The sequence below is a fragment of the Actinoplanes sp. NPDC051411 genome, assembly GCF_040682075.1.
Lineage (GTDB): Bacteria > Actinomycetota > Actinomycetes > Mycobacteriales > Micromonosporaceae > Actinoplanes.
Genome location: NZ_JBFBAD010000020.1, coordinates 1 through 105735, shown reverse-complemented (window position 1 = coordinate 105735; position 105735 = coordinate 1). Strand labels below are relative to the sequence as shown.

Annotated in this window: 98 protein-coding genes and 2 pseudogenes; 65 read left to right on the top strand and 35 right to left on the bottom strand. The window is 71.3% G+C overall.

The annotated features are described in order from the left end of the window. Positions 1 to 248: 248 nt before the first annotated feature. From AB0M88_RS14040 to AB0M88_RS14020, 5 genes are all read right to left on the bottom strand, one after another. Positions 249 to 536 (bottom strand): Lrp/AsnC ligand binding domain-containing protein, encoded by a 288-nt coding sequence (locus tag AB0M88_RS14040; protein WP_364100547.1) that lies wholly within the window; start codon positions 534 to 536, stop codon positions 249 to 251. A gap of 561 nt (positions 537 to 1097) precedes the next feature. Then, positions 1098 to 1934 (bottom strand): sugar phosphate nucleotidyltransferase, encoded by an 837-nt coding sequence (locus tag AB0M88_RS14035; RefSeq protein ID WP_364100544.1) that lies wholly within the window; start codon positions 1932 to 1934, stop codon positions 1098 to 1100. Next, entirely contained in the window at positions 1931 to 2383 is a 453-nt protein-coding gene (locus AB0M88_RS14030; protein ID WP_364100562.1) for an NUDIX domain-containing protein, read from the bottom strand. The genes AB0M88_RS14035 and AB0M88_RS14030 overlap by 4 nt, the downstream gene beginning before the upstream one ends. Positions 2384 to 2454: 71 nt before the next feature. Beyond that, positions 2455 to 4272, bottom strand: a complete 1818-nt coding sequence (locus AB0M88_RS14025) for an HD domain-containing protein (RefSeq protein WP_364100541.1) — start codon at positions 4270 to 4272, stop codon at positions 2455 to 2457. A 107-nt stretch (positions 4273 to 4379) separates the two neighbouring features. Continuing rightward, the gene (locus tag AB0M88_RS14020) at positions 4380 to 6179 is read right to left on the bottom strand and encodes a DEDD exonuclease domain-containing protein (protein WP_364100538.1); all 1800 of its coding nucleotides are present in this window, start codon (positions 6177 to 6179) and stop codon (positions 4380 to 4382) included. A 116-nt stretch (positions 6180 to 6295) separates the two neighbouring features. Between AB0M88_RS14020 and AB0M88_RS14015 the strand changes: the two genes are divergently transcribed. The 5 genes from AB0M88_RS14015 to AB0M88_RS13995 all read left to right on the top strand — a co-directional run bounded on the left by AB0M88_RS14015 (position 6296) and on the right by AB0M88_RS13995 (position 12393). Then, complete coding sequence (locus AB0M88_RS14015) at positions 6296 to 7663, top strand: NYN domain-containing protein (RefSeq protein ID WP_364100535.1); 1368 nt, start codon at positions 6296 to 6298, stop codon at positions 7661 to 7663. A 54-nt stretch (positions 7664 to 7717) separates the two neighbouring features. Next, positions 7718 to 7936: a hypothetical protein gene (locus AB0M88_RS14010; RefSeq protein ID WP_364100532.1), complete on the top strand. Its 219-nt coding sequence runs from the start codon at positions 7718 to 7720 to the stop codon at positions 7934 to 7936. 21 nt (positions 7937 to 7957) lie between these two features. Then, entirely contained in the window at positions 7958 to 9214 is a 1257-nt protein-coding gene (locus AB0M88_RS14005) for a M48 family metallopeptidase (RefSeq protein ID WP_364100529.1), read from the top strand. After that, positions 9214 to 10338 (top strand): glycosyltransferase family 4 protein, encoded by a 1125-nt coding sequence (locus tag AB0M88_RS14000; protein WP_364100526.1) that lies wholly within the window; start codon positions 9214 to 9216, stop codon positions 10336 to 10338. Before AB0M88_RS14005 ends, AB0M88_RS14000 begins: the two co-directional genes overlap by 1 nt. 102 nt (positions 10339 to 10440) lie before the next feature. Beyond that, complete coding sequence (locus tag AB0M88_RS13995) at positions 10441 to 12393, top strand: ABC transporter ATP-binding protein (RefSeq protein WP_364100524.1); 1953 nt, start codon at positions 10441 to 10443, stop codon at positions 12391 to 12393. Here the strand turns inward: AB0M88_RS13995 and AB0M88_RS13990 are convergent. Genes AB0M88_RS13990 through AB0M88_RS13980 form a run of 3 tightly spaced genes read right to left on the bottom strand, consistent with a single transcriptional unit; the run spans position 12374 to position 16153 of the window. After that, positions 12374 to 13612 carry a hypothetical protein gene (locus tag AB0M88_RS13990; protein ID WP_364100521.1) on the bottom strand — a complete coding sequence of 413 codons (1239 nt, stop codon included), beginning with the start codon at positions 13610 to 13612 and terminating at the stop codon, positions 12374 to 12376. The two genes, AB0M88_RS13995 and AB0M88_RS13990, sit on opposite strands and share 20 nt — an antisense overlap. Next, complete coding sequence (locus tag AB0M88_RS13985; protein WP_364100518.1) at positions 13588 to 14871, bottom strand: hypothetical protein; 1284 nt, start codon at positions 14869 to 14871, stop codon at positions 13588 to 13590. The genes AB0M88_RS13990 and AB0M88_RS13985 overlap by 25 nt, the downstream gene beginning before the upstream one ends. Before the next feature lie 55 nt (positions 14872 to 14926). After that, positions 14927 to 16153 carry an MFS transporter gene (locus AB0M88_RS13980; RefSeq protein WP_364100516.1) on the bottom strand — a complete coding sequence of 409 codons (1227 nt, stop codon included), beginning with the start codon at positions 16151 to 16153 and terminating at the stop codon, positions 14927 to 14929. A gap of 97 nt (positions 16154 to 16250) precedes the next feature. On the opposite strand from AB0M88_RS13980, the gene AB0M88_RS13975 reads away from it, so the two are divergent. The 3 genes from AB0M88_RS13975 to AB0M88_RS13965 all read left to right on the top strand — a co-directional run bounded on the left by AB0M88_RS13975 (position 16251) and on the right by AB0M88_RS13965 (position 17837). Further along, on the top strand, positions 16251 to 16811 hold the full coding sequence (locus tag AB0M88_RS13975) for a thioredoxin family protein (protein WP_364100513.1): 561 nt from the start codon (positions 16251 to 16253) through the stop codon (positions 16809 to 16811). A 34-nt stretch (positions 16812 to 16845) separates the two neighbouring features. After that, a complete protein-coding gene (locus AB0M88_RS13970) occupies positions 16846 to 17358 on the top strand; it encodes a MarR family winged helix-turn-helix transcriptional regulator (RefSeq protein WP_364100510.1) in 513 nt (170 codons plus the stop codon). A 62-nt stretch (positions 17359 to 17420) separates the two neighbouring features. Continuing rightward, on the top strand, positions 17421 to 17837 hold the full coding sequence (locus AB0M88_RS13965) for a DUF4395 domain-containing protein (protein ID WP_364100507.1): 417 nt from the start codon (positions 17421 to 17423) through the stop codon (positions 17835 to 17837). Here AB0M88_RS13965 and AB0M88_RS13960 read toward each other — a convergent pair whose 3' ends face one another. Both AB0M88_RS13960 and AB0M88_RS13955 read right to left on the bottom strand, forming a co-directional pair. Further along, positions 17838 to 18506 carry a response regulator transcription factor gene (locus tag AB0M88_RS13960; RefSeq protein ID WP_133872348.1) on the bottom strand — a complete coding sequence of 223 codons (669 nt, stop codon included), beginning with the start codon at positions 18504 to 18506 and terminating at the stop codon, positions 17838 to 17840. It lies immediately after the preceding gene. A gap of 7 nt (positions 18507 to 18513) precedes the next feature. Continuing rightward, entirely contained in the window at positions 18514 to 20145 is a 1632-nt protein-coding gene (locus AB0M88_RS13955; RefSeq protein WP_364100559.1) for a GAF domain-containing sensor histidine kinase, read from the bottom strand. 200 nt (positions 20146 to 20345) lie between these two features. On the opposite strand from AB0M88_RS13955, the gene AB0M88_RS13950 reads away from it, so the two are divergent. The 6 genes from AB0M88_RS13950 to AB0M88_RS13925 all read left to right on the top strand — a co-directional run bounded on the left by AB0M88_RS13950 (position 20346) and on the right by AB0M88_RS13925 (position 26056). After that, positions 20346 to 20792: an SRPBCC family protein gene (locus AB0M88_RS13950; RefSeq protein ID WP_364100504.1), complete on the top strand. Its 447-nt coding sequence runs from the start codon at positions 20346 to 20348 to the stop codon at positions 20790 to 20792. Between the two features lie 73 nt (positions 20793 to 20865). Continuing rightward, positions 20866 to 22245 (top strand): hypothetical protein, encoded by a 1380-nt coding sequence (locus AB0M88_RS13945; protein ID WP_364100565.1) that lies wholly within the window; start codon positions 20866 to 20868, stop codon positions 22243 to 22245. A 26-nt stretch (positions 22246 to 22271) separates the two neighbouring features. After that, positions 22272 to 23222 (top strand): ROK family glucokinase, encoded by a 951-nt coding sequence (locus AB0M88_RS13940; RefSeq protein ID WP_364100501.1) that lies wholly within the window; start codon positions 22272 to 22274, stop codon positions 23220 to 23222. A 40-nt stretch (positions 23223 to 23262) separates the two neighbouring features. Next, positions 23263 to 23916 (top strand): endonuclease/exonuclease/phosphatase family protein, encoded by a 654-nt coding sequence (locus AB0M88_RS13935; RefSeq protein WP_364100498.1) that lies wholly within the window; start codon positions 23263 to 23265, stop codon positions 23914 to 23916. A gap of 26 nt (positions 23917 to 23942) precedes the next feature. After that, complete coding sequence (locus AB0M88_RS13930) at positions 23943 to 25286, top strand: NAD(P)-binding domain-containing protein (RefSeq protein ID WP_364100495.1); 1344 nt, start codon at positions 23943 to 23945, stop codon at positions 25284 to 25286. Continuing rightward, a complete protein-coding gene (locus AB0M88_RS13925; protein ID WP_364100492.1) occupies positions 25283 to 26056 on the top strand; it encodes an alpha/beta fold hydrolase in 774 nt (257 codons plus the stop codon). Before AB0M88_RS13930 ends, AB0M88_RS13925 begins: the two co-directional genes overlap by 4 nt. Here AB0M88_RS13925 and AB0M88_RS13920 read toward each other — a convergent pair. Continuing rightward, positions 26039 to 27499, bottom strand: a complete 1461-nt coding sequence (locus AB0M88_RS13920; protein WP_364100490.1) for a trehalose-6-phosphate synthase — start codon at positions 27497 to 27499, stop codon at positions 26039 to 26041. The genes AB0M88_RS13925 and AB0M88_RS13920 overlap by 18 nt on opposite strands. A 46-nt stretch (positions 27500 to 27545) precedes the next feature. Next, complete coding sequence (locus AB0M88_RS13915; RefSeq protein ID WP_364100487.1) at positions 27546 to 28367, bottom strand: DUF308 domain-containing protein; 822 nt, start codon at positions 28365 to 28367, stop codon at positions 27546 to 27548. 203 nt (positions 28368 to 28570) lie between these two features. Here AB0M88_RS13915 and AB0M88_RS13910 point away from each other — a divergent pair, with 203 nt between their 5' ends. Continuing rightward, entirely contained in the window at positions 28571 to 29272 is a 702-nt protein-coding gene (locus AB0M88_RS13910; protein WP_364100484.1) for a lysophospholipid acyltransferase family protein, read from the top strand. Here AB0M88_RS13910 and AB0M88_RS13905 read toward each other — a convergent pair. After that, the gene (locus AB0M88_RS13905) at positions 29223 to 29915 is read right to left on the bottom strand and encodes a Crp/Fnr family transcriptional regulator (protein WP_364100481.1); all 693 of its coding nucleotides are present in this window, start codon (positions 29913 to 29915) and stop codon (positions 29223 to 29225) included. The genes AB0M88_RS13910 and AB0M88_RS13905 overlap by 50 nt on opposite strands. Positions 29916 to 30156: 241 nt before the next feature. Between AB0M88_RS13905 and AB0M88_RS13900 the strand changes: the two genes are divergently transcribed. The 4 genes from AB0M88_RS13900 (at position 30157) to proC (ending at position 33595) form a co-directional block, all read left to right on the top strand. Then, positions 30157 to 31011, top strand: coding sequence for a phosphotransferase (locus AB0M88_RS13900; RefSeq protein WP_364100478.1), 855 nt, complete (start codon positions 30157 to 30159; stop codon positions 31009 to 31011). A gap of 21 nt (positions 31012 to 31032) precedes the next feature. Next, positions 31033 to 31530, top strand: a complete 498-nt coding sequence (locus AB0M88_RS13895; RefSeq protein ID WP_364100556.1) for a polyadenylate-specific 3'-exoribonuclease AS — start codon at positions 31033 to 31035, stop codon at positions 31528 to 31530. Positions 31531 to 31697: 167 nt separating this feature from the next. Then, positions 31698 to 32726: a 6-phosphofructokinase gene (locus AB0M88_RS13890; protein ID WP_364100475.1), complete on the top strand. Its 1029-nt coding sequence runs from the start codon at positions 31698 to 31700 to the stop codon at positions 32724 to 32726. A 56-nt stretch (positions 32727 to 32782) separates the two neighbouring features. Beyond that, entirely contained in the window at positions 32783 to 33595 is an 813-nt protein-coding gene (gene proC, locus AB0M88_RS13885) for a pyrroline-5-carboxylate reductase (protein WP_364100473.1), read from the top strand. A 19-nt stretch (positions 33596 to 33614) separates the two neighbouring features. On the opposite strand, the gene AB0M88_RS13880 is transcribed toward proC, so the two are convergent. Beyond that, entirely contained in the window at positions 33615 to 34292 is a 678-nt protein-coding gene (locus tag AB0M88_RS13880) for a DUF429 domain-containing protein (RefSeq protein ID WP_364100470.1), read from the bottom strand. A gap of 7 nt (positions 34293 to 34299) precedes the next feature. Next, the gene (locus AB0M88_RS13875) at positions 34300 to 34770 is read right to left on the bottom strand and encodes a glutathione peroxidase (protein ID WP_364100467.1); all 471 of its coding nucleotides are present in this window, start codon (positions 34768 to 34770) and stop codon (positions 34300 to 34302) included. Positions 34771 to 34922: 152 nt separating this feature from the next. Between AB0M88_RS13875 and AB0M88_RS13870 the strand changes: the two genes are divergently transcribed. From AB0M88_RS13870 to AB0M88_RS13850, 5 genes and pseudogenes are all read left to right on the top strand, one after another. Next, complete coding sequence (locus tag AB0M88_RS13870) at positions 34923 to 36371, top strand: glycosyl hydrolase family 18 protein (protein WP_364100464.1); 1449 nt, start codon at positions 34923 to 34925, stop codon at positions 36369 to 36371. Positions 36372 to 36435: 64 nt separating this feature from the next. Beyond that, complete coding sequence (locus AB0M88_RS13865; RefSeq protein WP_364100461.1) at positions 36436 to 37839, top strand: class II 3-deoxy-7-phosphoheptulonate synthase; 1404 nt, start codon at positions 36436 to 36438, stop codon at positions 37837 to 37839. After that, entirely contained in the window at positions 37832 to 38851 is a 1020-nt protein-coding gene (locus AB0M88_RS13860) for a GntG family PLP-dependent aldolase (protein WP_364100458.1), read from the top strand. Before AB0M88_RS13865 ends, AB0M88_RS13860 begins: the two co-directional genes overlap by 8 nt. Positions 38852 to 38853: 2 nt before the next feature. Then, positions 38854 to 39480 carry an NAD(P)H-dependent oxidoreductase gene (locus tag AB0M88_RS13855; protein ID WP_364100455.1) on the top strand — a complete coding sequence of 209 codons (627 nt, stop codon included), beginning with the start codon at positions 38854 to 38856 and terminating at the stop codon, positions 39478 to 39480. 39 nt (positions 39481 to 39519) lie between these two features. Next, positions 39520 to 39639: pseudogene (locus AB0M88_RS13850) on the top strand (IS5/IS1182 family transposase); the annotation flags it as partial. A gap of 487 nt (positions 39640 to 40126) precedes the next feature. On the opposite strand, the gene AB0M88_RS13845 reads toward AB0M88_RS13850, so the two are convergent. After that, positions 40127 to 40654 carry an NUDIX hydrolase gene (locus tag AB0M88_RS13845; RefSeq protein WP_364100452.1) on the bottom strand — a complete coding sequence of 176 codons (528 nt, stop codon included), beginning with the start codon at positions 40652 to 40654 and terminating at the stop codon, positions 40127 to 40129. A gap of 138 nt (positions 40655 to 40792) precedes the next feature. Here AB0M88_RS13845 and AB0M88_RS13840 point away from each other — a divergent pair, with 138 nt between their 5' ends. Beyond that, positions 40793 to 41227, top strand: a complete 435-nt coding sequence (locus AB0M88_RS13840) for a hypothetical protein (RefSeq protein ID WP_364100449.1) — start codon at positions 40793 to 40795, stop codon at positions 41225 to 41227. On the opposite strand, the gene AB0M88_RS13835 is transcribed toward AB0M88_RS13840, so the two are convergent. From AB0M88_RS13835 to pknB, 3 genes are all read right to left on the bottom strand, one after another. Further along, positions 41204 to 41914 carry a hypothetical protein gene (locus AB0M88_RS13835; protein ID WP_364100446.1) on the bottom strand — a complete coding sequence of 237 codons (711 nt, stop codon included), beginning with the start codon at positions 41912 to 41914 and terminating at the stop codon, positions 41204 to 41206. The genes AB0M88_RS13840 and AB0M88_RS13835 overlap by 24 nt on opposite strands. A 404-nt stretch (positions 41915 to 42318) precedes the next feature. Continuing rightward, positions 42319 to 43185 carry a deoxyribonuclease IV gene (locus AB0M88_RS13830; RefSeq protein ID WP_364100443.1) on the bottom strand — a complete coding sequence of 289 codons (867 nt, stop codon included), beginning with the start codon at positions 43183 to 43185 and terminating at the stop codon, positions 42319 to 42321. Then, a complete protein-coding gene (pknB, locus tag AB0M88_RS13825) occupies positions 43176 to 45143 on the bottom strand; it encodes a Stk1 family PASTA domain-containing Ser/Thr kinase (protein WP_364100440.1) in 1968 nt (655 codons plus the stop codon). Before pknB ends, AB0M88_RS13830 begins: the two co-directional genes overlap by 10 nt. A gap of 625 nt (positions 45144 to 45768) precedes the next feature. Between pknB and AB0M88_RS13820 the strand changes: the two genes are divergently transcribed. The 5 genes from AB0M88_RS13820 to AB0M88_RS13800 all read left to right on the top strand — a co-directional run bounded on the left by AB0M88_RS13820 (position 45769) and on the right by AB0M88_RS13800 (position 47599). Next, complete coding sequence (locus tag AB0M88_RS13820; RefSeq protein WP_364100438.1) at positions 45769 to 45903, top strand: hypothetical protein; 135 nt, start codon at positions 45769 to 45771, stop codon at positions 45901 to 45903. 129 nt (positions 45904 to 46032) lie between these two features. Further along, positions 46033 to 46347 (top strand): Rv2175c family DNA-binding protein, encoded by a 315-nt coding sequence (locus AB0M88_RS13815; RefSeq protein WP_364100553.1) that lies wholly within the window; start codon positions 46033 to 46035, stop codon positions 46345 to 46347. A gap of 4 nt (positions 46348 to 46351) precedes the next feature. Then, positions 46352 to 46678, top strand: coding sequence for a lycopene cyclase domain-containing protein (locus tag AB0M88_RS13810; protein WP_364100435.1), 327 nt, complete (start codon positions 46352 to 46354; stop codon positions 46676 to 46678). Then, positions 46675 to 47034, top strand: coding sequence for a lycopene cyclase domain-containing protein (locus AB0M88_RS13805; RefSeq protein WP_364100432.1), 360 nt, complete (start codon positions 46675 to 46677; stop codon positions 47032 to 47034). The genes AB0M88_RS13810 and AB0M88_RS13805 overlap by 4 nt, the downstream gene beginning before the upstream one ends. 130 nt (positions 47035 to 47164) lie before the next feature. Further along, positions 47165 to 47599 (top strand): hypothetical protein, encoded by a 435-nt coding sequence (locus AB0M88_RS13800; RefSeq protein ID WP_364100429.1) that lies wholly within the window; start codon positions 47165 to 47167, stop codon positions 47597 to 47599. 13 nt (positions 47600 to 47612) lie between these two features. Here the strand turns inward: AB0M88_RS13800 and AB0M88_RS13795 are convergent, their stop codons facing one another. Together AB0M88_RS13795 and AB0M88_RS13790 are read right to left on the bottom strand one after the other, a co-directional pair. Next, positions 47613 to 48119 carry a VanZ family protein gene (locus AB0M88_RS13795; RefSeq protein WP_364100426.1) on the bottom strand — a complete coding sequence of 169 codons (507 nt, stop codon included), beginning with the start codon at positions 48117 to 48119 and terminating at the stop codon, positions 47613 to 47615. Positions 48120 to 48351: 232 nt separating this feature from the next. Further along, entirely contained in the window at positions 48352 to 49416 is a 1065-nt protein-coding gene (locus tag AB0M88_RS13790; RefSeq protein ID WP_364100424.1) for a polyprenyl synthetase family protein, read from the bottom strand. A 39-nt stretch (positions 49417 to 49455) separates the two neighbouring features. Between AB0M88_RS13790 and metF the strand changes: the two genes are divergently transcribed. Both metF and AB0M88_RS13780 read left to right on the top strand, forming a co-directional pair. Then, positions 49456 to 50379: a methylenetetrahydrofolate reductase [NAD(P)H] gene (gene metF / locus AB0M88_RS13785; RefSeq protein ID WP_364100421.1), complete on the top strand. Its 924-nt coding sequence runs from the start codon at positions 49456 to 49458 to the stop codon at positions 50377 to 50379. Next, the gene (locus AB0M88_RS13780; RefSeq protein ID WP_364100418.1) at positions 50376 to 51005 is read left to right on the top strand and encodes a CDP-alcohol phosphatidyltransferase family protein; all 630 of its coding nucleotides are present in this window, start codon (positions 50376 to 50378) and stop codon (positions 51003 to 51005) included. The genes metF and AB0M88_RS13780 overlap by 4 nt, the downstream gene beginning before the upstream one ends. Before the next feature lie 135 nt (positions 51006 to 51140). Here the strand turns inward: AB0M88_RS13780 and AB0M88_RS13775 are convergent, their stop codons facing one another. After that, on the bottom strand, positions 51141 to 52451 hold the full coding sequence (locus AB0M88_RS13775; RefSeq protein WP_364100415.1) for a helix-turn-helix transcriptional regulator: 1311 nt from the start codon (positions 52449 to 52451) through the stop codon (positions 51141 to 51143). A gap of 564 nt (positions 52452 to 53015) precedes the next feature. Between AB0M88_RS13775 and AB0M88_RS13770 the strand changes: the two genes are divergently transcribed. From AB0M88_RS13770 to AB0M88_RS13760, 3 genes are all read left to right on the top strand, one after another. Beyond that, positions 53016 to 53450: an HNH endonuclease gene (locus AB0M88_RS13770; protein WP_364100413.1), complete on the top strand. Its 435-nt coding sequence runs from the start codon at positions 53016 to 53018 to the stop codon at positions 53448 to 53450. 92 nt (positions 53451 to 53542) lie between these two features. After that, the gene (locus AB0M88_RS13765) at positions 53543 to 54004 is read left to right on the top strand and encodes a MarR family winged helix-turn-helix transcriptional regulator (protein ID WP_364100410.1); all 462 of its coding nucleotides are present in this window, start codon (positions 53543 to 53545) and stop codon (positions 54002 to 54004) included. A gap of 43 nt (positions 54005 to 54047) precedes the next feature. Next, positions 54048 to 55424, top strand: a complete 1377-nt coding sequence (locus AB0M88_RS13760; RefSeq protein WP_364100407.1) for an MFS transporter — start codon at positions 54048 to 54050, stop codon at positions 55422 to 55424. A gap of 486 nt (positions 55425 to 55910) precedes the next feature. Here AB0M88_RS13760 and AB0M88_RS13755 read toward each other — a convergent pair whose 3' ends face one another. The 3 genes from AB0M88_RS13755 to AB0M88_RS13745 form a co-directional block, all read right to left on the bottom strand. Beyond that, positions 55911 to 57344 carry an MFS transporter gene (locus AB0M88_RS13755; RefSeq protein WP_364100405.1) on the bottom strand — a complete coding sequence of 478 codons (1434 nt, stop codon included), beginning with the start codon at positions 57342 to 57344 and terminating at the stop codon, positions 55911 to 55913. Positions 57345 to 57407: 63 nt separating this feature from the next. After that, a complete protein-coding gene (locus AB0M88_RS13750) occupies positions 57408 to 57902 on the bottom strand; it encodes a hypothetical protein (protein ID WP_364100402.1) in 495 nt (164 codons plus the stop codon). Positions 57903 to 57933: 31 nt separating this feature from the next. Continuing rightward, positions 57934 to 58164 (bottom strand): hypothetical protein, encoded by a 231-nt coding sequence (locus tag AB0M88_RS13745; protein WP_364100400.1) that lies wholly within the window; start codon positions 58162 to 58164, stop codon positions 57934 to 57936. Positions 58165 to 58337: 173 nt separating this feature from the next. On the opposite strand from AB0M88_RS13745, the gene AB0M88_RS13740 reads away from it, so the two are divergent. The 6 genes from AB0M88_RS13740 (at position 58338) to AB0M88_RS13715 (ending at position 64339) form a co-directional block, all read left to right on the top strand. Further along, positions 58338 to 58721, top strand: coding sequence for a VOC family protein (locus AB0M88_RS13740; protein ID WP_364100397.1), 384 nt, complete (start codon positions 58338 to 58340; stop codon positions 58719 to 58721). A 210-nt stretch (positions 58722 to 58931) separates the two neighbouring features. Then, on the top strand, positions 58932 to 59831 hold the full coding sequence (locus tag AB0M88_RS13735; protein ID WP_364100550.1) for an acyl-CoA desaturase: 900 nt from the start codon (positions 58932 to 58934) through the stop codon (positions 59829 to 59831). Between the two features lie 9 nt (positions 59832 to 59840). Beyond that, the gene (locus AB0M88_RS13730; protein WP_364100394.1) at positions 59841 to 60572 is read left to right on the top strand and encodes an SDR family NAD(P)-dependent oxidoreductase; all 732 of its coding nucleotides are present in this window, start codon (positions 59841 to 59843) and stop codon (positions 60570 to 60572) included. A gap of 22 nt (positions 60573 to 60594) precedes the next feature. Next, on the top strand, positions 60595 to 61569 hold the full coding sequence (locus AB0M88_RS13725) for a DMT family transporter (protein ID WP_364100391.1): 975 nt from the start codon (positions 60595 to 60597) through the stop codon (positions 61567 to 61569). Positions 61570 to 61619: 50 nt separating this feature from the next. Then, positions 61620 to 62264, top strand: coding sequence for a hypothetical protein (locus AB0M88_RS13720; RefSeq protein ID WP_364100388.1), 645 nt, complete (start codon positions 61620 to 61622; stop codon positions 62262 to 62264). Positions 62265 to 62344: 80 nt separating this feature from the next. Next, entirely contained in the window at positions 62345 to 64339 is a 1995-nt protein-coding gene (locus AB0M88_RS13715) for a phosphatase PAP2 family protein (RefSeq protein WP_364100386.1), read from the top strand. Here the strand turns inward: AB0M88_RS13715 and AB0M88_RS13710 are convergent. Beyond that, entirely contained in the window at positions 64292 to 65647 is a 1356-nt protein-coding gene (locus AB0M88_RS13710) for a helix-turn-helix domain-containing protein (RefSeq protein ID WP_364100383.1), read from the bottom strand. The genes AB0M88_RS13715 and AB0M88_RS13710 overlap by 48 nt on opposite strands. A 105-nt stretch (positions 65648 to 65752) precedes the next feature. Here AB0M88_RS13710 and hpnC point away from each other — a divergent pair, with 105 nt between their 5' ends. The 8 genes from hpnC to AB0M88_RS13670 are packed head-to-tail and all read left to right on the top strand — an operon-like array spanning position 65753 to position 75894. Then, positions 65753 to 66583: a squalene synthase HpnC gene (hpnC, locus tag AB0M88_RS13705; RefSeq protein ID WP_364100380.1), complete on the top strand. Its 831-nt coding sequence runs from the start codon at positions 65753 to 65755 to the stop codon at positions 66581 to 66583. Continuing rightward, positions 66583 to 67446, top strand: coding sequence for a presqualene diphosphate synthase HpnD (gene hpnD / locus AB0M88_RS13700; RefSeq protein ID WP_364100377.1), 864 nt, complete (start codon positions 66583 to 66585; stop codon positions 67444 to 67446). Before hpnC ends, hpnD begins: the two co-directional genes overlap by 1 nt. After that, on the top strand, positions 67443 to 68765 hold the full coding sequence (hpnE, locus tag AB0M88_RS13695; RefSeq protein WP_364100374.1) for a hydroxysqualene dehydroxylase HpnE: 1323 nt from the start codon (positions 67443 to 67445) through the stop codon (positions 68763 to 68765). The genes hpnD and hpnE overlap by 4 nt, the downstream gene beginning before the upstream one ends. Beyond that, entirely contained in the window at positions 68762 to 69739 is a 978-nt protein-coding gene (locus AB0M88_RS13690; protein ID WP_364100372.1) for a polyprenyl synthetase family protein, read from the top strand. Before hpnE ends, AB0M88_RS13690 begins: the two co-directional genes overlap by 4 nt. Then, positions 69740 to 71740: a squalene--hopene cyclase gene (shc, locus tag AB0M88_RS13685; RefSeq protein WP_364100369.1), complete on the top strand. Its 2001-nt coding sequence runs from the start codon at positions 69740 to 69742 to the stop codon at positions 71738 to 71740. Then, positions 71737 to 73164: a 4-hydroxy-3-methylbut-2-enyl diphosphate reductase gene (gene ispH / locus AB0M88_RS13680; protein ID WP_364100366.1), complete on the top strand. Its 1428-nt coding sequence runs from the start codon at positions 71737 to 71739 to the stop codon at positions 73162 to 73164. Before shc ends, ispH begins: the two co-directional genes overlap by 4 nt. Before the next feature lie 2 nt (positions 73165 to 73166). Continuing rightward, positions 73167 to 74171, top strand: coding sequence for an adenosyl-hopene transferase HpnH (gene hpnH / locus AB0M88_RS13675; protein WP_364100363.1), 1005 nt, complete (start codon positions 73167 to 73169; stop codon positions 74169 to 74171). A 1-nt stretch (position 74172) separates the two neighbouring features. Further along, entirely contained in the window at positions 74173 to 75894 is a 1722-nt protein-coding gene (locus AB0M88_RS13670) for a 1-deoxy-D-xylulose-5-phosphate synthase (RefSeq protein WP_364100360.1), read from the top strand. Here the strand turns inward: AB0M88_RS13670 and AB0M88_RS13665 are convergent. The 4 genes from AB0M88_RS13665 to AB0M88_RS13650 all read right to left on the bottom strand — a co-directional run bounded on the left by AB0M88_RS13665 (position 75884) and on the right by AB0M88_RS13650 (position 81470). After that, complete coding sequence (locus AB0M88_RS13665) at positions 75884 to 77851, bottom strand: hypothetical protein (RefSeq protein WP_364100357.1); 1968 nt, start codon at positions 77849 to 77851, stop codon at positions 75884 to 75886. The genes AB0M88_RS13670 and AB0M88_RS13665 overlap by 11 nt on opposite strands. A 26-nt stretch (positions 77852 to 77877) precedes the next feature. Beyond that, positions 77878 to 79590: a hypothetical protein gene (locus AB0M88_RS13660; RefSeq protein WP_364100354.1), complete on the bottom strand. Its 1713-nt coding sequence runs from the start codon at positions 79588 to 79590 to the stop codon at positions 77878 to 77880. Between the two features lie 148 nt (positions 79591 to 79738). Next, entirely contained in the window at positions 79739 to 80491 is a 753-nt protein-coding gene (locus AB0M88_RS13655) for a methyltransferase domain-containing protein (RefSeq protein ID WP_364100351.1), read from the bottom strand. 94 nt (positions 80492 to 80585) lie between these two features. Beyond that, positions 80586 to 81470, bottom strand: coding sequence for an AraC family transcriptional regulator (locus AB0M88_RS13650; RefSeq protein ID WP_364100349.1), 885 nt, complete (start codon positions 81468 to 81470; stop codon positions 80586 to 80588). Between the two features lie 133 nt (positions 81471 to 81603). Between AB0M88_RS13650 and AB0M88_RS13645 the strand changes: the two genes are divergently transcribed. Beyond that, positions 81604 to 82704: an aldo/keto reductase gene (locus AB0M88_RS13645; RefSeq protein ID WP_364100347.1), complete on the top strand. Its 1101-nt coding sequence runs from the start codon at positions 81604 to 81606 to the stop codon at positions 82702 to 82704. A 39-nt stretch (positions 82705 to 82743) separates the two neighbouring features. Here AB0M88_RS13645 and AB0M88_RS13640 read toward each other — a convergent pair whose 3' ends face one another. Continuing rightward, positions 82744 to 83649, bottom strand: coding sequence for a LysR substrate-binding domain-containing protein (locus AB0M88_RS13640; protein WP_364100344.1), 906 nt, complete (start codon positions 83647 to 83649; stop codon positions 82744 to 82746). 95 nt (positions 83650 to 83744) lie between these two features. Between AB0M88_RS13640 and AB0M88_RS13635 the strand changes: the two genes are divergently transcribed. Genes AB0M88_RS13635 through AB0M88_RS13625 form a run of 3 tightly spaced genes read left to right on the top strand, consistent with a single transcriptional unit; the run spans position 83745 to position 87120 of the window. After that, complete coding sequence (locus AB0M88_RS13635) at positions 83745 to 84440, top strand: succinate dehydrogenase cytochrome b subunit (protein WP_364100341.1); 696 nt, start codon at positions 83745 to 83747, stop codon at positions 84438 to 84440. Beyond that, a complete protein-coding gene (locus AB0M88_RS13630) occupies positions 84437 to 86377 on the top strand; it encodes a fumarate reductase/succinate dehydrogenase flavoprotein subunit (RefSeq protein WP_364100338.1) in 1941 nt (646 codons plus the stop codon). Before AB0M88_RS13635 ends, AB0M88_RS13630 begins: the two co-directional genes overlap by 4 nt. Further along, positions 86377 to 87120: a succinate dehydrogenase/fumarate reductase iron-sulfur subunit gene (locus AB0M88_RS13625; RefSeq protein ID WP_364100335.1), complete on the top strand. Its 744-nt coding sequence runs from the start codon at positions 86377 to 86379 to the stop codon at positions 87118 to 87120. Before AB0M88_RS13630 ends, AB0M88_RS13625 begins: the two co-directional genes overlap by 1 nt. 536 nt (positions 87121 to 87656) lie before the next feature. On the opposite strand, the gene AB0M88_RS13620 is transcribed toward AB0M88_RS13625, so the two are convergent. The 4 genes from AB0M88_RS13620 to AB0M88_RS13605 all read right to left on the bottom strand — a co-directional run bounded on the left by AB0M88_RS13620 (position 87657) and on the right by AB0M88_RS13605 (position 93375). Continuing rightward, positions 87657 to 88946 (bottom strand): nucleotidyltransferase, encoded by a 1290-nt coding sequence (locus AB0M88_RS13620; protein WP_364100332.1) that lies wholly within the window; start codon positions 88944 to 88946, stop codon positions 87657 to 87659. Next, on the bottom strand, positions 88943 to 89545 hold the full coding sequence (locus tag AB0M88_RS13615; protein WP_364100329.1) for an SLATT domain-containing protein: 603 nt from the start codon (positions 89543 to 89545) through the stop codon (positions 88943 to 88945). The genes AB0M88_RS13620 and AB0M88_RS13615 overlap by 4 nt, the downstream gene beginning before the upstream one ends. Before the next feature lie 392 nt (positions 89546 to 89937). Further along, the gene (locus AB0M88_RS13610) at positions 89938 to 90816 is read right to left on the bottom strand and encodes a hypothetical protein (protein WP_364100326.1); all 879 of its coding nucleotides are present in this window, start codon (positions 90814 to 90816) and stop codon (positions 89938 to 89940) included. 615 nt (positions 90817 to 91431) lie between these two features. After that, on the bottom strand, positions 91432 to 93375 hold the full coding sequence (locus tag AB0M88_RS13605; RefSeq protein WP_364100324.1) for an amino acid permease: 1944 nt from the start codon (positions 93373 to 93375) through the stop codon (positions 91432 to 91434). A gap of 52 nt (positions 93376 to 93427) precedes the next feature. On the opposite strand from AB0M88_RS13605, the gene AB0M88_RS13600 reads away from it, so the two are divergent. From AB0M88_RS13600 to AB0M88_RS13545, 12 genes and pseudogenes are all read left to right on the top strand, one after another. Then, a complete protein-coding gene (locus tag AB0M88_RS13600) occupies positions 93428 to 94246 on the top strand; it encodes an SDR family NAD(P)-dependent oxidoreductase (protein ID WP_364100322.1) in 819 nt (272 codons plus the stop codon). Further along, on the top strand, positions 94243 to 95244 hold the full coding sequence (locus AB0M88_RS13595) for an aldo/keto reductase (RefSeq protein ID WP_364100319.1): 1002 nt from the start codon (positions 94243 to 94245) through the stop codon (positions 95242 to 95244). Before AB0M88_RS13600 ends, AB0M88_RS13595 begins: the two co-directional genes overlap by 4 nt. 6 nt (positions 95245 to 95250) lie before the next feature. Next, positions 95251 to 95937, top strand: coding sequence for a monooxygenase (locus tag AB0M88_RS13590; protein ID WP_364100316.1), 687 nt, complete (start codon positions 95251 to 95253; stop codon positions 95935 to 95937). Beyond that, positions 95934 to 96512, top strand: coding sequence for a GNAT family N-acetyltransferase (locus AB0M88_RS13585; protein WP_364100313.1), 579 nt, complete (start codon positions 95934 to 95936; stop codon positions 96510 to 96512). Before AB0M88_RS13590 ends, AB0M88_RS13585 begins: the two co-directional genes overlap by 4 nt. Beyond that, positions 96512 to 97246 (top strand): carotenoid biosynthesis protein, encoded by a 735-nt coding sequence (locus AB0M88_RS13580; protein WP_364100310.1) that lies wholly within the window; start codon positions 96512 to 96514, stop codon positions 97244 to 97246. The genes AB0M88_RS13585 and AB0M88_RS13580 overlap by 1 nt, the downstream gene beginning before the upstream one ends. Further along, on the top strand, positions 97243 to 98322 hold the full coding sequence (locus tag AB0M88_RS13575) for a glycosyltransferase family 2 protein (RefSeq protein ID WP_364100307.1): 1080 nt from the start codon (positions 97243 to 97245) through the stop codon (positions 98320 to 98322). The genes AB0M88_RS13580 and AB0M88_RS13575 overlap by 4 nt, the downstream gene beginning before the upstream one ends. Positions 98323 to 98477: 155 nt before the next feature. Then, a complete protein-coding gene (gene crtI, locus AB0M88_RS13570; RefSeq protein ID WP_364100304.1) occupies positions 98478 to 99926 on the top strand; it encodes a phytoene desaturase family protein in 1449 nt (482 codons plus the stop codon). A 73-nt stretch (positions 99927 to 99999) separates the two neighbouring features. Next, entirely contained in the window at positions 100000 to 100392 is a 393-nt protein-coding gene (locus tag AB0M88_RS13565; protein ID WP_364100301.1) for a response regulator, read from the top strand. Between the two features lie 28 nt (positions 100393 to 100420). Then, a complete protein-coding gene (locus AB0M88_RS13560) occupies positions 100421 to 101272 on the top strand; it encodes a MarR family winged helix-turn-helix transcriptional regulator (RefSeq protein ID WP_364100298.1) in 852 nt (283 codons plus the stop codon). Between the two features lie 434 nt (positions 101273 to 101706). Next, complete coding sequence (locus AB0M88_RS13555; RefSeq protein ID WP_364100295.1) at positions 101707 to 102207, top strand: SAV_6107 family HEPN domain-containing protein; 501 nt, start codon at positions 101707 to 101709, stop codon at positions 102205 to 102207. Between the two features lie 182 nt (positions 102208 to 102389). Next, positions 102390 to 103028, top strand: a pseudogene (locus tag AB0M88_RS13550) (hypothetical protein); the annotation flags it as partial. A gap of 836 nt (positions 103029 to 103864) precedes the next feature. Continuing rightward, positions 103865 to 105735, top strand: a 1871-nt coding sequence (locus AB0M88_RS13545; RefSeq protein ID WP_364100293.1) for a DNA polymerase Y family protein, incomplete at its 3' end; no start/stop codon positions are given.

Sequence of the window (105735 nt, the reverse complement as noted above, 5' to 3'; positions counted from 1 at the left end):
CTTCGAGCGGGGCCTTTCCCGTACGCGAGAACGGGCCCGGCGGGTCACCTCAGGCGCACTCAGTCGCCGCCGCGCGCTCGGTAGGCGTTTTCGAGGACGCTCAGCTGCTGCCGGGCGGCGGGCCGGTGCTGCGGGGACGCTCAGCTGCCACTGGGCGGCGGGCCGATGCTTCGGAGACGCTCAGTGGCGGCCGGGCGCTTTTCGTGATCGCTCGGTCGGCTCCGGACGCGCGGGTGCTTTCGGGACGCTCAGTCGGCGTCGGGCAGGCCGATCGCGAAGGTGTCTTCCAGGTCGTGCTTGGAGTAGGCGCGGAAGGCGATGTGGGACTCGGTGCCGACCACGCCGGGGGTCTTCGAGATGCGGCCGGCGATCACGTCGGCGATCTCCTCGAAGCGGGCGACCCGGACGATCGCGATGAGGTCGACGTTGCCGGCCACCGAATAGACCTCGCTGACGCCGTCCAGGGCGGCGAGGGCCTCGGCGACCTCGGGGATCGAGTCGGTGGCGCAGTCGATGTGCACGATCGCGGTGTTCACCTGGCGGGCTCCTCAGCTGTGAGGGCGGGATGGATGCTGACCATGCTATCCACGGCCGGGCCCGGCCGAACGCGCGACTGCACGCGGGCCGGCTGCGAACTGCGCAGAGCGGCGCCGGGCGGGGTGCGGACTGCGTCGGGCCGCGCGGGGCGGTGCCGACTGCGCAGTGCGGCGCGGGACCGGCTGCGAACTGTGCCGGGCCGTGCGGGGCCGGGTGCGAAGTGCACAGAGCGGCGCCAGGCCGGGTGCGGATTGTGCCGGGCCGCGCGGAGGCGGGTGCAAAGTACGCAGAGCGGCGCCAGACCGGGTGCGGACTGCGTCGGGCCGCGCGGGGGCGGGTGGGAACTGCGAAGAGCCGGTGCGAAGAGCCGCGCTGGGTCGGTGCGAGCTGCGCTGAGCCGGTGCGAGCTTGGGTGCGCGGAGCCGGCGTAAGGACGGCGCCGGGGCCGGCGTCAGGGCGGCGCGGGGTCGGCGTCAGGACGGCGCGGGGCCGGCATCAGGGCGGCGCGGGGCCGGCGTCAGGACGGCGCGGGGCCGGCGTCAGGACGGCGCCGGGCGTGCCTAAAGACGGGGCGGGGCTGATGCGAAGACGGGCGGTCGCCCGGGAGCGAAGATCGCGTCGGTGGCTGGCGACGCCACCTCGGCGTCCGGCCATACGACGCAACGCGTGATCGGGGCGCGAACCCGGGCGTGCGCGCCGACCACCGACTCGACGACCGGGGCGGTGACCGAGGCGTCGGCGGCGATCAGGCTGCCGCCGCCGGCCGCGTGCCGGTTGGCCGCCAGGTAGTCGGCCGGGGTGCCGGTGTCGATGTATATCCCGTCGTAGGCGATCAGCTCCAGGTCGCCGGCCGTCTCCGCCGGGCGCCAGACCGTGCGTACGAGATCGGCCTTGGTCTCCTCCAAGCGGAGGAGATAGCGCCAGGGGATGAGCGACAGGCCGGCGAAGCGCCGGCCCGAGAAGCCGCCGGTGTCGCCCGGCGGCACCGGCTTGGTCAGCATCCGCACCGAGTCGCCGCGCCAGCCGTCGAGCAGCGCCGCCACGTCCTTTCCCGGTTCGCGGGCCGGGTCGGCGAGGTAGCCGTCGGCGTTGCCGACGAGGGCGCCCCGCCCGTCGATCCAGCCGCGCAGGCGGGCGACGCCGCCGGAGGTGCCTAGCGGCCCCTCCGGCTCCACCGAGACATGGGCCCGGTCGCCCACGTGCCTCACGATCTGCTCCTTGAGGTACGCGGCGTTGACCGCGGCCGGCAACCCCAGCCCGTCGAAGCGGGCCAGGCCGCGGTCGAGCAGGGGCACGTTGCCGACTGGGCACAGTGCCTTGGGCAGCAGCTCGGTGAGGGGCCGCAGGCGTACGCCCTCGCCGGCGGCCAGGAGGACGCCGCACACCTCGGGGGTCATGACGCGCGCGGGCCCATGCCGAAGCGGCCGAGCAGCGCGGCCGTGCCGTGGGCCAGGCGGGGCAGTTCGTCGATCGGGAACCAGGCCGCTTCGAGCACCTCGCCGCCGTCGACCTTCAGTTCGGTGGTCGACGCGGGCACCTCGGCGAACCAGATGGTGTCGACGACGCCGACGGTGTGGACGATCGCGTTGGGCACGCCGGGTGAGAGGTCGTCGGGGTCGAGGCGGATGCCGGATTCCTCGTACAGCTCGCGGGCTGCTCCGGCGGCCGGGCGTTCGCGGTGTTTGAGCAGGCCGGCCGGGAGGCCCCAGCCGCGGCCGGGTGGTTGGCGCAGCAGGAGCAGGCGGCCCGGGTCGCCGGCTTCGGAGTCGCGCACGATGGTCACGGCTCCGACCACGTAGCGCGGGGCGACCAGCCGGGCGATGCGCCGCCGCACGGAACTCGGCATCCGGTAGAACGTCCGGTAGGCGTAGGCGCGGACTGGCCGAGGAAAATTCACCTCTTAAGGCTACCGAGGGGTCAGTCGGGGTGGTCGACGAGGGCGATGAGCTGCTCGACCACGGCGTCCGGTTCGAGCGTGCGCTCGCAGACCGCGACCAGCATCGTCTCGAGGTCGGGGTAGCCCAGTTCCTCGGCCAGCCGGCGCAGCGGCACCTCGCTGGCCAGCCCGCGGTCGTGTTTGCGCAGGGTCAGCCCGATCGTCGCCCGGCCCAGCCGCACCTTGTCGGCGATGCTCATGCCGGGCTCGTTCTTCTCGTCGAAGTAGCGGTTGATCTGCATTTGCGCCTGGCTGGATTTCACGAATCCGAGCCATTCGCGGCGCGGGCCGCGGGGCGTGCTGGGTTCGGCCTCGGTGGGGCCCCCTCTTGTCGAAGTTCGGGTTGTGGCAGGGGAGCCGTCGGAGAAGATCTCGACCACGTCGCCGTCGCGCAGCTGCGAGCTGAGCGGGGCCAGCCGGCCGTTGATCGTGGCCGCCAGGCACTGGTCGCCCTTCTGGGTGCTCAGCTCGTAGGCCAGGTCGACCGGGGTGGAGCCGCTCGGCAGCTCGAACGAGTGCCCGTGGGCGAAGACGGTGATCTGGGCCTCGGCGAGGTCGCAGCGCAGCGAGGCGAGGAACTGGCCGGCGTCGGTGTCCTGCTGCCAGTCGAGCACGCGGCGCAGCCAGGTCAGCTGGTCGGCGCCGGACGACTCGGCGGTCTCGGCGTATTTCGGGTAGCGGTAGCCGGTGGCCACGCCGTATTCCGAGTAGCGGTGCATCTGCTGGGTGCGGATGAGCACCTCGACCAGGCGGCCGTCGGGGCCGGTCACCGTGGTGTGCAGCGAGCGGTAGAGGTTGTTTTTCGGCGAGGCGATGAAGTCTTTGAAGCGGCCGGCGACCGGGCGCCACTGGCCGTGGATCGCGCCGAGCGCGGCATAGCAATCGGTCTCGGGGCCGTCGACCACGACCGCGATGCGGGGCAGGTCGAGCGGGACGGTGTGGCCGCCGGCGACCGTGTCCTTCCAGATCGAGTAGTAGTGCCGGGGGCGTGGGGTCACCTCGGCGTCGACCCGGGAGCGGCGCAGCGCGGTGCGGGCCTTGGCGCTGACCTCGTTGAGGTATTCGTCCCAGCCGGGGCGGTTTTTCACGTGGTCGTCGATGCGCGCGTAGGAGTCGGGCTCGAGGTGGTAGAGCACGACGTCGTCGAGGTCGCGCTTGAGGGCCTGGATGCCGAGCCGGTCGCAGAGCGGGACGAGCACGTCGAGCGTGGCGGTGGCGATGCGGGCCCGGGAGGCGGGGGAGCGGGCGTCGAGCGTGCGCATGTTGTGCAGGCGGTCGGCCAGCTTGATCACCAGGACCCGGACGTCCTTGCCGGCCGCCACGATCATCTTGCGGATCGTCTCGGCCTCGGCCACCTTGCCGTAGAACGCCTTGTCGAACTTGGTCACGCCGTCGACCAGGTGGGTCACCTCGGGCCCGAAGTCGCTGTGCAGCGCCTCCAGCGTGTATTGCGTGTCTTCCACCGTGTCGTGCAGCAGGGCGGCGACCAGGGTGGTCGTGTCCATGCCCAGCTCGGCACAGATCTGCGCGACCGCGACCGGGTGCGTGATGTAGGGATCGCCGGACTTGCGCATCTGACCGCGGTGCATGTTTTCCGCGATCACGTAGGAGCGGCGGAGCACGCCCGCGTCGGCCGACGGGTGGACCGTGCGGTGGGTGCGCGTCAGGACGGTGACGGGATCGTCGTCGTTGCCCTGAAAGCTCAGAAAGGAACGGAGACGCTGCGTGAGCGTCTGGTCGCCAGGTGAGGCCGGGAAGGCACGTCCAAGGGCGGCGCCGTGGCCGGCGTCGACGTCCACTGGACACCCCCTCACCGATCGTCCAACCGTCACGGCGAGTCGCCGCTGTGGACTACCTGGCAAATCGTTGTGAACTCACCCGAATCTGCCCGGGCAATCCACTTGCCTTACAGCCTAAGCGAGCGGGCGTCATCCGAACGGTCAGTTACGGATGAGCGAACGGACGAGTCTTTGCCCGAAGCCGCCGTCTCAGCCTTGCTGAGCAGGCTAGTAAAGCGCGCGGCGCCACGAACCGGTGACACCCAGTCGCCAGAGGTTTCCACCAACCGGGTGTCGGGGCGTTCGAGCCAGGCGAGGATCCGCTCCGTCTCCTCGGCCGAGGCGGCCGGCACCGGGCCCGGTCCGGGTAGGACCGTCTCGGCGGTCAGTCGGACCATGTCGAGGGTCGGCCGGGGGTGCTGATAGGGCGCCGAGGTGGCGGCCGCCGCGAGCCGGCCGTGCCGGACCACGATGATCTCCCACCCGCCGATCTGATCGCGCCGGGCCGCGACCATCTCGGCCAGCCGGGTCACGGCGCTCAGCCGCTGCATGCGCACGGTGGCCCGGAGCAGCGCGATCAACCGGGACCGGATCACCGCCGCCTCCTCGTAGCGCTGCCGGCCGGACAGCACCTCGATGCGGTCCATCAGGGCCGCGACCACCGGCTCGGGGTCGCCGGTGGTCGCCGTGCTGAACGGCAGGGCGGCGCGGAGGGCGTAGTCCTCCGGGGTGATCCGGTGTTCGCACGGGGCCGGGCACTTGCCCAGCTCGGCCAGGGCGCAGGCCGGGGTGATCGTGCGCACCGACAGGTTGTGGGTGCACTGCCGCAGCGGGACGGCGTCATAGACCCCGGCCGCCGCGAGCTCGGCCGTGCGCCGGGACGAGAACGGGCCCAGATAGGCCGCGCCGTCGTCGGCCAGCCGGCGCACCACCGACAGTCGCGGATAGGCCTCCTCGGTCAGCTTGAGCCAGACCACCCGCTCGGGATGTTTCGACCGGCGGTTGTAGGGCGGCGAGTGGGCCGCGATCAGCCGCAGCTCACGGACCTCGGCCTCGAGCGAGTGGGCGCACTCCACCGCCTCGACCCGGGTCGCCGCGCCGAGCATCTCGGAGATGCGGGCCCGCTTCTCGCTGGCCGTGAAATAGCTGCGCACGCGGGTCGCGATGTCCTTGGACGTGCCCACATAGAGCGGGCGGTCGTCGGCGGCACGGAACACATAGACCCCGGGCGCGTGCGGCAGGCCCTCGGCCAGGTGCCGCTGGCGGCGCTGGTTGGGCGTGACCGCCTTGGCGAACTCGATCGCGTCGCCGAGCGTGTGCACCCGGAAACTGCCCAGCCGCTCGATCAGGCCGTGCAGCACGTCGACGGTCGCCTTGGCGTCGTCGAGCGCCCGGTGGGTGGGCTGCACCTCGGCGTGGAAGAAATGGGCCAGCGTGGCCAGCTTGCGGTTGGGCACCTCGTCGCGGGTCAGCGCCCGCCGGGCCAGGGCCGCCGTGTCGAGCACCCGCAGCTGGGGCCACGGGTAACCGTGCCGGGCGCAGGCCGCCTTGAGGAAGCCGACGTCATAGGGCGCGTTGTGGGCGACCAGGACCGCGCCGCGCAGGAACTCCAGCAGGGGCGGCAGCACCGACTCGATCGGCGGGGCGGGCGCCAGCATCGACTCGGTGATGCCGGTCAGGACGGTGATGAACGGCGGAACCGGCTCACCGGGGTTGACCAGGGTGCCGAACTCGCCCAGCCGCTCACCGGCTCGCACCTTGACCGCGCCGATCTCGGTGATGCCGGCCCCGTCGGCCGCGCCGCCGGTGGTCTCCAGGTCGAGCACCACGAACGTCGTGTCGGCCAGCGACAGGGCGGCCGGATCGACCGAGCCGTCGGCACTGAGGAACGTGTCCAGAGTGCCCTGGACGTATGCGGGTTGTGCCACGGCGGGGAGATTAGAGCGGGGGTATGACAAGAACTCCCTGGCGCCCGGTTGGGCCGCCTGAAAAGATCACTTGCTTCCGCAAGCTTTTCCCCTGCCCACGGTGTGAGAATAGGTAGATGTCCGCGCCGCTTCCGTTCGACGACCGCCCCGTAGAGGAGGCGGCGACCGACGCGGACTTCGTTCCCGAGCCGGTGCTTCCCGAGCCGGTCCGCCAGCGGATCACGGCCCTGGCCGCGGCCTCGCTGCCCGGCCTGCCGGCCGACGAGATCCCGGTCGCCCTGCGACGGGTCGCCCGTTTCGCCCCCAATCGCCGGGCCCGGCTCGGCGGTCGCGAGATCGCTGCCCAGCTCGCCTCCGACCCGCTGTTCCGACAGCGGGTCGGCGCCCGCGTGATGACCGAGGCCGGCGACCTGGGCGCGGCCGTGACCGACGGCATGGCCCCGGCCGCCGCCGACCCGGTCGAGGTCGCCGCGCTGGCCTACCTGGGGCGTCCGGTGGGCTGGCGTGACCTGATCGACCAGGCCGGCGACGCGGTCCGGGCCGAGGCCGACAGCGCCGCGGTGGCCGGTCAGGTGCGTGACGCCGAGCACCGGGCGGCGCGGGCCGAGCACGACCGGGCGGTCGCCCGGGTCGAGGCCGACAAGCTGCGCGACGAGCTGGCCCGGGTCCGCGAGGAGCTCGGCCAGCTGCGCGAGGAGTCCCGCGCCACCGGCAAGGCGCTGCGCGAGGCCCAGGCGGCGCAGAAGCGCGCGAGCGACCTGCTGGCCACCGAGAAGGGGCGCGCGTCGCGCATCGCGGCCGATCACGAGGCCGAGGTACGCCGCCTGAAGACCCGCCTGGCCGACGCCGAGGCCGCCGCCGCGACCGGCAAGCAGCAGGCCAAGGACGCCCGGGCGGTCGACGACGCCCGCCTGTGGCTGCTGCTCGAGACGATCGGGCAGGCCGCCTCGGGCCTGCGCCGGGAGCTGGCGCTCGGCCCGCAGGACCGGCTGCCCGCCGACTTCGTGGCCGACACCTCGGCCGAGCGGCCGGGCTCGCCCGAGCGTTCCCGGGCCCGCGCCCAGGACACCGACGACCCGGGCCGGCTCGACCAGCTGCTCGCGCTGCCCCGCGCCCACCTGATCGTCGACGGCTACAACGTGACGAAGCGCGGTTTCGCCGAGATGTCGCTCGAGCAGCAGCGCAAGCGGCTGATCACCGGCCTGGGCGGCATCGCGGCGCAGACCGGCGACGAGATCACGGTCGTGTTCGACGGTGCCGAGCGGGTGCACGGCCTGCCGCCGGCTCCCCGGGGCGTACGCGTGCTCTTCTCCCACAAGGGCGACACCGCCGACGAGCTGATCCGCCAGCTGGTGCGGGCCGAGCCGCCGGGGCGGCCGATCGTGGTCGTCTCGTCCGACCGCGAGGTGGCCGACGGGGTGCGCCGGCACGGGGCCTATCCGATGGGCGCCGACTCCCTCCTACGCCGCCTGGCCAGGTCCTGAGCGTTTTTGTCATACCCCCCTCCTAGCTTGGTAATTACCAACGAAGGAGGAGTGATGATCGTCGACTGCGGTCGCTGTCCCGGTTCGGGCCACTGCGCTGGCTGTCTGATCGGCACGCTGCTCGACACCCCCGACGGCATCGCCGACCTGACCCCCGGCGAGCTGCGCGCGATCGAGGTCTTCGAGCTGGCCGGCTTCGAGGTCGAGCTGCTCGAGACCCCGGAGCCGCCGGTGGTGGTCCCGATGTTCCCGCGCCGCCGCGACGTCGCCTGACGCGCTCTCTAGGATGGGCCGATGACGACGCGTGGCTGGGCCGCCCTGGTGCTGGCCGTGGTGCTCGTCGCCCTGGCCGTCTTCGCGGCGGTGACGATCCCGTGGCACCGCGCGCCGGCGCCCCGGGCCGACCAGGTGGCGTCGCTCGCCTCGCTGCCCAAGGACCAGGTCGCCCGCGCCCGGGCCTTCCACTCCGAGTTGCGCCCGGGTTCCTACGGATCGATGGCGATCGGCCTGATCGGGGCGCTGCTGCTCGGGCTGACCCCGCTCGGGGCCAAGCTGGTGTCGCTGGCCGGGCGCCCGTTCGGCGGCAACTGGATCGCCGAGGCGGTGCTCGGCGGGCTCGCCGTGGTTCTGGTCGTCGAGATCGTCACGCTGCCGTTCGCCGCCTGGCGGCACGTGATCGTGGTGCGTTACGGCATCTCCACCCAGTCCTGGGGCCCGTGGGCGGTCGACCTGGTCAAGTCGTTCGCGGTCGGCGCGGTCATCGGCGGGCTGGCGCTGCTCGGCTTCTACACGATCGTGCACTTCGCGCCCCGGCTCTGGTGGGCGTTCGGTGCGGTGGGCGCGGCCGCGCTGGTCGTGCTGCTCTCGTTCGTCCTACCGGTGCTGGTCGAGCCGGTCTTCAACAAGTTCACGCCGATGGCCGACGGCCCGCTGCGCTCGGAGCTGATCGCCTTGGCCGCCCGCGACGGCGTGCCGGTGCGCGACGTGCTGGTCGCCGACGCGTCCCGGCGCACCCGGGCGGTCAACGCCTACGTCTCGGGGCTCGGCCCGACCCGGCGCATCGTCGTCTACGACACCATGCTGACCGAGGCGACGCCCGGCGAGGTGGTCTCGGTGGTCGCCCACGAGCTGGGCCACGCCAAGGACAACGACGTGCTGACCGGCACCGTGATCGGGGCCCTCGGCACCGCGGCCGCGGTGATCGCGATCTTCCTGCTCGGCTCGTGGGGCGGCCTGCTCCGGCTGGCCGGCGTCGACTCGATCGGCGAGCCCCGCGGCATCGGGCTGCTGGTCGCCGTGGCCACGCTCGCCGGCCTGGCCGCCGGGCCGGCCCAGGGTTTCGTCTCCCGGCGCGTCGAGGCCCGGGCCGACACCCACGCGCTGGTGCTGACCGGCGATCCGGCCACGTTCGAGGCGATGCAGCGCCGCCTCGGCACGGTCAACCTCTCCGATCCCGACCCGCCGGCCTGGGAATACCTGATGTCCGCGTCCCACCCGTCCACCGTGGAACGGATGGCCGCGGCCCGTGCCTATGCCCGGGGCGCCGGCTGATGGGGCGCACGCTGCTCGTCACCAACGACTTCCCGCCCCGCCCCGGCGGCATCCAGCAGTTCGTGCACAACCTGGCGGTCCGGCAGCCGGCGGGCTCCCTGGTGGTCTACGCGTCGACCTGGAGGGGCTCGCAGGCGTTCGACGCCGAACAGCCGTTCGAGGTGGTGCGCGAGGCGACCGGGGTGCTGCTGCCGACCCCGGCGGTGGCCAGGCGGGCGGCCGAACTGGCCCGGGCCCACGACTGCGACCGGGTGTGGTTCGGTGCCGCGGCGCCGCTCGGGCTGCTCGCCGACGGTCTGCGGCGGCGGGCCGGGGTCGAGCGGGCGGTCGCGATCACCCACGGACACGAGATCGGCTGGGCCGCCCTGCCCGGCGCCCGCACCCTCCTGCGGCGCATCGCCCGGGGCAACGACGTGGTGACCTACCTCGGCGACTACCAGCGGATCCGGCTTCAGCGGGCGCTCGGCGGCCGGACCACGCTGCAGCGGCTGGCCCCCGGGGTCGACGTCGACACGTTCCACCCCGGGGTCGACGGCTCGGCGGTCCGCGCCCGCCACGGCCTCACCGGCCGGCCGGTGATCGTCTGCGTCTCCCGCCTGGTGCCGCGCAAGGGCCAGGACATGCTGATCCGGGCCCTGCCCGCGGTGCGGCGCCGGGTGCCCGACGCGGCGCTGCTGTTGGTCAGCGGCGGGCCCTACCGGCCCAAGCTCGAGCGGCTCGCGCGCGAGCAGGGCGTCGAGTCCGATGTGGTCTTCACCGGCTCGGTCCCGTGGGCCGAGCTGCCGCAGCACTACGCGGCCGGCGACGTCTATGCGATGCCCTGCCGCACCCGGGCCGGCGGGCTGGACGTCGAGGGCCTCGGCATCGTCTATCTGGAGGCCTCGGCGACCGGCCTCCCGGTGGTCGGCGGCGACTCGGGCGGCGCGCCCGACGCGGTCCGCGAGGGCGACACGGGATATGTGGTCGGCGGCCGCGACGTCGAGGCCCTGTCGGGCCGCCTGATCGACCTGCTCACCGACGAGGCGCGCGCCAAGGCGATGGGCGAGGCCGGCCGGGCCTGGGTCGAAGAGGAATGGCAGTGGCCCACCCAGGCCGCCCGCCTCGAGGCCCTGCTCGCGGGATAGCGACACCGCGTGAGTGAATCGCGACCGTCCGAAACCAGACAGACGCTCCGGCTCCCGATGGCATAGAAAGACCTCGGAGGGTTCTTCGAGACGGAGCCGCTGATGCCCCAGGCCGACGCCCTGACCGAGTCCATCACCCCCACTCCAGACCCCGCCGCGGGGCCGCCCAGATCGGACGAGGACGAACTCGACGACGGGGAACTGGCCCTGCCCTACTGGCTGACCTCGACCGAGGAGGCGGCCAACACCACCTTCCTCACGATGCTCAAACGGCTGCCCCGGCTGCTCCGGGAGGCGTGGCTTCTCGCCTGGCGGGCCAGCCGCCGGACCACGGTCGCGGTCGTCGTCTTCCAGATCCTCGGCGGCGCGGCCAGCGCGGTCGGGATGATCAGCGTGGTCGGCGTGTTCAGCGGCCTGCTCCAGGAGGGGCCGACGCCCGAGCGCGTGCGGGCCGCCGTACCGTCGCTGCTGTTGCTCATCGGAGCCGCCGCCGTCCGCGGAGCCCTCACCTCGGCCGCCGCCGCGGCCAACGGCCGTCTCGCGCCCCTGGTCTACCAGGCCGCCGAGATGCGGCTGCTCGACCTCACCACCCAGGTCGATCTGTCCACTTTCGACGATCCGGAGTGGCGGGACGCGATGGAACGGGCCCGCGACCGCGGCATCGCGGCCGCCGAGCAACTGGTCAACCAGGCGATCGACCTGGTCACCAACGTGGTCGGGCTGGTCGCGGCGGCCGGTGTGCTGGCCGCCCTGCACCCGGTCCTGCTGCCGCTGCTGGTGCTGACCGTGGTGCCGGTCGGGTGGGCGGCGGTGCGGTCGGCGAGGCTCGGGCATCGCCGGGTGCTGCGGCTGATCGCGGTCTGGCGGCGGCAGCGGATGCTGGCCGAGCTGCTCGCGGCGCGGGAGCCGGCGCCGGAGCTGCGGGCGTTCACGTTGCGCCGGTTCCTGCTCGGCGAGGTGCGGCGGCTGCTGCGGATCTCGACCAACGAGGAGATCCGGGTCGCCCGGCGGCAGGTGCGCACGACCCTGCTCGGCACGGTGCTCAGTTCGTGCGCGACCGGAATCACCTACGCGGCCCTGTTCTGGCTGCTGTGGACGGGACGGATGGCGCTGGCCGCGGGCGGCGCCGCCGCGTACGCGATCAACATGGGAATCGGAAAGCTCAGCGAAATCGCCTTCACCGCCAACCGGGTCTTTGAACAGGGTCTCTATTTCGCCGATTTCCAGGGCTTCTGCGAGCTGTCGCAGTCCCGCGCCGAGCGGAAGGGCGGCGAGGCGCCGCCGGCCTTCCGGGAGATCACGGTCGACCACGTCACCTTCCGCTATCCGGATGCCGAGCGCCCGGCCGTACGCGACGTGACCATGACCCTGCGCCGCGGCGAGGTGATCGCCCTGGTCGGCGAGAACGGCTCCGGCAAGTCGACGCTGGCCGCCCTGCTCGCGGGCCTCTACCGGCCGCAGGAGGGCACGATCAGCTGGGACGGGGTCGACCTTGTGAATCGGGACCCGGAGACCGTGCGCGAGCGGGTGGCCGTGGTCATGCAGGAACCGACCCGCTGGCCGCTCTCCGCCCGCGCCAACATCACGATCGGCCGGCACGCCCGGCCGGCGACCGAGACCGAGGTGCACGGGGCGGCCCGGGCCGGCGACGCCCACGACTTCGTGATGGAGCTGGCCCGGCAGTACGAAACCCTGCTGTCCCGCCACTTCACCGACGGCGCCGACCTCTCGGGCGGGCAGTGGCAGCGCCTGGCGGTCAGCCGCGCCTTCTATCGCGACGCCCCGCTGCTGATCTGCGACGAGCCGACCGCCAACCTCGACGCCCGGGCCGAGCACGACATCTACCAGCGGCTGCGGGAGCTGGCCGCGGGCCGCACGGTCGTGCTGATCACCCACCGCATGGCGAGCGTCCGCGAGGCCGACCGCATCTACGTGCTCGACCACGGCGCGATCGCCGAGGAGGGGAACCACGACGGCCTGATGGCGGCCGGCGGCATCTACGCCCAGCTCTTCACGCTGCAGGCGAGCGCGTACGCTACCCCGCCTGCTCCTTGATCCACCTCACGCATCCCTGGTCGACCACCGGGAACGGTTTGTTGAACGCCCGCACCGACGCGACGTCGAGAGTGTTCCCCTCCTGCAGCACGCCCTTGACGAAGTCGAACATGGCGGGCTGCCCGTACGTGCGGGCCATGCAGTCGACGGCCAGCTGGCCGAGGCCGTAGAACGCGTCGACCAGGATGCTCGGCGCGTCCTCGTCCAGCGACGGCAGGGCGATCGTCGCCGGCGGCTGCGGGCCGAAGAGGACGGCCCGCACGCTGGGCATCCGCGCGCCGCCGCGGGCCGGGTTGGGCCACGAGCCGATCCACTCGGCGATGCCCTCGGCGAGCCACTGGTCGGAGCGGAACGGATCGGCCCCGTCCAGTGTGATGACGTGACCCATCTCGTGCCGGACCGTGATCGGCAGCCAGTCGCGGTCGTCGCCGATCTGGCTCATCCGCAGCACGACGTCGACCCCGTAGCCGTTGAGCGGCATCGCGTAGCCGATCGCGTTCTCCCCGGCCAGCCCGCCGTACCAGGTGTTCCAGGCGCGGTCGTCGGCCAGGTAGACGCGGTAGCGGGTCTGCGGGGTGCCCAGGTAGCCGGCGAACCGGTCGTTGAGTGTGGCGGACCGCTCGGCGATGCTCAGGACGCGGTCGAGGTTCTTCGTCTCGCTCACCGGCCCGGCCACGGTGACCCGGGCGCCGCGCCGGATGACGAGCGGGCCGTCCTCCCAGGGCGCGTGTTCCAGCGAGTCTTCCTGACTCAGCGGGACCATGTCGGTGATGATCTGCCGGCCACCGGACCGCTCGATGGTGAGGCGCTGGTGGGCGTCGGGCGGATCGAGGCTGCCGTTCAGCGAACAGGTGCTGAAGCAGTAGGCGATGTTCGCGTCGACCGACAGAACGGTGTCGGACGGATCCGAGAGCGGTTCCGGCCGATAGGCGAACTGGGTGACGCCGAGCCCGCGCAGCGAGCGGAACATCTGCCGGTATCGCGGCCGCAGGGCGGGGGCGACCGCGTCCGTCCAGGCCTTCTCGTCGCCGGTCATCAGCGCGTGCGCCTGGTCCTGCAGCATCAGGGCCGCCCGGTCGAACAGCGACGGCCGGGCCGCCCCGGCCGCGGTCCCGGCCCCCCAGTGGCGCCCGGATCCTCCGATCGGGAGCGTCACGACCAGGACCAGCGCGACGGCCAGCGCGCCGGCGAGGCTCAGGCGACCTGTCCGCGAATCCACGTCATACACCCCTTGTCGACCTGCGAGAAGGGCTGGTGGAAGGCCGAGACGGACGCGATGTCGGGGCCGAGCTGCTCCTGCAGGACGCCCTTGGCGAAGGCGAAGAAGGCAGCTTCGCCGTACTTCGTGACCAGGCAGTCGACGGCGAACTGGGCCAAACCGAAGGACGCCCGGACCTTTCCCTCCGGGGTCGAGGCGGTGAGCTGCGGCTGGACGATGCTCTTCGGCGCGTGTCCGCTGTGCATCAGGGTGTGGACGTCGGCGGCCCACGGGCCGGTCCGGGCCGGGTCGGGCGACGAGCCGATCCAGTTGGCGACGCCGTCGCTGAGCCAGCCGGTGTCCGCGCCGGAATAGTCGGCGGCCGTGTCCAGCTGCTGGCCCAGCGCGACGACCTCGCCGAGCTGGCTGCGCACGATGAACGACAGCGAGTCCTTGTCTTTGCCGATCTCGTCGATCCGCACGACGACGTCGGCGCCGCTGCCCGGCAGCGGCATCGTGTAGGCGACGCCGGCCTCGGTCGACCTGCCGTACCAGTCCGTCCAGCCCGCCTTGTCGGCCAGGTAGATGCGGTAGCGGCGCTGTTGGTTGCCGACCGCGGCGGCATAGCGGTCGGCGACGGCGGCGCCGCGCTCGGCGATCGACAGCACGTTGTCGAGGTATCCGGCCTCGCTCGGCGGCGCGGCGACGGTCACGCGGGGGCCGCGCTTGAAGACCAGCGGCCCGGTCTCCCACGGGGCCGGCGCGAGGTGGTCGTCCTGCGCGTACTGGACCATGTCGGTGATCACCGGCCGCTTGCCGACCGTCTTGACGGTCAGATGCTGATGGGCGTCGGGCGGGTCGACGCCCCCGCCGCCGGTGACCGAGCAGTCGGTGAAGCAGTAGGCGATCTTCCCGTCGATCGACAGGGCCGGATCGGTCTCGCTGCCCAGCAGCAGGGGCCGGTAGCGGAACTGCGTGACGTCGAGCGCGCGCAGCGACACGTACATCTGCCGGTAGGTCGTGCGCAGCTGGGGCTGACCGGGGTCGACCGCGGCCAGCCAGCCGTCCTCGTCGCCCGCGATCAGGGCGCGGGCCTGCGCGTCGAGCATCTTGGACGCCGTGACGAACGGGGAATCGCCGGGATCGCTCGCGAGCGCCGGGCCGGTCCGGGCGCCGTCGTCATCTCCGCGCAGGCTCGGAAGGGCGAACGAGAACGCCACCACGGCCAGGGCCACGACAACGCTCACGATGCCGATCAGATGCCCACGCTTGTCGATCATGACGGGCATCCAACCAGAACCGCCGCGCCCCGGATGACCCGGGCGGCAAATGCCGCTAACCGAAGGTTTCGGCGACTTCGGCCGGGTGGGGCGGCGCCGGCGCCGCGGCGGTCCGGGTCATTTTCCGTACGCCCGGAACCGCCAACTGCGACAGCGCCGCCAGCAAGAGCACAGCCGCGCAGGCGACCAGCACGCGGTTGATGCCGTACGCGCGGGAGAGCGGCCCGGCCAGCGCATTGCCGATCGGCATGGCCAGGAACGACGTCAGGTAGTCCCAGGAGGCGACCCGCCCGAGCGCCCGGTGCGGCACATGGTCCTGGATCGCGGTCTCCCAGGCCACGTCGAAGAAGAACAGTCCGGCGTAGCCGATCACCGCCCCGGCCAGCACCGCGGTGAGAACGGCCGGCCACACGTACGCCAGCGCCCAGAACGGCATCAGCATCAGCGTGAGCCAGCCCGCCCGGAGCGGGTGCCGGGGCCGGAAGCGGAGGCCGAGGCCGGCGCCGAGGAAACCGCCGAGGCCCTCGGCCGAGGCGATGAAGCCGGCCGCCGAGGCCCCGCCGAGGCGCTGGATCGCGACCACCTGCACGAGGACGAGGATCACGCCGTTGGCGATGTGGTACGTCGTGGCGGCGAACAGGCCGCCGACCAGCCAGTCACGCTGGCTGATCTCGCGCCAGCCGTCGCGCATCTCGCTCAGCATCGACTCGTGTGGCCCGCGCTCGGCCCGCACCCGCAGCAGCAGGGCGGCCGCCATCGAGGCGAGGAAACTGGCCGCGTTGACCGCGAACCCGGCCGGGGCGCCGAACGCGGCCACGGTGAGACCGCCGAGCGCCGGGCCGACCACCGAGCTGCCGGTCTGCAGCATGCTCAGCGTCGCGTTGGCCCGCTGGCGCTGCTCGGCCGGCACCAGCAGAGGTTTGAGGGAGCTCATCGCCGGGCTGAAGAAGCTGCCCGCCCCGGCCGAGATCGCGGCGACCGTGCAGAGCAGGGCCAGGTGGTAGCCGTGGCCGAGGAACATGACGGCCAGGGCGGTCGCGCCGGCCAGCCGCACGAGGTCGGAGCCGACCATCACGTGCTGGGGCTGGAGCCGGTCGGCCCACACCCCGCCGAACAGCGAGCAGACCAGCATCGCCACGACCGAGGCGGCCATGACCAGGCCGAGGTCGCCGGCGCCCCCACCCGCCTGGACCACGGCGACGGCCAGGGCGACGGTCTGGAAGCCGTTGCCGACCCAGGAGAGCGTCTGGCCGGTGGCGAGCAGGCGGAAGTCGGAAACCACGGGCTCAAGCTAATTCATCGTCTAACTATTCACAATCTAAAAATCAGATGCCATAGCGATCATGGTGGTGCCGGGGGGAGGGTGGCAGAGTGGGCCTATGGATCCGGTAGGGATAGGGGCGGTCGTCCTGGCGCTGGCCGCCGGGGCGGCCGGAGGCGCGTGGTGGAAGCGCGCGAACGGCCGGCTGCGTGACGTCGCCCCGGCCGGCTCGGTGCCGAGCGACGGAGGCGTGGACCGGGCCACGCCTGTGGACAACGCGCAGAAAACGTCAGACCCGGCTGCTTTACTCGTCCCCACCCAGGACGGGGTGGGGGGTGGGCGGCGGGGCGGGGAACCGGTCGGCCGGCCGATCGACCCGGGGACGCTGGCCGGACTCGGCGTCGGCCCGGGCGAGCAGATCACGCTGCTGCAGTTCTCGTCCGCCGTGTGTGCGCCCTGCCGGGCGGTCAGCCGGCTCAGCGCCGAGGTCGCCGGTGAGGTGCCGGGCGTGCGCCACGTCGAGGTCGACGCCGAGGAGCACCTCGACGCGGTCAAGACGCTGGGCATCTGGCGCACGCCGACACTGCTGGTGCTCGATCGCGAGGGCCGCATCGTCAAGCGGGCCACCGGCGTACCCCGGAAACCGCAATTGATTGCGGCCGTGAGGGAAACGCTTTGACGTCTGATTATCAGACGGTGGCACAATCGAGAGCGTGAGCGAGCAACCGCGTGACAGCGTCGATGACCATGTGGCGCGCTGGGCGGCGTTCTGGAAGGACGATCCCACCTTCGCGCCCGAGGTCGAGGGTGTCCTGGTGCGGATGAACTACATCCTGCGGGAGCTGCGCCGGGGCGACGCGGCCGCCTTCGCCGGGTCGAAGGACATGTCGCTGGAGGACTACAAGACGCTGCACGCGCTGATGGTCCAGCCGTGGCCGGTCGAGGCGACCCCGGCCCAGCTCGCCGACACCCTCAACATCACCCGGGCCGCGGTCACCAGCCGGCTCGACCGGCTCGTCGCGGCCGGGCTGGTCACGCGGGAGATCGACGAGACCGACCGGCGCCGGGTGCTGGTGCGCCCGACGGCGGCCGGGCGCACGGCATGGAACAAGTACATCTTCGAGGGCTCGGCCCGCGATCAGCGGATGCTCGGTGCGCTCACCGAGGACGAATTGAAGCAGCTCAATGCCCTGCTGCGGAAGGTGCTGATTTCCCGGGAAAGTTGATGAAAATTCCGGTGATGGCCCTCACGCAGCTTTTCCCGCCGCCCGGTGCGACGCTACGCAGCATGGAACTCGACCCGCGTGGGCAGCGCTTCGCCGCCGCCGTGACCAGCCTGGTTCTGGTCGTCATCCTGCTGACCGGGTGGGGCTGGCTGGCGCTCGCGCAGGCGCTGGTCTTCGCGATCACCGCCTATGACCCGCGCAAAGGCCCCTACGGCCTGGTCTATCGCGCGCTGGTGCTGCCCCGGATCGGGCCGCCGGCCGAGCGCGAGCCGGCCGCGCCGGTGCGCTTCGCCCAACTGGTCGGCTTCGCCTTCGCCGCGGTGGCGACGATCGGCTATCTCAGCGGGGTGACCGTGCTGGGCGTCGTCTTCGCCGCCTTCGCCCTGCTGGCCGCGTTCCTCAACGCCGCCTTCGGGCTGTGCCTGGGCTGCGAGGCCTACCTTGCCCTGCGCCGGTTGCGTCCGGCGCAGGCCAGATAATCAGAATTTAGGAGCGTCGGGAGCCTCGAGCAGGCCCAGCCGCAGCGCCGTCATCAGCGCCTGCGCCCGGTTGGCCGCCCCGAGCTTCTCGTAGAGCTTCGAGATGTGGGTCTTGGCGGTGGACTCGGAGACGAACAGCTGCTTGGCGATGCCGGCCACGCTCATGCCGTCGGCCAGCAGCCGCAGCACCTGACCCTCACGCGGGGAGAGCTGCGGGCCGGACGGGGCGAGCCGCCGCTTCATCGCCTCGGCCAGGTCGGCCGCGGTGAACGCGCTCGGCGCCGAGGCGGCGTGCCGGGCGGCCGCCACAACCTCGTCGGCCGGCGCCGTCTTGGGCACGAACGCGCTGGCCCCGGCCTCGAGTGCGCCGAACAGCTGGTCGTCGCCCGCGTACATCGTGAGGACCACGATGCCCATGTTGGCGTTGTTCTTGCGGAGGGCCTTGGTGGCTTCGAGGCCGCTGCCGTCGGGCAGGCGGAGATCCATGATCACCACGTCGGGCTGCAGGGCGCCCGCCTGACGGACCGCCTCGGCGGCCGTGGCGGCCTCGCCGACGACCTCGAACTGACGGTCGCGCTCGAATGCGTGTCGCAGCCCCTTGCGAATGAGGTCGTGGTCGTCCACCAGGAGGACCTTGGTGCGCGCAGTCGGCGCCGGACTGGTCGACATGCTCGGGTTACTCCCCTTCTGGAGCGGAAACGCTATTCCGCACGCTATCGCGCCTAGCCGGAGATCCGAGCACTACAGCTACGGTTGTCCCGCTGGGGTGTCGCGGCGTGATCTTGAGTCTTCCCCGGATGCGTTCGGCCCGCTCGGCCATGATGGTCAAGCCGTAACGCCCGTCCGGTCGGTCGTCCGCGAACCCCTTGCCGTCGTCGGAGACCTCGATCTCGGCGAACGGCGGGTCAACGGTGCAGGTCACCCACAGATTAGAGGCACCGGCGTGTTTGCGCGCATTGGTGATCGCCTCCTGAGCGATCCTCAGCAGCTCCGCCTCGGTGGCGGCGGGCAGGCGCGCGGTCGATTCGTCGAACGTGAAGTGCACCCGCAGCCCGGCACTCGTGCCGAGCGTACGGGCGTATTCCGCGATGGCGGCGGCCAGACCGCCGTTGCGGTCCACCTCGGACCGCAGCTCGAACAGGCTCAGCCGCAGCTCGGTGATCACCCGCGTCACCTCGCCGCGGAGCGTGCGCAGCTCCTCGGCCGTCTCCTCGGCGCCCTCGGGCAGCGTGGCCTGCGCGTTGTCGATGCCGTAGCCGACCATCACGAGTTCCTGGGCCACCCCGTCGTGGATCTCGCGGGCCAGCCGCTGCCGCTCCTCGTTGGTGGCGAGCGACCGCACGTCGTCGAAGAGCAGGGCGGCTTCCAGCCGCAGGGCGGCCGGTCCGGTCACCCCGGTCACTTCGGCGAGCACCGATGACGGGTACGCACTGGAGACATCCGCCTCGAGGATGACCAGGCCGATCGTGCGTACGCCGGCGACCAGCGGGACGACCAGGGACGAGACGTCGCCGCCCCGATGCGACCGGGCCTGCGACCGGCTGGCCGTCTGCGGCTGCTGGCTCGCCCAGGCGTCGGCGATCGCCGAGTCGGCGTCCAGCGTGGTCTCCCAGTCGACGCGGTCGGCGCCGGTCTGGGCCAGCACGACCAGGCGGCCGCCGCCGCTCGCCGAGAGCACGGCCGCGCGGTCCCCCGGCGCGACCAGCCGCAGCTCTTCGAGCAGGTGCTCGGAGATGCCGCCCGGGTCGAGGGTGGCGCCGGGCAGCGAGCGGGCGACGCTGCGCAGCTGGGTGAGCAGGCGGGTCGCCTCGGCGTACGGCTGCGGGGTGGGCTCGGCCGGCTGCATGAACTGGCGCATGGTGTCGGCCGCGAACGTGACGATCGCGCCGAGGACCAGCCACTGGCCGCCGGCGGCCAGGAAGCCGGGCTGGGTGATCGGGTTCTGGTCGCGGCCGGCGAGCAGGGTGCCCCCGACGACCAGCGAGACCGCGGCCACCCCGAGCAGCGCGGCGCCCTCGGTCGGGCGGCGGCGCAGGGCGGCGGTCAACAGCGGGACGGCCAGGTAGGGCAGCACCGCCTCGGCGCCGAAGCCGGCGTCCACAGTGCGGCTGAGGTCGGCCGCGGCGGCGATCGAGCCGGCCGCCAGCCCGGTGATCGCGACCTCGGCGAACCGGCCCAGCGGGCCCAGCACCCGGTGGTCGGGTGCGAGGAACGCGGGCAGCGCGGCCACCACGAGCAACGCTATCCAGCGGAGCTCGGCGACGTCGCGGGTGGCGATCCAGGTGAGGGCCGCGACCAGCGCGAGCATGATGGCACGCGCGGCCGCCGCGAGCGGCTGGGCGCGCGCGGGGACACTGGGGAGGACCGGCACCTGACGGATGGTAGTCGCACCTGGCCGGAGCGGCCTATCTGCCGGTCGGCCGGGTACGGTTCCCCCGGCCGTCGGCCGATTCCGAGTAGTCGGGCCGGTCACCCGGAATGCCGGGCCCACGGGGTAGCCTCCCGTGCATGGCGGATACCTCGACGCAGTCGATCCAGGTCCATGCGCCCGTCGACCGCGTGGCCGCGGTGATCAGCGACTTCCGGCGCTACCCGGAGTGGGCCGACGCCATGAAGCTGGTCGAGGTCCTCGAGGAATACGAGGACGGGTACGCGGCCCGGGTGCGGTTCGTGATCGACGCCGGGGTGCTGGCCGACGACTACACCCTCGACTACGAATACGCGGAGGACCTGACCCGCATCGAGTGGCACCTGGTCGCGCCGTCCAAGACCCAGAAGTCGCAGAACGGCTCCTACGACCTGGCCGACAACGGCGACGGCACCACCACGGTGACCTACACGCTCGAGGTTGAGCTCTCCATCGGCATGCTGGGCATGTTCCGCCGCAAGGCTGAAAAGATGATCATGGACACGGCGCTGAAGACGCTCAAGCGCCGGGTGGAGAGCCTGTCCTGAACTTCGCTTCGCGAGAGCGGCCATAGTTGAAGCGGCCATAGTTGAAGAGTGAATGTCGGCGTGAGGAGGGGTCATGGCGGGAACGGCACGAGACGAGGCCGAGCGGCTGGTCGCGGCGGTCCTGGCGATGGCCGGCTCGGCCGGCGCGAGCGACAAGGCCGATGACAAGACCGGCGACAAGGCCGATGACCGGAGCGGTGATCGGGTCGGTGAGCGGGTCGCGGCCGGGCTGGGCGCTCTCAGCGACACGCTCTCCAGCTTCCTGGGCAGCCTGAGCAGTCCCCCGAGGGGCGAGGCCGACGACGGCCCGGCCGGCAGCGGGAGTGGCGGCGACGCCGGCAGCGCGACGGCTGGTGGCGACACCGGCGGCGGCCCGACCGGCAGTGTGAGTGGCGCCGAGCGCGGATCGGCCGGCGACAGTTCGGACGCCGGGCGGCCCGGGACGGGCCGTCGCAGTGGTGACCGCGACCTCGATGCGACGGCGAAAGGCCGGCATCAGGGCGGTGCCTGGGCGACCGGCAGCGCCGAGTGCTGCGTCTGCCCGGTCTGCCGGGTGATCTCCACGATGCGTGACCCGAGCCCCGAGACCGCGGTCAAGCTGGCCATCGGTGCGGGCGAACTCGCGACCGGCGTGGCGAGCGTCATGCGCGCCTTCTCCTCGATGGTCGGCGAGCGGCGCACCACCACCACCCCGCTGCCCGCCCGGCCCCGCCCGGAAAACCGCGACGAAAACTGGGCCACCGCCACCCGCACCACCAACCGTCCCGATGACGCGTGGTCCGCCGCGACCAACCCGGCGCCGGGCGATCCACCGACGGCGGCGACCACGGCCCCGGGTCAGGCGGGCGAAGCGGCCGTAACCGGCCCGCGGCCCGCGGCGGCGAGTTCGGAGGTGGCGCCGGCTGGTGAGGAGGTGGCGCCGGCTGGTGAGACCGCGGCGGCCACACCGCAGGCGATTAGTGGGACTGTGCCGGCGCGCGGTGACGCGTGGTCGGCGGCGACGACGACCAGCGCGACCCAGGCGGCCGCCGAGCATGCGGCCGAGGTCGCGGCGCGGGCCGCGCGACGGGCCGCCGAGCAGGCGGCTCAGCGGGAGGCGGCCCGGGCGGCGTCCCAGCGGGCAAAGGAAGCGGCCGCGCGGGTCGCCGAGGCGGTCCGGCTAGCCGACGCCGCGCGCGATCTGGGAAGCGCTGACGCCGCGCGCGATCTGGGAAGCGCTGACGCCGCGCGTGATCCGAGAAGCGCCGGCGGGGCCGACGCCATGCGCGGTCAGGGAAGTGCCGAGGGCGCTGGTGCGGGTGGGGCGCGGCCGCGTACCCCTCGGAAGCGGGACGTCTGGGCCGCCGCGACCGCCGATGCGGGTGTTGCCGCCGTAGGCGGCGAAGAGACGTTGGATCATGATGATCCGGGCACCGAAGTGGGCGACGATGCTCGCGGCGACGACTCGGCTTAGATAGCAGCAGCAGCAGAGGAGACAGCGTGACGCTGACCATCGGAGTCGACGTCGGCGGCACGAAGGTGGCCGGTGGGGTGGTCGACGAGCACGGCAACGTGCTGGCCTCCAACCGGCGCAGCACCCCGGCCGAGGATCCCGCCGGCACCCGCGACACGATCGCCGAGGTGGCCGCCGAGCTGGCTCGCGAGCATCCCGAGGCGACCGCGATCGGCATCGGCGCCGCCGCCTGGATCGACGCCGCCGGGTCGACCGTGCTGTTCGCGCCCAACCTGGCCTGGCGGGACGAGCCGCTGCGCGACTACGTGGGCAAGCAGGTCGGGCTGCCGACCGTGCTGGAGAACGACGCCAACGTCGCGGCGTGGGCCGAGTTCCGGTTCGGTGCCGCGCGGCAGGCCGACGACTCGATGGTGATGATCACCGTGGGCACGGGGATCGGCGGCGGGATCGTGCTCGGCGGCAAATTGTGGCGCGGGGCCAACGGTATGGCGGGCGAGCTCGGTCACATCCAGTCGGTGCCCGACGGTCATCCCTGCGGCTGCGGCCGGCTCGGCTGCCTGGAGCAGTATGCCAGCGGCAACGCGCTCGTCCGGTTCGCCCGGGCCGGTGCCCGGCAGGAGCCGGAGAAGGCCGCTCAGCTGCTCGAACTCGCCGGTGGAGATCCGCTGGCGATCTCCGGGCGGCAGATCACCGAGGCCGCCCGGGCCGGTGACGGGGTGGCCCGCGACGCGTTCGCCCAGATCGGCTACTGGCTCGGTGTGGCGATGGCCGATCTCGCGCAGAGCTTCGACCCCCAGATCCTGGTGGTGGGTGGCGGCGTTATCGACGCGGGGGACCTTTTGATGGGCCCGACCCAGCGGACCTATCGGGACCAGCTCGCCCAGCGCGGCCGGTTCCCGATCGCCGAGGTGGTCGCGGCCCAGATGGGCAACACGGCCGGGGTGGTCGGCGCCGCCGACCTGGCCCGGCGGATCTGAAGCGACGGGGGTCAGGGTGTCCGGGGTTCCGCTGCGGGTGATGAGTTACAACGTCCACGGGCTGGCGGATGACCGGGTGGCCCTGGTCTCGCTGATCCGCGATCTCGAGCCGGACGTGCTGATCGTGCAGGAGGCGCCGCGGCGGTTCCGCTGGCGGCACAAGTGCGCGGCGCTGGCCGACGACACCGGCCTGGTGGTGGCCGCCGGTGGCATGCCCGCGCTGGGCAACCTGCTGCTGGTGAGCATGCGGGTGGCGGTGCGCGACACCTGGTGCACCCGGTTCCCGTTGACTCCGGGCCGGCACATGCGCGGGGCCGCGTTCGCCCGCGGGACGGTGCGCGGCGGCCGGTTCACGCTTTCCGGCTCGCACCTGTCGACCGACCCGGCCGAGCGCCCGTCGCAGGCCGCGGTCTGGAAGGAGCAGCTCGCGACGGTCGAGGGCCCGCTGATCGTGGCCGGCGACCTCAACGAGGGGCCGGCCGGCAGTGCCTGGCGGATGGTCGAGGACGGCCTGTCGACGGCCACCGAGTCGGGGCCGACCTTCCCGGCCTCGCTGCCCGCCCGGCGCATCGACGGGATCTTCGTGTCGACGGACATCGCCATCCAGAAATACGAGGTCGTGGACGACGAGCGGGCGCTTTCGGCGAGTGATCACCTGCCGGTCATCGCCGACCTTGTCCTCCCTTCCTCGTAGGGGTACCGATCTGGCAGGATTCGCCCGTGCAAGACACCCCCTCCGAGGTTGCCGACCGCCATGACGCGATCTGTGTCATCGGCGCCGGCGCCAGCGGACTCGCCGCCATCAAAAACCTGCGTGAGCACGGGTTCGCCGTCGACTGCTACGAGCGCGAGACCTCGGTCGGCGGCGCCTGGAACTGGCGGCACGACCGCAGCCCGGTCTATGCGAGCACGCATCTGATCTCGTCGCGGCCGCTGACCGAGTTCCCCGACTTCCCGATGCCCGACTCGTGGCCCGACTATCCGCATCACAGCCAGGTGTTGTCCTATCTGGAGCGGTACGCCGAGCATTTCGGGCTCGACGACTACATCTGGTTCGGCACCGAGGTGGTCTCGGTGGTGCCGGCCGGCGACGGGCGCTGGGACGTGACCACCCAGTCGACCGGCGGCGGCTCGTCCCGGGTGCAGCGCTACGCCGGGGTCGTGGTCGCCAACGGGCACAATTGGGCGCCCGCCGAGCCGGCGATCGAGGGCGAGTTCCGGGGCGGGCGCGTGATCCACTCCTCGGCGTACAAGGATCCGGCGATGCTGCGGCACCGCCGGGTGCTGGTGATCGGCGGCGGCAACACCGGCTGCGACATCGCGGTCGAGGCGGCCCAGCACGCCGACGCGGTCTGGCACTCGACCCGGCGCGGTTACTGGTATGCCCCGAAATACGTGTTCGGGCGGCCCGCCGATCAGGTGGCTTCGAAACTGAGCAGGTTGCCTCTGAAGGTGAGGCAGTGGCTCTATCGCCGCACGCTGGCACTGACCACGGGCGATCTGACCCGCTTCGGTGTCAGGAAACCCGATCATCAACCGTTCGAGAGCCACCCGATCGTCAACAGCCAGCTCGCGTACTACCTGGGCCACGGCCGCATCACCGCGGTCGGCGACGTGACCCGGTTCGACGGTCAGACGGTCGAGCTGGCCGGCGGGCGGCGCATCGAGCCCGACCTGGTGATCACCGCGACCGGCTACGCCCCGCGGTTCGAGTTCCTCGAGCCGGGCCTGCTCGACGCGGACGCCGACGGCCGCCCCGACCTGCATCTGCACGCGTTCGCCCGCAAGCACCCGACGCTTGCCGTGGTCGGGCTGCTGCAGCCCGACGCCGGTCTTCTGCCGCTCGCTCACTGGCAGAGCGTGGCGGTGGCCCGCTGGCTGCGGCTGCGGGCCGCCGACCCGGAGCGGGCCACCGCGGTGCAGCAGAAGGAGTCGGCCCGCCCGGTCCGCACCTGGTCGCGTCGCCAGGTGGTGCCGACCCGTCGCCACTGGTTCGAGGTCGACCACGTCGACTACCTGCGGGCGGTCGAGGGCCTGCTGCGCGAGATGGAGGCGGCCACATGATCATCCGTTTTCAGGACTGGACCGACCCGGTGCCGCCGTTCGAGCGGGAGGTCGTCAGCCGGCTGCCCGAGGACGAGTCGACCGGCAAACCACCGTTGCTCTTCGTCCCCGGCCTCGGGCACGGCTCCTGGGTGTGGACCAGTTGGCTCACCCATGCCGCTGGTCGCGGCTTCCGGGCGTACGCGGTGACGCCGCGCCCCGGCGGCGACCTCCGCGCACACGTCCACGACGTGGTGCAGACAGCCGTCTCGTTGCCCAGGCAGACGGTGCTGATCGGGCACGGGGCGGGCGCGCTGACCGTCGCGTACGCCCTCGGCCGTTATCCGGCCCGGGCCGCGGTGCTGGCCGCCCCGGTCCTGGACGGCTGGACGACCCTGTGGACCGCGTTGCGGGCCAACCCGTTCGGCACCCTGCCCGCGATCTTCGGCGGTCGACTGGGCCTCACCCGGCGCCAGCTGTTCGGCGACCGTCTTGCCGTCGAGCAGGCCGGCGAATATCTGGGACGGCTCGAGCGCGTACGCCCCCGGCGCGAGCTGGTCACCCACCGGCCGGCGCCCGATCCGGTCGGCGCCCCGCCGGTGCTGGTGGCCGGCAGTCCCGACGACCGGATCGTGCCGCGGGCCTCGCTCGACCGCACGGCGGCCCGCTACGGCGGTGCCCCGCTGCTCTTCCCGGGCATGGGCCACGACCTGATGCTCGACGAGGGCTGGTCCGAGCCGATCGGGGCGATCCTCGACTGGCTCGAGAAACAGCTAGCGCCGGGCGCCTAGCTGCTGAGTGCTCAGCGTCGCCCGACGTCTTTGCTTGGGCACCTGGGCGGCGAGGCGGCCGGTGTGGTCGAGGGCTCGCAGATAGTCGCGGGCCCAGGCGAGGATGTCGTGCCGCGTGATGTATTTGCGCATCGCGGCCATCCGCCGGGCCAGGTCGGCCGGGTCGGCGTTCATCGCGTGCAGCAGGGTGTCCTTGAGCCCGTCGACGTCGTGCGGGTTGACCTGGAACGCGTCGTCCAGCTCGTCCGCCGCCCCGGCGAACTCGCTGAGCACCAGCGCCCCGGTGTCTTCCGGCCGGGCCGCCACGTATTCCTTGGCGACCAGGTTCATCCCGTCGCGCAGCGGGGTCACGACCATGACGTCGGCGGTCTGGTAGAGCGCGGCCAGGTCGGCCCGGTCGAACGGCTGGTTGAGGTAGTGGATGGCCGGCTCGCCGACCCGGCCGTACTCGCCGTTGATCCGCCCGACCTCGCCCTCGATGCGGTCGCGCAGGCCCCAGTAGCTCTCGACCCGTTCCCGGCTCGGCACCGCGACCTGCACCATCACCGTGTCGCGGACCTTGATCCGCCCGTCGCGCAGCAGCTCGCTGTACGCCGTGAGCCGGTGCTCGATCCCCTTGGTGTAGTCGAGCCGGTCGACGCTGAGCAGCACCCGCTTGTGGAGCCCCAGGTCGTGCCGGAGCTGCCGGGCCTGGTTGATCACGTAGGGCCGGGCCGACATCGTGCGCATCTCGGCGACGTCGATCGAGACCGGGAACGCTCCGGTGCGGACGACCCGGCCGTCGACCGGGATCGCGTCGTCGGCGCCCTCGGAGCCGAGCAGCTTGGCCGCCAGCTGGGCCACGTTGTGGGCCGCCTGCGGCCGCTGGAAGCCGACCAGGTCGGCGCCGAGCATCCCGCGCATCAGCTCGACCCGGCGCGGGAGCTGCATGAACAGTTCGGGCGGCGGGAACGGCACGTGCATGAAGAACCCGATCAGCAGGTCGGGCCGCAGTTCCCGGAGCAGCTGGGGCACGAGCTGGAGGTGGTAGTCCTGCACCCAGATCGCGGCGCCGGGCTCGGCCACCTCGGCCGCCGCCTCGGCGAACTTCCGGTTGACCGCGCGATAGGTCTCCCACCAGCCGCGGTCGAAGACCGGTGGCTCGACGGCGTCGTGGTAGAGCGGCCACAGTGTCGAGTTGGCGAAGCCCTCGTAGTAGCCGCGCAGCTCGGGCTCGGAGAGCGCGACCGGTCGCAGCCGCAGCGTGCCGATGTCGGGCAGTTGGGGCGCCGGGCCGACCCCGCCGGCCCAGCCGACCCAGGTGGCCGGGGTCTTCTGGAGGATCGCGTGCAGGGCGCTGGCGAGACCTCCGGGGCTCCGCCGCCATTCGCAGGCCCCGTCGGGCGCGGCGTTGTCATCGAGCGGGAGCCGATTGGCGACGACGACCAGGGAGCTCTGACGCATCACCGAAGGTTACTGCATGGCTACCCAGATATATACGGATGGTGATCTATACGACCGCGCCGTCGTCGAACTCGTCGTCGTCCTCGTCGTCGCCCGACCGCAGCCGCCAGACCAGCATCACGGCGCCGGAGACGATCGCCGCGAAGCCGAGCAGGGTCACGTAGTCGGTGTCGATCGGCAGCAGGGTCGGGAAGAGGAACAGCACGAATCCGAGCACCACGCCGAGGATGCCCATCACCGCGTACTTCGAGATGCGGGGCAGGGGCGGGGGCGGCGGCGGGACGTAGCGCTCGTCGTCGTCGCCCTCCATGTCGTCGAGGTCGTCGAGGAGGGACGGCGGGTCGGGCTGGTCGGTGCGCCGGCGGTTGAGCGTGATGCCGGAGAAGTCGGTCGCCGACTGGAGGCGCGGGGGAGCGGGCGGCGGCTTGGCCGGACCCTCCTCGATGCCCTCGGAGGCCGGCCACGGTGGGGCGGCGGTCGGGTCGGGCGCGGTGTGGAAGCCGGCGATGATCTGGGCCCACGCGGCGTCGACCTCGGCCTGCGGGACCGCCGGTGCGGCGGTCGGGTCGGCGGGCGGGGGCGGCGGAGTGGGCAGCTCGCCGCCGGTCGCCTTGTGGAGGAACTCGCGCGCGGTCTCGAGCTGGGCGCGGTCGACGTAGAGACGGTCGGTGGGCCGGGCGGGAAGCGTGGTGGCGCGCAGGATCGGGTTGAGGTCGGCGGTGGGCTGTAGGTATGCCGCGATGCCGCTGGCCCCGAGCACGTCGAGGAGGTGCTCGCCGATGCGTGGATCGACGTCACCCGCGACCGCGTAGTCGGACGCGTCTATTCCGTTGTCCCGCCGCCCGCGACGGGCGCCACCCGCTGTCACCCCTGCACACTCCCTCGCCGACCGTGCCTTGAATGGTGACACGACAGGTACCGGTTGCGGGAGTGCGTTGTGGCGCGCCGTCCCGCTTCCCATCCGACCGCCCCGCCCACCACCCTTAAGCGGACTGAAGGCTTTAGTGTTCCCCTCACGTCCCCCCACGCCGAATGTCCCGGAGAAGCCCGGAAGTCCCGGAGAGGACACCGTTGTTCTACTGGCTGCTCAAGTACGTGGTTCTCGGTCCCCTGCTGAGACTGCTCTTCCGCCCCGACGTGCAGGGACTGGCCAACGTGCCCGCCGCCGGGCCGGTGATCCTGGCCTGCAATCACCTATCGTTCTCCGACTCGATCTTCACACCGCTTCTGGTCGCGCGCAGGGTGACGTTCGTCGCCAAAGCGGAGTACTTCACCGGTCAGGGGATCAAAGGGCGCCTGATGCGGCGGTTCTTCCTCGCCACCGGGACGATTCCGGTCGACCGGTCGGGCGGGCAGGCCGCCCAGGCGGCCCTCGACACCCTGCTGAGAGTGCTGGGTGAGGGCGGAATAGCCGGGATCTATCCGGAGGGCACCCGGTCGCCCGACGGCCGCCTCTACCGCGGCAAGACCGGGGTGGCCCGGCTCGCCCTCGAGAGCGGCGCGGTGGTGGTGCCGGTCGCGCTGCTCAACACCGATGAGATCCAGCCCACCGGCACGCTCATGCCCAAGATCAAAAGAGTGCGGATGCGCTTCGGCGCACCGCTGGACTTCTCCCGGTACGCGGGAGGAAGAGGCGACCGGTTCGTCGAGCGCACCATCACCGACGAGATCATGTACGAGCTGATGGCGATGACCGGCCGTCCGTACGTCGACGTTTACGCCGTCAAGAAACAGCCATCCCCGCCCGTCGCCGCAGCGCCTGCAGGTCGGTGACCACGATCCGGCGGCCCTCGGTGCGCAGCCAGCCGCGGCTGGCGAACGAGCCGATCGCCTGGTTGACGCTCTGCCGGGAGCCGCCGGCCATCTCGGCCAGCTGACTCTGGTTGAGCTCGATCGTGATCATCGGGGCCTGGCTCTCGCCGGCCAGCCGCACCAGCGTCTTGGCCACCCGGCCGGGCAGGTCGAGGAAGACATGGTCGGTGTTCTGCTCGGTGAGCCGCCGGATCAGCGCGCCGACCGAGCGCATCACCGCGTCGAGGATGCGCGGATTGGAGTGCACGAGATCCATGAACGCGGCCCGCGACAGCGTGAGGGCCTGGCAGTCCTCGATGGCCTCGGCCGAGGCGCTGCGGGCCGACGCGTCCAAGAGGGACACCTCGCCCAGCACGTCGGGCGGGCGCACCACGGTGAGCACCGCGCGCTCGCCGGTCGGCGCGGTACGGAAGATCGCGACCGCGCCCCGCTTGAGAATGATGAGTGATTCGCCGGGATCGTGCTCGACGAAGATGATTTGACCCTTGCGGTAGTTGCGCGGAACGGCCGTGGCGATGACCCGCTGCCGGACGTCAGACTCCAGCCCGGCGAACATCTCCACGCCGGTGAGCGCGTCGCCGTCGTTCGGCAGACGATGGTCCACGGCGCTATCCCTCCCCCGGTGGGGACTCGCGTCGACGACCCAGCCGGCGCCGGCCCCACGACGCGAACGATCACTATTAGCACGAAGCAAGCCCCGGGCGCCATTTTCCAGGCCCGGCAACCGGAACCGCTCGTACGATCATGTCGTGATAGTGGCTATCTGTAAACCGTTCCATCGCCTTGCGTGATTGCCGCCCAGCTTGTCCGTCGCTTTTGGCCTGTGTGCCGCGATAATCCCGCTCGTGCCGGATGACGAGCTCGTTCGATCGACCCTGCGCGATGAGTGGCATCTCGTCCCGCACCAGATCACCACCCTGCGGGGCACCCTGCTCTCCCGCGCCTGGGAGGTGACCACCGGCGACGACCGGTACGTCTGCCGGCTCAGCGATCTCGCGGTGCGCCGCCCGGTCGAGGCCGGCCTGGCCGCCGCCGGTCATCTCCGCGGCCGGGGCATCGCGGCCGGCGATCCGGTGCGGACACTCGGCGGCAAGCTGACCGTGCGGACCGCCGACGGCGTCCTGGCGGTGCTGCGCCGGGTGCCCGGCCGGCGGCTGGACGGCGGCGACCCGGTCGACCAGCAGTGGTGGGGCGACCGGCTGGGCGCGGTGCACCGGGCGCTCCAGGGGTTCCACCACCCGGCGCTGCGGCGGTGGCAGGCGCTCGACACGGACGCGCCGCACCTGGCCCGGGAACCGTGGCTGCGGGCCGCGGTGACCGGCGCGCTGACCGCCACGACGCGGCTCACGGTCACCGACCGGCTGACGTACGGCGTCCTGCTCGGCGACCCGGCGCCCGGCACCTTCGTGGTCGACCCGGCGACCGGCCGGGCCGGGCTGCTCGACTGCGGGGCGAGCGGCACCGGCCCGCTGGTCTACGACGTGGCCGCCGCGATCGTCTACGCCGGCGGCACCGAACGGGCGGCCGAGCTGATCGACGGCTACCTGGCCGCCGGCCCGGTCAGTGCGGACGAACTCGAGGCGGCGCTGCCGGTGCTGCTCCGGCTCGGCTGGGCGGTGCGGGCCTTCCACGCCGCCCAGCACGGCTGCGAGGAGTCGCTCGAGGTCGCGCGGCAGGCCCTGGAGTCGGCGGCCGGCTGACCATGAGCGAGGATGAACCCGATGCCCTACCGCTACTTTTATGACTGCGAGTTCATCGAGGACGGCCGTGTGGTCGACCTCGTCTCGATCGGCGTGGTCGACGAGAACGGTCGCGAGTTCTACGCGATCAGCACCGAGTTCGACGACTCCCGGGCGATCCCGTGGGTCCGGCGCAACGTGCTCGAAAAACTACCCAGCCCGGGGGACAAGGCCTGGCGCTCCCGCGAGCGCATCCGCGACGACCTGTACGCGTTCCTCATGGAACCGGTCCGCGGGCGCGACGAGGAGATCGAGCTCTGGGCGTGGTACGCGGCGTACGACCACGTCGTCCTCGCCCAGCTCTGGGGTGCGATGCCGGCCCTGCCCCGTGAGATCCCGCGCTTCACCAAGGACCTGCGCCAGCTCTGGGACGACCGCGGCCGTCCCAAGCTGCCCACGATGGCCGGCCGGCACGACGCGCTCGTCGACGCCCGGCACAACCTCGCCCGCTGGAACGTCCTTTCGCCGAACAACGCGTAGCCGGGGCGTTTAGGCTGACCCGGTCGGGGGAGGCGCTTTCGTCCGGGGATGTGACGGCGACTAAAGTGCGGCTTGCGCCCGCCCCGGGCCCGGCAACGCTGCCGACCGGGTTTTCAGCGACGGGCCATCTGCTTCTCGCATACCCGATCAGGGAGGACGAGCAAATCATGCGCATCGGCGTGCTCACCGGCGGCGGCGACTGCCCCGGTCTCAACGCGGTGATCCGGGCGGTGGTCCGCAAGGGCGTCGCCGCGTACGGTCACGAGTTCGTCGGCTTCCGCGACGGCTGGAAGGGCCCGCTGGAGGGTCTGACGAAGCCGCTCGGCATCGCGGAGGTTCGTGGCATCCTGCCGCGCGGCGGCACCATCCTCGGCTCCTCACGCACCAACCCGTTCAAGATCGACGGGGGTGTCGACCGCATCAAGGCCAACCTGGCCGAGCAGGGCGTCGACGCGCTGGTCGCGATCGGCGGCGAGGACACCCTGGGCGTCGCCACCAAGCTCAACGACCTCGGCGTCAACGTCGTCGGCGTGCCGAAGACGATCGACAACGACCTCAACGCGACCGACTTCACGTTCGGCTTCGACACCGCGGTCAACATCGCGATGGAGGCCATCGACCGGCTGCACACCACCGCCGAGTCGCACCACCGCACGCTGGTCGTCGAGGTCATGGGCCGGCACGCCGGCTGGATCGCCCTGCACGCCGGCCTGGCCGGTGGCGCCAACGTGATCCTGCTGCCCGAGCGCAACTTCGACGTCGAGCAGGTCGCGACGTACGTGACCAAGCGCTTCCAGGTCGAATACGCGCCGATCGTCGTGGTCGCCGAGGGCGCGCAGCCGCTCGAGGGCCAGATGGTCACGCGCACCCAGGAGCTCGACTCGTTCGGCCACGTCCGCCTCGGCGGCATCGGCCAGTGGCTGGCCGAGCAGCTGGAGGAGAAGACCGGCAAGGAGGCCCGCACGGTCGTGCTCGGGCACATCCAGCGCGGTGGCACCCCGACCGCATTCGACCGGGTGCTCGCGACCCGCTTCGGCCTCCAGGCGATCGACGCCGTCCACGAGGGCGATTTCGGTAAGATGATGGCGCTACGGGGCACCGACATCGTGCGCGTGCCGCTGATCGAGGGCACTGGCGAGCTGAAGACCGTTCCGCTCTCCCGCTATGAAGAGGCCGAGGTCTTCTTCGGTAGCTGAGTCGGCGTTTTTCCGGGGGCGGCCGATGGCCGCCCCTTTTTCATTGAAGGGGCACCATGACCAAGAGCAGTGTCGCCGTGATCGGCGCGGGCAAGCTCGGCGAGCTGGTCCTCGCCGGACTGCTGCGGGCCGGCTGGCCGCCCGAGGGGGTGCTGGCCACCACCCGGCGCCCCGAGCGGGCGGCCGAGCTGGGCGAGCGCTACGGCATCCGCCCGGTGCCCAACCTGACCGCGGTCACCCAGGCCGACGTGCTGCTGATCGCGGTGAAGCCGCAGGACGCGGGCCGCCTGCTCGACGACTTCGGGATGAAGGTGCCGCCCGGCAAGCTCGTGGTCTCGCTCTGCGCAGGCCTGCCGACCGGCTTCTTCACCGAGCGGCTGCCGGGCGGCATCCCGGTCGTGCGGGTCATGACCAACACCCCGGCCAAGGTCGACCAGGCGATGACCGTGATCTCGCCCGGGCCGCACGTGACCGAGGAGCACCTGGCGCTGACCGAGGAGATCTTCCGGCCGCTGGGCGCGACGATGCGGGTGCCCGAGTCGCAGCAGGACGCGGTCACCGCGCTCTCCGGTTCCGGCCCGGCCTACTTCTACTTCCTGGCCGAGGCGATGATCGACGCCGGCGTTCTGCTCGGGCTGCCGCACGCGGTGGCGCGCGATCTGGTCGTGCAGACCGCGGCCGGCGCGGCGGCGATGCTGCGTGACTCCGGCGACGAGCCGGTCAAGCTGCGGCAGGCGGTCAGCTCGCCCGCCGGCACCACCGTCTCGGCGATCCGCGAGCTGGAGAACCACGGCGTGCGTGGCGCGATGATGACCGCGCTGGAGGCGGCCCGCGATCGCGCGCGGCAGATCGCCGCCGAGCTCACATAGGAGCCTCTTTTCCGTTGGGCTAATACCAGATCGCGATCTTCGCTCCGTTGTCCTCCTCCGGCGGGTCGGGGTGGCTCAGCGCCGCCCCGGTGGCCATCCGGTGGGCCGTCCAGGCGACCGCGGCCGCGTCCAGGATGTCGTCCGGCGGGGCCTGGCCGGCCGGCCCGATCTGGTCCGGCAGCACGATCCCGTTCTTGACGAGCAGCTCACGGCGCCGGGCCTGGCCGGTCCACGTCTTCTTCGCGTACGCCAGCGGCTCGCCCGCCATCGTGCGGAAGCTGACCTCGGGGTGGGCCTCGAAGAGGAGGCCGGGGTGGCGTTCCCAGATCGCGTTGGCCTCGAGGAGCTTGGGCCGCAGGGCCCACGACTGCCGGCTGAGGCCGGCCCCGGTGAGCTCGCGGCAGACCCGGTTGGCGGCGGCGAAGTCGGCCTCCTGCCAGACCGCGCGCGGCGGCACCCGGAAGACGCTGCCCCGGCGCGGTCCGAGCTGGTCGGCGGCCAGCGAGTCGGCGGCGCGCCACTTGTCCGGCAGCATGCCGAGCGGAATGTCCACTCCGATCACCGCGGCGCCGGAGCCGCCCGCGACGATCTCGTAGAGCGAGGAGGCGAGCACCGCCCGCCCGAACGAACCATCCCGCAATTCGACCCCGACCCAGCCGAGCGCGTACGCGTCGACTCCGATCACGTGGATGCTCATCGCTGGCTCAGCGGGGGAGCAGCTTCTCGATGGCCGCGACGAGTTCGGGGTCGTCCGGTGGCACCCCGGGCTCGAACCGGTAGGCGACCTGACCGTCCGGCGCGACCAGGAACTTCTCGAAGTTCCACTGGACGTCGCCGCCGTCGCCGATCAGTTCACGATAGAGCGGGTGCCGACCGGGCCCGTTGACCTCTACCTTGGTCGTCAGCGGGAAGGTGACGCCGTAGTTGATCTCGCAGAACTCGCCGATCTCGGCCGCCGTACCGGGTTCCTGGCTGCCGAACTGGTTGCAGGGCACGCCGAGCACGGTCAGTCCACGGTCGCGCCGGGACGCCCAGAGGGCCTGCAGGCCGGCGTATTGCGGTGTCATGCCGCACTTGCTGGCGACGTTGACCACCAGGACGGCCGAGCCGCGGTATTGGTCGAGGCGGGCCGGTCCACCGGTGAGAGCGTCGATGTCGACGTCGAAGACGGTCATGTCGGCAGCCTACGCGCTGTGTCCGATCGTGTGCACCCCGTCACGTTCGGTGGCGGCGCTCATGAACATCTTGACGACTGTGAATATATGTGACTACCGTCTCTCCTACGAACTTTTTGGAAACTTTCCTAACTGTTCACGAGGAGACTGACGTGCAGAAATCCCTCCGGCGCGCCCTCTGGGCCGGGGCGGTCGTGGTGGCCTCCACCGCCATGATCCCCGCGGTCCAGGCCTCGGCCGCGACGGCCTGTGCCCCAGCGTGGTCTTCCACCGCCACATATGTGCAGGGCAACAGCGCCTCCCAGAACGGCCACAACTACACCGCCAAGTGGTGGACCCAGAACGAATCCCCGGCCACGCACAGCACCCAGTGGGACGTGTGGACCGACGCCGGCGCGTGCGGTGGCGGCACGACGACCCCGCCGCCCACCACTGCTCCCCCCACGACCACTCCGCCCACGACCACCCCGCCCACTGGTGGTCCTTCCGGCAAGAACGTCGTCGGCTACTTCGCGGAGTGGGGCGTCTACGCCCGTCAGTACTTCGTGAAGAACCTGGTCACGTCCGGTTCGGCGAGCAAGCTCACGCACATCCTGTACGCGTTCGGCAACACCAGCGGCGGCCAGTGCTCGATCGGTGACTCGTACGCCGACTACGACCAGGCCTACACGACCGCCACCAGCGTGGACGGCGTCGCCGACAGCTGGGACGCCGGCGCGCTGCGGGGCAGCTTCAACCAGCTGCGCAAGCTCAAGAAGCAGTACCCGAACATCAAGGTCATCTGGTCGTTCGGCGGCTGGACCTGGTCGTCCGGCTTCACCCAGGCCGCGGCCAACCCGACCGCGTTCGCCAACAGCTGCTACAACCTGATCAAGGACCCGCGCTGGTCGGACGTCTTCGACGGCATCGACATCGACTGGGAATACCCGAACGCCTGCGGCCTGCAGTGCGACGCCTCGGGCCCGGCCGCCTACAACAACGTCATCACGGCCCTGCGGAACAAGTTCGGGTCGTCGTTCCTGATCACCTCGGCGATCTCGGCCGACGGCTCCAACGGCGGCAAGCTCGACGTGGCCGACTACGCCTCGGGCATCCAGAAGCTCAACCTGGTCTTCCCGATGACCTACGACTACTTCGGCGCCTTCTCCCCGAGTGGCCCGACCGCCCCGCACTCGCCGCTCAACTCGTACCCCGGCATCCCGACCGCCGGCTTCTACTCCGACGCGGCGATCCAGAAGCTCAAGAGCAAGGGCGTACCGGCCAGCAAGATGCTGCTCGGCATCGGCTTCTACGGCCGCGGCTGGACCGGCGTCACCCAGGCGGCGCCCGGCGGCTCGGCGACCGGTGCGGCACCGGGCACCTACGAGGCGGGCATCGAGGACTACAAGGTCCTCAAGAACAGTTGCCCGGCCACCGGCACGGTCGGCGGCACCGCGTACGCGTTCTGCGGCAACAACTGGTGGAGCTACGACACCCCGTCGACGGTCGCCGGCAAGATGAGCTATGTGAAGCAGCAGGGTCTCGGCGGCGCGTTCTTCTGGGAGTTCTCCGGCGATACGAGCAACGGTGAGCTGATCTCCGCGATCAAGAACAACCTCTAGAAGATTTGAGACACCGGGGGCACCGGCCATCAGGCCGGTGCCCCTCTTCCGTACGCTCGTGGGCATGCGAGAGTGGCACCAGCTCAGCCATCCGGGAGTCGCGAACCCGGCCCTGCAGACATCGCGCCCGTCCACCGACTCGGCCGAGGACGCGGCGCTCGGCCTCGACCGCTGGCGCGACCTGCCGCGCGTGCAGATGCCGCCGTGGCCCGACATGGACGAGGTCGCCTCGGTCTGCAAAGTCCTCGACAGTGTCCCGTCGATCGTGGCGCCCTACGAGGTCGACCAGCTGCGGGTGCGGCTGGCCGAGGTGTGCGAGGGCCGGGCGTTCCTGCTGCAGGGCGGCGACTGCGCCGAGACTTTCGCCGACAACACCGAGAGCCACCTGCTGGCCAACGCGCGCACGCTGCTGCAGATGGCGGTCGTCCTGACGTACGGCGCCTCGATGCCCGTGGTCAAGGTCGCCCGGGCGGCCGGGCAGTACACGAAGCCCCGCTCGGTGCCGACCGACTCGCTGGGGCTGCCGGCCTACCGCGGCGACATGATCAACTCGATCGAGGCCAACGAGTCGGCCCGCGTCGCCGACCCGCAGCGCATGATCCGGGCGTACGCCAACTCGGCCGCCGCCATGAACATGCTCCGGGCCTACCTCGCCGGTGGCCTGGCCGACCTGCACGGGCTGCACGACTGGAACAAGGACTTCGTCCGGGTCTCGGCGGCCGGCGAGCGCTACGAGGCGATCGCCCGCGAGATCGACCGGGCCCTCGACTTCATCCGGGCCTGCGGCATGACCGACAGCGAGGCCCTGCGGACGGTCAGCCTCTACTGCTCGCACGAGGCACTCGCGCTCGAATACGACCGGGCCCTCACCCGGGTGAGCGACGGCAAGGCGTACGGGCTCAGTGGCCACTTCCTGTGGGTGGGCGAACGCACCCGGCAGATGGGCCACGCCCACCTCGACTTCATCAGCCGGATCGCCAACCCGATCGGCGTCAAGCTCGGCCCCGGCACCTCGCCCGAGACCGCGCTCGAGCTCTGCGAGATGCTCAACCCCGACAACATCCCGGGCCGGCTCACCCTGATCAGCCGGATGGGCAACGGCAAGGTCCGCGACGCGCTGCCGCCCCTGGTCGAAAAGGTGCACGCGTCCGGGGCCAAGGTCGTCTGGCAGTGCGACCCGATGCACGGCAACACCCACGAGTCGTCCAACGGCTACAAGACCCGGCACTTCGACCGCATCGTCGACGAGGTGCTCGGCTACTTCGAGGTGCACCGCAACCTCGGCACCCACCCCGGCGGCATCCACATCGAGCTGACCGGCGAAGACGTCACCGAGTGCCTGGGCGGCGCCCAGGGCATCGCCGACCTCGACCTCCCGGATCGCTACGAGACCGCCTGCGATCCCCGACTCAATACCCAGCAGAGCCTCGAGCTCGCCTTCCTCGTTGCGGAGATGCTTCGTGGCTGACCTTCGTTCGGACACCGTCACCCGTCCCTCCCCGGGCATGCGGGAGGCGATAGCCACCGCCGAGGTCGGGGACGACGTGTTCGGCGACGACCCGACCGTGGCCCGGCTCGAATCCCGGGTCGCCGAGATGTTCGGCCACGAGGCGGCATTGTTCGCGCCGTCCGGCACGATGGCCAACCAGATCGCCCTCCAACTGGTCGTGCAGCCCGGCGGCGAGCTGCTGGCCGGGGCCGACGCGCACGTCCTGGTCTACGAGATGGGCGCGGCCGCGGCGATCGGCGGCATCTCCTCGCGCACGTGGGGCTCGGTCGGCGCCAACATCGACCCCGACGCGATCGCCGCGATGTTCCGCGGCTCCGGCGGCTACACGGTGGCCACCCACGCGGTCGCGGTCGAGCAGACCCACAACCTGGGCGGCGGTGGCGTCGTGCCGCTGGCCACGCTGCAGGCCCTGCGCGACGTCACCCAGGCGGCGGGAGTCGCGCTGCACTGCGACGGCGCCCGCATCTGGCACGCGCACGTCGCCGACGGGGTGCCGCTGAGCGACTACGGTGCCCTCTTCGACACCATTTCGGTCTGCCTCTCCAAGGGCCTCGGCGCGCCGGTCGGCTCGCTGGTCATCGGCAGCGCCGACAAAGTCGCCCGCGCCCGCATCCTGCGCAAGCGCATGGGCGGCGGCATGCGCCAGGTCGGCATCCTGGCCGCGGCCGGCCTCTACGCGCTCGACCACAACATCGAGCGGCTCGCCGAGGACCACGCGCGCGCCAACCGCATCGCTTCGGCGCTGGCGCCGCTCGGCGTCGTCGACCCCTCGCTCGTCCGCACCAACCTCGTGCCGCTCGACCTCTCCAAGAACCGCTTCGACGCCGTCGGCCTGACCGCGGCGGCAGCCGACGAGGGCGTCTACATTTCTCCCATGCTGCCCCAGGTCGCCCGCCTGGTCACCCACCTCGACCTCGACGACGAAGCGGTCGACAAGGCGATCGACGTCCTCGTCCGCCTACTGTCCTAGTCATGACCAGCCTTCTCATGATCTCGGGCAGCACCGCCGAGTCGTCGCTGCAGACCTCCGCTCTGCGCACGGCGGCCCGGCTGGCGCCGCCCGGGCTCGTGGCCGAGGTCTACGAAGGCCTCCGGCACCTGCCCGCCTTCGTTCCCGGCGAGGCGGCACCGGCGGCCGCCCTTTCCGTACGCGAGCGGATCGCCGCCGCCGACGCGGTGCTGTTCTGCACCCCCGAATACGCCGGGTCGCTCCCGGGCAGCCTCAAGAACCTGCTCGACCACGTGGTGGCCGGCGGCGACCTGGGCGGCAAACCGGTCGCCTGGCTGTCGGTCGCAACCCCCGGCCAGGACGAGGGCGCCCGGCTCACGCTCGAGACCGTGCTCGCCCAGTGCAACGCCCGGCTGCTGCACGCGGCCTGCCAGCGCATCCCGCTGGTGCCGCACGCCGTCGACGGCCAGGGCATGGTCACCGACGCCCAGCTGCACCAGGCGCTGGCCGACATGCTGCAGACCCTGACCCGCACGCTGACGCAGGTGCAGACCCGGCAGGCGCCGTCCTGGCAGATCAACTCCAGCCTGTTCCCGACCCTGACCCGCGAGGGCGACCGGCCGACCTTCCGCCCGCGCCGCCCGTTCTGATCCGTGTTCGTAACGGCCGGTGTTGTGGGGCGGTTGCGCGCCCACCGCAAGGGCAAAGGAGCCGAAGGCGGGCGGCCGCCCACCTTCGACCCGCCGGTGTACCGGCTGCGTCAGGCCGTGGAGTGCGGCATCACCCAGGTTGAACGACACCGGGTGGTTTTGTTCTCATCAGCCGGCTGTTGCCGCATCTTGACGGCGTAGAGGTCATCGACGCTCAGGATGGCGTCGTTCTTCATGCTGCGGCGCGCAGCGGCAAGCAAAGTTGTCCGGCCTGTGCGGTCGCCTCGGCACGGGTGCATTCGCCGTATCAGCGTCTACCGGTCGCAGGCCGCGTGGTGGAACTGTGCCTGACGGTGCGGCGCTTGCTCTGCGCAACATCTCCTGTGGGACGCGGACGTTCGCCGAACAGGTCGCCGGACTGACACGTCGCCGGGCCGCCGCAGCGAGAGGTCCAGCCGCCGCCGAGCGGGTACGGTCCTTCGCCGCGATCATGGCGCAGCCACACGGTCACCGCCTCGGCCATTGACTCACCTGCGCCGGGCAGGCCGACCTGCCGGGCATCAACCGCTTCGTCAACGGCGTGACCGCCGGGTTGAGGCCGCCCTTCAGCTCCGGATCTCAAACGGCAGATGTACGGCCGAGCCGGCTAAACCGACTGCAGCCGATAGAGAGTCAGAGCCGCCAGCGAGGGCGCGTCCACGATCTGCCCGGAACGGATCATCTCCGCAATGTCGGTATCGCTGAACGCGCGGTGGATCATGTCCTGCTCACTCGCCTCCCGGTCCGGGGCGCCCTGCTCAAGTTCCGTCGCGAGATAGACGTCGAACCCCTGGGTCGAGAACCCGTACGCCTCGAACAGATGACCCAGGTGTGTCATGGACCCAGCGCGCAGGCCGGTCTCCTCGGCCAACTCCTTCCGGGCGAGGGCCACCTGATCGTCGACGGCGTCTCGGCCCCAACTGCCCTGCGGGAACTCCCACGCCCGCCGTCCCACCGGATAGCGGAACTGCTCCACCAGCCAGAAGCCCTCATGGCACCGGGGCAGGACCAACGCGAAGTCCGGCTTCTCAACCACCCCGAAGACGCCGGGACTGCCGTCCGGTCGCCTGATCTCGTCTTCCCTGACGGTCATCCACGGATTGCGGTACACCACACGGCTACTCACCTGTTCCATCAAGTGATCATCTCAACGCTGGACAGCCGGTTGCTGATCGTCGGCTCACCTGTCGTCGGTCAGCGCAGCGCTCACGGAAGGTGACGGGCGTCCAAGGCAGACGCCGGTTGCCTGCGGCGTGGACGCCCAGGAGCGGCAATGGACTTGTCCTGCCCGTTCATCGATCATGACCTCATGGAGGACCATCAGGCGCCGCAGTCGGCCGAGGGCGAGGCCAAGGTCATCACGCTCTGCGGCTCGACCAAGTTTGAGGCTGAGTTCGCCGAAGTCAACCAGCGGCTCACGATGGAAGGTTGCGTGGTGATCAGCCTCGGGATGTTCGGCCTGCCCGATCTGCCGGACTACGACTGGATAGTCGACAGCTCGGACCTGAAGGGGCGGCTGGGCGTCGTGCACTTCCAAAAGATTCGCATGGCGGACGAGGTGTACATCGTGGATCCGGGCGGCTACCTAGGAGAATCAACCCGACAAGAGATTGCCTACGCGGAGTCGCTCGGCAAGCCGGTCCGGTATCTGAGTCGCGAGCGCTTGGCGCGAACGGGAGACGGGTTACAGCAGGTCGAATTCGTCTAGGAGCTCCGCGTCGGGCACCGCGGCGTCGGCCGTGGGCATCTGGTCGGCGATGACGATCGCGACGATGTCGCCGGCGTCGCCGACGGCCACCGAACGCTGGTAGCCGTTTTCCATCGGCTTGTCCTCCACGAACCCGGCCGCGGTGTCGATGCCCGGCACCGGCTGCGGGTCGCCCCAGCTGCCGCCCTGGTTGGCGTCGATGAAGAAGTTGGTGAAGTTGTCCCCGTCGGAGGGGCTCGCGAAGCGGAGGACCCGCACCTTCACCATGTTCTTGTCGTCGTCGATCCAGCGGCGGGTGTAGCCGTCGACGAAGTGATACTGCTGGAGCACGGCCTTGCCGTCGTTCGGGTCGGCGAAATCGGCGGCGGCCGTCTTCAGATCGAGGAACTGGTCGGACGGGGCACCCTCCCACGCCTGAACCCCGTCCGGCCGGTCGACGATGAACTGCCGGATGTCGCCCTCGTGGGCGGCGTACGTCCGATCCGGGTCGCCGGTCGGCAGGTCGGTCGGGAACGGTTCGGCGGTCGGCGGGGTGGCGGGGGCACCCCCGGCCTGGTCGAGGCTGTCGTCGTGGCGGAGCGTGAAGAAGACCACGGTGCCGAAGCTCAGGCAGGTGAGCACGATCACGATCGCGACGATGGTGACGATCACGGCGGCGCGGGAGGCCTTGGGCTTCGGCGGCGGCATCCCCGGGGGGAACCAGCCGGGCGGCGGGGGAACGGGGCCGCCGGGCCAGCCTCCGGCCGGGGGATAACCCCCACCCGGCCAGGCCGCGGGCGGGCCCGGATAACCCCCGGCGGGCGGTGCGTAAGCCCCGGGCGGGGCCGGATGACCCGCGGGCGCCGGGGCATAACCCCCGGTGGGTGCGCCTGGCGATTCTGGTGCGGGTGGGGGCGGCCCGTACGCGTACGGGAAAGGAGCCGTCGGCGGTGCAGCGACCGCAGGCACCGCCCGGGGAGCCTCCGCGACCGGCTCGGCCGGGGCCTCGGGGGCTACCGGGGGCTGAGCTGGGGTTTCGGCGGCGGGCTGGTCCGCGGGGACATCGGGCACGCCGCCATTGTGGTGACCATGATTGACCGAGGCAAGTCGGGTCAGGGCTGGCGCAGGGATTTGAGCAGGGCGATGTCGGCCGCGTGGCCGGCGTGCTCCTCGCTCGGCGTCTCGACGATGACCGGAATGCCGGCGGTCGCCGGATGGGCCAGCAGCTCGGCGAACGGTGCCGAGCCGATCCGGCCCTGGCCGATGGTCTCGTGGCGGTCGCGGGTCGAACCGCACTCGTCCTTCGAGTCGTTGGCGTGGATCAGCTGGAGGCGGCCCGGACCGATCGTCTCGATCAGCGCGTCCAGCGTCGCTGTCATGCCGCCCGGGGTGGCCAGGTCGTGGCCGGCCGCCCAGGCGTGGCAGGTGTCGAAGCAGACGCCCAGCCACGGGTGCTGCTCGACCGCGGCCAGGTAGGGGCCGAGATCCTGCATCTTGGAGGCGAGGCTGCGGCCGCCCCCGGCGCTCGGCTCGACCAGCAGCCGGGGCAGCCCGCGCGCGGCCGCCGAGTCGAGCAGCGGCAGCAGCGCCTCGCGGAGCTGGTGCATGGCCTTGGGCGTGTATTCCTCGGTGACCGAGCTGCCGGCGTGGAAGACGACCGCGGTCGCGCCGATGGCGTGGCCGCGGTCGAGCGCGTGTGCCAGCGTGGCGACCGACCGCTCGACCGTCAGGTCGGTCGGCGAGCCCAGGTTGACCAGCAGCGACGCGTGCACGTAGGCGGGCAGGCCGCGCTCTCCGCAGCCGTCGCGGAACAGCGTGTCCTGCTTCGGGTCGCCGGGCGGGAGGGCCCAGCCGCGCGAGTTGGAGACATAGACCTGCAGGGTCTCCGAGCCGGCGGCGTCGACGTAGGGCAGGGCGGCCTTGGCCAGGCCGCCCGCCGTCTTCGTGTGCGAGCCGATTCGCCTCTGGTCTAGAAGCACAGCAGCTGGATCTGGGTCTGGCCGGGCACCTGGGTGCCGGCCGGCGGGTTGGTGCCGTGGGCGAACGCGTTGGGGTTGCCGGCGATCTGCGGCGCCAGGCCGGCCTGCTGAAGCGCCTGCTGCGCCTGCTGGCAGGGCTGGTTCTGGATGTCGGGGATGCCGACCAGCGGCGGGCCCTTGCTCACGTTGAGGGTGATCGTGTCGTTCTGCGACGCGCCGGTGCCCGGCTTGGGCGACTGGCTGACCACCGTGTCGGCCGGCTGGTCGCCGTCGACGTACTTCTCGTTGACCTCCAGGCCGAGGGCCTGCAGCTCGCCGCGGACGGTGTTGATGTTCTTCCCGGTCTCGTCGGGCACGCTGATCGGCGCCTTGCCCTGGCTGACCACGACCGTGACCGTGTCGCCGCGCTTGAGCTGGGTGCCCGCCTTGGGGTCGGTCGAGACGACCGAGCCCTCGGGAACCGTGTCGCTGTATTGTCCCTTGCCCTGCTTGAGCTTGAGGCCGAGGCCGTCGAGCTCGCCCTGCACGGCCGACAGCTCGTGGCCGACCAGGTCGTCGGGCACCGGGAACTGCTCCGGGCCGAGCGACAGCGTGAGGGTCAGCGTGCCGCCCTTGACGATCTTTTCGGTGGCCCTCGGCTTCTGGTCGATCACCGCGTCCTTGGGCGCGGTCTGGCTGTAGGCCGGTGGCGCGTAGAAGACCTCGAAGTGGTGTTGCCGCGCGTACAGCTCGGCCTGGGCCTTGGTCATGTTGACCAGGTTGGGAGCGTCGGTGTAGCGGCCCATCGTGACCCACCACGTGCTGCCGATGACGACGAGCGCCATCACCGCGACCGCCGACATCAGCAGGATGCGGCGCCGGTCGTATCGACGGCCGGTCGGCGGCTTGCCGGTCGACGTGAAGGTGGAACCGGCCCGGCGGGGCGGCCGGGGGGCCTGCTCGGGCAGCCGGGCCCAGGACGGCCGCTGCTCGACCGAGGTCGCGTTGACCGCCGGGACCAGCGCGGTGGCGTCCATCGCGCCGTGCCGGGTCGGCTGCGGGGCGGGCACCGCGCGCAGCAGGGCGGTCTCGGCGTTCTGCACGCCGAGGTCGTCCTTGACCGTCTGCACCTCGGCCAGCAGCGCGCCGGCGTCGGTCGGGCGGGCGCCCGGGTCGCGCCGGGTCGCGCGGGCCACCAGGTCGTCGAGCACCGGCGGCAGGCCGCGGACGATCGTCGACGGGGCCGGCACGTCGTTGTCGACGTGCTGCCAGGCCACCTCGACCGGGTCGTCGCCGTCGTAGGGCACCCGGCCGGTCAGCATCTCGAACAGCACGATGCCGGCCGAGTAGACGTCGGTGCGGGCGTCGGCGTGGCCGTCGGTGACGAGCTCGGGTGCGACATAGGCCACAGTCGCCATCAGCTGGCCCGAATTGTCGGAGCTGCTGGCCTCGACCGCGCGGGCCAGGCCGAAGTCGGCCACCTTGACCACCGCGTCGACCAGGTTGTCGGAGCCGCCGCTCGGCGCCTCGGCGACGAGCACGTTCTCCGGCTTCACATCCCGGTGGACCAGGCCGGCCCGGTGTGCGGCGGCGATCGCGGAGAGCATCTGCTCGAGGATCGCGCAGGCCTCGACCGGGCTGAGTTTGCGGCGCTGGGTCAGCAGGTCGCGCAGGGTCTTGCCGTGCACGTATTCCATGACCAGATAGGGCAGGCCGAGGTGGCGGCCCTGATCGTAAACGGCGACGACGTTGGGGTGGGTGAGCCGGGCGATCGTCTTGGCCTCGTCGGTGAAGCGGTCCACGAAGTGGACGTTCGTCGCCTGCGACGGGTGAATGATCTTCAGAGCGACGGTGCGCTCGAGCCTCTCGTCGAGAGCCGTGTAGACGGTCGCCATGCCACCACGGGCCACTCGACCGGTGATCCGGTAGCGGCTGTCAATCGTCGTGCCGATCAACGTGTCGGCGACTGTGGTGTCCATCGGCGTGAAGTGTATGTGTCTTTCGGGTGGGGGCAGACCAGGATGTCATAGCTGAGTCCAAACGGGTACTGACCTGCTCGCACTCCGTGGTTTTCTGCCCCGCATTCAGCGGTGCCGTCGGTGATGACCGGGTTTTCGGCTCTTGCGGGGTTCGGGCGTTTCGCTGGGATTTCCGCTCGGATCGCCGGAGTCGGACTCGCTCGCCGACGGCGATGACGTCGCCGAGGGCGTGGGGGAGGGTGACGAGGCCGGAGCGGTGGGCGTGGGCGCCGGCGGATTCACACAGCAAATCGGATCTGCCGGTTTTTTCGTCCGAATCGGACTCGCCTTTTGGGGCGGTCTCGGCACCACGACCGCCGGCGGCCGGCCCGCGGGAGTTGTGTTGATCACGGGCGCCGCGCTACGGGGCGTCCGGTCCACCGGGATCCGCGGCGCGCGCGGCGACCGCCCGATCCCCGTCTCCGCCGTCGCCGGCGGCAGCGTCCCCGCCGCGGCCGGCCCCTCGTCCCGCATCGGCACCAGCCCGTTCACCACGACCAGATAGGCCGCGGCCGCCCCGGCCACCGTCAGCACCCCGAACGCCGACACCGCCATCGCCCGCCGCGGCGACCGGCGGGGCTCCGGCATGCGTCCCGCCACCGGCATCTCGATCGGCTCGGGACCGAAGTCGAGCCCCGCACCCCCGAACGTGTTCATCCCGGTCGACGTCACGTCGTGGCCGTCGGCGGGCGGCTCCGACGGCCGCCGGCCCATGTCGTAGCGCATCGACCGCCACGCACCGGCCACCTCCGTACGGGTCCTCCGCCACACACTCATCGGGCTCGCACTCCTTTTTATCTGGCAGGCTGTACTGGTGAGTGATTCCGTAACCGCCGGTCCGGCCGGGTGGATGCCCCTACCGGACGTGGCCGAGAAGCTCGACCTGTCGATCAGCAAGGTGAACCAGATGGTCCGCGACGGCCACCTGCTCGCCGTCCGGCGCGACGGGGTGCGCGTGGTGCCCGCCGAGCTGCTGGCGAACGACACCGTGCTCAAACACCTTCCCGGCGTGCTCAACTTGCTGCGCGACGCCGGGTATAACGACGAAGAGGCACTCCGGTGGCTCTACCAACCCGACGAGGCACTCCAGGGCAGCCCGGCGGTCGGCCTCGGTGGCCCGTTGGCCCGCGAGGTCAAGCGGCGGGCCCAGGCCATCGGTTTCTGACGCCGTGCGCCACCTGGCCTACCTGGCCGTCCTGGCCGGGTGCCTGGTCACGGCCCTCTGGCTCGAGCCGGTCCTGCGCGTGCACGTCCTCCGTCGCTGGCGCCGGCTCCTGCTCACCGTGCTGCCGGTGGCCGCCGTCTTCACGGCCTGGGATCTGGCCGCGATCGCCGCCGGCCACTGGCACTTCGACCGCGGCCAGATCACCGGCGTCCTGCTGCCCGGCCACCTGCCGATCGACGAGGTCCTGTTCTTCCTGGTCGTGCCGTTCTGCGCGATCCTCGGCCTCGAGGCGGTCCGGGCCGTCCTCGGCAAACCGGCCGGCGACGAGTGACCTACACCGTCGCCGCCCTCCTCGGCGTCGCCCTCTCCGTGGTGGCCGACCTCTTCGTCCTGCGCACCCGCCTGGTCACGCGGGCGGTCTTCTGGGCCACCTACCCGATCGTGATCGTCTTCCAGCTGCTCTCCAACGGCATCCTGACCGGCCGGGGCATCGTCCTCTACAACCCCCGCGACATCCTCGGCCTGCGCATCGCCCACGCCCCGGTCGAAGATCTCCTCTTCGGCTTCGGCATGGTCCTGCTCACGCTCTCCCTCTGGATCTTCTGGGGCCGCCGCGGCATCGACCGCGAGCCACCCGCCGGCCAGGGCAGCCGCCTGCTGGCCAAGATCAGAAAATCCGGGTCGTAGCCGGGAGCGGGGTACAGACCGCTGCTCACGCCGAGGGCCCGGCCGGGCCGAGCAGGGCGCTGGCGCGCCCAGAACGCTCGCCCCGACCGGGCGACGTGAGTGAGTGGTCGCGCCGATAAAGTGCGCAGCCATGAGTTACGACCTGGAGTTCCTCCGCAAGGACGCCGGCGAGGCTTTCGAGGCCGTCGACGACGGTGCCGCCGAGGCGCTGGACGCCGAGGTCAGGGCCACCGTGACGGCCGCCGTCCGGGAGCTGCTGGGCGACGTCGCGGTCCACGAGGGAGAGCTGTACTGCGAGCTCGAACACCGGCCGACCGGCATTCAGCTCAATCTCTATCGGCACAGCGCCGCGATCACGGTGCCGTACCGGTACAGCGGTGGTGACGCCGCCACCATCGTCGGCCAGATCTACGCCCTCGGCCGCATCGTCGAGCAGCACACCGGCCTGATCGGCTACGACCCGCAGACCGGCCTCGCGCTGGCCGAGGCCGCGGCCCGGCCCGACCAGGCCGTCGAGATCTTCGACCGCACCGCCGCCTCGTTCGCCCGCCGGGGAATCGCTTAGTGAGTGGCATCGCTTAGTGAGCGGGGCCGGTGCGGCGGGAGCTGACGACGGCCAGAGCGACGATCGTGCCGAGGATCGCGCCGAACGTGTTGTGTACGACGTCCACGGCGTCGCCCGCGCGTCCGATGTAAGCCTGCCACGCCTCGATGAGGAAACTCAGCCCGGCGCTCGCCGCCACGACCCCGACCGGGCGGCGCCAGAGCAGCGTGGCCAGCGCGGCCAGCGGCAGGAAGAGCCCGATGTTGGCCAGCTTCTCGGCGGTGCTGCCGAAGCCGTCCAGCAGGTAGACCGGATCGAGGAACTCGCGCAGGTAGGGGTGAAGGCCGCCGAGCGAGAACTCCGGCTGCCGGGTCGTCGTGGTCGCCGCCAGCACAGCGCCCAGAACCGCCACGAACGCCACGCCCGGGGCGCCGCGGCCCAGGCGGCGGCCGAGGGGCCACGCGAGAACGGCGGTCAGCGCCAGGATGCTCAGCACGGGCCACTGGTCGACGACGTTCCAGATGACCCCCGAGTCCAGCACGGGCCGAGCCTAGAGCGGCCGCGCCACGGGCAGCTGGTGCCGATGAGTACGAGTGGGCGGGCCGTGATGGCGGTGCGGGGAGCCGGGCCGCAGGAGATCGCCGCCCGGTTCGGTCTCTCGCCCGGCGCCGTGCGCGACCGGGGCAGCCGAAACGGTGCGACGATCGTGGCCTACGTGTCCGGCTGCGTCGTCTTCGGCGGCAGCGTGCTCGCGCTGTTGGCGAAGGCCCGGTTCAGACGGTCCGGCGGATGGCGGCGTCGGCGAGTTCCCGCAGCACCCGGCGGGCCGTCTCGTCGATCGGCGCGTCGGCCAGCGCGGCCAGCGAGGCCGTCATCAGCTCGTCGATGCGGCGCTCGGTCGCGGCGAGGGCACCCGAATCGCGGATCAGCGCCCGCAGCCGCGCCACGCCCTCGTCGTCGAGACCCTGGTCGCCGAGCCCGGCGTCGAGCGTGGCCCGGTCGCCGGCCGAGAGCGCGGAGAACGCGGCCGCCACCAGGTAGGTCCGCTTGCCCTCGCGCAGGTCGTCGCCGGCCGGCTTGCCGGTCTCGACCGGATCGCCGAAGACCCCGAGCACGTCGTCACGCAGCTGGAACGCCTCGCCGAGTGGCAGGCCGAAGGACGAATACGCCGCGCGTACGGGATCGGGCGCGCCCGCCAGGGCCGCGCCGAGCAGGAGAGGCCGCTCGACCGTGTATTTCGCCGATTTGAACCGCGCGACCTTGCTCGCCCGCTCGACCGACGTGTCCGCCGTGACCTGGGTGAGCACGTCGAGGTACTGCCCGACCGTGACCTCGGTGCGCATCTCGTCGAAGACGACCCGGGCCCGGGCCAGGTCGGGCGTGCCGACCCCCGAGGTGTGCAGCATCTCGTCCGACCAGACCATGGCCAGGTCGCCGAGCAGCACCGCGGCGCTGTCGCCGAAACCGGCCGCCCCGCCCCGCCAGCCGGCCGCGGTGTGCCTGGTCTCGAACCGCCGGTGCACCGACGGCTCCCCCCGCCGGGTGTCCGAGCGGTCGATCAGGTCGTCGTGGATCAGGGCGCTGGCCTGCACCAACTCGAGCGAGGCGACCGCAGCGACGACCGAATCGGCGTCGGGACCGCCGGCGCCCCGATATCCCCAATAGGCGAAGGAGGGCCGCAACCGCTTGGCCCGCCCGAGCACGAACACCTCGAGGGCGTCGGAGAGCTCGGCCAGCGCGGGGTCGATCCCGACCAGCAGCGCGCGCTGGCCGCCGAGGAAGGTGGCGAGCGCCTTGTCGATCCGGGATCGGAGCCCGGCGTGGTCGGTGCGGTTCACAGGTGAAAACGCTAGCCGACCACCCGGTAGAGTCTCGGCGTGGCTCTCGGACTTCCTTCCCGTCTCCCCGGCACACCGGCTATCGGCGAGCTGATCCGTGGCGCCGCGCCGACGTTCTCGTTCGAGTTCTTCCCGCCGAAGACCCCCGAGGGGGAGCGCCTGCTCTGGCGGGCGATCCGCGAGCTCGAGTCCCTGCGGCCCGACTTCGTCTCGATCACCTATGGCGCCGGCGGCACCACCCGAGACACCACGGTCGCGGTGACCGAGCGCGTCGCCACCGAGACGACGCTGCTGCCCATGGCCCACCTGACCGCGGTCGACCACTCGGTCGCCGAGCTGCGCAACGTGATCGGCCGGCTCGCCGGCGCGGGCATCCGCAACGTTCTCGCGGTGCGCGGCGACCCGCCGGGCGACCCGATGGGCGAGTGGGTGCGGCACCCGATGGGCGTGCTCTACGCCGCCGACCTGGTGCGCCTGGTCAAGGAGGCGGGCGACTTCAGCGTCGGGGTGGCCGCGTTCCCCTACAAGCACCCCCGCTCGCCCGACATCGAGACCGACACGACCAATTTCATCCGCAAGTGTCGCGCCGGGGCCGACTTCGCGATCACACAGATGTTCTTCGACGCCGACGACTACCTGCGACTGCGCGACCGGGTCGTGGCGGCCGGCGGCGACACCCCGATCGTGCCCGGCGTCATGCCGGTGACCCGCATCGCGACCATCGAGCGGTCCGCCCAGCTGTCCGGGGCGCCGTTCCCGTCCGCCCTGCGGGCCCGCTTCGAGCGGGTCGCCGACGACGAGGCCGCGGTGCGCGAGCTGGGCGTCGAGATGTGCGCCGAAATGTGCGCGCGGCTGATCGACGAGGGTGTGCCGGGCGTGCACTTCATCACACTCAACCGCTCGACCGCGACCCGCGAGGTTTGGCAGCTGCTGGCCCCGGGGGTCGGCGCCACCGCGGGGTGACCTGGGACGAGTACGCGTCGGCCTGGTCCCGGCTGCACGGAGGTTTCGACCCCCGCACCGGGTCCGTTTTCGTGCGCGGCTGGGTGCGGCTCGCCTTCACCCTCGGCTCGCCGGTGTCCCGCCGCGTCGGCCCGACGGTCGTCACGATGGCCGGGCTCGTTCTGTGCGTGCTGGTCCCTTTTGCCGGCTTGATTCCAGGCGCGGCGCTCGTGCTGCTGGGCGCCCTCGCCGACACGCTCGACGGCGCGGTCGCGGTGCTGACCGGACGCGCGACCCGCCTCGGCTACGTGCTCGACTCGGTCGCCGACCGGATCGGCGAGGCCGCCTGGCTCGCCGCCTTCTGGGTGGGCGGGGCGCAAGGCTGGGTGGTGGTCGCGGCGGGTGCCGCGAGCTGGCTTCACGAGTACGCCCGGGCCCGCGCGACAGCGGCCGGCATGACCGAGATCGGCGCCGTCACCGTCGGCGAACGGCCGACCCGGGTCCTGATCGCCCTGTTCGGCCTGCTGGCGGCCGGCGTCTCCGGACACGCCCCGCTGGCGCTGACCGTGGCGGCGGCGGTGTGGCTGGCGCTGGCGGTGATCGGGCTCGCCCAGCTGGCGGTGGCGATCCGCCGGGCCATCGATTGATCGCCTGCCGGTCCGCGGCTCGGCGCTTTTACGGCTCGCCGCTTCTGGTTCAGCGGTCGTCCTCTCGGCGGCGAGTGTTTGAGGGCGGCAACGGGGTTCTACGCGTACGGCAGCGACCGGGAAGCCGGCGGCTGATCATTTGGCCGTGGGATAGAGACAGGCGACCTCGCCGGCGGCTTTCCGCTGAGCCTGCGCGAGGCGGCTTTCGCCGCCGGCCGGGTACGCCCGCAGATCCGTCACCCCGATCGAGCCCTCCCCGCCGAGGCAGGCCGCGGCGGCCACCGTGCCCTTGACCGGTCGCCAGCCGGTCGCGAAGTCACCGTCACCCGGGCCGGTCAGGCCGATCTGGTGCCAGGAACCGTCGTAGTAGGCGGCGTACCCGACGACCTCCACGTTCCGGCCCGCGGCGGTGAGCGTGCCCTTCGTCATGTGGAGCGTGATCGCCGTCGGGAGCGGCCGGTCCCCGGAACAACGGCTCAGCGGCATGCCGGGCGGCGGATTGCCGTGCACGGTGGCCGACGCCAGCACACCCCCGCCGGCGACCATGAACCAGCGGACGTCCGGGGTGTACGCCGTCGAATCGATGATCGGCTCCCCGGCACAGAAGCCGGTCAGGCCGATCGTGCACCCGGCGGGCACGGTGGCGAGCGGGTGCTCGACCCGGGCCGGGCCCCGGCGGATCGTGGTGCCGCTGCCGTAGGTCCGGGCATAGAAGACGGCGTTCTTCGCCGTGGCCGGACAGCCGGTGTGGGCGCTCGGCGGGGCGGGTGGTTCGTCGCCGCGTTTCCACTGCATGGCGCCCGCGGTGAGGGCGAGCGCAATCACAACGGCGAGACCGCCCACCGTCGTCGTGCGGGTCGACCGCCATGACCACCCGCGCCGCCCGACACCCAGTCCGTCCGCCGCGGCCGGTTTTGTTGATGCGGCCGGCCCCTCTCGCGGCGGCTTGTTGTTCTGCGGTTCAGCCTGCTCCTCTGACGCGGCCGGCCCTCTTGCGGCGGCCGCATCTGGCTCGGCTCGTCCAGGTGGCGCGGCCGGCTCTCTGACGGCGGCTCGTTCTCCTGCCGTGGCCGGCTCTCTTGGCTCGGCTCGCCCGTATGGCGCGGCCGTCTCTCTTGCCGCAGCCCGCTCTTCCGACGCCGCTTGCTCTTCTGGCTCGGCTGGATTCGGCGTGGTGGCACCCGTGCCACCGCCGAGGGCCTCCCAGCGTTCGCGCCATTTGTCCGGGTCGCCGTTCAGCGCGCCCACATAGGCCAGCAGCACGTCGAGCGTCGGCTTCCGCTTGCCGTTCGCCGCCTCGGAGAGCGTCGACGCGCTATATCCGGTGCGCCGGGCCAGCGTCCGGTAAGTCGGGTTGCCCGCCTCGACCCGAAGCTTCCGCAGCTCATGCGCCAGTGCCTGCAGCGGACCGTCAGCCGGATCGACCGGACGCTCCTGACGTGCCATCGCTTCCCCCTCGCGCGCCGCGCTCCGAACCGGTCAAACCGCCAGATCCTATGGGTCACCGTCGACCCCAAACGACTGTCAATCCGCCTATAACGACAGTCGATCTACTCGAACATGCAGCTCACAGTGACCGACTGTGATCTATGTCCTTGAAGCGCCAGCGAAGCTGCTGACCGCCCGCACTGGCTCTGTGCCGCCGAGACGCGTGCCGCTCCCACGCTCTGGCGCTCCCGGGCTCGGGCTGCCCGGGTCTCCGGCCGCTCGGGCCGCGCTTCGCGCAGTCCGCTCCGGGCTCCGGCGGCTCGGGCCACCCCGGCTCCGAGCGCCCGGCTCCGAGCGCCCCGGCCGCCCCGGCCAAGATCCACGTTGTGATCAATATTCGGTTGTCCGAGGTGGAGGCCGCTCCTACCGTGGTGTCACCGGCGAGGGCTGTCCTCGTCCGGGGAGGAGACGGAATGAGTCGCGAGCCCGGGTGGGGCAGCCGACGCGGGTGAGGTAGCCCGCCGCCGGCCGTCCGTTCCTGCCTGGGATCGGGCGGCTTTTTGTTTGAGGAGGTGAGCCACGATGAGCGCGGTTCTCGTCTTGAACGCCGACTGCGGGCCGCTGCACCGGGTCAGCCTCCGGCACGCGATCCGGATGCTGTTCCGCCAGGTGGCGGTGGTGCACGAGGCGGAGCCGGACGCCCGGATCGGCGTCTATCCGATGCCGACGGTCGTGCGGCTGGTCAGCTATGTCGTGACCCGCTGGCGGCACAGCCGGGGCCCGGCCTGGTCGCGGGCGGGTGTGCTGGTGCGTGACCGCCGCCGGTGCGGCTACTGCGGTGGCGCGGCCTCGACGATCGACCATGTGCTGCCGCGTTCGCGGGGCGGCGGCAACGAGTGGGCGAACACCGTCGCCGCTTGCGGTCGCTGCAATAACCGCAAGGGCGACCGTACGCCGTCCGAAGCCCGCATGCCCCTTCTGGTGACGCCGTCCGCACCGACCTGGGCTTTGGTCTGAGACCCGGTCGGCGGACCGGCACGGGGCGTGTCCGCCGACCGTTCCGGCCTCGGATCATCCGGTAACGGATGATCCGAGGCTAGGATGTTTTCATGCCTGCCCCCGAACGCACCGAGCGTGACCTCACCGGCCTCCTCAACCTGGCCGGCCATGTGTTGTCCAACCGGCTGGCCGCCGCCCTGGCCGAAGTCGATCTCACGCCGCGGATGCAATGTGTTCTGGTGCACGCCCTCGAGGAGGAGCGCACGCAGATTCAGCTGGCGGCCCTCGCTGACCTCGACAAGACCACCATGGTCAGCACGGTGGACGACCTGGAGCGTCTCGGCTTGGCCGAGCGGCGACCGTCGGCGACCGACCGGCGGGCCCGGATCATCGCCGTGACCGACAAGGGCCGGCACGCCGCCGAGGAGGGGCAGCGGATCGTCGACCGGGTGCACGCCGACGCCCTCTCCGCCATCTCCGACAAATCGTCCTTCGTTCTGGCCCTGGGCGAGCTCGCCAGCACCGCGCGCGACCCGGGCCCGCAACCGATCCGCCGCGCCCGCGGTAGGTGACTAGCAGATCGTCTGTTAGTGGATTATCTGCTACGGTCGGGCCATGAGCCCTCACCGTGGTTCCACCCTGGCCGTGCTGTGCGCGATGGCGCTGATGATCGTGCTGGACAGCACGATCGTGGCGGTCGCGATCCCGTCGATTCAGCGCGATCTCGGCTTCTCACCGGCCGGCGTCGCCTGGGTGATCAACGCCTATCTGGTGGCCTTCGCCGGCCTGCTTCTGCTGGCCGGGCGCCTGGGCGATCTGATCGGCCCGCGCCGCGTCTTCCTGTTCGGGCTGGCGGTGTTCACCGGCTCCAGCCTGCTGTGCGGGCTCGCCGACTCCCCGTTCTGGCTGATCGCGGGACGATTCCTGCAAGGCACCGGCGGAGCCTTGGCGTCGGCGGTCATTCTCGGCCTGATCGTGCGGCTTTACCCGTCGCCGGCCGGGCAGGCCCGCGCACTCGGCATCTACAGCTTCACGCAAGCCGGCGGCTCGGCCATCGGATTCGTCGCCGGCGGCATTCTGACCGACGCCTTCGGCTGGCCCGCGATCTTCCTCATCAACGTTCCGATCGGCATCGCGGTCTTCCTTTTCGGACGCCGCCTGCTGCCCATTTCCCGGCCGGTTGTCTCTTCGCGAGGCCTCGACTTCCCGGGCGCCACCCTGATCACGGCCGGCCTGTCACTCGGCGTCCTGGCCATCGTCGAGACACGCTTCGCGATGGTCGCGGCGGGCACTTCGGTCCTGCTCATCGGCGGGTTCCTCGTACGCCAGCGGTACGCGGTGAGCCCTCTCGTCCCCCTCGCCCTGCTCGGCCGCTCGTGGCTGCTGCGCGCCAACGCCGTAATGATGCTGCTGTTCGCCGCCGGCATGGGCTTCCAGTTCCTGAACGCGCTTTTCGTCCAGCGAATAATGGGCTACGACGCCCTGGGAACCGGTTCAGCCTTCCTCCCGACCCCGCTGGTGATCGGCCTGATGTCCCTGTTCCTGGCCGCCCGGCTCACCGCCCGTTTCGGCCCACTCCGAGTCCTCTTGGCGGGCCTGTCGGCGATGCTGCTCGGCCTGCTGCTCCTCGCCCGGATGCCGTCCGCCCCCTCCTACTGGACCGACATGTTCCCACCGCTGATCATCATGGGCCTGGGCGTCGGCGTAGCCATCCCGGCCGTCATCATGCTGTCCATGGCCGGCGCGGCACCCTCCGAGTCCGGTCTGGTCTCCGGCCTGGGAAACACCGCCCAGCAGGCCGGCGGCGCACTGGGCCTGGCCGTCCTGGCAACGGTGGCCGCCTCCGCGGGTTACAGCCGAGCCTTCCTGACCGCGGCCACGTTCATAGCGGCAGCCACCACCCTGGCCGCCCTCCTGCTGCGCCGAGCCCCCACACCCGCCGACGCCCCGGCCGCCGATCTCGCCCGCCCAGTCCCAGCAACTTGCTCCTAGCCGTCCGCAGGAGAACCGTCGGCTTACGTGGCCAAGCCGTGGTGTCCGGCGGCAGCACAGCGACCGGCTCGGAGACTGCGGATCGCCGGCGTCCTGGCCGGTGTCACGGAGCTGTGGATGGCCTGCCCCCGGGTCCGGACGGGTCAAGGCATCGGGTGTGGCGGATCGTGAATCTTGGCTGTCCGGCCGGTTTGGGTGGGATGCGGTTTCCCGCCGGAGTCGCGACGGTCGGCTTGGGGTGCGGATTGTGGGCGGAGCGCCAGCCTGGTTCGGATGTGGCGCCGGGCCTGGTCGCGGTGACCGGTTTGGGGGATCACGAGTTTGGGGGTCTGGCCGGTCGCGGCCTCCCGCCGGGGCACCATGTTGGCTTGGCGGGCCGTTGACCGTGGGCGGCGGCTGATCTCGTTGGGGCACGGCTTCGGCTTGGAGACCGTGGGCCAGGGGCGGCCCGGCGGGCTGGTCCGGGTGCGGCGTTCCGCCCGCGGGTCACGGTGACCGGGTGCCGATTAGCTGATCGTCGCGGCTGTTCGCGTCCTGGCTCAGCGGCGTTCGGGTCCGCAGCCGACGGGCCCGAATGCCGAAGAGGGCCGCCGCGAAGGACAGGCCGGCAGCGATCAGGGTCGGGGTGAGTGCGCCCAGGTGGACCAGGGCCGAGCCGAGCGGGAGCGCCAGAGCGACCGGGCCGAACATGACTGTGTTGGAGCTGCCGGCCGCCCGCCCCAGCAGGTGGTCGGGGGTCTCGGTCTGGATGGCGGTGATCCCGGCGATCAGCGTCCAGGGCAGCCCGAGCCCGATCACGACGCTTCCGGCGACCGCGGGCGGAAACCACGGCAGCGCCCAGGCCAGACGCCCCACGCCGAACAGGGCGGCACCGATCACGGCCACCCGCGTCGGCCCCAGCCGCTTCAGGAGCCGGCCGGCCAGCAGTCCACTGAGGATCGAACCCGCGCCCTGCGCACTGGTCACGATGCCGAGCCGCGCGGAGGGAAGGTGCAGGTCGTCGACGATGTGGGCGAGCACGGCCGCGTTGGTCAGGCCGGACATCGCGATCGCCACGGCCGCCACCAGCACAGGGACCCGAACCGCCGGCAGCCGAAAGATCAGCGCCACCCCGGCCCAGAGCCCGCCCCGCGCGCCGGGCCCAGCGCCATCGGCCGCCCCCGGCGACGCGGCGCCGCCTGCCGTCGGGACACCGACCACCGGGGTGCCGGGCGGCTCGGTGGGCGTGTGGCTGCTGGCCGCCGTAGGCACGTGCCGGGCTGTTCGTCCTCGCGGCTGTGGCGCGATGGCGGCTGCGGTCGGCGGCTCGGAGGCCGTCCGGCCGGCGGCGGGGGCTGGCTGTTGCGCGGCCGGGTCCGGGCGGGAGCCGGGCGGGTGGAGGTCGAGGAGGGTGTAGCAAAAGGCGGTGACCAGGGGGATCGCGGCGCACAGGAGGACCACCGGGGTGGGGCCGCGCCAGGCGTACAGGCCGGCGCCTGCCAGCGGGGCCACGAGCTTGGTGCCTTCGAGGGCGCTCGAGCGCCAGCCGTTGACGGTGCCCAGGACGGCCGGGGGCAGGGCGGACGGGAGGATGGCGGTTTCGCCGGCGTCGACCAGGGCGGCGAGGAGGCCGCGGGCCAGGAGGATCGCGAAGACCAGCCAGGCTGTGCCCGCGGAGTGGACGGCCAGGAGGGTGAGCAGCAGCGCGGCTGTCGCGGCCTCGGCGGTGACCATCAGCGGGCGCCGGGGGAGGTGGTCGACGGCGGCGCCGATCCACGGGCCGAGGAAGACCGGGGCGTAGGTGCAGATGCCGGCCAGGGCGGCCAGTGGGACCGAGTGGGTCAGGTCGAGCAGCCACAGGCCGGCCGAGATGCCCATGGCGGTGCTGCCGAAGCCGTCGAGCAGCGAGATCAGGACGAAGAGGGCCGCGTTTCGGCGCACGTCGCGCCTCCCCAAGGGTTGAGCCGATGAGACTCACATCCTCGGGAGTTGAGTGCTGCTCTGTCAACCCGTGGGGGTGGCGGCCTCCAGAGCGGTGAGGAGCTGGTCGACGGCGGCCTGGGTCGGCCGGGGAAAGGTGACCGCGCACCCGGCGAGGTCGTCCGAAACGTCTCTCACCAGGGAGAACAGGCCACCGGGCGGGGCTGTGAGGGCTGCGGTCAGGGTCATGCGGACCAGCGTGGCCCGAGGGAAGCGGTTGTCCCAGCGGCGGTCGGCGCCGATGCGGCGGTCCAGTTCCACGGCGGCCGTGCGGAGGGCGGCGATCGAGGCGGAAAGGCTGTCGTCAAGGGATTGTTGACGCAGCCGGGCGACCGACGTGGCCAGCCGCAGGCGGCGCTGCTCGGCGGCCTGCCGGCTGGCGAGCCCGAGGGCCGACGCGATGTCGGCCCAGGTGGCACCGGAGCGCCGCGCCCGGTCGATCAGGTCGAGTTCGGCCGACTCGAGCCGGGCCCGCGCGGCCGGGATGTCGCGCAGCGATTCGAGGGCGTCGTCGGTCACGTGCTGAGAAGACCTAAGCGCGGGCCGAATGTCAATGACTCGTTGACAATCGGCGTCGGCGGAACCAGCGGGCGATCAGCACGGCCGAGACGACGCCCGGCAGGCAGTGGACGGCCAGGACGCCGGCCAGGTGCGGGCCGCCCCAGTCGAGGTGGTAGGTCGACGGGTCGTGCATGTCGATGAGGAACGGCTCGATGATCGCGCGCGCGATCAGGTAGAAGCCGAGGAGGAGTCCGAGCGCGAGGGCCAGCTTTTTCAACATGCGTTCGACGCTAGAAAGAAGGGCGGCCGGGAAACACCGGGCTGGCCCGGCGCAAATGCACCGGGCCAGCCCTCTTGACAATGCGCGAAAGACCGAAAGACCAACGAACCCGCGAAAGCGCGAAGGAGTGAACCAACGCGACGCCGACCGGCTATAGCCCTACCATGCGTCCCGTGGGCATCGAGATCGACGGGGTTCATCACATCACGCTCCGGGTCAGTGACCTGGAACGATCGCGCTCGTTCTATGCCGGCGTGCTCGGCCTCGCCGCCGACCAGGACTTTCCGGGGGAGAAGCTGCGGTTCCGGCTCGGGCCCTACACCCGTCTGGTGCTGCATCCGCCGCTGCCGGGCACCTCGTCCGAGGACCGGTTCACCGAGCGCCGCATCGGCCTCGACCACCTCTCGCTCGGCGTGCGCACCCGGGCCGAGCTCGACCGCCTGGTCTCGGTGCTGCGCGGTTCGGGCGTGCGCACCGAGGGCGTCCGGGAACCGGGGGTGGTCAATTTCCGCGATCCCGATGGGATCGCCTGGGAATGCTATGAGCAGCCAGGATGATCGGTCACTGACCGATCGACTTCAGGTACGCGGTGACATCGCCGACCGACGCGGAAGCACAGCCGATGTAGTTGATGCCGGGCGGCGAACAAGGGCGTACGCGCTGGAGACCACCTGTTGAGCTGTTGACCGGCGGAAATTCAGCGGGGAGCCGTCTCGAACTCGTACGGTCACGCTGTGTATCCGACGTTTCCGCGCCAGGCCCGGAACATCCTGGCCGGGCGCCGCCCCCTGCCCGCCCACGTCACCGTCTACGTGTTCGTCATCGTGCCGTTCCTCGCCCTGCTGGCCGCCGTGCCGCTGGTCTGGGGCTGGGGCGTCAGCTGGGTCGACCTGCTGCTGGCGGCCGGCTGGTACACGCTCACCTGCCTCGGCACCACGGCCGGTTACCACCGGTACTTCACCCACGGCTCCTACAAGGCGAAACGCGGGCTGCGCCTCGGGCTCGCGGTCGCCGGCAGCCTGGCCGTGCAGGGGCCGATCCTGCACTGGGTCGCCGATCACCGCCGGCATCACGCCTTCGCCGACAAGGAGGGCGACCCGCATTCGCCGTGGCTGTTCGGCACCTCGCCGGCCGCCCTCGCCCGCGGCTTCTGGCACGCCCACCTCGGCTGGATCCTCGACCGTGACCTCACCGACCAGGAACGGTTCGTCCCCGACCTGCTCGCCGACCGGGACCTGCGGCTGGTGCACCGGCTGTTCGGGCCGCTGACCATCGTCACGCTGCTCGCGCCGGCCCTGATGGGCGGCCTGATCACCTGGTCGTGGGCGGGCGCGCTGACCGCGTTCTTCTGGGCCGGCCTGGTGCGGATAGCGTTCCTGCACCACGTCACCTGGTCGGTCAACTCGGTCTGCCACATGATCGGCGACCGGCCGTTCACGGCCCGCGACAAGTCGGCCAACTTCTGGCCGCTGGCGATCCTGAGCATGGGTGAGGCCTGGCACAACCTGCATCACGCCGACCCGAAACAGGCCCGCCACGGCGTACGCCCCGGCCAGATCGACATCTCGGCCCGGCTGATCTGGATCTTCGAGAAGCTGGGCTGGGCCTACGACGTCAACTGGCCGACGCCGGAGCGCATGGCCCGCATCACCCGCGTGGCGGCCTAGAGTGTCCGGGTGCGGATCGAGGGCAGCGTCGCGCTGGTGACCGGCGCTTCGTCGGGCATCGGGCGGGAGGTCGCGCGGCGGCTGGCCGCCCGGGGTGCCCGCGTGCTGGCCCACGGTCGCGACGAGGACGCGCTGAACGAGCTCGACGCCACTCCGCTGATCGCCGATCTGGCCCGGCCGGGCGCCGGGACGGGCCTGGCCGAGGCCGCTCTCCGGATCGCGGGACGGGTCGACGTCGTGGTGGCCAACGCCGGGGTGGGCTGGGCGGGCCCGTTCGAGCAGATGCCGTCCGCGGCCATCGACGAGCTGGTCGCGGTCAACCTGACCGCGCCGATCGAGCTCACCCGCTCGCTGCTGCCCACCATGAATCAGGGCAGCCTGATCTTCGTCACCTCGATTGCCGGGCGGATGGGTGTCGCCGGCGAGGCGGTCTATTCGGCGACCAAGGCCGGGTTGGACAGCTTCGCCGAAAGCTTGCGCTTCGAGATGTACGGCCGGGACGTGCGGGTCGGCGTCGTCGTGCCGGGTGTGGTCGAGACCGCGTTCTTCGAGCGCCGCGGCCGGGCGTACGACCGGAGGAGTCCGCGCCCGATCCCGGCGGCGCGTGTGGCCGATCGCGTTGTGGGCATGATTCAGCGGGGGAGCGCCGAGGCGTACGCGCCGGGCTGGTTGCGTCTGCCGGTCGCCGTGCGCGGGGCGCTGCCGGGTCTTTACCGCCGCCTGGGCGCCAGGTTCGGCTGAGGGGGTCTGTTTGTATCTAGCCGTGGCGCTCGGCCTGTTGGCCGGGTTCTTGTTCGCCGCTTCCGCGTCGCTGCAGCAGCACGTGGCCCGGCGTACGGCGAAGGCTACCAACACAGTGGACGATTTGGCCGGAAAGTCGGTTCTTCGCCCGCTGGTCGCGCTGATCAGGCGGCTCGTCCGGCACCCGCTCTGGCTGGCCGGCTGGTTCACCAACCTGTTCGGTTTCGTGGTGCAGGCGGCCGCTCTGCACGCCGGTTCGGTCGCTCTCGTCCAGCCGCTGCTCGTCACCCAGCTGCTGTTCGCGATGCCGCTGTCGACCGCCTGGGCCCGCCGCTGGCCGGTGTTCGTCGAGTGGCTCGGCGTCGTGCTGATCAGCGGCGGTGTCGCCACGTTCCTGCTGGTCCGCGAGGTCGCGCCGGCGTCCGGCGAGGCGAACCGGGGCCGGGTCATCCTGGCCGGGCTGTGCGCGGCCGCCCTGGTGGGCCTGCTCGTGCGGGCCGCCGCCGGCCGCACCCAGCTGCTGCACGCCACGCTGGTGTCGGTCGGTGCCGGGCTCTGCTTCGCGATGAGCGCGGTGCTGATGAAGCTGACCACCGATGACCTGCTGCACCGAGGGGTGCTCGCCACCGCGCTCGACTGGCCCGGCTACAGTCTCGCCGTCTCCACGCTCGTCGGGCTCGTCCTGGAGCAGGGTGCCTTCGCGACCGGTTCGCTCTCCGCCGCGGTGGCCGCGATGACTATCACCAATCCGCTGGCGAGCTATCTGCTGGGGGTGCTGGCGTTCCGGGTGACGCCGCCGTCGAGCCCCGGCGCGCTGGCCGCGCTGGCCGGGTCGGGTGCGCTGCTGATCGTCGGCGTCGTCGCCCTATCGCGATCACCCACCGTGCGCAAGCCGGACGCGGTGGGCGAAACCCGGAGCGCGTCTGAACCGTTGGAGCCTACGGAACGTTATGGGGGACAGAGAGCAGAACCGTCGTCGAAACCGGACTTGGGATGACTACAGACCAGCAAGAGACGAACGAACTGCCAGAGACGAATCACGGCCATGTGCAGGAGATCGTGATCGAACTCGGCCGCCTGCGGCCGCAGTTGATCCGGGGCGCCCGCATGTTCGTCGAGACCGTCACCGTCCCCACGCTGTTACTTTACGTATTGCTCCACACGGCCGGCCTGGCCTGGGGGCTGGTCGCGGTGATCGGCTGGTGTGCGCTCACGCTGGGTGTTCGCCGGCTGTTCGGCCAGCATCTTCCGGGCACGCTGCTGCTGTGCGCGGGCATGCTGTGCGGCCGGGCCGCGCTGGCCCTGGTGCTCTCGAGCGCGCTGGTCTATGTGCTGCAGCCGGTCTTCGGTTCGGCGCTGATGGCGCTGCTGTTCCTGGGCAGCGCGGCGGTCGGCCGCCCGGTCACGATCCGGCTGGCGCGCGACTTCGTCACCCTGCCGGCGCATCTTTTTCACCACCAGGGCGTACGCCGCATGTTCACTCAGGTGGCGATTCTCTGGGGCGTCTCGCGCGTGCTCGACGCCGGGATGAGCCTGGGCCTGCTGCACTGGGGTGTCGACGCCGGGCTGCTCTCCCGCGGTCTGTTCAGCGGCCTGCTCACGGCCCTGACGATCGTGGTCTGCGCGGCCTGGGGCGCGCGGGCGCTGCGCCGCATGCCGGGAGTCACTCTGCGGCTACGCGCGGCGGTCTGACCAAGCAAGCGGCGGTCAAACACAAAGTAGTGACACGCATAACGCTCGCCGTCGAGGGCGATAAATGTTAGAAGTCGTCTGTGACCTTGGGGGAGTCCAGGCGGCGGATAGCTCGAGAGCTTCTCATCGGGCTGCTGGTCTTCGGGCTCTACAGCCTGGTGCAGATGATGCACGGTCCGGCGCGCCAGCGGGCCGCCGACCGGCACGGCCGCGACCTCTTCGATCTTGAGCGGCGGCTCCACCTCGACATCGAGCCGGGCCTCAACCGATGGCTCGCGCCGCACGACTTCCTGCGGACGCTCGCCAACTACGAGTACGCGATCACCTACGTCGTCGCGGCCGGGATCATGCTGGTCTGGCTCTACGCGCGGCGGCCCGACCGCTACCGCGAGATGCGCAACTCGTTCGTGGTGCTCAACGTGCTCGGCATCGCCACGTTCTGGCTCTATCCGGTCGCCCCGCCCCGCCTGCTCGCCGGCACCCACTTCATCGACACGGTCCGGGAGGGGCACACCTGGGGGTCGTGGGGTTCGCCGCTGGTCACCCACGCCAACCAGCTGGCCGCGATGCCGTCGTTGCACGTGGCCTGGGCGCTCTGGGTCAGCGTGGTGCTGGCCGAGCTGAAGCACACGCGTACGGTCCAGGCGGTTTCGCTGGTCCACGTCGGCGTGACACTCTTCGTGATCATGGCGACCGCGAACCACTTCCTGCTCGACGCCGCCGGTGGCGCCGTCGTCGTCTGGCTGGGTTTCCTGATGGCGAGACGACGAGTGAAAAACGAGGTCAAGGCCCCGGACGCGTTCTTCCTCCACGTCGAGAACGACCAGGCTCCGCAGCACGTCGGCGGCCTGGCCGTGGTCGACACCTCGGCGGTCCCGTTCACCCGCGACGCGCTCGCCGCCACGGTCCGCGCCCACCTCGACGAGCTGCCACGGTTCCGGCAGCGGCTGCGGTTCCGCGGCCGGTGGCGCCGGCCGGTGTGGGTCGAGGCGGCCGACCTCGACTGGAACTGGCACGTGCCGGAGCGCGACCTGACGCGTCCCGACGGCTCACCGGGCGGCTTCGCCGCGCTGCACGAGCTGGTCGCCGAGCTGGCCGCGGAGCCGCTGCCCCGCGACCGTCCGATGTGGCGGTTCGTGGCGGCGACCGGCGTCGAGGCCGACCGCGCGGCCGGCATCCTGGTCGTCCATCACGTGATCGCCGACGGGGTCGGCACGGTCGCCCAGGCGCTCAACATGCTCGAGCCGCGCTACACGCCGCGCATCCCGGCCCAGCGGATGCCGGGACCGCTCAAGCGGGCGGCCGCCACCGCGGTCGGGCTGGCCCAGCTGGCGACCGACGGCTTCCCGAAGTTGAAGCTGCCCACCGGCAACGCTCCGGCGCGCGGGTTCACGACGGTCGATCTGCCGCTGGACGGCGTACGGGAAATCGCCCGGCGCCACGGCGCCCGGGTGAGCGATGTCCTGCTGACCGTCGTGGCCGGCGCCCTTTCGACGGCCGTGCCGTCGGCACCGCGGGGTCTCCTGCGGGTCTCGGTGCCGCTGATGGTGCGCGCGCCGGACGCGGCGGCCGAGGGCAATCTGACCGCGGCGGTGATGACCGAGGTGCCGCTGGGGCCGGTCGAGAACGGCGAGGTGGCCCGGCTGGCCGAGATCACCCGGCGAAGCCGGGGGCTTTACACCGGTACGCGCACGCTGGCCGCCAACTTCGCGATGCGCGCGGTCGGCGCGATCCTGCCGGTGCCCGGGCACGCGTGGTTCGCCCGTACGGTCTACGGCGGCGCGATGTTCCAGGCCATCGTCTCCAACATGCCCGGCCCGGACGTGCCGCTCAGCCTGGCCGGCCCGCCGCTGGCCGGGGTCTATCCGATCCTGCCGCTGGCCCCGCGGGTGCCGATCGCGGTCGGCGCGCTGGGCTGGGACGGCATGCTGTCGGTCGGGGTGGCCACCGACCCGGCGCTGATTCCCGACGCGGCGCCGCTGGGGGACGCCATGAAGGTGGTCTTCGGCGAGCTCACGGCGGCCACCTCAGCTCACCCGCCGGCGCCGGTGGTGGAGACGCGCGGCGTCGTCTGATTCGACGCGCGGCTTGCAGTTCGGGTCGGCCGCGGTGCCCCAGGCCAGCGCCAGCGTCAACCGGGTCCGGGTGGCCGGATCGTCGAGCGCCGGGCCGAACGCGTCGTGCAGCTGGGTCATCCGGTAGCGCACGGTCTGCGGGTGGATGTGCAGCTCGGCGGCGACCGCCTGCCGGTCGCCCATGTGCCGCAGCCAGGCGCCGAGGGTCTCGCTGAGGCGTTCCCGCTGGGTCGCCGTGAACGCGGCGAGCGGCGCCAGGGCCTGCTCGCGCAGCGCGTCGAGCAGCTTGGCGTCGCGGTGCACGATCAGCGCGTCGAGATGATCCTCGACGAAGACGACGTCGTCGGTGAGGATGCCGGACGCCCGCAGCCGCGCGGTCAGCTCGGCGAACTGCACGCTGACCGGCAGCTGCTCGAGCGGCACCGGGTGGCCGACGACCGCGGCGGTGCCGGCGAGCAGGGTCTTGAGCCGCTGCCGGCGCCCGGGGCGGACCGGGTCGGGGGCGATCGCGCCGAGCAGTGTGCGCCGCCGGATCAGCAGGCAGGAGCTGTCGAGCCGGTTGAGCACCTCGTGGCCCATCGAGTTGTTGACCGAGAGCAGGATGACCGCGGCCTCGCGGGGCACGGTCCAGCCGGCCCGGGCCGCGGCCGCCCGCACGGCCTCGCTGTTGGACCGGTCAGACAGCAGCAGTTCGACCAGCTCGTCGCGGAGCAGCTCCCGCTCGGCCACGCTCTGCGACTGCTCCATGACATAGCCGTGGGCGGACGCCGAGGAGAGCTGGTCGACGAACGCGAACACGCCCTCGGCCAGCGCGGCCAGCGTGTCCGGCGCGACCTCGGCCTGCAGGGCGGCGCCGGAGACGTATCGCCAGGCCACCCGGGCGCCGACCTGATAGGCCGAGAGCAGCGTCGAGACCTCCCGGCCCTCGCGCCACTGCACCCGGCCGATCTCCTGGAACAGCTCGAGCTGGTTGCCGACCGGGCCCTGCCGCGGGCGGGCTAAGCCGAATTCGGCGGCCGAGCCGTCCGCATGCTCCACCGTGTCGATCAGCCAGAGCATGAACGCCTCGGCCGCGCCGGTGACCTCGGCCTGCTCCTCGGCGAGGAACTCGGCGTAGTCCGGCCAGCCGGTGGTCAGCATGACGCGGACCTCGTCCAGCATGTCCGGTAACCGTTCGAGCAGCAGCGGCAGCATCGCGTGGAGTCTCGGCTCGCGTCCGATGCGATCCAGGTACGCATCGAGCTGCGGGCTCCGCGTCAGCCAGCCGAACGGTTGATCTTCGCCGTCGACGGATTCAAATGACCGCATTCTGCACCTACCCGACGAGGTTTTGTTCGTACGTGACAAAGTCCCGCGCAATAACCACCTCTGCCTGCGCAGATCATTGTCCCCTCGTGGGAGCAGCATCAAGGCATGGCGAAAGGGACGGTCGTCACTGTTCAGCCGGTGACCTTGGAGGACAAACTACGCACAGAGAACTTTCCGGTCGCCCTGCGCATTCTGCCGCGCCGATTTCGCGACCACCTGACGGCGGTGTACGGATTTGCCCGCACGGTCGACGACCTGGGCGATGAGTCCACAGGCGACCGGTTGGCCAACCTGGACGCCTTCGAGAAGGACCTCGACCTGATCTGGTCCGGCGGCGACCCGTCGGACTCCCGGCTCGCCGCCACCGTCCACGCGCTGAACCTCCCGGCGGAACCGTTCCATGACCTGATCGAGGCCAACCGCCAGGATCAGCGGGTCACGGCCTATCAGAGTTTCGACGACCTCCGCGCGTACTGCCGCCTCTCGGCCGACCCGGTCGGCCGCATCGTCCTGAGGGTTTTCGATGTCAGCTCCGACGCGCGGATCGCCTGGTCGGATGCCATCTGCACCGGTCTCCAACTGGTCGAGCACTGGCAGGACGTGGCCGAGGACCGGCGCGCCGGCCGGATCTATCTGCCGGCCGACGACATGGCTCGTTTCGGGGTGACTCCGGAGGACCTCGACGGCACCACCACCCCGGTCGCCCTGCGGCGGTTGCTGGCGGAGATGACCGACCGCGCGGCCGAACTCTTCCGCCAGGGCACCCCGCTGGTCCGCGACCTGAGCGGCTGGGCCCGCCTGGCCGTCGGTGGCTTCCTGGCCGGCGGCCTGGCCACCGTCGACGCGCTCCGCCGGGCCGACTACGACGTGCTCGCCCGCACCCCGCGCCCACGCAAGACCGGCGTGCTGCGGCATCTCATCGTGAAGGTGGCCTGATGACGACCACGACTCTGGCCGAGGCGTACGCCGCCACCGAGGAGATCACCAAGAGCGAGGCGAAGAACTTCTACTACGGCATCCGGCTGCTCCCGCCGGACAAGCGGGCCGTGCTCTGCGCGGTCTACGCGCTGGCCCGGCGCATGGACGACATCGGCGACGGCGACCTGCCGGCCGGCGAGAAGGTGACCGCGCTGGCCGGGCTCCGCACCGAACTGGCCGCGCTCGACTCCAGCACCGACCCCGTGCTCGTCGCGGTGGCCGACGCGGCCCGGCGCTACCCGATCCCGCTCGGCGCGTTCGACGAGCTCATCGACGGCGTCGAGATGGACGTGACCGGCCGCCGCTACACGACCTTCGAGGAGCTGGAGAGCTACTGCCGGTGCGTGGCCGGCGCGGTCGGGCGCCTGTGCCTGGGCGTGTTCGGCAGCAGGCCGCACCCGCGGGCCGCGCTCTATGCCGACCAGCTGGGCATCGCGCTGCAGCAGACCAACATCCTGCGGGACATCCGCGAGGACCTGATCAACGGCCGGGTCTACCTGCCGCAGGACGACCTCGACCGGTTCGGCGTCGAACTCGGGCTGGACTCCGAACAAGCGCTGATCGACCGGGACGGCGGGCTCAGCGCGCTCATCCACTTCAGCGCCGAGCGGGCCCGCGGCTGGTACCGCGACGGACTGCGGCTGGCCCCGCTGCTCGACTGGCGCAGCAAGGCGTCCTGCCTGGCCATGTCCGGCATCTACCGCCAGTTGCTCAACCGCATCGACGCCGAGCCGGGCCTGGTCTTCACCCAGCGGCTTTCGCTCTCCGGCCGGGAAAAGGCCGGCGTGGCCCTCAAGTCGCTGACCGGGAGGGCCTCGTGACCTCCAGCGTCGCGGTCATCGGCGGTGGGCTGGCCGGCATCACCGCCGCGCTGCGCTGCGCCGACGGCGGCGCCCGGGTCACCCTCTTCGAGAGCCGGCCGCGGCTCGGCGGCCTGACCCACTCGTTCAAGCGCGGCGACCTCGACGTGGACAACGGCCAGCACGTCTTTCTCCGATGTTGCACGTCCTACCTCGCCCTGATCGACCGCCTCGGGGTCCGCGCCGGCGTGACCGTGCAGCCCCGACTGGCGATCCCGATCGTCTCGCCGGGCCAGGACCGGGTGTGGCTGCGCCGCGACGCCCTGCCCGCGCCGGCCCACCTGGCCCGTTCGCTGTTCGCCTACACCCCGCTGAGCGTGGCCGAGCGGCTGCGTTTCATCACCGCCGCGCTGGCCCTGCGCCGGGTGCGGCTCGACGTGCCGGTCACCGACGACCAGAGCTTCGGCGACTGGCTGACGGCCCACGGTCAGAGCCGGCGGGCCATCGACACGATGTGGGACCTGGTCGGCATCGCGACGCTCAACGCGACCGCCGGCGACGCCTCGCTCGCCCTGGCCGCCAAGGTCTTCCAGACCGGCCTGCTGACCCGGGCCTCGGCGGCCGACATCGGCTGGTCGGTGGTTCCGCTGGGCGAACTGCACGGCACGGCCGGGCGACGGGCCCTCTCCGACGCCGGGGTCGAGGTTCTGACGTCGGTCAAGGTTTCTTCCGTACGCCGGGGGGACGGCGACTGGCGCATCGAGGGCCGTCCCTTCGACAACGTGATCTCCGCCGTCCCGCCCGACGTCGCGTCCCGCATCCTGCCGGCGGGCGTGGTCCCGGACGGCCTGGGCACCTCGCCGATCGTCAACCTGCACGTCGTCTACGACCGCAAGGTGCTCGACGAGCCGTTCGTGGCCGCCATCGACTCGCCCCTGCAGTGGGTCTTCGACCGGACCCAGCAGTCCGGCCTGACCGACGGGCAGTACATCGCGGTGTCGCTGTCGGCGGCCGACGACCTCATCGACGTGCCGGTCGCCGAGTTGCGGGCCCGGCTGCTGCCCGCCCTCGAGGCGCTGCTCCCGGCCGCCCGCGGCGCCGGCGTCCGTGATTTTTTCGTCACCCGGGAACGGCACGCGACCTTCCGGGCCGCCCCCGGCACCGCCCGGCTGCGCCCGAGCGCCGCCACCGCGCACCCCGGCCTCTGGCTGGCCGGCGCGTGGACCGCCACCGGGTGGCCCGCGACCATGGAGGGCGCGGTGCGCAGCGGCGAGACGGCCGCGGCCGGAGCCCTGGACGTCCTCAGTTCGAAATCTACTTTCGACGGAGCCGCGCTATGACGACGATGCTGGAGAGCCTTCACCGCAGCCGTGACGCCATCACCCCGGCGATGCGGGCGGCCCTCGACCGACTCGATCCGACCACCCGGCTGCAGGCGGCCTACCACTTCGGCTGGGTCGACGCCCAAGGGCGCCCGGACCGGGGCGGGGGCAAGGCCGTACGCCCGGCGCTCGCGCTGCTCTCGGCCCAGGCCGCCGGCGGACCGGAGGAGATCGGCCTGCCCGGGGCGGTCGCCGTCGAGCTGGTGCACAACTTCTCGCTCCTGCACGACGACCTGATGGACCACGACCGGGAGCGGCGGCACCGCACCACGGTCTGGGTGGTGTGGGGCAGCTCCAGCGCGATCCTCTCCGGGGACGCGCTGCTCGGGCTGGCCCAGGAGGTGCTGCTCGACTGTGGACTGCCGACCGGCGCGCCGGCCGCGCTGCTGCTGGCCAAGGCGACTCGCGAGCTGATCCGGGGCCAGGTCGAGGACCTGGCCTTCGAACAGCGGGCGAGTGTCACGGTCGAGGAGTGCCTGGACATGGCGGCCGGCAAGACGGGCGCCCTGATGGCGGCGAGCGCGGCCATCGGCGCGGTGCTGGCCGGGGCGCCGGCCGAGACGGTGGCGGCGCTGGAGACGTACGGCAACCAGCTCGGGCTCGCCTTCCAGCTGGTCGACGACGTACTCGGCATCTGGGGTGACCCGGCCGTGACCGGCAAGCCGGTCTTCTCCGACCTGCGGGCCGACAAGAAGTCGCTGCCGATCAGCTACGCCCTCGACCGCGATCCGTCGATCGCGCTGATCGACCCGGCCGACCTCGAGAAGCGGGCCGGTGCCATCGAGCGCGCGGGCGGCCGGCGGTGGGCCCTCGACGAGGCGGGCCGCCGGATGGCGCTCGGCGAGGCGGCGCTGGCCTCGGTCGACCTGCCCGACTCCGTTCGCTCGGAGCTTGTTGCTCTCGGCAAGTTCATCGTCGACCGGGAGGTCTGAGTGACTACCCCTGCGGCGGCCCTCGACGACGCGGTTCGCTACCTGCGCGGACTGCAGGACGAGGCCGGCTGGTGGAAGGGCGAGCTGGCCACCAACGTCACCATGGACGCCGAAGACCTCCTGCTCCGCGAGTTCCTCGGCATCCGCAAGGACCAGGAGACCGAGGAGGCGGCCCGCTGGATCCGGTCCCAGCAACGGGACGACGGCACGTGGGCCTCGTTCGAGGGCGGCCCGCCCGAGCTGTCGACCACGGTCGAGGCGTGGGTCGCGCTGCGGCTGGCCGGTGACGCGGTCGATGCCCCGCACATGCGGTCGGCGCAGAAGTGGGTGGTCACGCACGGCGGACTGGAGAGCACCCGGGTCTTCACCCGGATCTGGCTCGCGCTGTTCGGCCTGTGGTCGTGGGACGACCTGCCCGACATGCCGCCCGAGCTGATCTTCCTGCCGAAGTGGTTCCCGCTCAACGTCTACGACTGGGCGTGCTGGGCCCGGCAGACCGTGGTACCGCTGACCGTGGTGAACGCGTTCCGCCCGGTGCGGCCGCTGCCGTTCGGGGTCGACGAGCTCCGGGCCGGGCTCCCGCCGGTGGCGACCGCCCCGGTCTGGACCTGGAAGGGCGCCTTCCAGCGCCTCGACAAGGGCCTGCACTTCTACGCCGGCCGCGCCCACCGGGGCCTGCGCCGTCGAGCGATGGACAAGGCCGCCGAGTGGATCCTGGACCGGCAGGAGGACGACGGCGGCTGGGGCGGCATCCAGCCCCCGTGGGTCTATTCGCTGCTCGCCCTGCACCTGCTCGGCTATCCGGACGACCACCCGGCCATGGTCAAGGGCTTCGCCGGGCTGGAGGGCTTCCTCATCCGCGAGTCCACCCCGGACGGTGTGATCCGGCGGCTCGAGGCGTGCCAGTCCCCGGTCTGGGACACCGGGCTGGCCCTGATCGCGATGCTGGACGCGGGGGTACCGGCCGACGACCCGGCCCTGCGCAAGGCCACCGAATGGCTCCTCGGCGAGGAGATCACGGTCAAGGGCGACTGGGCCGTCCAGCGGCCCCGGCTCGCCCCGGGCGGCTGGGCGTTCGAGTTCGCCAACGACTTCTACCCCGACACCGACGACACCGCCGAGATCGTGCTCGGGCTGCGGCGGGTCTCGTTCGAGGACCCGGCCCGCCTGCGCGCCGCGGTCGACCGGGGCGTCGCCTGGACGGTCGGCATGCAGAGCAGGGACGGCGGCTGGGGCGCGTTCGACGCCGACAACACCGGGCTGATGCCGACCCGGCTGCCGTTCTGCGACTTCGGGGCGGTCATCGACCCGCCCTCGGCCGACGTCACCGCCCACGTCGTGGAGATGCTGGCCGCGGTCGGGCAGGCCTCCTCGCGGCCGGCTCGGCGCGGCCTGCTCTGGCTGCTCAAACACCAGGAAGCCGACGGCTCGTGGTTCGGCCGCTGGGGCGCCAACCACGTCTACGGCACCGGCGCGGTCGTGCCGGCGCTCATCGCGGGCGGCGTCCATCCGGGCTCGCCGCCGATCCGGCGCGCGGTGCGATGGCTGCTCGACCACCAGAACGCCGACGGCGGCTGGGGCGAGGACCTGCGCTCCTACCGGGATCCGGCGTGGATCGGGCGAGGGGAGACCACCGCCTCGCAGACGGCGTGGGCACTGCTCGCGCTGCTGGCCGCGGGCGGGGCCGACGAGGCGGTCGAGCGGGGCGTGGCCTGGCTGGTGTCGGCCCAGCAGGAGGACGGATCGTGGGACGAGCCGCTGTTCACGGGCACCGGCTTCCCGGGCGACTTCTACATCAACTACCACCTCTACCGAATCGTCTTCCCGATCACGGCGCTGGGTCGCTACGTCGCGTCTCGTCGCGGAGAGGCCGGTGCGGGGGAGGGCCGCGCTGTGGACGGCGGCGCTGTGGAGGGCCGTGCCGCGGACGGCGGCGCTGCGGACGCCGGCGCTGCGGGGCGGCGTTCGGCAGGGGCCGGGTTGGCGGAGGGCCGGGCATGACCGGGGTCATCGGGGCGCCGCTCGCGGTCGAGCGCTGGGCCGTGCCCGGGGCGGTCCGGCTCGGCATGGGGCGGCGGACGCGGCTGCCGGCCGGCGACGGGTTTCTGGTCGCCGGGGTGGCGGGCGGGCTCGACCCGTCGGTCCGGCCCGGCGACGTCGTGGTGGCGCCCGATCCGAGCGCGCCGATGCTCGCCGGGGCGCTGCGGCGGCTCGGCCTGACCGTCCACGTCGGACCCATCCACACCAGCGACCACCTGGTGACCGGGGCGCAACGGGCGACACTGGCCGCCACCGGGGCGCTCGCGGTCGAGATGGAGACGGAACGGCTCCGCTCCCGGGCCGGAGACCGCCCCTTCGCCGCGGTACGCGTCATCACCGACACCGAGGGCGCCGGGTTGTGGTCGCCGGGCACTTTGCGCCGCGGCGTACGGGCTCTGAAAACGCTGCGGCACGCGGCGCCGGCGCTGCGGCAGTGGGCCGAGGCGATCGGACCTCGCGAGGTTGTTCTGGCCGCACCCAGGTCGTTCTGCGCGGGTGTGGAAAGAGCCGTCGAAGTGGTCGAGCGGGCCCTGCAGACCCGGGGCGCGCCGGTCTATGTCCGGCGGCAGATCGTGCACAACGCGCACGTGGTCCGGCGGCTGAGCGACCTCGGCGCGGTCTTCGTCGAGGAGGTCGAGGACGTGCCCGCGGGGTCGACCGTGGTGCTGGCCGCCCACGGTGTCGCCCCGGCCGTGCGGGCCGCCGCCCAGGAACGCGAGCTCGACGTCATCGACGCCACCTGTCCGCTCGTCGCCAAGGTGCACACCGAGGTGAAGCGGTACGCGGGGCGCGGCGAGACGGTGTTCCTCATCGGGCACGGCGACCACGAGGAAGTCGTCGGCACGGTCGGCGAGGCCCCCGCGCGGGTCGTCGTGGTCGAGGACGTGGCCGCGGCGGCCTGGGTCACCGCCCCCGATCCGGGCCGGGTCGCCTACGCCATGCAGACCACGCTGGCGGTCGACGAGGCCGAGGAGATCGCCGGGGTGCTGCGGTCGCGCTTCCCGGCCCTGCACGCGCCGCGACGTGAGGACATCTGTTATGCCACGACCAACCGGCAGCAGGCGGTCCGGGTGATCGCGGCGGAGACCGATCTCGTGCTGGTCGTCGGCTCGGCCAACTCGTCCAACTCGCTGCGCCTGGTCGAGGTCGCTTCGCGTCTCGGCGTGGCGGCGCATCTGATCGAGGACGTCGGCGACATCGATCTGGGGTGGCTCGCGTCCGCCCGAAAAGTAGGCATCACGGCCGGGGCGTCCGCCCCGCCGCACCTGGTCGACGACGTCGTCGCCGGCCTCGCCGGGCTCGGCCCGGTCTCGGTCCGCGAATCCAGCGTCGGCGCCGAGAACATCCAGTTCACATTGCCCACCGGTCTTAAGGAGATGAGCTAGGTATGGGGATGCCCTTCCGCCAGACCGTACGGCTCGGCCAATACCTGATGAAGCAGAAGCTCAAGGGGGCGAAGAACTTCCCGTTGCTGGTCGAGCTGGAGCCCCTTTTCGCCTGCAACCTCAAGTGCATCGGCTGTGGCAAGATTCAGCAGCCGCACACCCTGCTCAAGCAGCGCATGCCGGTCGAGCAGGCGGTCGGTGCGATCGAGGAGAGCGGCGCGCCGATGGTGTCGATCGCCGGCGGGGAACCGCTCATGCACCCGCAGATCGACGAGATCGTGCGCCAGCTGCTCGACCGCAACAAGATCGTCTTCCTGTGCACGAACGCCGTGCTGCTCCCCAAGCACCTGCACAAGTTCAAGCCGCACAAGAACTTCTCCTGGATGGTCCATGTCGACGGGCTGCGCGAGCGGCACGACCTGTCGGTCTCCAAGGACGGCGTGTTCGACCAGGCGGTCGACGCCATCAAGCAGGCCCAGGCGGCCGGCTTCCGGATCATGACCAACAGCACGTTCTTCAACACCGACAGCCCGCAGACCGTCATCGAGGTGCTCGACTACCTCAACGACGAGCTCAAGGTCGACAATATGCAGATCAGCCCGGCGTACGCGTACGAGAAGGCGCCCGACCAGGAACACTTCCTGGCCGTCACCGAGACGCGGGAGCTGTTCGCGAAGGCGTTCGCCGAGGGGCGGCGCAAGAAGTGGCGGCTCAACCACTCGCCGGTCTTCCTCGACTTCCTCGAGGGCAAGAAGGACCTGGACTGCACGCCGTGGGGCATCCCGTCGTACTCGCTGCTCGGCTGGCAGCGGCCGTGCTACCTGCTCGCCGACGGCTACGCGAAGACCTACAAGGAGCTCATCGAGACGACCGACTGGGAGGCGTTCGGGCGGGGCAAGGACGAACGCTGCGCCAACTGCATGGCCCACTGCGGGTACGAGCCGACGGCCGTCATCGCCACGATGGGGTCGCTGAAGGAGTCCTTGCGCGCCGCTGTGAGCGTGTGACATGACTTCCGTGCTGCCCTTGATGGTGCAGAGTCCGGCCGAGTTGCGGACTCTGCCCGCTTCCGCGCTGCCCGAACTGGCCGCGTCGATCCGCCGGCAGCTGATCGACACGGTCAGCCGCACCGGCGGGCACCTCGGGCCCAACCTGGGCGTGGTCGAGCTGACCATCGCCCTGCACCGGGTCTTCGACTCGCCCCGCGACTCGATCGTCTGGGACACCGGTCACCAGAGTTACGTGCACAAGATGCTGACCGGGCGCTCTTCTTCCCTGGAGACCCTGAGGCAGGCGGGCGGGCTGTCCGGTTATCCGCGGCGGGCCGAGAGTTCCCACGACCTGGTGGAGAACTCGCACGCGTCGACGGCACTGTCCTATGCGGACGGTCTGGCGAAAGCCTACTTCCTGACCGGCCGGTCGGACCGGGCCGTGGTGGCGGTGGTCGGCGACGGGGCGATGACCGGCGGCATGTGCTGGGAGGCGCTCAACAACATCGGCTCGGCCCCCGACCGGCCGGTGATCGTGGTGCTCAACGACAACGGCCGGTCGTATTCGCCGACCGTCGGCTCGGCCCGGGCCGCGCTGGCCGAGGTGTTCGACTCGCTCGGGCTGGCGTACGTCGGCCCGGTCGACGGACACGACGTGGCCGAGGTGGAGGCGGCCCTGACCGACGCGCGGGCGCTGGGCCGGGCGGTGGTCGTGCACTGCCGCACGGTCAAGGGCAAGGGCTACCCGGCGGCCGAGAACGAACAGTACGACCGGATGCACGCGATCAGCTCCCCGTCCCGTCCCGGCCGCACCTCGTGGACGAACGTGTTCGGCTCGGCACTGTCGACGCTGGCCGCTTCCCGCCCCGACCTGGTCGCGATCACCGCGGCCATGCTGCACCCGACCGGACTGGGCGAGTTCGCCGCCGCCCACCCCTCACGGGTCTTCGACGTCGGCATCGCCGAACAGCACGCGGTCACCTCGGCGGCCGGGCTGGCGATGGGCGGCCTGCACCCGGTCGTCTGCCTGTACGCGACGTTCCTCAACCGCGCGTTCGACCAGGTCCTGATGGACGTGGCCCTGCACCGGCTGCCGGTGACGTTCGTGCTCGACCGGGCCGGGGTGACCGGCAGCGACGGCCCCTCCCACAACGGCATGTGGGACCTGTCGCTGCTCGGCATCGTGCCCGGCATGCGGGTCGCCGTGCCGCGGGACGGCGAGTCGCTGTGCCGGCTGCTGGCCGAGGCGGTCGCCTGGGAGGGCCCGTCCGCGCTGCGGTTCCCGAAGGCCGAGGTAGGTCCCGCGATCCCGGCGATCGGCCACATCGGAGAGGCGGACGTGCTGTTCGCCCCGGAAGTTTCCGCCGACGTGCTGATGCTGGTGACCGGGCCGCTGGCCGGGGCCGCGGTCGCCGCCGCCGCGCAACTCGAACAGGACGGCATCGGCGTGCGGGTGGCCGACCCGCGCTGGGTGCTGCCGGTCGCGCCGGCGCTGGCCGCGGCGGTGGCTGCGCATCCGCTGACCGTCACGGTCGAGGACGGGGGAGTCTCCGGCGGCTTCGGCGCCTCGGTGGTCCGGGCCTGCCCCGGCGCCCGGGTCGAGGTGCTCGGGCTCGGGCAGGAGTTCCTGGACCACGGCTCGCGGGGCGCGTTACTCGCCGAGCAGGGCCTGGACACCGCCGGCATGGTGGCGGCGGTGCGGCGCGCCCTCGGCGCAGAGGGAGTGCGTCTCACGGGGTGATGGTGTCGAGCACCGCGCGGCAGTCGGCGAGGAGTTGCTCGTCCTCGATGACCTGGTGACTCGAGTTGGTGTGTTCGTGAACGTTGTGGCGGCGCGGCCGATCGATCTCCTCGAGGATCAGGGGACGCGCCGTCGCGGCGGCGGATCCCATCTCGGCGTATCCGGCCGCGACCACGCCACGCAGGTCGGGAGCGGACCGCCAGAGAGCGGCGTAGACCGGGAGGACCGGCTCGGCGTCGCCGGTGACCTGCCACAGGGCACGGGCGGCCGAAATCCGCAGCCGTGCGTTGCCGTCGGTGAGGAGACCACGCAACGGTGCGGCGTAGCGGTGACCGGCCGGCCCGATCTCGGCGATGAGGTCGAGCGCGGTCCGTTTGTCCCAGTGATCGTCGCGGTCCAGGTAGTGGTCGATCACGGCGCCGGCGGGGCCGGGGTCGGCGGCGCCGTGCCACCGGGCGGCGGCCGCGGCGGCCGCGATGTCCCGGTCGGGGGACGTCGCCGCCTCGCGCAGCGTCCGGCGTGTGGCCGGGTGGCCGGCGTCGATCGCGTCGATCGCGTGAAGCATGTCTCTGCTCACCGGCACGGTGAGCAGGTCGGGCAGGACCGCCGCGGCCGGCGGCCCGATCAGGCGCAGCGCGCGGAGCAGACCGGCTCGTTGCCGGTCGCCGGGGGAGCGCTCCCGGAAGGCGCGCACCACCAGCGGAACCAGCGGCGTGACCTGGTCGACCAGACCCCAGACGAGAGTGTCGGCGTCCTCGGGCAGGGGCCCGTCCCGCAGGATCGTGGCCACCATCGGCACCGCGCGGGGGTCCCCGGACGCGCACAGCACCTTGAGCGCGTCACCGACCCGGAACGAGCCGCCGCCGGTCCCGGTGAGCCAGGTGATCGGCGTTGAGCTCCCGGACGGGCGCACCGGACTGGCGGTCAGGCGCGCGACCAGGCCGTCGGCCGCCGGCGCGCCGAGCCGTCGCAAGTTCTGCAGGACCAGCAGCGCCGGTTCCCACAACTCGGCCGGCTCGTCGCGCAGCTGCTCGCCGACCTGGGCGATCAGCTCGGCGTAGGAGCCGCGCCAGTTCCAGATCAGACGCCGGGCGGGATAGAGCGCGTCGGCCCGTTGCACCTGGTCGGGCGCGCGCAGCAGGGTGGTCAGCAACGTCACGCGCTCGGGGACGCGGTCGCCGTACGCCTCGGACAACCGGTCGACGAGGGGCGGCCGCTTCGCCTCCACCGGCGCGGACCGGTAGGCCGCCGACACCACCGGCATCAGCTCGGCCGCCGGCCACGCCGGCTCCGGGGCACCGGGTGGTGACAACTCGATCAAGGCGGTCAGGAGGGTCAACCGGCGAACCGGGTCGGCGGTGCGGCCGGCGAGCAGACGCAGCCGGTCCTCCAGCCCGGACAGTCGCCCGGCGGCGGTCATCGCGGTCGCGGTCCGCACGATCGCCGTCAGCACCCGTGGGTCCGGTTCCCGGGCCAACCGGTCCAGCAGGGCCTCGGCCACCTCGGCCGATCGATCGACGCACACCAGCAGCGCCGGGCAGGTTGCTTCCCGTATCGAGGGATCGGGGTCCTCGAGCAGCCGCACCCACAGGGCGTACGCCCCGGCCACCAGCCCGGTCGCCGCAGCCGGAAAGCCGGACCGGCCGGGCAGGAGGCCGGGCTCGTCCGCGCCGGCCACCGACGCCAGCAGCTGGACCACGGCGGCCCGGCCGGGCACGTCGGGACGCTGAGCCATCCGCAGAAGGAACGGGACGGCAGCGACCGTGGACTCGTAGACGTCCAGCTGGTGATGGACCTCGCCCTCGAAGCGGTGCCGGGCCGTCGCCCGCGTGAACGGATCGGCGTCCACCAGGTCACGGAGAACGCCGGGCACCTCTTCCGCGGTGCCGTAGGCGTCGGTCATCTCGGCCCAGCGAATCTGGTCCAGGCCCTCGAACAGCTCGGCATCGTCAGCCACACGGCGATCCTGCCGCACTCCTGCGTCTATTGCTGCTGCAGGTGGGCGGCCAGGAAGGCCTGGGCCATCGCGGAGGCCAGGTCGGCCGGGTTGGTCGCCGCGATCGCCTGGCCGCCGGTGGCCTGGGCCATCGCGTTGAGCGCCTTCATGTCGGCGGTCGGCCCGTAGCCGACCCCGATGATCGGCACCGGGCGCCGCGGGTCGCGCTGGGCGGCCAGCTTCTTCAGGAAGGTGGCCTGCGACATCGCGTACTTCGACTCGCCGTCGTCGCCGTCGGTCAGCACGATGACCAGCGTGACCGTGCCCGGCTTGGACGCCTCCCGCATCGCTGTCTCGCCGTCCAGCACGCTCTGGAACAGCGGCGTGCCCGCGTTGGTGACCGCCTTGTATTGGCCCATCGCGGCGGCCAGCACGTCGCGCCGGGTCTTGCCGTTGTCGCCGAGCGGGCTGGCGAGCGGCCCGAGCGGGATGACCTCCTGGTGGGCCGGGCTGTTGTTGGTCGGCGTGCCGAACAGCCACAGGCCGAGGCTGGTGTCCTCGCCGAACAGCTGGGCCGCGATCGCACCGGACTGCCGCAGCAGGGCGGCCTTGGTCGTGGTGTGCCCGGCCTTGTCCTTGATCGGCAGGTTCATCGAGCCGGAGGTGTCGATCAGCAGCAGCGTCTGGAAGTTGAGCGTGCGGTACTGCACCCACTGCCGGGCCGGGCCGGCCAGGTCGTCGATCTTGTCCGGCAGGGGCAGCGCGCCCTCGAGCGGCTCGGTGCGGAAGCCGGCCTTGGTGATCGACGCCTTGGTGATCGCCGCCCGCAGCTTGTTGATCAGCGTGGTCTTGCTTCCGGCCTTCTTGACGGTCAGGAACGGGTAGTCGGCCTCGACCAGACCGTCGACCGGCGGCGCCCCGGTGAGCGACACCGGATGCCGGGTGTGCTGGTAGGCGCCCAGCTGCTGCTCGGTGAGCGGGAAGATGCCGGCCTGGTAGGCCGCGTCGGAAACGCTGGTCTCGGTGGTCAGCTGGGCCAGCTTGCGGGCCGGGTCGGCCGCGGCGTCCTCGAGACGGCTGCGCAGCGTGAGGGCCTGGAGCTGGGCGATGCCGGCGTCCGGGGTGGTGCGGGCCATCGCCACGTGCTCGGCATAGACCGAGAGCAGCCCGACCGTGTTCTTCTGCGGGTCGGCCATGCTCACCGGCAGCTGGTGCGAGGCCGCTCCGGCGGTCAGCGCGGCCCAGGAGGTTTTGCCGTCCTTGATGAACTGGCTCGCGATCGGGCTCGGGCCGGCGATCAGGACGGGCGAGTACGCGATCGGGTCACCCTTGGTCGCGTACGCCTTGGTGGCCATCTTCAGCCAGGCCGAGCTGGACGGGATCCACACGTCCGGCTGCTTCGCGGCGGCCGCCACCGCGGCCGGCTCCTCCGCGGTGACCGCGACCGGGCCGCAGACCGCGCCGGCCGGGGCGAGCTTGCGGGCGGCCTCCTGGATCACCGGGGCGATGTCGGGCGCGGCGGCGACGTGCACGCTCGCGTCCGGGCAGGACGGTGCGCTCGTCGTGGCCGACGGGCTGGGCGCGACGAGCGGGGAGTCGGATCGCTGCAGCAGGACCGCGCCGACGCCGGCCGCGCCGAGCAGGATCAGCACGATCACCACGGCGAGCATCCACCGCCAGAACTGGTTGCGCGGGCGGTGCTGCCCGCCGCTCCACGAGTCGGCCGGCGGCGTTGTGTCTGGGCTTGAGATGTCGGCCATGCCGCTCACCCCCGTCACTTAAGGTCAACTCATGATTGCGCATGGTCGAACAAGGTCAGAAAACGTTACGTCTATATCCATACGTGGCGATGAGGATCATCGGATTGGCACTCTGCCAATATGTGACCTGATTCAAGATTTTTGACGCTCAGCGACTGACGGGTCGCACTACGGCGACCACAATCAATTCGCCGTCCTCACTGAGCCCGACCGGCTCCCGCGACCATCCACCATAGATCCGGTCCACGTCGAATCCGGCCGCCTCCAGACTCGACCGGATCTCCCGCTCGCTGCGGAACCGCATGGTCGACTCGCTGGTGCGCTCCTCCCCGTCACCGAAGAGATAGTGCCCGGTGAACGTGACCACCCGGTCGGTCTCATCGGTCACTTCGGCCCAGACGTCGACCGCCTCACCGCCGGGCAGCACCACAGTGCGCCGGGAATCCACCGGGTTCCACGTCGTCCACCGCTCGTAGTCGGGATCACGGCTGTCGAAGATCAGCCGGCCGCCCTGGCCGAGCGACCGGCGCAGGGCCCGCAGCGCGCCCCGCCACTCGCCGTCGTCGACGATGAACTGCGCCACGTGACTGGTCATGAGCGCGGCGTCGAACGCTCGCGCGGGCAGCCTGTCGGCGCCGCCCTGGACCCACTTCACCCGCTCGGCCCCCGCCTTGCGCCGGGCCGCCTCGAGCGACGCCGCCGCCGGCTCGACCCCGGTCACCTCGTGCCCGGCCTGAGCCATCGCGATCGCCAGCCGCCCGGTCCCGCACCCCAGATCGACCACCCGCCGGGCCGACCGCTCGGCGAGCACCGACATGAAGAGGTCGTCCTCCCACCCCCACACGAACTCGGCGTCGTAAACCTCCACCAGCCGCGGATCCTCGAACTCACCGTTACGCACAGCGAGGATCGTAAATCCGCCGAACCGATCGGAAAGCCCCTGGTGGACAAGTGCCCGAAAAGTCGCCCCCGCCTGCTCTATTCGCCACCGTGCGTCACCGGGCCGGTTCGACGACCGTCCGGCCCGCATCGTCACTCGGCGGGCTGCCGAACATGCGCCGGTATTCCCGGCTGAACTGCGACGGGCTGTTGTAGCCGACCGCGAAGCCGGCCCCCGCGACGTCGCGCGGGGCCGCGGCGAGGTGGAGCCGGGCCCGCTGCAGCCGGATCTGCTTCTGATATTGCAGCGGGCTCATCCCGGTCGTCGCCCGGAAACGGCGGTTGAGCGTCGGCACGCTGACCCCGACATGGCCGGCCAGATCGGCTATCCGGATCGTCTGGTCGAAATGATCGGTTATCCAGTGCACCGCGCGGCCGACGAGCGAGACATGGCTGTCGGCATGACCGATCTGCTGGACCAGGTCGCCGGCCGGCCCGGTCAGCAACCGCCAGTGGATCTCCCGTTCGGCGCTCCGCGCGAGGACCGTGAAGTCACGCGGCCGCTCGACCAGGCGCAGCAGCCGCACCACCGGCTCCAGCAGGTCGTCGTCGGCGTCGGCGACCGCCATGCCCGGGCCGGGCGCGGCCGGAGGACGGGCCGGGGCGTCGGGCAGCAGCTCGACAATGAGCTCGGGACGCAGCCTCAGCCCGAACGCGAGGAACGGGTCGGCCCGGGTGACGTGGGCGGACACGGGCAGGGCCAGGGTCGTGACGAGGTACTGGCCGGTCCGGTGCCGGAACTCGCGCCCGGCCAGGACCGTCGACTTGGCCCCGCCGGCGATCAGCGCCAGGGTCGGCGCGGTGACCGAGCTGATCGGCTGAGTGACCTTGGTCAGGGCGACCACCTGCATGCCCGGTAGCCAGGAGCCCCGGCCGGGCGAGGTGTGCAACCGGAGGATCAGTGCACGCAACTCCTCCATGGCGTTTCCCACGGCCTTCATGATGCCACACGATTATCTGACCGCTTTGTGCAGCACATTGATCGGATCGTTCTAGGAGCCGCCGTTCGACCGCGCGAGGCTTGATTCAGGTCGCTCGCCAAGAGAGCGAACAATCGGATTTCAGGAAGTGCACATGTCCCTCGACTCGTATGTCTCGCTCGGCCGTTCCGGATTGCGTGTCAGCTCTCTCGCCCTGGGCACGATGACCTTCGGCGAGGATTGGGGGTGGGGCGCCTCACCGGAGGTATCCGCCGACATTATGTCGGCCTATCTCGACCACGGCGGCAACTTCATCGACACCTCCAACGGCTACACTTCCGGCCACGCCGAGAAAATTGTCGGAGACTATCTCGCCGCGCGGCCGGAACTCCGTGACCGGCTGGTGCTCGGCTCCAAGTTCTTCATCAACCTGCACCCGGGCGATCCGAACGGCGGCGGCGCCGGGCGCAAGGGCATCATCGCGCAACTGGACGCCTCGTTGCGCCGGCTGCGCACCGACTATCTCGACATCTATTGGCTCAACAATTACGACCCTTACTGGTTGGACAACTATCAGCCCGCGATTCCTCTGGAGGAGACCCTCCGTACGCTCGACGACCTCGTCGCCGCCGGCAAGATCCGGTACATCGGCATATCGAACCTTCCGGGCTGGAAGGTGGCCGAGGCGAGCCTGCTGGCCGAAATGAAGAACTGGGAACCGGTCATCGCGATGCAAATGGAATACTCGTTGCTGGAGCGCACCGGCGAGGCTGAGATAATCCCGGCGGCCCGGGCCTTCGGCGTCGGCGTGGTTCCGTGGGGCGCCCTCAAGAACGGTTTTTTGTCGGGCAAATATTCGAGCTCGCGGCCGATCCCGGCGGACGGCGGGCGGGCCGGCATGCTGGGCCTGCCGCAGCCCCGCCACTATCCGATCATCGACACGCTGAACGAGGTGGCCGACGCGGCCGGGGTCAGCTCGGCCACGATGGCGATGGCCTGGGTGCAGCAGCGGCCGGGAGTCACCGCCACACTGATCGGTGCTCGGACGGTGGAACAGTTGGAGACCAACATCCGGGCGCTGGACCTGGTGCTCACCGACGACCAGCGCAAAGCGCTCGACGACGTGTCGGCGACCCCGTTCGCCGTTCCGGCGAGCGCGAACGCGAACGCGCCGATGCTCCAGTTCGGCGGAATGTCGGTGGACGGGACACGCTGGCCCATGCATCCCGCGCACGACGACTCGGCCCACCGCTGACCGCTCGCGAACGGCGTGGCCCGGCGATCGGGGCGGTCGCTACAACGGCCGTACGCCCAAGGGGAGCTGTTGGGTCGCGATATGCGCGAGCAGAGTCGCCCGGAGGGCCTCCGCCGCGTGCGGAAGCACCGTCCGTTTCCGGTGGGCCAGGGCGATCGTCCGCTGCATGCCCGGGGGCGCCAGCGGCGTCGCCCGCAGCAGCGGACGATTGACCAGCACCATGCTCGGCACCAGCGCGACCCCCAGGCCCGCCTCGACGAAGGCGAGCACCGCGTCCATCTCGCCGCCCTCGACCGCGAACTTCGGGGTGAAGCCGGCCATCCGGCAGGCTTCCAGGGTGACCCCGCGGATGTCGTAGCCGGCCCGGAACATCACCAGCGGGGTGTGTTCCAGTTCGGACAGGGCGATCTGCTCGTACGGTGTCGGCGCGGACAGCGGCGAGGCGACGACCAGGCTCTCCCGCAGCACCGGCCTCGCGTCTAGGAGATCGTCCGGTGACGACTGGACGACCAGGGCCAGGTCGAGCCGGTGGGCGTGCAGGTTCTCGATCAGGTCCTGCGAGCTGCCCTCGATCACGTAGAGCTGGATCTCCGGGTGTTCGGCCCGGAACGTGCGCAGCACCTCGGGCACCAGCGACGAGCAGAGGCTCGGGGTGGCGCCGAGCCGCACCTCGCCGCGCCGCAACCCGACGATGTCGGACACCGCCGAGCGGGCCGCGTCGGCGTCGGCGACCATCCGCTGGGCCAGCGGCAGCAGCGCCGCGCCGGCCACGGTGAGCGAGACCGCGCCCCGGATGCGTTCGAAGAGGGGCGCGCCGAGGGACGCTTCGAGGGTGTGAATCTGCTTACTGAGAGTCGGCTGAGCGACGCCCAGATTGTCAGCAGCTTGGGTGAAATGCCGGGTCTCGGCGACGGCGAGGAAGTATCGAAGTTGTTGCAACTGCACCTGGATAGCCTATCGCTATCGTTACCCCTTTGATCATGCATTAGACGAATCGCTCGGCGGTTCCTACCGTCCAAGGAGTGGCGGTAGATACAGCAGTGCGGAAGGCCCCGGCCCCCGCGCGGAGAAGAACCCGAAGCAGCGTCGGGCTCAAGATTTTCATGGCCGTGACCGGCATCCTGCTGGTGCTCTTCCTGTACCTGCACATGGCCGGCAACCTGAAGATCTTCTTCGGCGGGACGACGTTCGACCACTACGCGGCCTGGCTGCGCACGATCGGCGAGCCGCTGCTGCCGAAGACCTGGTACCTGTACATCCAGCGGACCGTGCTGACGGTCGCGGTCCTCGGGCACATCGCCGCCGCCACGATCCTGGCCCGGCGCGCCGCCAAGGCCCGCCCGGTCAAGTACAAGCACCGGCCCAAGGTGCAGGGCAGCTATGCCGCCCGCACGATGCGCTGGGGCGGCGTGATCATCCTGCTCTTCGTGATCTTCCACATCCTCGACCTGACCACGGGCACGCTCAACCCGGTCGGCGACAAGGCCAACCCGTACGGCAACGTGGTCGCCGACTTCGCCCCCCACCGTTGGTACGTGACCCTGTTCTACGCGCTCGCGATCGTCGCGGTCGGCTTCCACCTGCGGCACGGCCTGTTCAGCGCCGTCCGCACCCTCGGCCAGCAGAGCCCGCGCGGCGAGCGCATCGCCCGGGCCACCGCGCTGGTCCTCAGCCTGGTCCTGGTCATCGGCTACCTGAGCGTGCCGTTCGCCGTTCTGACGGGAATCGTGAAATGACCGAGTTCTGGAACGAAGGCGACCCGATCGCCGACACCGCCGCCCCCGACGGCCCGATCGAGACCCGCTGGGAGCGCCGCCAGTTCGGTGCCAAGCTGGTCAACCCGGCCAACCGCCGCAAGCTGACCGTGATCGTGGTCGGCACCGGCCTGGCCGGCGGCTCCGCGGCGGCGACCCTGGCCGAGGCCGGTTACCACGTCAAGTCGTACTGCTATCAGGACTCGCCGCGCCGCGCCCACTCGATCGCGGCCCAGGGCGGCATCAACGCGGCCAAGAACTACCGCAACGACGGCGACTCGATCTACCGCCTCTTCTACGACACCGTGAAGGGCGGCGACTTCCGGGCCCGCGAGTCCAACGTGTACCGCCTGGCCAGCGTGTCGGTGAACATCATCGACCAGTGCGTGGCCCAGGGCGTCCCGTTCGCCCGCGAGTACGGCGGCCTGCTCGACAACCGCTCGTTCGGCGGCACCCAGGTGTCGCGCACGTTCTACGCCCGGGGCCAAACGGGTCAGCAGCTGCTGCTCGGCGCCTACCAGGCGATGGAGCGGCAGATCGGCCTGGGCAACATCGAGATGAACGCCCGCCACGAGATGCTCGAGCTGATCGTGGTCGACGGCAAGGCGCGCGGCATCGTGGTGCGCGACCTGGTCAGCGGCGAGATCACGACCGAGATGGCGGACGCGGTCGTGCTCGCGAGCGGCGGCTACGGCAACGTCTTCTTCCTCTCGACCAACGCCAAGGGCTGCAACGTCACGGCTTCGTGGCGGGCCCATCGCCAGGGGGCGTTGTTCGCGAACCCGTGCTACACCCAGATCCACCCGACGTGCATCCCGGAGTCGGGCACGCACCAGTCGAAGCTGACGCTGATGAGCGAGTCGCTTCGCAACGACGGTCGCGTGTGGGTTCCTCTCAGCCAAGAGGACAAGAGAAATCCGAGCGACATCCCCGAAGAAGACCGTGATTACTACCTTGAACGGATTTATCCGGCTTTCGGGAACCTCGTTCCCCGCGACATCGCCTCCCGGGCCGCGAAGAACGTCTGCGACGAGGGCCGCGGCGTCGGCCCCGGCGGCCTGGGGGTCTACCTCGACTTCGCCGATGCGATCAAACGACTCGGGCGGAAGGCCGTAGCGGAAAAGTACGGCAATCTGTTCGAAATGTACGAGCGCATCACCGGCGAAGACCCCTACAAAACGCCCATGCGCATCTACCCGGCGGTCCATTACACGATGGGCGGCCTCTGGGTCGACTACGACCTTCAGTCGACGATCCCGGGCCTGTTCGTGGTCGGCGAGGCCAACTTCTCCGACCACGGCGCCAACCGCCTGGGCGCGTCCGCGCTGATGCAGGGTCTCGGCGACGGGTACTTCGTCCTGCCCAACACGATCAGCAACTATTTGGCGGCCGGCCCGTTCGAGAAGGTCGACCAGGATCACGCAGCGGTGAGGCAGGCGCGCGAGGCGGTTCAAGAGCGACTTCAGAAACTCCTGAGCATCGACGGCGACCGAACCGTCGACTCGTTCCACCGCGAACTCGGCCACATCATGTGGGAGTACTGCGGCATGGAGCGCACCGAAGAGGGCCTCCTCAAGGCGATCGGCCTGATCCGCGGCCTGAAAGAGGAGTTCTGGCAGCGGGTCAAGGTGCCCGGCACCGGCGAGCAGCTCAACCAGAACCTCGAAAAGGCCGGCCGCGTCGCCGACTTCTTCGAGCTGGCCGAGCTGATGTGCATCGACGCCCTGCACCGGCGCGAGTCGTGCGGCGGCCACTTCCGGGCCGAATCGCAGACCCCGGACGGCGAGGCCCTGCGCAACGACGAGGAGTTCAGCTACGTCGCCGCGTGGGAGTACTACGGCGCCGACGGCAAGCCGACCCTGCACAAGGAAGACCTCGACTTCGAGTACGTCCACCCGAGCACGCGGAGCTACAAGTAATGGACATCAAGGTCAGGGTGTGGCGCCAGAACGGCCCCGCTTCCTCCGGTCAGATGGTCACCTACGACGTCAAGGACATCTCGCCCGACGCCTCGTTCCTCGAAATGCTCGACGTCCTCAACGAGAAGCTGATCCTCGACGGTGACGACCCGGTCGCGTTCGACCACGACTGCCGCGAGGGCATCTGCGGCATGTGCAGCATGGTCATCGACGGCGTCGCGCACGGCCCGCAGCGGGCCACCACGACCTGCCAGCTGCACATGCGGCACTTCAAGGACGGCGACGTGATCGACGTCGAGCCGTGGCGGGCGAGCGCGTTCCCGGTGATCAAAGACCTGGTCGTCGACCGCGGCGCCTTCGACAAAATCATCCAGGCCGGCGGCTACATCACGGCCCCGACCGGCGCGGCACCCGAGGCCCACTCGACGCCGGTGCCCAAGAAGGACGCCGACCTGGCCTTCGAGGCGGCCACCTGCATCGGGTGCGGCGCCTGCGTCGCCGCCTGCCCGAACGGCTCGGCGATGCTGTTCACCGCGGCCAAGGTCGCCCACCTCGGCCTGATGCCGCAGGGCCAGCCCGAACGCGACAGCCGCGTCATCGACATGCTCCAGGCCCACGACGACGCCGGCTTCGGCGGCTGCACCAACGCCGGCGAGTGCACCACGGTCTGCCCCAAGGGCATCCCGCTCACCCTGATCGGCCGGCTCAACAGCGACTACCGCAAGGCCGTCCGCAAGGGCTGATCTCCGGGGCCGGGCACAACGGTGTGCCCGGTTCCGGGCCCAACGGCTCCGAGGTCTGCTCGCGCTTCCCGCGAGCGGACCTTTTCCGTACGGGCGGCCAACCCCCACAACCACACGCGCCACCACCCGGACGCACCACCCCAGAGACGTCCACACCCGCCCGACGGCTGCCCCGGCCACCGACCGCACCGCCACCGTCCCGCGGGACCGCCTACTACATCGCTGCTTCGGCGGCTGCTCAACTGGAGGAATGCAGATGCCCGGCCATACTCGCTCTGCAACTCTCCTTCCGGGGACGACGACTGGAACGTGCCGCTGGGATATCCGCCGGCGTTGACGCTCGGAAAAGATGGAGATGCTGTCGCGTCCGGTTCCAGGTTGCGAGTAATCAAGGCGTAGGCCAGTGGCTCGCAAGGTAGGCCCGGAGGTCGACGAGTCGAAGTCTCCGGGCCTATCTTGCGGTTTCCTTTGCCGGGTCACCCATTCGAGGATCAAAACGGTCGCCGGCAAGGACGATCATCACCACCCCTGTAGCACTATGCCCCGTTGGAGCTGATCGGGACGTCGATGATGTCCCGTGCGACCACGATCCCGTCCTTGACGATGTAGCACTCGACGAGGTGCTGCCCGCGGAAGACGGTTCGCTCGTGCCTCACGCTGGGGCGGTTCGAGGAGATGATCTGGCCGCGGATGTTGTTCCGGCGCTCGGCCTCGTCCCCTCGGTTCAGCACCTTCCATTTCACGTCATACGGCTTTGGGACGCTGCACTCGGTGATCTTGAAGTCGAGGCTCTTGTTCGCGAGGAGTGGAGTCCCGTCGCCGAGCATCCTTCGCAGCAGGGTTGGTCGCCAGCCGTTCTGCGTGACCTCGCAGTCGATCATCACCGAATGACCGATGTCGACGGGGAACAAGTTCTCGATGAATTCCTCCGTGTCTGTGAACGATCGGGTGGACTTGGTGGCCTCGAGCGGAACCGCCTTGCCGAACACCTCGCGCCGCTTCTTGTTCGCAGATGCCTTGCCCTCGTTGGCGATCGCCTCGACGCAGCGGTTGTATGCCTTCGTCGCTTTCGGCTGGAACCGCCTCTTCACCGTCACGCGTTGGTTGCTGCCCAGTGCGAGGTAGTAGTCCTGGTCGGGCTCGTCTGCGAGGAACTCGAAGAAGTCGCGGACCATGTAATCGAACCAGGAAGAACTTTTGTCGTCGTACTCGGTGGTGGTCGAGAAAAACCGATGTACCAGCGTGTCGATGAGCAGGCCGCCCATGACCACGCCGTTCGTGTCCTTCCACGCCCGCGCCATCCGAGCGAGGTGGCGCATGTTCTTCGACGTGCGATCGTTGCAGTTCTTGGTCGCCGTGATCTCTTGGCGCGGCTTGGTGACCTTCCAGCTCTTGGATTTCGTGTCCGGGTAGTCGAAGCTGCCGTCAGCATTCTCGAAGGCCGGCTGAACCTCGAATTTGAACTTGTTGCTGGTGAACTGCACTCGCACGACGCACTGGTCGACCCGGATCGTGGTGTTGGGATAGCGAGCCTTCAGATCATCCCGGACGCGGTTGAGGATCCTCTCCGGCCCAGTCTCGCTGTTGTAGCTGGAACAAAGGTTGGCCGGCAGGATGTAGATCATGTCGAGATCGGATACCCCACGGATCGCCGTGTGCCGTCCGTAGGAGCCCACCATGAGCCGGTTCGCGGTGGATCCCTCAACCGACCTGAAATCCTTGTTCAGGGCCTTGGTGATCTGATCCCGACGCAGGGCGATGGTGGTGCTGGCGTTGCCAACCTTCAGGTTCTCGAGAAGGGCGTCAAAGATCTCCGGCACCTTCATGCGGCCACCTCGCCCTTGTTGAGCCGGAGTGCCTCTGGGAGGAAGAGGTCGATCTCGCGTGACGTGAACGTCAATTCCTCGTTGTTCTTAAGCCCGTCCTGCGCCTTGCCATATGCTTTGGATGTGGTCCTGGGCGCCTCGGCGTAAGCCGCGCGCGTGGCCTCCTGGAGCTTGTCGCGACGCTCACGGGCATCGGATGCCGACGTCGCACCGGACATCATGTCGGCGATCAGAGACAGGTACGACTCGCGTACGTTCCAGAGGCGCGAGGCGATGTCGCGGTGCGCCTCAGCCTCTTCGCCCAGCTTGAAGCTCTTTGTCGCGAGGGTCAGCGTCGTGACGATCAGGGCTATGAACGACGTGACGAGACCAGTGATCTGGGGGCTCACGAGTTTCCCAAGCAGCGCCGCGAGGAACGTGCCGGCGCTGGCCGCCGTGAAGACGACAAGCGCAGCCTGTTGGCGGCGATGCCTCCGGAAGCACAGGTCGGCCTGCTTCTCATGGGTCTTGTGGCTGTAGACCACACGACCGAAAACCTCGCGGACCTGGGCCAACAGGTACTCGTCTCGCTCTGTCTCGACGGCAGGGTCTGTCGCCATCTCTCCCCATTCTCTCCACCAGTTAGGAGGGCCCCAGGGGCGCTGAGCTGGGCAAGCGAAGATCACACCTTGGCGGAGTAGCTGAGGCCAAGGCGTGAGTTCGGGGTATGGTCCTGACACCACATCAAGGAGTTGGCCCCGGACGCCGTCGCCCGCGCGCGAGGCGCCCGGGGTCCTTCTGTTTGCAGTGGACATCGTAACTGAACGTGCCGACAACTTGTGTCGATGATTCGGGCCGGTTCGCACAGGTGTTCCGATTCCGCAGCTCACGGCGCAGGTGGACGAATCGAAGATCGTCACGCTCCGTTGGGTGGCTAGATCCAAGTAACACCAGGTCACTGTCGATCGTGTCATCTGCCGAAGAGGCCTTGGTCGTCCTGATCGCGCGCTCGTCAGCTTGCTCGAGAACTGCTCGGTCCGACCGGGACTCCCGCGACAACCGCGTCGAGATAGTCAGATTGCGCCGCCGTGGGCCTGATGTAGTCGGCGACCTCGATGCCGTTGGCGTTCGCGGCATCGAAGACTGTCGCCTCGGCGCTGGCTGCGACGGTGTCGGTGAAGACGTCCATGCGGCGGGACCATTCGCGGGCGAGGACGGAGCTGACGTGGCGGTGGTAGAGGATTCCGCGGCCGCCGAGGCGGTTGCGGTCGAACCAGCGGGCGCTGCGCCCGTGCCGGTCGATGCTGTGCTGGTGGGGGCTGGGCATGTTCTGGCCGCCGAATCCGCGTTGCTCGCGGTAGGTGGTTCGCGCCGGGATGGGCGGGCGCCAGGAGTCGTCGGCGATCCAGTGGGCGATCGGGTCCTTTGACACTCGGGGCCGGTAGCCAGACTCGCGCAGCCGTGGGGTGACTTCAGCGGCGAAGCGGCGCTGCTCGCTGGGGCCGCCGGCCGCGAGACGCTGCCAGTGCAGGGAACCGATGAGCGCGGCGAGTTCGACGGCTTCGGAATAGCTGGCCTCGACCGGCTTGACCGGCGTGGCGCGTTGCCTGAGCGCGGTCGGGGTGGCGCGTTCGGCCGCGTAGCCGACGGGGATCTGGTCGAGCAGGTCGCGAGTGATCTGTTCGGTGCCGTCCTCGATCGCCAGGATGGCCGCGCCGCGGACGAGCTGGGATAGGCTGCCGATCATCCCGGACGTGCGGCGGTAGAGGTATTCGGCCAGTTCGACCAACGTTCCGGCGCGGTGCTGCTGCAGCCGCAGCATCGTTTCGAGGGTGGAGACCAGAGCCCGCCACGCGGTGCGCTGCTCGCTCGTGCCGGAGGCCAACGGCATGACGCGATCAGTGTGAACCAGCCGGCGATCTGCCGTCCCCGGACTCCGGCGAACAGGCCTCGGACCTCGGCGTCGATGCCGGCATAGACGAAGGTGGCGGGGAGCCGCTCAGCGAAGTATTTGAGCTGGTGAGCAGGCATCTTTGGATCAATCGACGGCCGTTGACCACGAACACACCAGCACCGAGCGAGTTCCCACCAGGCCAGGAACGGATGGCCGGCGGCTCGCCAGGCTGATCGGCGCATACCGCGAAAGCCTCAGCCTGGCCCAGGACGGTGATCCCTCCTGGCGGCGGCCGGAATCATCGAGGCACTCGGAACAGATACTGAAGCGGCCAGATGCGAGCAGTGCGGAAACGTGCCGGGCGCGACCGCGCGTGGTTGACGAGGAAACCGCCCGACGGCTCTTCTTTCCCGCACGGCGTTGGCGTGCAGCAGCCAGAAGCACGATCGCGGCCGGCCCGAACGCGTCGCGTGCGCCCCGGTCCGCCCCAGCGTGTGGGAAGACCGTGCCGAGGACGGCCGTACCGAGGGTGGCGCCGAGCAGTTGCACCGCGTTCGGCAACCGGGCCGCCGCGGCGCCGTGGTGAAGAACGGCCCGGCGAACAGGCACGGGCTAGCCGACGTGGATTCGGGGGCGGCGGTCCGGTGACGGCTCGCCGCTCCGGATGATCTCGCGGACGACCGGGGCGGTGTCGCCCCGGCCCAGCAGCAGATAGCGGAACAGGTGCATCAGCGGGCTGCCCTCGGCCCACTCGAAGTAGCAGTGTGGCAGCACCCCGGTCGCGTCGCGCAGCGCCAGCAGCACGGCCGCGATCGCGTTGGGCGCGGCTGGCGAACCGACCCGCAGGATGCGATAGCCGGCGACCTCGAGGCCGCGCACGTGCAGGACCTCGCTGAAGTCGGACGGGTCGACCACGTCGATCTCCAGGAACAGCAGGTCGGCCTGGCCGGGCACCGGGTTCATGCCGCGCTGCTCGCCTTCCTTGGCCGAGTATTCCGCCTCGTCGCCGGCCTGGCGGCGGTTGGAGATGATGTTGAGCTGGCCGTCGTGGGCGATCGACTCGGTCACGAACCGGCGGGCCGTCTCGTCGAACTCGATGCGGTCGGCCCGCAGTTCGGTGGTGCGGGAGACCCGGGACACCAGCGACACCAGGATGATGCCGGCGACGAACACGGCCGAGATCGCTATGCCGTCCGGCTTCTCGACGATGTTGTCGCCCAGGGCGTACAGCAGGATCAGGGTGAGCACCGCGAAGCCGGCAGCGGCGCCGCGGTTTTTCGAGCGCAGCGCCGAGATGAAGACCGCGACCGCTCCGGAGACCATCATCGCGAGGATGCCAGTGGCGTAGGCCCCGGCCTGCGCGTTGACGTCGGCGCGGAAGAACAGCGTGATGCCGATGCTGATCGCGGTGTAGACCAGCACGACCGGGCGCACGGCCCGGCCCCACTCGGGCGCCATGCCGTAGCCGGGCAGGTAGCGGGGCACGATGTTGATCAGGCCGGCCATCGCCGAGGCGCCCGCGAACCACAGGATCAGGATGCTGCTGATGTCGTAGACCGTGCCGAAGACCTCGCCGAGCTTTTCGTGGGCGAGGTAGGCGAGGGCGCGGCCGTTGGCCTCGCCGCCGGGCTGGAACGCCGCCTTGGGGATCAGGATCGTGGTCACGAAGCTGGTCGCGATCAGGTAGACGCTCATGATCGCCGCGGCGGTGGTGAGCAGCTTGCGGGTGTTGCGGATGCGGGACGCCATGTCCGGCGCCTTGATCAGCGGCATCATGCTGACCCCGGTCTCGAAGCCGGACAGGCCCAGCACCAGGGCCGGGAAGGCCAGGATCGCCGGCCCGAACACACTGCCGCCGGAGGTCAGCCGGGATGTCCAGCCGGAGAAGGCGCCCGGCGTGGTGAAAACGTCGACGACGCCGACGACGGTGATCACCGCGTTGAGGACCAGGAAGATCGCGACCAGCGGGATCGCCACGCCGACCGCCTCGCTGAAGCCGAGCAGGAAGACGAAGCAGAGGATCAGCAGCAGGATCACGGTGATCAGCACGCCGTGGCCGTGCAGAAACGCCGGGAGGACCGGATTCTCTGACATGTGCACGGTCGCGTCGGCCGCCGAGAGCGTGATCGTGATGATCCACGAGGTGCACACGAAACCGAGCAGGACCAGCACGAACAGCTTGCCCCGCCAGAACGGCAGCAGGTCTTCCAGCATCGCCACCGAGCCCTGCCCGTGCGGGCTCTCGTGGGCGACCCGGCGGTACATCGGCAGCATGCCGAGCAGGGTCAGCCCGACGATCAGCAGGGTCGCCAGCGGGGAGAGCGCACCGGCGGCCAGCGCGGCGATGCCGGGCAGGTAGGACAGAGTCGAGAAGTAGTCGACGCCGGTCAGGCACATGACCTTCCACCACGACTGCTCGTGCCCCTTCTGACCGGTCGATTCCGGCCCGACCGGCGCCACCCGGTGGGCCAGCAGCCAGCGGCTGACCGCGTGCCGGGGCAGGTGCGGGCGAACCGGGCTGTCGACCTCGGCCGGCATCTCGATCTCGGTGCTCATCTCATCCATTCCGGAAGGCGGCGGCGACGTGCAGATGCCAGGATAGGTTTCGATGACACGCACAATCGTGATTACCGGCGGCAACTCGGGAATCGGGCTCGCGGCGGCCGAGCAGCTGGCGGCCGCCGGTGACGACATCGTCCTGGTCGGGCGCGATCCGGGCCGCCTGTCGGCGGCGGTCGAGCGGGTCCGGGCGGCCGGGCAGGGCCGGGAGCCGGGCCGGTTCCAGGCCGATTTCGATCGGCTGGCCGACGTACGCGCGCTGGCCGCGCATCTCCTCGCGACCTGTCCGAGGATCGACGCCCTCGCCAACAACGCGGGCGGCATCATCATGGGCTACCGGCGTACCCCCGACGGCCTGGAGTCGACGATCGAGAGCAACCACCTCGCGCCGTTCCTCCTGACCAACCTGCTGCGCGACCGGTTGCGCGGCGCCCGCGTCGTCGGCACCTCCTCGGACGCGCACACCCGGGCCGTGCCCGACCCGCACGACTTCACCGGCGATCCGAAGACGTACAAAGCCTGGACGGCCTACGGCGCCGCCAAGTCGGCCAACATCCTCTTCGCCGCCGAGGCCGCCCGCCGCTGGCCCGACACGCTCAGCGTCTCGTTCCATCCCGGTGTGGTGCGCACCAACTTCGGCGACCGCGGCATGCTGCGCCTGTTCTACCGGTTCGCGCCTTTTCTGGTGACGCCCGAGAAGGCGGGCGCGTTGCTGGCGTGGTTGCTCACCACGCCGGCCGAAAACCTGGTCAACGGCGCCTATTACGTGGGCCACCACGCCGTACCGCCGAAGGGTCGCGCAAGCGACGCAGATCTCGCCGCCGAGCTGTGGAAGAGCAGCGAAGCTGCGGTAGGCATTGTGGAATGAGATATCGGACCCTGGGCAACAGCGGCCTCCGAGTCGCCGAGGTCATCCTCGGCGCGATGACCTTCGGCGAGCAGGGCGGTGTCGGCGCCCCGGTCGAGGAGTGCCGGCGGATCCTCGACGTCTACGCCGAAGCGGGCGGCAACGCGATCGACACCGCCATCAACTACCGCAACGGGCTGAGCGAGGAGATCCTCGGCCAGCTGCTGGCCGGGCGGCGCGAGCAGTTCGTGGTGGCCAGCAAATACACGACGACCCGCGACAAGAACGACCCCAACGGTGGCGGCAACGCGCGGAAAAACCTGCGGGCCTCGCTCGAGACGAGCCTGCGCCGCCTCGGTACGGACTACCTGGACGTCTACTGGGTGCACGTCTGGGACGCGTCGACCCCGATCGAGGAGACGATGCGGGCGCTCGACGACGCCGTACGCGCCGGCAAGGTGCTATACGTCGGCATCTCGGACGCCCCGGCCTGGATCGTGTCGCGGGCCAACGCGCTCGCCGAGTGGCACGGCTGGAGCCCGTTCATCGGGTTGCAGGTGCCCTACAGCCTGCTGATGCGCGACATCGAGCGCGAGCTGCTGCCGATGGCGACCGCGCTCGGGCTCGGGGTGACCGCGTGGAGCCCGCTCGCCGGTGGTGTGTTGTCGGGCAAATACACGCAGCCGTTGTCGGGATCGGCCCGCCTTGATCCCTCCACCCTGGATGAGAAGTCGCACGCGGCGGCCCGGGCCGTGCAGGCGGTGGCCGATGCGGTGGGCGCTACGCCGTCGCAGGTCGCGATCGCCTGGACGATGCACCGCTCGGAGTCGATCATCCCGATCCTGGGGGCGCGCAGCGTCGAGCAGATCCGCGACAACCTGGGCGCGACCGACGTGAAGCTCACCTCCGCGCAGATGGCCGAGCTGGAGAAGGCGACCGAGTTCAGCCTCGGTTTCCCGCACGACTTCATCAACGACATCGCGCCCTGGGTGTTCGGCGCCGGCTACCTCGGGGCCTGAGCGTCGATGCCGGTCACTCTGCACGTGTGGCGGGTGCCGCCGCGCCGGGTGCCGGCGGCGATGCTGCTGATCGGGCTCGGACGGCTGCGGCGGCCGTCCGGCGTCCGGTTCGCGAAGTTCCTCGGCACCGGGACGGGTGATTCGTTCGGTCTCGGCGACGCCGATCTGACCCGCTATGCGGCGGTGACGGTCGCCGAGCGGGATGTCCGGTTCTCCGGGTGGGACCGGGTGGCGGTCTCGTCGGCCCGCGTCGAGTTGGAGCCGCTGGTCAGCCGGGGGCGCTGGTCCGGCGTCGAGCCGTTCCGTCCGTCCGGGGCGGCCCGCGATGCCGGCGGCATGGTGCTGGCGCTGACCCGCGCGCGGTTGAGGCCGTCGAGGGCGATGACCTTCTGGCGGGCGATACCTGCGGTGGCGGCCGAGCTCGCTTCGGCCCCCGGGCTGTTGGCGCGATTCGGCATCGGGGAGGCGCCGATCGGCTGGCAGGGCACGGTCAGCCTGTGGCGGGACGCGACGGACCTGACCCGGTTCGCGTACCGTCAGCCGGAGCACCGTGCGGTGATCGCGCGTACCCCGGTCGATCGGTGGTATGCGGAGGAGCTCTTCGCCCGGTTCGCCGTCCTTCGCATCGAGGGCGACCGGGGCGTGCTGGGCTGGCTCGGGGAAGAAGACGAAGGGACACAGGCGAAGCGATGAGGCTCGTTGCGTGGCAGCCGGACGACCTGCTGCGGCGGCTCGACGACGTGGTCGCGGTCTACGGCGAGGCGATGGGCTACCGGCAGGAGCTGCTGCAGACCCGCCGCGGCTACATCGGCGCCCACGTGCGGCGCGCCGGCTTCCGGGCCGTCGCCACGCTGACCACCGACGGCCGGCTGGCGGGGTTCGGCTACGGCTACACCTCGGGCCCCGGGCAGTGGTGGCACGACCAGGTGCGGTCGGCGCTCACCGACGACGCGCGGGAGCAGTGGCTGACCGACTGCTTCGAGGTGGTCGAGCTGCACGTGCGGCCGGCCGCCCAGGGGCACGGGGTCGGGGCGCGTCAGCTGCGGGCGCTGCTGGCGATGGCCGACGGCAAGACCGTGCTGCTGTCCACCCCCGAGGCCGACGAGCAGAAGTCGCGGGCCTGGCGGCTCTACCGCCGCTTCGGCTTCGTCGACGTGCTGCGCCATTTCCACTTCCCGGGCGACGAGCGCGCGTTCGCGATCCTCGGGCGGGAACTGCCGGTGGTCGAGCGGCCGGTCGAGGACTCGCCGGGCATCGTCGGCATCTGATGGTTCGGCGGCTCCCATGGGCCTTGCTCGGCGTGCTGGTGCTGGTGCAGATCGCTTACCCGTTGACCGACGGCCGGGCCCGGGCCGGGCTGACCGTGGCGACGGTGGTGCTGGGTTACGTGCTTTCCGTCAGTCACGCCTGGTGGCGCGGATCGGGCCTGGTTCTGATCGCCGCGGCCACCGGCGGCGGCTTCGCGGTCGAGGCGATCGGCGTGGCCACCGGCTTCCCGTTCGGCCATTATGACTATTCCGGACAACTCGGCCCGAAGCTGCTCGGCGTCCCGCTGATCATTCCGCTCGCCTGGACCTGGATGGCGTGGCCGGCCTGGTTGGCGGCGCTGCGCCTCACGACCCGAAAATCCGGGCAGATCGCTCTGGCGGCGGTCGGTCTCGCCGCCTGGGATCTCTTCCTCGACCCGCAGATGGTCGCCGAGGGCTACTGGACCTGGCGGTCACCCACCCCGGCCCTGCCCGGCGTCCCGGGCGTGCCGATCGGCAACTACCTGGGCTGGCTCGGCTTCGCGATCCTCCTGATGGTCGCGCTGGCCCGGTTCGGCGGCGAGACGATCCGGACCCCGCGACCGGGTGACGCGCCGATTCTCGCGCTCTGGTTATGGACGTACGCTTCGTCCGTGCTCGCCCACGCCGTCTTCCTGGGCCTCCCGGCTTCCGCGGCCTGGGGCGGCGTGCTCATGGGCGTGGTCGTGGTGCCTTTACTGAGGTTCTTCCGGTGATCTGGCTCCTGCTCCTGCCGTGGATCGCCCTGACCGTCCACACCGTTGTCAATGCGTCTCTTCTCCGGCGCCTCAGTTTCGACAAAACGGATGAAACGGTCGCCATTCTCCTGCCGCTCCGCGATGAGGCCGATCGTCTGTCGCCGTGCCTGCGGTCGCTGCTTGGACAATCCGGACAAATCTATGCCCTGGACGACGGCTCGACCGACGGCACCGCCGACCTGGTCCGCGCCATCGGCGGCGACCGCGTCCACCTGCACACCGGCGCCCCGCTCCCGCCCGGCTGGCTCGGCAAACCCCACGCCTGCCAACAGCTCGCCGACCTGGCCCCCGACGCCGACGTCCTGGTCTTCGTCGACGCCGACGTGGTGCTGGCCGAGGGCGCGGTGGCTTCGGCGGTCGCCCTGCTGCGCCGCGCGGACGTCACGCTCCTCTCCCCGTACCCCCGCATAGCCGGCGCCGGACGCCTCGTCCAACCACTGCTGCAGTGGTCCTGGCTCACGTTCCTCCCGCTGCGCGCGATGGAACGCTCCCCGCGCCCCGCACTGGCCGCCGCCGGCGGCCAATGGCTGGTCATCGACCGGGCCGGCTACCACAAGGCGGGCGGCCACGCCGCCGTCCGCGACGACATCCTGGAAGACATCGCCCTCGCCCGCGCGGTCAAACGCTCCGGCGGCCGCATCGCGCTGGCCGACGGCTCCGGCTTCGCCACCTGCGAGATGTACCAAACCTGGCCGGAACTCACCGCCGGCTACGCCAAGTCGCTCTGGGCATCCTTCGGTCCGCGACCCGCCGCCGGCGCCGTCGTGGTCCTGCTGCTTTTCCTGTACGCGTCCCCGCCCTTGACAACCGCAGCATTCCTGGCGACCGGACACGTCGCCCTGGGACTGCTCGCGCTGGCGGCCTATGCGCTCGGGGTGACCGGCCGCGCGGTGACCGCCCACGCAACCGGCGGCCGCCCCTGGCCCGACGCCCTCCTGCACCCGGCCGCGATAGTGGTCTTCGCGTGGCTGGTGGCCCGCTCCTTCCGGCTCCACCGCCGCGGCACCCTGACCTGGAGAGGACGACCCGTATGACCCGCGGCTCGTCCCGCCCCGACCATTCCCGCTCGGATCGTTCCCACGTAGACCGCTCCGGCCCGGGCCGCCCCCGCCCTGAACTGGGTGGGGCGAGTAAAGCAGCCGGGTCCGACAATTTTTCGGCGTTCTCCACCGGGCCGCACCGGGTCGTCGTGATCGGAGCGGGCGTCGGCGGGCTGGCGGTCGCGATCCGGCTCGCCCAGGCCGGGCATCACGTCGTGATCCACGAACGCTCCGGCACGACCGGCGGCAAGCTCGGCGTCTACGAGCGGGACGGCTTCCGCTTCGACACCGGCCCGAGTCTGCTCACGCTGCCCCAGGTCTTCGACGGTCTGGGCCTGGATCTGGAGCCGGTCCCGCTCGACCCGGTCGTCCGGCACGTCTTCCACGACGGCACGATCCTCGACTCCTCGTCCGATCATGACGTCTTCCGGGAGCGCATCGCGGCCGCGCTCGGCCCGGCCGCGGCCGAGGACTGGGAAAAATTCTGGAAGCGAGCCGAACGGATCTGGGACGCCTCCTGGCGTTCGGTGCTGCGCCGCCCGGTCACCCCGGCCACGCTGGCCGGCCTCTCCTGGCGGCTCGGCGACCTGCGGGCGATCGCGCCGGGCCGGTCCTTCCGCGGCCTGGGCCGGCGTTACCTCGGTGATCCCCGCCTGCGGATGCTGCTCGACCGCTACGCCACCTATACCGGAGCCGACCCCCGCCGGGCACCGGCCGCGCTCGCGGCGATCCCCTACGCCGAACTCGCCTTCGGCGGCTGGTACCTGCCCGGCGGCCTGGGCACCCTCGCCGCCGCGATGACGGCCCGCTGCGCCGCCCTCGGAGTGGAGATCGTTCTCAACTCCCAGGTCGCGCGGATCGAGACGACCGGCGGCGCCAAGTCGGCCGGCCGCCGGGTGCGCGGGGTGCGACTCGCCTCAGGCGCGCACCTCCCGGCCGACATCGTGGTGTCCGACGCGGACGCGCTCGACGTCTACCGCGACCTCCTGCCCGACCCGCCCCGGCTGGCCCGGCTCGCCGACCGCAGCCTGGCCGGTTTCGTCCTGCTGCTCGGGGTCCGCGGCGAGACCCCGGAGCTGGCCCACCACACCGTCTTCTTCCCGGACTACTACGACACCGAGTTCGACGAGATCTTCGGCTCGGCGTCGCGGCGGGCCCGCCCGGCCTCCGATCCCACCGTCTTCGTCACCCGCGCCACCGACCCGGCCGTCCGCCCGCCGGGCACCGAGGCCTGGTTCGTGCTGGTCAACGCTCCGCGCCACGGGCCCGAGTGGTCGGCCGTGGACTGGCGGCGGCCGGGGCTGGCCGACGCGTACGCAAAGCATGTTCTCGCCGTGCTGGCCCGGCGCGGTCTCGATGTGCGCGACCGCCTGATTTTCCGCGAATCGCGAACTCCGGCCGATCTGGCGGATGCGACGGGCGCGCCCGGGGGAGCGATCTACGGGACCGCGGGCGGCCTGACGCGCCCGGCCAATCGTGGCCCGGTGCCGGGGCTTTTCCTGGTCGGCGGCTCGGTCCACCCGGGCGGCGGCCTGCCGATGGTCACCCTGTCGGCTGAGATCGTTGCCGACCAGATAAGGCGTTTGCCCGCTTTGTAGGCTTTTACGGCGGATACTGAAACCCCGAAGGCCGGATCATGAAGGCCGGATCATGAAGGGGCGGTGGGCCGCAATGGCCGTGCTGGTGACGGCGGAGGACGACGAGGACATCCGGATGCTGGTCACCCGGTCGCTCCGTAATGCCGGTCACCAGGTGATCGCGGTCGCCGACGGCCGGGAGGGCCTGGCCGCGGTCCGCAAGCACCACCCGGACGCCGTGATCACCGACATCGACATGCCCTACATGACCGGATTGCAGATGTGCCGCGAGATTCGCCGGGATCCGGAGTTGAAGCACATCCCGGTGGTCGTGGTCAGCGGCTCGCTCGACTTCCAGGACACCCTCGCCCTCGAGGCCGGGGTCACCGCGGTCATCGCCAAGCCGTTCGTCGCCGGCGTGCTCCTGCACCAGCTCACCGAGGTCCTGGCGCACCCGTCGCAGCGAGCCGGAAAGTCTCTGACCTAGGTCAGAGGCTTTCGGTAGTGTGACGGTCGTGGATCCGATCGAGTCTGTCCGTGACTTCAATCGCTACTACTCCCAGCGCATCGGCGCCCTCGACGACCACTACCTGGGCCAGGACCGCCCGCTCCGCGAGGCCCGGCTGCTGTTCGAGATCGGCGACGGCGCCGACCTGCGCGAACTGCGGGCCCGGCTGGCCCTCGACTCGGGTTACCTGAGCCGCCTGCTGCAGGCGCTGCAGAAAGACGGCCTGGTCACGGTGGGTGCTCACCCCGGGGACGGCCGCCTACGCTTCGCGAGGCTCACCGCTTTGGGCGTACGGGAGAGGGCCGAGCTCGACGCTCGATCGCGCCGCAGTGTGGAAGTCCTGCTCGGGGCCCTGTCCGAGGCGGAGCGCGACGAGTTGGTGGCGGCGCAGTCGCAGGTGCGCCATCTGCTGCGAAAGGCGACCGTGACGATTTCGGCGATCCCGGACGCCTCGCCGGAGGCGCTGGAGTGCCTGCGTTCCTACGCCGCCGAACTGGCGGTCCGCTTCCCCGAGGGCTATGACGAGTCGGCCCTGATCGCCCCCGGTTCCACCGCGTCCTTCCTGGTGGCGCGCGAGGACGGGCGTCCGGTGGGGTGCGTGGCCTGGGTTTCTTTCTCCTCTTTTGGGGAGGTGCGGCATCTGTGGGTGTCGCCGGACGCGCGGGGGCTCGGGCTGGGGCGGCGGTTGCTCTCCGCGGTGGAGGCATCGATCGCCGCTGACGGGCTCGGCGAGGTGCGGCTGGGCACGCATCCGGCGCTGTCCGAGGCGATCGCGCTGTACCTGAGCAGCGGTTATCGGGAGATCCCGCCCTACGGCACCTCGCCCTACGACCGGCTGGCCTTCGAGAAGACGTTGTAGTTGCTTTTTTGTCGTACCCGAGTGCTAGTCTTCTTCTCAGTTAGAACGGATGTTCGAAAGTCTAGGACCTGTGTTCTAACTCCGGAGGCGGTGTTTCGCGGCACGGCTTCCGGGTGCGGTGCCCGCGAAGCATCGCACACGAGGCTCGAGCATTCGCGGGTTCGAGCCTTCAGACAAGGCAGGACCGTCGTCCGCTACCCCCGACCCCCGGGTGGCGGGCGGCGGACCCGCCGGCGAGGTCCGGCCGGGTGTGGTGTGGGGAAGCTTCACACCCGGCCGGCTCCTCGGTTTGAAGCACGCCCGGTTTGAAGCACGCCCGGTTTGAAGCACGTTGATGAAACACAGGGCACTGCGCCCTTCCCCCGCAGTCCCTTCGCAGTTCATCTCGTTCGGCCCAGCAAAGTCGGATGCGACATATGCGAGGAGAGACGACCATGGCGAGCTCCACGGCGCCAGGCCTGCTGCCGGCCCCCGGCTTGGCGCATGCGCCGACCGCGGCCGCTCAGGTGGCGGCCCCCACGGTTCCGGCGCACATGCTGCCGCACCGCACCCCGGCCCAGCTGCTCGGCATAGCCCGGCAGGGCCTGTCCGAGGCGGCACGCACCCGCCCCGACGGCCTGCGCTACGCCGCGGCCCACATGGCCGCCCTGCGCGCGGCCGCCGCCGTGCTCGCGGCCCGCGCCCGCCCGGCCGCCCCGACCCGGCGCAGCAAGGCGACCAGCGTCTGGTCGCTGCTCGTCCTGGTCGCGCCCGAGTTCGGCGACTGGGCCAACTACTTCGCCCTGGGCGCCACCAAGCGCGCCGCGGCCGAGGCCGGCATCCCCCGCGTGGTGAGCCCCCGCGAGGCCGACGACCTCCTGCGCGCCGCCGAACAGTTCGTGGCGATCGTCGAGTCCTCACTGGGCCTCACCTATCAACCTCCGCTGGCCGCCTGACCCAGGGCATCGCACAGGACAAACCTTGGACACTCGCACCGCCCGGCCGGAGGGGGACGGGCGTTGCGCGTGCATGCCTCACGACTGGTCACGGATGACCTGTCTTCGAAGGCCGCGGAGTGCGGCCCGCGGCCTCGGCACGGCCGGGCGGCGCGGTGACACGGCTACACGAGCGGGGAACGATGGCGGGACGCATGATCAGCGGTGCGGCCGCCCTGGCCGAGCTGGTTCGGCCGGCCGGCGAGCACGACGCGCCGGGCGTACACCGGGTGTTGCCGGTCGTGCCCGAGCTGAGCGGCCTGCTGCCCGGCCGCGGCCTGCGCCGGGGAAGCACCGTCGCGGTGGCGGCCGGCCGGTCCGCACCGGCCGGCGGCTCGACCTCCCTGCTGCTGGCGCTGCTGGCCGAGGCCTCCCGGTCGGGCTCGTGGTGCGCGGTGGTCGGCATCCCGTCGCTGGGCGCGCTGGCCGCCCAGGAGAGCGGCATCGACCTCGACCGGCTCGCCCTGGTGCCCGACCCCGGCCCCGACTGGCCCACCGTCATCGCCGCCCTGATCGACGGGGTCGACGTGGTCGTCACCGCCATCCCCGGCCAGGTCGCCCCCACCATCGCCGACCGCCTGGTCGCCCGGGCCCGCCAGCGCGGCAGCGTGCTGATGCCCTTCGGCCCGTGGCCGGGCGCCGACGTCACCCTGCAGGTCACCGCCTCCCGCTGGGAGGGCCTCTCCCTGGGCCGGGGCCGCCTCCGCCGCCGCGAGGTCACCATCCTCGCCCGAGGCCGCGGCGCCGCCGCCCGCCCCAAGGAGATCACCCTCTGGATGCCCGGCCTCACCCACCGGCCGCCATCCCTCCCGCCCACCACCGGCCAGTCCCCGCCCACCCCCGACTCTTTCCAGCCCACCCCCGCCGAGACCCCACCCCGGGGCCTCCGCGCGGTCTCGCCCGCCTCCGTCCCCCCAGCTGCCGATCCGGCTTTCCGGGCCCTGGCTCGTTCCGTCCGCTTCTCGCCTGGTGGTCTTCGCGCGGTGGTCGACCGCCCAGCTGCCGATCCGGCTCTCCGGCTCTTGGCTCGTCCCGCCGGCCACCCGGCCTCCGCCGAGCCGCCGCGTCGGCGTCCGGCCGGGGATGGCGGTGGGCCGAGTCGTCGGGTGTGGACAGCGGCGAAGCAACGTCAGAGCCCGCCCGCAACGGACTGGGGTGCGACCGGTCACCCCATAGCAACGCCGACGAGCCGGCCGGCCGGCGTGGCCCGCCCGGAACATCTGGCCATGGCGCTCACTCCTACTGCCGAGCGGTCGTCTCCCGTCCTTCCGCATCCGGTCCGGCGCCTTCTCTCACTGGTCCGTTCCGCGCACCGGGTCGGGCGTTCACTTCGGTACTCGGCGGGGCCGGTTCTTTCCGGTCAACAGGCCGGGCGTTCGCTTCGTTCACTTCCGCTCGACGCGGCCGGTCCTTTCCAGTCGTTCGCTTCCGCTCTTGATGTGACCGGTCCTTTCCGGTCGTTCGCTTCCGCTCTTGATGTAGCCGGTCCTTTCCGGCCGGACACGGCGCAACGGGGGAGCGCGGCCACCGGCCAGATCACGCTGGCCGGGATGAGCGGCGCGGATCCGGACACAACGCAACAGGCGATCACGGCCACCGGCCGGGCGGCGGTGGCGGGGTGAGCGGCGCGGCCGGGCGGACGATTCTGGTGTGGTGTCCGGACTGGCCGGTCATCGCGGCCGAGATCGTGGACGGGGTCGGTGCTTCCGGGCCGGTCGTGGTGTTGCACGGGAACCGGGTGGTGGCCTGTTCGGAGGTGGCGCGGCTGGAAGGCGTACGCCGTGGGTTGCGGCGCCGTGAGGCGCAGAGCCGGTGCCCGCAGCTGGTTGTGGTCGAGCATGATCCCGCGCGGGATGCGCGGGCGTTCGAACCGGTCGTCGCGGCCGTCGAAGAGGTTGCGGTCGGGGTCGAGGTGATCCGGCCGGGGACCTGTGCGCTGGCGGCCCGCGGCCCGGCCCGCTATTTCGGCGGCGAAGAGGCCGCGGCCGAGCGGATCGTCGAGCAGGTCGCCGAGGCATGTTCCGTGGAGAGCCAGGTCGGGATCGCCGACGGGGTGTTCGCGGCCGGGCTGGCGGCGCGGGACGGGCTGGTGATCGGGCCGGGAGAGACGCCGCGGTTCCTGGCCGGGATGACGATCGAGGCTCTGGAGCGGCCCGAGCTGACCGACCTGCTGACCCGGCTCGGCGTCAGGACGCTGGGCGACTTCGCGGCCCTGCCGGCCGCGGACGTCATCACCCGGTTCGGCTTCGACGGTGCTTTGGCTCACCGGCTCGCCGCCGGCCTCGACAACCGGCCTCTTTCCGTACGCCGTCCGCCCCCCGACCTCGACGTCTCCGAAACCTACGACGAGCCGCTGGAACGGGTGGACGTGGCCGCGTTCGCGGGGCGGGTGCTCGCCGAACGACTGCACGAGAAGCTGGCCGCCCACGGCCTGGCCTGCACCCGGCTCGGCATCGAGGCGGTCACCGCCGACGGCCAGGAACTCCACCGGGTCTGGCGGCACGACGGCACCCTCACCGCGGCCGCCATCGCCGAACGGGTCCGCTGGCAGCTCGACGGCTGGCTCACCGGCGCCCGCCGCGGCGCCCCGGCCCGGCCCACCGCCGGCCTGGTGCGGCTGCGGCTGATCCCCGACGGGGTGCTGGTCCACCTGGGGCTGCAACCGGGCCTCTGGGGCGACGCCGGAGCCGAGCGGGAACGCGCCCATCGCGCGCTCAGCCGGGTGCAGGGCCTGCTCGGCCCGGAAGCGGTCGTCACCCCGGCGGCCGGCGGCGGCCGCTCGGCCGACGACCAGGTACGCCTGGTCCCGTGGGGCGACGAACGCACCCCCGACCGCCCGTCCGCCCCCCACACCGACCCGATCCCCGACATCGCCCTCGCGCCGGTGCTGGCCCTCACCCCGGAGACCCGCCTGGCCCCGGTGATCCCGCTGCACTCCCGCCCCGACCCCGGCGACCCCGAACCGGCCGACCGCCTCGCGGAGGTCTTCCGCCTCCCGACCTGGGAAGAGAGGACCTCGGCCCGGCCGGCGACGGAGGAACGAGCACCCGCGCGGCCGGCGGCTGAGGCGCGGGCGGCGGCTGAGGCGCGGGCGGCGGGTGAGGCGCGGGCGGCGGGTGAGGCGCGGGCGGCTATGCGGCCGGGAGGTGAGAAGTGGGCGGGTGCGCGGCCAGCGGGTGAGGAGCGGGAGGCTACGTGGCTGGCGGATGGGGAGCGGGCGAGTGCGTGGCCGGCGGGTGAGGAGCGGGCGGCCGCTCAACCGAAGCGGGAGGAGCGGGTGGTCGCGCTGCCGACGCGGGAGGAGCGGGTGGTCGCGCTGCCGACGCGGGAGGAGCGGGCAACTGCTCAGATCGCGCCCGGGAAGCTGACGCTTGCCCAGCCCGGACGGACACCCGCCTCCGAGCGGGCGGCCTCCGAGCGGCCGGCCTCCGAGCGGGCGGCCTCCGAGCGGCCGGCCTCCGAGCGGCCGGCCTCCGAGCGGGCGGCCTC

Coding starts and splice junctions, on each gene's coding strand:
- AB0M88_RS14035 (WP_364100544.1), bottom strand. CDS start 1,934: ATGACCCCCGAGGTGTGCGGCGTCCTCCTGGCCGCCGGCGAGGGCGTA.
- AB0M88_RS14030 (WP_364100562.1), bottom strand. CDS start 2,383: ATGCCGAGTTCCGTGCGGCGGCGCATCGCCCGGCTGGTCGCCCCGCGC.
- AB0M88_RS14015 (WP_364100535.1), top strand. CDS start 6,296: ATGTCCGCGCCGCTTCCGTTCGACGACCGCCCCGTAGAGGAGGCGGCG.
- AB0M88_RS14010 (WP_364100532.1), top strand. CDS start 7,718: ATGATCGTCGACTGCGGTCGCTGTCCCGGTTCGGGCCACTGCGCTGGC.
- AB0M88_RS14005 (WP_364100529.1), top strand. CDS start 7,958: ATGACGACGCGTGGCTGGGCCGCCCTGGTGCTGGCCGTGGTGCTCGTC.
- AB0M88_RS14000 (WP_364100526.1), top strand. CDS start 9,214: ATGGGGCGCACGCTGCTCGTCACCAACGACTTCCCGCCCCGCCCCGGC.
- AB0M88_RS13995 (WP_364100524.1), top strand. CDS start 10,441: ATGCCCCAGGCCGACGCCCTGACCGAGTCCATCACCCCCACTCCAGAC.
- AB0M88_RS13985 (WP_364100518.1), bottom strand. CDS start 14,871: ATGATCGACAAGCGTGGGCATCTGATCGGCATCGTGAGCGTTGTCGTG.
- AB0M88_RS13975 (WP_364100513.1), top strand. CDS start 16,251: ATGGATCCGGTAGGGATAGGGGCGGTCGTCCTGGCGCTGGCCGCCGGG.
- AB0M88_RS13965 (WP_364100507.1), top strand. CDS start 17,421: ATGGAACTCGACCCGCGTGGGCAGCGCTTCGCCGCCGCCGTGACCAGC.
- AB0M88_RS13960 (WP_133872348.1), bottom strand. CDS start 18,506: ATGTCGACCAGTCCGGCGCCGACTGCGCGCACCAAGGTCCTCCTGGTG.
- AB0M88_RS13955 (WP_364100559.1), bottom strand. CDS start 20,145: ATGCTCGCGCTGGTCGCGGCCCTCACCTGGATCGCCACCCGCGACGTC.
- AB0M88_RS13950 (WP_364100504.1), top strand. CDS start 20,346: ATGGCGGATACCTCGACGCAGTCGATCCAGGTCCATGCGCCCGTCGAC.
- AB0M88_RS13945 (WP_364100565.1), top strand. CDS start 20,866: ATGGCGGGAACGGCACGAGACGAGGCCGAGCGGCTGGTCGCGGCGGTC.
- AB0M88_RS13935 (WP_364100498.1), top strand. CDS start 23,263: ATGAGTTACAACGTCCACGGGCTGGCGGATGACCGGGTGGCCCTGGTC.
- AB0M88_RS13925 (WP_364100492.1), top strand. CDS start 25,283: ATGATCATCCGTTTTCAGGACTGGACCGACCCGGTGCCGCCGTTCGAG.
- AB0M88_RS13920 (WP_364100490.1), bottom strand. CDS start 27,499: ATGCGTCAGAGCTCCCTGGTCGTCGTCGCCAATCGGCTCCCGCTCGAT.
- AB0M88_RS13895 (WP_364100556.1), top strand. CDS start 31,033: ATGCCCTACCGCTACTTTTATGACTGCGAGTTCATCGAGGACGGCCGT.
- AB0M88_RS13890 (WP_364100475.1), top strand. CDS start 31,698: ATGCGCATCGGCGTGCTCACCGGCGGCGGCGACTGCCCCGGTCTCAAC.
- proC (WP_364100473.1), top strand. CDS start 32,783: ATGACCAAGAGCAGTGTCGCCGTGATCGGCGCGGGCAAGCTCGGCGAG.
- AB0M88_RS13880 (WP_364100470.1), bottom strand. CDS start 34,292: ATGAGCATCCACGTGATCGGAGTCGACGCGTACGCGCTCGGCTGGGTC.
- AB0M88_RS13875 (WP_364100467.1), bottom strand. CDS start 34,770: ATGACCGTCTTCGACGTCGACATCGACGCTCTCACCGGTGGACCGGCC.
- AB0M88_RS13865 (WP_364100461.1), top strand. CDS start 36,436: ATGCGAGAGTGGCACCAGCTCAGCCATCCGGGAGTCGCGAACCCGGCC.
- AB0M88_RS13855 (WP_364100455.1), top strand. CDS start 38,854: ATGACCAGCCTTCTCATGATCTCGGGCAGCACCGCCGAGTCGTCGCTG.
- AB0M88_RS13845 (WP_364100452.1), bottom strand. CDS start 40,654: ATGGAACAGGTGAGTAGCCGTGTGGTGTACCGCAATCCGTGGATGACC.
- AB0M88_RS13840 (WP_364100449.1), top strand. CDS start 40,793: ATGGACTTGTCCTGCCCGTTCATCGATCATGACCTCATGGAGGACCAT.
- AB0M88_RS13835 (WP_364100446.1), bottom strand. CDS start 41,914: ATGCCGCCGCCGAAGCCCAAGGCCTCCCGCGCCGCCGTGATCGTCACC.
- pknB (WP_364100440.1), bottom strand. CDS start 45,143: ATGGACACCACAGTCGCCGACACGTTGATCGGCACGACGATTGACAGC.
- AB0M88_RS13820 (WP_364100438.1), top strand. CDS start 45,769: ATGCGTCCCGCCACCGGCATCTCGATCGGCTCGGGACCGAAGTCGAGC.
- AB0M88_RS13815 (WP_364100553.1), top strand. CDS start 46,033: ATGCCCCTACCGGACGTGGCCGAGAAGCTCGACCTGTCGATCAGCAAG.
- AB0M88_RS13800 (WP_364100429.1), top strand. CDS start 47,165: ATGAGTTACGACCTGGAGTTCCTCCGCAAGGACGCCGGCGAGGCTTTC.
- AB0M88_RS13775 (WP_364100415.1), bottom strand. CDS start 52,451: ATGGCACGTCAGGAGCGTCCGGTCGATCCGGCTGACGGTCCGCTGCAG.
- AB0M88_RS13770 (WP_364100413.1), top strand. CDS start 53,016: ATGAGCGCGGTTCTCGTCTTGAACGCCGACTGCGGGCCGCTGCACCGG.
- AB0M88_RS13765 (WP_364100410.1), top strand. CDS start 53,543: ATGCCTGCCCCCGAACGCACCGAGCGTGACCTCACCGGCCTCCTCAAC.
- AB0M88_RS13760 (WP_364100407.1), top strand. CDS start 54,048: ATGAGCCCTCACCGTGGTTCCACCCTGGCCGTGCTGTGCGCGATGGCG.
- AB0M88_RS13745 (WP_364100400.1), bottom strand. CDS start 58,164: ATGTTGAAAAAGCTGGCCCTCGCGCTCGGACTCCTCCTCGGCTTCTAC.
- AB0M88_RS13710 (WP_364100383.1), bottom strand. CDS start 65,647: ATGCGGTCATTTGAATCCGTCGACGGCGAAGATCAACCGTTCGGCTGG.
- hpnC (WP_364100380.1), top strand. CDS start 65,753: ATGGCGAAAGGGACGGTCGTCACTGTTCAGCCGGTGACCTTGGAGGAC.
- hpnD (WP_364100377.1), top strand. CDS start 66,583: ATGACGACCACGACTCTGGCCGAGGCGTACGCCGCCACCGAGGAGATC.
- AB0M88_RS13690 (WP_364100372.1), top strand. CDS start 68,762: ATGACGACGATGCTGGAGAGCCTTCACCGCAGCCGTGACGCCATCACC.
- ispH (WP_364100366.1), top strand. CDS start 71,737: ATGACCGGGGTCATCGGGGCGCCGCTCGCGGTCGAGCGCTGGGCCGTG.
- hpnH (WP_364100363.1), top strand. CDS start 73,167: ATGGGGATGCCCTTCCGCCAGACCGTACGGCTCGGCCAATACCTGATG.
- AB0M88_RS13670 (WP_364100360.1), top strand. CDS start 74,173: ATGACTTCCGTGCTGCCCTTGATGGTGCAGAGTCCGGCCGAGTTGCGG.
- AB0M88_RS13660 (WP_364100354.1), bottom strand. CDS start 79,590: ATGGCCGACATCTCAAGCCCAGACACAACGCCGCCGGCCGACTCGTGG.
- AB0M88_RS13650 (WP_364100349.1), bottom strand. CDS start 81,470: ATGAAGGCCGTGGGAAACGCCATGGAGGAGTTGCGTGCACTGATCCTC.
- AB0M88_RS13645 (WP_364100347.1), top strand. CDS start 81,604: ATGTCCCTCGACTCGTATGTCTCGCTCGGCCGTTCCGGATTGCGTGTC.
- AB0M88_RS13630 (WP_364100338.1), top strand. CDS start 84,437: ATGACCGAGTTCTGGAACGAAGGCGACCCGATCGCCGACACCGCCGCC.
- AB0M88_RS13625 (WP_364100335.1), top strand. CDS start 86,377: ATGGACATCAAGGTCAGGGTGTGGCGCCAGAACGGCCCCGCTTCCTCC.
- AB0M88_RS13620 (WP_364100332.1), bottom strand. CDS start 88,946: ATGAAGGTGCCGGAGATCTTTGACGCCCTTCTCGAGAACCTGAAGGTT.
- AB0M88_RS13615 (WP_364100329.1), bottom strand. CDS start 89,545: ATGGCGACAGACCCTGCCGTCGAGACAGAGCGAGACGAGTACCTGTTG.
- AB0M88_RS13610 (WP_364100326.1), bottom strand. CDS start 90,816: ATGCCGTTGGCCTCCGGCACGAGCGAGCAGCGCACCGCGTGGCGGGCT.
- AB0M88_RS13605 (WP_364100324.1), bottom strand. CDS start 93,375: ATGAGCACCGAGATCGAGATGCCGGCCGAGGTCGACAGCCCGGTTCGC.
- AB0M88_RS13600 (WP_364100322.1), top strand. CDS start 93,428: ATGACACGCACAATCGTGATTACCGGCGGCAACTCGGGAATCGGGCTC.
- AB0M88_RS13595 (WP_364100319.1), top strand. CDS start 94,243: ATGAGATATCGGACCCTGGGCAACAGCGGCCTCCGAGTCGCCGAGGTC.
- AB0M88_RS13590 (WP_364100316.1), top strand. CDS start 95,251: ATGCCGGTCACTCTGCACGTGTGGCGGGTGCCGCCGCGCCGGGTGCCG.
- AB0M88_RS13585 (WP_364100313.1), top strand. CDS start 95,934: ATGAGGCTCGTTGCGTGGCAGCCGGACGACCTGCTGCGGCGGCTCGAC.
- AB0M88_RS13580 (WP_364100310.1), top strand. CDS start 96,512: ATGGTTCGGCGGCTCCCATGGGCCTTGCTCGGCGTGCTGGTGCTGGTG.
- AB0M88_RS13565 (WP_364100301.1), top strand. CDS start 100,000: ATGGCCGTGCTGGTGACGGCGGAGGACGACGAGGACATCCGGATGCTG.
- AB0M88_RS13555 (WP_364100295.1), top strand. CDS start 101,707: ATGGCGAGCTCCACGGCGCCAGGCCTGCTGCCGGCCCCCGGCTTGGCG.